Annotated in this window: 89 protein-coding genes, 4 tRNA genes and 2 pseudogenes (2 of these 95 running past the window's edge); 32 read left to right on the top strand and 63 right to left on the bottom strand. The window is 55.6% G+C overall.

Features of this window, described 5'->3' with window-relative positions:
- Positions 1 to 564 carry the 5' portion of an ATP-binding cassette domain-containing protein gene (locus AMR42_RS02085; protein ID WP_099531801.1) on the bottom strand. It extends 225 nt beyond the left edge of the window, so only the first 564 of its 789 coding nucleotides appear in the window; it begins with the start codon at positions 562 to 564; the stop codon falls past the left edge of the window.
- 275 nt (positions 565 to 839) lie between these two features.
- Here AMR42_RS02085 and AMR42_RS02080 point away from each other — a divergent pair, with 275 nt between their 5' ends.
- Positions 840 to 1,082: a hypothetical protein gene (locus AMR42_RS02080; protein ID WP_099531800.1), complete on the top strand. Its 243-nt coding sequence runs from the start codon at positions 840 to 842 to the stop codon at positions 1,080 to 1,082.
- Positions 1,083 to 1,151: 69 nt separating this feature from the next.
- The gene (locus AMR42_RS02075; protein ID WP_158234319.1) at positions 1,152 to 1,694 is read left to right on the top strand and encodes a GNAT family N-acetyltransferase; all 543 of its coding nucleotides are present in this window, start codon (positions 1,152 to 1,154) and stop codon (positions 1,692 to 1,694) included.
- On the opposite strand, the gene AMR42_RS02070 is transcribed toward AMR42_RS02075, so the two are convergent.
- Positions 1,616 to 2,905, bottom strand: coding sequence for a sulfite exporter TauE/SafE family protein (locus AMR42_RS02070; RefSeq protein ID WP_099531798.1), 1,290 nt, complete (start codon positions 2,903 to 2,905; stop codon positions 1,616 to 1,618). The genes AMR42_RS02075 and AMR42_RS02070 overlap by 79 nt on opposite strands.
- A gap of 338 nt (positions 2,906 to 3,243) precedes the next feature.
- Here AMR42_RS02070 and AMR42_RS02065 point away from each other — a divergent pair, with 338 nt between their 5' ends.
- Positions 3,244 to 4,050: an aminotransferase class IV gene (locus AMR42_RS02065; RefSeq protein ID WP_099531797.1), complete on the top strand. Its 807-nt coding sequence runs from the start codon at positions 3,244 to 3,246 to the stop codon at positions 4,048 to 4,050.
- 115 nt (positions 4,051 to 4,165) lie between these two features.
- Here the strand turns inward: AMR42_RS02065 and AMR42_RS02060 are convergent, their stop codons facing one another.
- The 5 genes and pseudogenes from AMR42_RS02060 to AMR42_RS02040 form a co-directional block, all read right to left on the bottom strand.
- Entirely contained in the window at positions 4,166 to 9,643 is a 5,478-nt protein-coding gene (locus AMR42_RS02060; protein WP_099531796.1) for a response regulator, read from the bottom strand.
- A 503-nt stretch (positions 9,644 to 10,146) separates the two neighbouring features.
- Positions 10,147 to 11,871, bottom strand: a pseudogene (locus AMR42_RS21555) (methyl-accepting chemotaxis protein); the annotation flags it as partial.
- A gap of 2,453 nt (positions 11,872 to 14,324) precedes the next feature.
- Entirely contained in the window at positions 14,325 to 14,861 is a 537-nt protein-coding gene (locus AMR42_RS02050) for a chemotaxis protein CheW (protein WP_099531795.1), read from the bottom strand.
- A 340-nt stretch (positions 14,862 to 15,201) separates the two neighbouring features.
- The gene (locus AMR42_RS02045; protein ID WP_099531794.1) at positions 15,202 to 15,567 is read right to left on the bottom strand and encodes a response regulator transcription factor; all 366 of its coding nucleotides are present in this window, start codon (positions 15,565 to 15,567) and stop codon (positions 15,202 to 15,204) included.
- An 803-nt stretch (positions 15,568 to 16,370) separates the two neighbouring features.
- Positions 16,371 to 17,597 carry a response regulator gene (locus tag AMR42_RS02040; protein WP_099531793.1) on the bottom strand — a complete coding sequence of 409 codons (1,227 nt, stop codon included), beginning with the start codon at positions 17,595 to 17,597 and terminating at the stop codon, positions 16,371 to 16,373.
- Positions 17,598 to 18,435: 838 nt separating this feature from the next.
- Between AMR42_RS02040 and hmpF the strand changes: the two genes are divergently transcribed.
- A complete protein-coding gene (hmpF, locus tag AMR42_RS02035) occupies positions 18,436 to 20,166 on the top strand; it encodes a pilus motility taxis protein HmpF (protein WP_099531792.1) in 1,731 nt (576 codons plus the stop codon).
- A 46-nt stretch (positions 20,167 to 20,212) separates the two neighbouring features.
- Here hmpF and AMR42_RS02030 read toward each other — a convergent pair whose 3' ends face one another.
- Positions 20,213 to 21,535 (bottom strand): HEAT repeat domain-containing protein, encoded by a 1,323-nt coding sequence (locus AMR42_RS02030; RefSeq protein ID WP_099531791.1) that lies wholly within the window; start codon positions 21,533 to 21,535, stop codon positions 20,213 to 20,215.
- A gap of 388 nt (positions 21,536 to 21,923) precedes the next feature.
- Here AMR42_RS02030 and AMR42_RS02025 point away from each other — a divergent pair, with 388 nt between their 5' ends.
- Positions 21,924 to 23,003 (top strand): folate-binding protein YgfZ, encoded by a 1,080-nt coding sequence (locus AMR42_RS02025; protein ID WP_099531790.1) that lies wholly within the window; start codon positions 21,924 to 21,926, stop codon positions 23,001 to 23,003.
- 26 nt (positions 23,004 to 23,029) lie between these two features.
- Here AMR42_RS02025 and AMR42_RS02020 read toward each other — a convergent pair whose 3' ends face one another.
- The 3 genes from AMR42_RS02020 to AMR42_RS19710 all read right to left on the bottom strand — a co-directional run bounded on the left by AMR42_RS02020 (position 23,030) and on the right by AMR42_RS19710 (position 24,486).
- Positions 23,030 to 23,617: a chorismate lyase gene (locus AMR42_RS02020; RefSeq protein WP_099531852.1), complete on the bottom strand. Its 588-nt coding sequence runs from the start codon at positions 23,615 to 23,617 to the stop codon at positions 23,030 to 23,032.
- A gap of 397 nt (positions 23,618 to 24,014) precedes the next feature.
- Positions 24,015 to 24,095: transfer RNA gene (locus AMR42_RS02015), tRNA-Leu, on the bottom strand.
- A 7-nt stretch (positions 24,096 to 24,102) separates the two neighbouring features.
- Positions 24,103 to 24,486 (bottom strand): hypothetical protein, encoded by a 384-nt coding sequence (locus tag AMR42_RS19710; protein ID WP_143472893.1) that lies wholly within the window; start codon positions 24,484 to 24,486, stop codon positions 24,103 to 24,105.
- Positions 24,487 to 24,583: 97 nt separating this feature from the next.
- On the opposite strand from AMR42_RS19710, the gene accC reads away from it, so the two are divergent.
- The gene (accC, locus tag AMR42_RS02005) at positions 24,584 to 25,942 is read left to right on the top strand and encodes an acetyl-CoA carboxylase biotin carboxylase subunit (protein ID WP_099531788.1); all 1,359 of its coding nucleotides are present in this window, start codon (positions 24,584 to 24,586) and stop codon (positions 25,940 to 25,942) included.
- 238 nt (positions 25,943 to 26,180) lie between these two features.
- Here the strand turns inward: accC and lnt are convergent, their stop codons facing one another.
- The 5 genes from lnt to AMR42_RS01980 all read right to left on the bottom strand — a co-directional run bounded on the left by lnt (position 26,181) and on the right by AMR42_RS01980 (position 32,771).
- Positions 26,181 to 27,833 carry an apolipoprotein N-acyltransferase gene (gene lnt / locus AMR42_RS02000; protein WP_234406493.1) on the bottom strand — a complete coding sequence of 551 codons (1,653 nt, stop codon included), beginning with the start codon at positions 27,831 to 27,833 and terminating at the stop codon, positions 26,181 to 26,183.
- A 3-nt stretch (positions 27,834 to 27,836) separates the two neighbouring features.
- Entirely contained in the window at positions 27,837 to 28,022 is a 186-nt protein-coding gene (locus AMR42_RS01995; protein WP_099531787.1) for a hypothetical protein, read from the bottom strand.
- Positions 28,023 to 28,108: 86 nt separating this feature from the next.
- Positions 28,109 to 28,879: a PP2C family serine/threonine-protein phosphatase gene (locus AMR42_RS01990; protein WP_099531786.1), complete on the bottom strand. Its 771-nt coding sequence runs from the start codon at positions 28,877 to 28,879 to the stop codon at positions 28,109 to 28,111.
- 44 nt (positions 28,880 to 28,923) lie between these two features.
- Complete coding sequence (locus AMR42_RS01985; RefSeq protein WP_099531785.1) at positions 28,924 to 30,237, bottom strand: ATP-binding protein; 1,314 nt, start codon at positions 30,235 to 30,237, stop codon at positions 28,924 to 28,926.
- Between the two features lie 608 nt (positions 30,238 to 30,845).
- On the bottom strand, positions 30,846 to 32,771 hold the full coding sequence (locus AMR42_RS01980) for a GTPase family protein (protein WP_099531784.1): 1,926 nt from the start codon (positions 32,769 to 32,771) through the stop codon (positions 30,846 to 30,848).
- Positions 32,772 to 33,072: 301 nt separating this feature from the next.
- Here AMR42_RS01980 and AMR42_RS01975 point away from each other — a divergent pair, with 301 nt between their 5' ends.
- Positions 33,073 to 38,496, top strand: coding sequence for an ATP-binding sensor histidine kinase (locus AMR42_RS01975; RefSeq protein WP_099531783.1), 5,424 nt, complete (start codon positions 33,073 to 33,075; stop codon positions 38,494 to 38,496).
- Here the strand turns inward: AMR42_RS01975 and AMR42_RS01970 are convergent.
- Positions 38,486 to 38,746 (bottom strand): annotated as a pseudogene (locus tag AMR42_RS01970) (Uma2 family endonuclease); the annotation flags it as partial. The gene AMR42_RS01975 and the pseudogene AMR42_RS01970 sit on opposite strands and share 11 nt — an antisense overlap.
- Positions 38,747 to 39,089: 343 nt before the next feature.
- Here AMR42_RS01970 and AMR42_RS01965 point away from each other — a divergent pair.
- From AMR42_RS01965 to AMR42_RS01950, 3 genes are all read left to right on the top strand, one after another.
- On the top strand, positions 39,090 to 40,217 hold the full coding sequence (locus AMR42_RS01965) for a glutamate--cysteine ligase (protein ID WP_099531850.1): 1,128 nt from the start codon (positions 39,090 to 39,092) through the stop codon (positions 40,215 to 40,217).
- Positions 40,218 to 40,437: 220 nt separating this feature from the next.
- Positions 40,438 to 41,025, top strand: coding sequence for a ribosomal protein S18-alanine N-acetyltransferase (gene rimI / locus AMR42_RS01960; RefSeq protein WP_099531781.1), 588 nt, complete (start codon positions 40,438 to 40,440; stop codon positions 41,023 to 41,025).
- 455 nt (positions 41,026 to 41,480) lie between these two features.
- On the top strand, positions 41,481 to 43,970 hold the full coding sequence (locus tag AMR42_RS01950; protein WP_199291434.1) for an ATP-dependent Clp protease ATP-binding subunit: 2,490 nt from the start codon (positions 41,481 to 41,483) through the stop codon (positions 43,968 to 43,970).
- A gap of 195 nt (positions 43,971 to 44,165) precedes the next feature.
- Here the strand turns inward: AMR42_RS01950 and AMR42_RS01945 are convergent, their stop codons facing one another.
- From AMR42_RS01945 to AMR42_RS01905, 9 genes are all read right to left on the bottom strand, one after another.
- Positions 44,166 to 45,626, bottom strand: coding sequence for an ATP-dependent DNA helicase RecQ (locus tag AMR42_RS01945; protein ID WP_099531779.1), 1,461 nt, complete (start codon positions 45,624 to 45,626; stop codon positions 44,166 to 44,168).
- A gap of 58 nt (positions 45,627 to 45,684) precedes the next feature.
- Positions 45,685 to 46,032, bottom strand: a complete 348-nt coding sequence (locus tag AMR42_RS01940) for an antibiotic biosynthesis monooxygenase (protein ID WP_190354108.1) — start codon at positions 46,030 to 46,032, stop codon at positions 45,685 to 45,687.
- A 251-nt stretch (positions 46,033 to 46,283) separates the two neighbouring features.
- Positions 46,284 to 46,904 carry a hypothetical protein gene (locus AMR42_RS01935; RefSeq protein WP_234406490.1) on the bottom strand — a complete coding sequence of 207 codons (621 nt, stop codon included), beginning with the start codon at positions 46,902 to 46,904 and terminating at the stop codon, positions 46,284 to 46,286.
- Positions 46,901 to 47,713 carry an ABC transporter ATP-binding protein gene (locus AMR42_RS01930; RefSeq protein WP_234406489.1) on the bottom strand — a complete coding sequence of 271 codons (813 nt, stop codon included), beginning with the start codon at positions 47,711 to 47,713 and terminating at the stop codon, positions 46,901 to 46,903. The genes AMR42_RS01935 and AMR42_RS01930 overlap by 4 nt, the downstream gene beginning before the upstream one ends.
- Before the next feature lie 49 nt (positions 47,714 to 47,762).
- Positions 47,763 to 47,836: transfer RNA gene (locus AMR42_RS01925), tRNA-Arg, on the bottom strand.
- Between the two features lie 64 nt (positions 47,837 to 47,900).
- On the bottom strand, positions 47,901 to 48,770 hold the full coding sequence (locus tag AMR42_RS01920) for a DUF6816 family protein (protein ID WP_199858052.1): 870 nt from the start codon (positions 48,768 to 48,770) through the stop codon (positions 47,901 to 47,903).
- Positions 48,771 to 48,774: 4 nt separating this feature from the next.
- The gene (locus tag AMR42_RS01915; RefSeq protein ID WP_099531776.1) at positions 48,775 to 49,815 is read right to left on the bottom strand and encodes a permease; all 1,041 of its coding nucleotides are present in this window, start codon (positions 49,813 to 49,815) and stop codon (positions 48,775 to 48,777) included.
- Between the two features lie 140 nt (positions 49,816 to 49,955).
- Positions 49,956 to 50,612, bottom strand: a complete 657-nt coding sequence (locus tag AMR42_RS01910; RefSeq protein ID WP_099531775.1) for a HEAT repeat domain-containing protein — start codon at positions 50,610 to 50,612, stop codon at positions 49,956 to 49,958.
- 727 nt (positions 50,613 to 51,339) lie between these two features.
- Positions 51,340 to 52,284, bottom strand: coding sequence for an alpha/beta fold hydrolase (locus AMR42_RS01905; protein ID WP_099531774.1), 945 nt, complete (start codon positions 52,282 to 52,284; stop codon positions 51,340 to 51,342).
- A 524-nt stretch (positions 52,285 to 52,808) separates the two neighbouring features.
- On the opposite strand from AMR42_RS01905, the gene AMR42_RS01900 reads away from it, so the two are divergent.
- Positions 52,809 to 53,855 (top strand): hypothetical protein, encoded by a 1,047-nt coding sequence (locus AMR42_RS01900; RefSeq protein WP_099531773.1) that lies wholly within the window; start codon positions 52,809 to 52,811, stop codon positions 53,853 to 53,855.
- Positions 53,856 to 53,924: 69 nt separating this feature from the next.
- Here AMR42_RS01900 and AMR42_RS01895 read toward each other — a convergent pair whose 3' ends face one another.
- Positions 53,925 to 55,160: an NAD(P)/FAD-dependent oxidoreductase gene (locus AMR42_RS01895; RefSeq protein ID WP_099531772.1), complete on the bottom strand. Its 1,236-nt coding sequence runs from the start codon at positions 55,158 to 55,160 to the stop codon at positions 53,925 to 53,927.
- 306 nt (positions 55,161 to 55,466) lie between these two features.
- On the opposite strand from AMR42_RS01895, the gene AMR42_RS01890 reads away from it, so the two are divergent.
- The gene (locus tag AMR42_RS01890) at positions 55,467 to 55,994 is read left to right on the top strand and encodes a hypothetical protein (protein ID WP_099531771.1); all 528 of its coding nucleotides are present in this window, start codon (positions 55,467 to 55,469) and stop codon (positions 55,992 to 55,994) included.
- A 129-nt stretch (positions 55,995 to 56,123) separates the two neighbouring features.
- Here AMR42_RS01890 and AMR42_RS01885 read toward each other — a convergent pair whose 3' ends face one another.
- From AMR42_RS01885 to AMR42_RS01870, 4 genes are all read right to left on the bottom strand, one after another.
- Complete coding sequence (locus tag AMR42_RS01885) at positions 56,124 to 57,278, bottom strand: response regulator (RefSeq protein WP_158234318.1); 1,155 nt, start codon at positions 57,276 to 57,278, stop codon at positions 56,124 to 56,126.
- 758 nt (positions 57,279 to 58,036) lie between these two features.
- Positions 58,037 to 58,816: a DevA family ABC transporter ATP-binding protein gene (locus AMR42_RS01880; protein WP_099531847.1), complete on the bottom strand. Its 780-nt coding sequence runs from the start codon at positions 58,814 to 58,816 to the stop codon at positions 58,037 to 58,039.
- A 69-nt stretch (positions 58,817 to 58,885) separates the two neighbouring features.
- The gene (devC, locus tag AMR42_RS01875) at positions 58,886 to 60,181 is read right to left on the bottom strand and encodes an ABC transporter permease DevC (protein WP_234406488.1); all 1,296 of its coding nucleotides are present in this window, start codon (positions 60,179 to 60,181) and stop codon (positions 58,886 to 58,888) included.
- A gap of 128 nt (positions 60,182 to 60,309) precedes the next feature.
- Positions 60,310 to 61,620 carry an HlyD family efflux transporter periplasmic adaptor subunit gene (locus AMR42_RS01870; protein WP_234406487.1) on the bottom strand — a complete coding sequence of 437 codons (1,311 nt, stop codon included), beginning with the start codon at positions 61,618 to 61,620 and terminating at the stop codon, positions 60,310 to 60,312.
- A 490-nt stretch (positions 61,621 to 62,110) separates the two neighbouring features.
- Here AMR42_RS01870 and AMR42_RS01865 point away from each other — a divergent pair, with 490 nt between their 5' ends.
- Both AMR42_RS01865 and folE read left to right on the top strand, forming a co-directional pair.
- Positions 62,111 to 62,716 carry a TetR/AcrR family transcriptional regulator gene (locus AMR42_RS01865; protein WP_199858051.1) on the top strand — a complete coding sequence of 202 codons (606 nt, stop codon included), beginning with the start codon at positions 62,111 to 62,113 and terminating at the stop codon, positions 62,714 to 62,716.
- A gap of 271 nt (positions 62,717 to 62,987) precedes the next feature.
- Entirely contained in the window at positions 62,988 to 63,704 is a 717-nt protein-coding gene (folE, locus tag AMR42_RS01860) for a GTP cyclohydrolase I FolE (protein ID WP_099531768.1), read from the top strand.
- A gap of 240 nt (positions 63,705 to 63,944) precedes the next feature.
- Here the strand turns inward: folE and AMR42_RS01855 are convergent, their stop codons facing one another.
- Positions 63,945 to 65,675 (bottom strand): hypothetical protein, encoded by a 1,731-nt coding sequence (locus AMR42_RS01855; RefSeq protein ID WP_143472892.1) that lies wholly within the window; start codon positions 65,673 to 65,675, stop codon positions 63,945 to 63,947.
- 288 nt (positions 65,676 to 65,963) lie between these two features.
- Between AMR42_RS01855 and AMR42_RS01850 the strand changes: the two genes are divergently transcribed.
- The 3 genes from AMR42_RS01850 to AMR42_RS01840 all read left to right on the top strand — a co-directional run bounded on the left by AMR42_RS01850 (position 65,964) and on the right by AMR42_RS01840 (position 68,552).
- On the top strand, positions 65,964 to 66,899 hold the full coding sequence (locus AMR42_RS01850) for an Rpn family recombination-promoting nuclease/putative transposase (protein ID WP_099531766.1): 936 nt from the start codon (positions 65,964 to 65,966) through the stop codon (positions 66,897 to 66,899).
- A gap of 221 nt (positions 66,900 to 67,120) precedes the next feature.
- Positions 67,121 to 67,924 (top strand): glutathione S-transferase family protein, encoded by an 804-nt coding sequence (locus tag AMR42_RS01845; protein WP_099531765.1) that lies wholly within the window; start codon positions 67,121 to 67,123, stop codon positions 67,922 to 67,924.
- A 100-nt stretch (positions 67,925 to 68,024) separates the two neighbouring features.
- Positions 68,025 to 68,552, top strand: coding sequence for a hypothetical protein (locus AMR42_RS01840; RefSeq protein WP_099531764.1), 528 nt, complete (start codon positions 68,025 to 68,027; stop codon positions 68,550 to 68,552).
- A gap of 71 nt (positions 68,553 to 68,623) precedes the next feature.
- On the opposite strand, the gene dprA is transcribed toward AMR42_RS01840, so the two are convergent.
- Positions 68,624 to 69,859 carry a DNA-processing protein DprA gene (gene dprA, locus AMR42_RS01835; protein ID WP_234406484.1) on the bottom strand — a complete coding sequence of 412 codons (1,236 nt, stop codon included), beginning with the start codon at positions 69,857 to 69,859 and terminating at the stop codon, positions 68,624 to 68,626.
- Between the two features lie 255 nt (positions 69,860 to 70,114).
- On the opposite strand from dprA, the gene AMR42_RS01830 reads away from it, so the two are divergent.
- Positions 70,115 to 70,231 (top strand): photosystem II reaction center protein I, encoded by a 117-nt coding sequence (locus AMR42_RS01830; protein ID WP_099531763.1) that lies wholly within the window; start codon positions 70,115 to 70,117, stop codon positions 70,229 to 70,231.
- A 332-nt stretch (positions 70,232 to 70,563) separates the two neighbouring features.
- Positions 70,564 to 73,335 (top strand): DUF3769 domain-containing protein, encoded by a 2,772-nt coding sequence (locus tag AMR42_RS01825; RefSeq protein WP_099531762.1) that lies wholly within the window; start codon positions 70,564 to 70,566, stop codon positions 73,333 to 73,335.
- Positions 73,336 to 73,471: 136 nt separating this feature from the next.
- On the opposite strand, the gene AMR42_RS01820 is transcribed toward AMR42_RS01825, so the two are convergent.
- The gene (locus AMR42_RS01820) at positions 73,472 to 74,440 is read right to left on the bottom strand and encodes a DnaJ C-terminal domain-containing protein (protein ID WP_099531761.1); all 969 of its coding nucleotides are present in this window, start codon (positions 74,438 to 74,440) and stop codon (positions 73,472 to 73,474) included.
- 194 nt (positions 74,441 to 74,634) lie between these two features.
- Between AMR42_RS01820 and AMR42_RS01815 the strand changes: the two genes are divergently transcribed.
- The 3 genes from AMR42_RS01815 to AMR42_RS01805 all read left to right on the top strand — a co-directional run bounded on the left by AMR42_RS01815 (position 74,635) and on the right by AMR42_RS01805 (position 76,848).
- Positions 74,635 to 75,945: a S1 RNA-binding domain-containing protein gene (locus tag AMR42_RS01815; RefSeq protein ID WP_234406481.1), complete on the top strand. Its 1,311-nt coding sequence runs from the start codon at positions 74,635 to 74,637 to the stop codon at positions 75,943 to 75,945.
- Positions 75,946 to 75,950: 5 nt separating this feature from the next.
- On the top strand, positions 75,951 to 76,451 hold the full coding sequence (locus AMR42_RS01810; protein ID WP_099531760.1) for a hypothetical protein: 501 nt from the start codon (positions 75,951 to 75,953) through the stop codon (positions 76,449 to 76,451).
- Positions 76,452 to 76,545: 94 nt separating this feature from the next.
- Positions 76,546 to 76,848 carry a TIGR02450 family Trp-rich protein gene (locus tag AMR42_RS01805; protein ID WP_099531759.1) on the top strand — a complete coding sequence of 101 codons (303 nt, stop codon included), beginning with the start codon at positions 76,546 to 76,548 and terminating at the stop codon, positions 76,846 to 76,848.
- 126 nt (positions 76,849 to 76,974) lie between these two features.
- Here AMR42_RS01805 and AMR42_RS01800 read toward each other — a convergent pair.
- From AMR42_RS01800 to AMR42_RS01745, 12 genes are all read right to left on the bottom strand, one after another.
- A tRNA-Ser gene (locus AMR42_RS01800) sits at positions 76,975 to 77,059 on the bottom strand.
- A gap of 12 nt (positions 77,060 to 77,071) precedes the next feature.
- A complete protein-coding gene (gene cobA, locus AMR42_RS01795; RefSeq protein WP_099531758.1) occupies positions 77,072 to 77,920 on the bottom strand; it encodes a uroporphyrinogen-III C-methyltransferase in 849 nt (282 codons plus the stop codon).
- 108 nt (positions 77,921 to 78,028) lie between these two features.
- Positions 78,029 to 78,223, bottom strand: a complete 195-nt coding sequence (locus AMR42_RS01790) for a hypothetical protein (RefSeq protein WP_234406479.1) — start codon at positions 78,221 to 78,223, stop codon at positions 78,029 to 78,031.
- A 134-nt stretch (positions 78,224 to 78,357) separates the two neighbouring features.
- On the bottom strand, positions 78,358 to 79,668 hold the full coding sequence (gene ctpC, locus AMR42_RS01785; protein WP_099531757.1) for a carboxyl-terminal processing protease CtpC: 1,311 nt from the start codon (positions 79,666 to 79,668) through the stop codon (positions 78,358 to 78,360).
- Between the two features lie 76 nt (positions 79,669 to 79,744).
- The gene (locus AMR42_RS01780; protein ID WP_099531756.1) at positions 79,745 to 81,499 is read right to left on the bottom strand and encodes a glycoside hydrolase family 3 N-terminal domain-containing protein; all 1,755 of its coding nucleotides are present in this window, start codon (positions 81,497 to 81,499) and stop codon (positions 79,745 to 79,747) included.
- Between the two features lie 115 nt (positions 81,500 to 81,614).
- Entirely contained in the window at positions 81,615 to 82,196 is a 582-nt protein-coding gene (locus AMR42_RS01775; RefSeq protein ID WP_099531755.1) for a hypothetical protein, read from the bottom strand.
- Positions 82,197 to 82,354: 158 nt separating this feature from the next.
- Positions 82,355 to 83,110 (bottom strand): biotin/lipoate A/B protein ligase family protein, encoded by a 756-nt coding sequence (locus tag AMR42_RS01770; protein ID WP_099531754.1) that lies wholly within the window; start codon positions 83,108 to 83,110, stop codon positions 82,355 to 82,357.
- A 188-nt stretch (positions 83,111 to 83,298) separates the two neighbouring features.
- Positions 83,299 to 83,748, bottom strand: coding sequence for a YbjN domain-containing protein (locus AMR42_RS01765; protein ID WP_099531753.1), 450 nt, complete (start codon positions 83,746 to 83,748; stop codon positions 83,299 to 83,301).
- A gap of 220 nt (positions 83,749 to 83,968) precedes the next feature.
- Positions 83,969 to 85,096 (bottom strand): class I SAM-dependent methyltransferase, encoded by a 1,128-nt coding sequence (locus AMR42_RS01760; protein ID WP_099531752.1) that lies wholly within the window; start codon positions 85,094 to 85,096, stop codon positions 83,969 to 83,971.
- Between the two features lie 291 nt (positions 85,097 to 85,387).
- Complete coding sequence (locus tag AMR42_RS01755) at positions 85,388 to 86,035, bottom strand: type I restriction endonuclease subunit R (protein ID WP_099531751.1); 648 nt, start codon at positions 86,033 to 86,035, stop codon at positions 85,388 to 85,390.
- A gap of 34 nt (positions 86,036 to 86,069) precedes the next feature.
- A complete protein-coding gene (locus AMR42_RS01750) occupies positions 86,070 to 86,438 on the bottom strand; it encodes a XisI protein (RefSeq protein WP_099531750.1) in 369 nt (122 codons plus the stop codon).
- The gene (locus AMR42_RS01745) at positions 86,426 to 86,839 is read right to left on the bottom strand and encodes a XisH family protein (RefSeq protein WP_099531749.1); all 414 of its coding nucleotides are present in this window, start codon (positions 86,837 to 86,839) and stop codon (positions 86,426 to 86,428) included. The genes AMR42_RS01750 and AMR42_RS01745 overlap by 13 nt, the downstream gene beginning before the upstream one ends.
- Positions 86,840 to 87,174: 335 nt before the next feature.
- On the opposite strand from AMR42_RS01745, the gene AMR42_RS01740 reads away from it, so the two are divergent.
- Positions 87,175 to 88,950 (top strand): glycosyltransferase family 61 protein, encoded by a 1,776-nt coding sequence (locus AMR42_RS01740; RefSeq protein WP_099531748.1) that lies wholly within the window; start codon positions 87,175 to 87,177, stop codon positions 88,948 to 88,950.
- A gap of 189 nt (positions 88,951 to 89,139) precedes the next feature.
- Here the strand turns inward: AMR42_RS01740 and AMR42_RS01735 are convergent, their stop codons facing one another.
- From AMR42_RS01735 to glnA, 3 genes are all read right to left on the bottom strand, one after another.
- Complete coding sequence (locus AMR42_RS01735) at positions 89,140 to 90,723, bottom strand: type IIL restriction-modification enzyme MmeI (protein WP_143472891.1); 1,584 nt, start codon at positions 90,721 to 90,723, stop codon at positions 89,140 to 89,142.
- An 87-nt stretch (positions 90,724 to 90,810) separates the two neighbouring features.
- Complete coding sequence (locus AMR42_RS01730; RefSeq protein WP_099531746.1) at positions 90,811 to 91,548, bottom strand: Coq4 family protein; 738 nt, start codon at positions 91,546 to 91,548, stop codon at positions 90,811 to 90,813.
- 513 nt (positions 91,549 to 92,061) lie between these two features.
- Positions 92,062 to 93,483: a type I glutamate--ammonia ligase gene (gene glnA / locus AMR42_RS01720; RefSeq protein WP_099531744.1), complete on the bottom strand. Its 1,422-nt coding sequence runs from the start codon at positions 93,481 to 93,483 to the stop codon at positions 92,062 to 92,064.
- A gap of 402 nt (positions 93,484 to 93,885) precedes the next feature.
- Here glnA and apcB point away from each other — a divergent pair, with 402 nt between their 5' ends.
- Positions 93,886 to 94,392, top strand: a complete 507-nt coding sequence (gene apcB / locus AMR42_RS01715; RefSeq protein ID WP_099531842.1) for an allophycocyanin subunit beta — start codon at positions 93,886 to 93,888, stop codon at positions 94,390 to 94,392.
- A gap of 170 nt (positions 94,393 to 94,562) precedes the next feature.
- Here apcB and AMR42_RS01710 read toward each other — a convergent pair whose 3' ends face one another.
- Entirely contained in the window at positions 94,563 to 95,792 is a 1,230-nt protein-coding gene (locus AMR42_RS01710) for an MFS transporter (RefSeq protein ID WP_099531743.1), read from the bottom strand.
- A 42-nt stretch (positions 95,793 to 95,834) separates the two neighbouring features.
- Positions 95,835 to 95,993 (bottom strand): hypothetical protein, encoded by a 159-nt coding sequence (locus AMR42_RS21010; RefSeq protein WP_234406477.1) that lies wholly within the window; start codon positions 95,991 to 95,993, stop codon positions 95,835 to 95,837.
- Positions 95,994 to 96,405: 412 nt separating this feature from the next.
- Between AMR42_RS21010 and AMR42_RS01700 the strand changes: the two genes are divergently transcribed.
- Positions 96,406 to 97,062 (top strand): TetR/AcrR family transcriptional regulator, encoded by a 657-nt coding sequence (locus tag AMR42_RS01700; protein ID WP_099531841.1) that lies wholly within the window; start codon positions 96,406 to 96,408, stop codon positions 97,060 to 97,062.
- 193 nt (positions 97,063 to 97,255) lie between these two features.
- Here AMR42_RS01700 and AMR42_RS01695 read toward each other — a convergent pair.
- The 4 genes from AMR42_RS01695 to AMR42_RS01680 form a co-directional block, all read right to left on the bottom strand.
- A tRNA-Cys gene (locus AMR42_RS01695) sits at positions 97,256 to 97,326 on the bottom strand.
- A 126-nt stretch (positions 97,327 to 97,452) separates the two neighbouring features.
- Complete coding sequence (locus AMR42_RS01690) at positions 97,453 to 98,616, bottom strand: GTP-binding protein (protein ID WP_199858050.1); 1,164 nt, start codon at positions 98,614 to 98,616, stop codon at positions 97,453 to 97,455.
- Positions 98,617 to 98,765: 149 nt separating this feature from the next.
- Positions 98,766 to 99,110 carry a cupin domain-containing protein gene (locus tag AMR42_RS01685; RefSeq protein WP_099531741.1) on the bottom strand — a complete coding sequence of 115 codons (345 nt, stop codon included), beginning with the start codon at positions 99,108 to 99,110 and terminating at the stop codon, positions 98,766 to 98,768.
- A complete protein-coding gene (locus tag AMR42_RS01680) occupies positions 99,107 to 99,391 on the bottom strand; it encodes a hypothetical protein (RefSeq protein WP_099531740.1) in 285 nt (94 codons plus the stop codon). The genes AMR42_RS01685 and AMR42_RS01680 overlap by 4 nt, the downstream gene beginning before the upstream one ends.
- 196 nt (positions 99,392 to 99,587) lie before the next feature.
- Between AMR42_RS01680 and AMR42_RS01675 the strand changes: the two genes are divergently transcribed.
- The 3 genes from AMR42_RS01675 to AMR42_RS01665 all read left to right on the top strand — a co-directional run bounded on the left by AMR42_RS01675 (position 99,588) and on the right by AMR42_RS01665 (position 102,591).
- Positions 99,588 to 101,126: a NupC/NupG family nucleoside CNT transporter gene (locus AMR42_RS01675; RefSeq protein ID WP_099531739.1), complete on the top strand. Its 1,539-nt coding sequence runs from the start codon at positions 99,588 to 99,590 to the stop codon at positions 101,124 to 101,126.
- Positions 101,127 to 101,302: 176 nt separating this feature from the next.
- Positions 101,303 to 101,911 carry a DUF3318 domain-containing protein gene (locus AMR42_RS01670; protein ID WP_234406475.1) on the top strand — a complete coding sequence of 203 codons (609 nt, stop codon included), beginning with the start codon at positions 101,303 to 101,305 and terminating at the stop codon, positions 101,909 to 101,911.
- Positions 101,908 to 102,591 carry a hypothetical protein gene (locus AMR42_RS01665; protein WP_099531737.1) on the top strand — a complete coding sequence of 228 codons (684 nt, stop codon included), beginning with the start codon at positions 101,908 to 101,910 and terminating at the stop codon, positions 102,589 to 102,591. The genes AMR42_RS01670 and AMR42_RS01665 overlap by 4 nt, the downstream gene beginning before the upstream one ends.
- A 118-nt stretch (positions 102,592 to 102,709) precedes the next feature.
- Here the strand turns inward: AMR42_RS01665 and AMR42_RS01660 are convergent, their stop codons facing one another.
- Entirely contained in the window at positions 102,710 to 103,363 is a 654-nt protein-coding gene (locus AMR42_RS01660; protein ID WP_099531736.1) for a class I SAM-dependent methyltransferase, read from the bottom strand.
- Between the two features lie 117 nt (positions 103,364 to 103,480).
- Here AMR42_RS01660 and AMR42_RS01655 point away from each other — a divergent pair, with 117 nt between their 5' ends.
- Positions 103,481 to 105,691, top strand: a complete 2,211-nt coding sequence (locus AMR42_RS01655) for a caspase family protein (RefSeq protein WP_099531735.1) — start codon at positions 103,481 to 103,483, stop codon at positions 105,689 to 105,691.
- On the opposite strand, the gene AMR42_RS01650 is transcribed toward AMR42_RS01655, so the two are convergent.
- The gene (locus AMR42_RS01650; RefSeq protein ID WP_099531734.1) at positions 105,683 to 106,528 is read right to left on the bottom strand and encodes an S-adenosyl-l-methionine hydroxide adenosyltransferase family protein; all 846 of its coding nucleotides are present in this window, start codon (positions 106,526 to 106,528) and stop codon (positions 105,683 to 105,685) included. The genes AMR42_RS01655 and AMR42_RS01650 overlap by 9 nt on opposite strands.
- Before the next feature lie 293 nt (positions 106,529 to 106,821).
- Between AMR42_RS01650 and AMR42_RS20795 the strand changes: the two genes are divergently transcribed.
- On the top strand, positions 106,822 to 106,983 hold the full coding sequence (locus tag AMR42_RS20795) for a hypothetical protein (RefSeq protein WP_190354042.1): 162 nt from the start codon (positions 106,822 to 106,824) through the stop codon (positions 106,981 to 106,983).
- Between the two features lie 313 nt (positions 106,984 to 107,296).
- Here the strand turns inward: AMR42_RS20795 and aguB are convergent, their stop codons facing one another.
- The 6 genes from aguB to AMR42_RS01620 all read right to left on the bottom strand — a co-directional run bounded on the left by aguB (position 107,297) and on the right by AMR42_RS01620 (position 111,435).
- The gene (gene aguB, locus AMR42_RS01645) at positions 107,297 to 108,157 is read right to left on the bottom strand and encodes an N-carbamoylputrescine amidase (protein ID WP_099531733.1); all 861 of its coding nucleotides are present in this window, start codon (positions 108,155 to 108,157) and stop codon (positions 107,297 to 107,299) included.
- An 83-nt stretch (positions 108,158 to 108,240) separates the two neighbouring features.
- Complete coding sequence (locus AMR42_RS01640) at positions 108,241 to 108,597, bottom strand: DUF86 domain-containing protein (RefSeq protein WP_099531732.1); 357 nt, start codon at positions 108,595 to 108,597, stop codon at positions 108,241 to 108,243.
- A 25-nt stretch (positions 108,598 to 108,622) separates the two neighbouring features.
- Entirely contained in the window at positions 108,623 to 108,958 is a 336-nt protein-coding gene (locus AMR42_RS01635; RefSeq protein ID WP_099531731.1) for a nucleotidyltransferase family protein, read from the bottom strand.
- A gap of 14 nt (positions 108,959 to 108,972) precedes the next feature.
- On the bottom strand, positions 108,973 to 109,596 hold the full coding sequence (locus AMR42_RS01630) for a hypothetical protein (RefSeq protein ID WP_099531730.1): 624 nt from the start codon (positions 109,594 to 109,596) through the stop codon (positions 108,973 to 108,975).
- A gap of 133 nt (positions 109,597 to 109,729) precedes the next feature.
- Positions 109,730 to 110,770 (bottom strand): agmatine deiminase family protein, encoded by a 1,041-nt coding sequence (locus tag AMR42_RS01625; RefSeq protein WP_099531729.1) that lies wholly within the window; start codon positions 110,768 to 110,770, stop codon positions 109,730 to 109,732.
- A gap of 365 nt (positions 110,771 to 111,135) precedes the next feature.
- On the bottom strand, positions 111,136 to 111,435 hold the full coding sequence (locus tag AMR42_RS01620; protein WP_099531728.1) for a 30S ribosomal protein PSRP-3: 300 nt from the start codon (positions 111,433 to 111,435) through the stop codon (positions 111,136 to 111,138).
- A gap of 314 nt (positions 111,436 to 111,749) precedes the next feature.
- Between AMR42_RS01620 and AMR42_RS01610 the strand changes: the two genes are divergently transcribed.
- Together AMR42_RS01610 and AMR42_RS01605 are read left to right on the top strand one after the other, a co-directional pair.
- Entirely contained in the window at positions 111,750 to 112,544 is a 795-nt protein-coding gene (locus AMR42_RS01610; RefSeq protein WP_099531726.1) for a TIGR01548 family HAD-type hydrolase, read from the top strand.
- A 96-nt stretch (positions 112,545 to 112,640) separates the two neighbouring features.
- Positions 112,641 to 115,343 carry the 5' portion of a DNA methyltransferase gene (locus tag AMR42_RS01605; RefSeq protein ID WP_099531725.1) on the top strand. It continues 39 nt past the right edge of the window, so only the first 2,703 of its 2,742 coding nucleotides appear in the window; it begins with the start codon at positions 112,641 to 112,643; its stop codon lies beyond the right edge, outside the window.

The following is a 115,343-nucleotide window of genomic DNA, read 5'->3' as shown; positions in this document are numbered from 1 at the left end:
TTGGGAGCTGAATGCTTGATTTTGCAGCAGGTTTTGCAGGCGATCGCTCTGTTCCTTGGTTAAGCCCTCAAACCCGTCACCCAACAGCAACACCAACGGTTGCAACAAACTAGCCCGCGCGATCGCCACCCAATGTTGCTCGGCGGCGGTCAGTTGAAAGGCTTGGCGGGTTAGCCAACTGGCGGGAATCCCAAAGCGATCGCAGGTTTCCTGAATGGCCGCCTCGATCGCCCGGGAGTCTTGGCCCAGCAACGCCAGGGGATAGGCGAGGGTTGCCGCCACCGTCGGAGCCAGCAAGGTCGATCGAGGAGCCACCCAAGCCACCCGCCGCCGCAGGGCAACGGGATCCAGCGTTTGCACCCGCTGTCCCTGAACCAGCACATCGCCAGCCGTTGGCTCCGACAGCCGCACCCACCAGCGCAAAATCTCCGGGGCCTGTGCCCCCACAATCAACAGCCGCTCTCCGGGTTCGATCGCCCCCGTAATCGGCCCCAAGGGCGATCGACCGCCTTGGGTTGCGCCTTGGCAAGCTAACAGGGGCGATCGAGGAATGGCTGCATCCATAGCAATTGGGTTGGATCGTTGGTTTTGGATCGTTGGTTTCGGATTGTCGGTTGCTGATTGTCTATGCCGTTGCAACGACATTCAGCACAGGTCTAGACCATGGCCCATGGATGAGGTCGCTGGTAGAAATATCTGCGGGAAATGTTCACGGGAAATGCCGACGAAAAATTTCCGCGAGAAATTCTGAGAAACCCAATGCGGGATTGGGCGGGTTTTCTGTCAAAATAAGTGCCAAGAAATATTACAGAACGTTATCAAAATTAGAGAGGTCGGTGATGGCGTTTTTCCGGCAGTATGTGGCTCCCTTCCTGGTGGTGTTGATCTTCGCGGTGGCATTGATCGCCGTGAGTGCACGGATCTTCTTGCCCAATGATTTGGCCGCGCCCGCACCGATCGGGGCGATCGACTTCCCTTCCCCCATTGCTCAACAAACTACGCCCTCTGCACCGTTGCCGCCTTCCCTGTCTGCGTTGGTGCAAGGGTCTGCGCCCGATTTGGATCTCTCTGCCAGTTTGTAGCCTGCGGGTTGAAGTCTGCGGACTAATGCCGCCATGAATCAGCCATCCGACCCGGGGCCGGAGCCTGGGATGGGGCAACAATCTGATCAGTTACCCACAGGCTATCGATTACGGCGAGGGAGCCGGGCCGATCGCCCCCAATTGTTGGCGGGCTTGGCGGCCACCTACCGAGAGCTAATGCCCCTGAGTCCAGACCCAACAGCGATCGCCCTGTTGGTCGATCGACTCTGGACGGCCGATGGGCAACTGTGGTGGGTGGAAGCGGCCACGGCTCAGGCTAGTGACGGTCAATCTAACGGTCAATCTTGGGTTGCGGGTCTGTGGTTGGGCTGGGCGATCGACCCAGAAACCGGCCAACGACGGGCCCAACTGCTTTGGCTCTATGTGCAACCGGCGGAACGGCGGCGCGGTTTGGCTCGGGCCCTGCTGCATCAGGCGGAACAGCAGGCCAAACAGGCCGGTTGCGATCGCCTGGGGCTGCAAGTGGGAGCCAGCAACCAAGCGGCGATCGCCCTTTATCAATCTTTGGGCTATCAGACCCGATCGCTGGAACTAGTGAAATCCTGGGATGGGGCGGCGGTCAGAGATGCAGACGCACCGGCCACGCCGTGATAGAGCGCACCCAGGCCCCACAGTTGCCAAAACCAACGCACCCGCGCCAACAAAACCAGGGTTAGCCCACAGCCAACCCCCATCGCCCGCCGCCAAACCAATCCCCCATCCCCGATCGTGGTTGGCCCGCCCGCCAGGGTCATGTGCATCCCGATCACCACCAGGGCCGGAATGGCAGCCAGGTGTAAGGTGCGCCAGTGGGAGCCTAACCAGCGCATGGCTCGATCGAAACTGGTGAGAGCCAACAACGTTAGCAGCCCGATCGCCCCCACACCGGCCCAAATCCCCACCTGCTGGCGAGGGTGCAAAAAGCCCACCGCCCCCCAGTCCCAATCCAGGGAGTGATCGAGCATATGGCCCGTATGGGCCAGGGCCAACAACCAAGCGCCCACCCCGATCACCCGGCGATAGCGCAGGGGGGCCGCCCACAACCGACTGATGGGCCGAGCGATCAGGGATAAACTCAGCAGCACCAAGGAACCATAGCCCGTCAGATCCTGCATGGCGCTGGTGCGACCCAGGGTTAACAGCCCGATCGCGATCGTCACCCAACCGGCCATCCGAAAGAGTTGGCTGCGTCGATCTTGGCCAATGGAGCCAGCCCAAGCGCCCGTTAAAACCATGGTGGGTAAGGTTCCCAGCCCAAAGACCAGCATGGTCAGGCTGCCCCCGATCGCGCTGCCCGTTTCCGCCGCCTTAATCTGGGCCGCATACAAAAATCCACAGGGAATTAGCCCCCAAACCAGCCCCACGGCCAACGGCATCCACCAACGGGTTTGGCCAGCAATGGTGAGCATGGTTTTTTCGAGGCGATCGCGTTGGGGCCCCCGGGCCAGGGGATGCCAGAGCGGCAAGCGGGGCAACCATTGGGGTCGCACTTGGGCAAGGCCAAACCAAATCAACATCAACCCCGTCAGGACGCTCAGGCTTTGGCGCAGGGGGCTATCAATCCCCGTCAGTTGTCCGCCCGCCACCAGCAAAGATCCCAAACTCCCGATCGCCCCGCCCGCCACGGCATAGCTGAAAATTCGCCCCAAATTCAGCAACAAATGGAAGCGGCCCAACTGCCACCAGGTTTTGGCTCCCGCTTGCGGCAAGGATCGAGGGTCTCCCGACAGGGCAAAGGCCACCGCCAAAGGCCCACACATACCCGCACAGTGACCAAAACTACCCAAAAAACCCAGCGCCCAAATCAAGCCCCAGTCAAGCATCTCCCCAGATCCCGTTTTCCTGTAGTTTCCCAATGGCCCCCGGTCGATCGCTCCTGGCAACCGAAAACCTGAGGTAGTTCTAGTTCTCCGCAATGGCGCTGTTTTGGTTGAGTTCTGAACTCGATCGCCATCATGCTGATTAGCTCAACCGAATCGGCTCAACTGGATTAGCTCAACTGGATTAGCTCAACCGGCTTGGCACTGAACTCGATCGGTGCAAACGGTTGGTTAACCCAATCAAGGTTTCAGCAAGGGGACAAAATTCAGCACAACGATTACGGTAAACAAGCGGGGCAATGATCCCGTCAGTATTTTTGAGCTTACCCGCAATTGGTTTCATGCCTGCCCAGTGGTATCACGGTCAACCCCTCGATCAGCGCACCATTACTCTGGATGTCACGGATCCGGGGTTGATATTTGGGGCCACAACCTTCACAACCTTGCGCATTTATGATCGCGATCTCCACGGGCCCATGACCCAATGGCTGGCCCACCGCGATCGGCTCTACAACACTCGCAGTCAGTTGGGCCTGCCCCAGCCGGATTGGGAACAGGTGGAACAGGGAGCAACCCTGTTGGCGGCTGAATATCCGGTGGTGCGGGTCACTCTTTTTTCTGATGGGCGGGAGTGGATTGTGGGGCGAGAATTGCCCTCCAATTTGGCCCAAAAACAAACACAGGGCATTGTGGCTTGGGTAGCCCAGGCAGCCCACTACCGCCGTTCGATCGCCGCTCACAAAACGGGCAATTATCTTCCCTGTTGGCTGGCATTGCAAACGGCCCAGCGACAGTTTTTGGGCCCCGAACCGGCCTCCGAAGCCATTTTGGTTGATGAGGATGGGCGCTGGCTGGAAACCAGCACGGGCAATCTTTGGGGATTTCGGGATGGGCGTTGGTGGACTCCGCCCCTGGGGGATTGCTTACCGGGCATTGCTCGATCGCACCTGATTCGCCAGCTCCAACGTCACGGGCAACCGATCGGCGTTGACCAACCCTGGACTACCGATTGGGTGGAAGAATTCGAGGCGATCGCCTATTCCAACAGCGTGGTGGAGGTGGTTCCTTTCCATGCGGTGCTAGATGGTCACCGGGTACATCGATTGGCGATCGAACCGGTGGCCGAACTCCAGGCTCTCTACTACTAGGGCCATCAAGCCGCTCGTGCAGGATCCGTTGGTTCAAGATCCATTGAGCATTGCTCGGCCGAGCAGCTTAGGTACTGGTTAGGCACTGCTTAGGCGCTGGTCGGGAATTTAGGCGTTAGGCATTGGCCGTGATCAGCACTTCACCCCGCAGCATTCGCCGCGCCGCATCCAGGAGGGCTTCTTCCAGGTAGGGCTTGGTGAAGTAACCCTTTGCGCCCAAGTCAACGGCCATTTTCCGGTGCTTGTCGGCTCCCCGAGAGGTGAGCATGGCCACAGGCAGTTCACAGAGGGTTTCTTCCGTCTGCAATCGCTGCAAGAGCTGCAAGCCGTCCATGCGCGGCATTTCAATATCACAGAACACCAAGTCGCAGGGCAAGCCCGATCGCAGTTTTTCCCAAGCCTCTTGACCGTCGCGGGCCTGCTCCACCTGATAACCCGCTTTCTGGAAGGTCATCTTCAGCAGCTCGCGCACCGTGATCGAGTCGTCCACAATCAACACCATCGGATCCTTTTGCTCCGTCGGTGGCTCCACGATGTGGATGTTGTCGGATTCCCAACGGCCGCTGACGGTATCGCGTCGGATGCGACCCTTCGCCAGGTCAATTAGCTCCAGCACATCGGCGATCGGCATGACGCGCCCATCACCCAACACCGTCATCCCAGCAATGCCCAGGGGCTTGGGCACGGGGCCTTCCGGTTGCTTAATTACGATTTCTTGCTCGCCCAGTACCCGATCGACCTCGATCGCAATGAACTCACCGGCACTGCGCAACACCACGATCGCCAAGGAGTCATCCTCCTGGTTGCCGCCGTAGATGTTGCCGCGACTCAGGTGGCGGTTGTATTTCAGCAGCTCAGTGAGGGGATGCAGCGTCAAGATTCGATCGCGCCAGGCAATGCAGCGGCGACCTTCCTTATCGGTCTGCACATCCTCCGGGTGAATATCGGGCGGCGTGTCTTCCACCCCATCCATCGGAAACGCGATCGTGGCGTGATCGCTCAAGCACCGCAGCGCCTTACAAATACTCAGGTTCAGGGGCAACCGGATGGTGAAGGTCGTTCCCCGTCCCAGTTCTGAATCAATGCTGATGCTGCCGCGCAATTCCTGAATTTTGCGCATCACCACATCCATACCCACGCCGCGCCCGCCAAACTCATCGGCCTGGTCTTTGGTGCTGAAGCCCGGCAGAAAGAGCATTTCATAGATTTCTTGGCGCACCATATTGCGGGCCTGGTTGGGGTCAATCAAGCCCTTCTCGATCGCCTTTTGTTTCACCCGCTCCGTATTAATTCCCGCCCCATCATCGGACAAGGAAATCACCGTTTGGTTCCCTTGATAAAACGCCCGAATGGTCAGCTTGCCGGTGGGGGGTTTGCCTGCCGCCACCCGCGCTTCAGGCGTTTCAATGCCATGCACCAGGGCGTTATTGATCATGTGGGTAATTGGACTCGATAGCTCCTGGGATAGGAACTCATCGATCGCCGTTTCTTTGCCCTCAATGATCAGATCCACGTCCTTGCCACAGCGCTCAGACACCGATCGCACTGCCCGGGGCAACCGTTCCACCGTGCGCGCAAAGGTCACCATGCGCGACTTATTCAAGTTCTCTTGAATCTGGGTGGTGATTTGCCGCAGGTTCCGCACCAGTTGATCGGTTTGTTCCACCACGAAGTCAATGTCGGAGGCAGACTCCCGCACCCGCACAATCAACTCAATGATTTCTTGAGATTGGGTGTGGAAGGGGGTGAAGCGATCCAGCTCTAGTTCTCCCAATCCCATCCGGCCGCCGTGGGTGTCAGACTCACCGCTGTGATGGGTGTCGGAATGTCCGCCGCCACTGCCGCCGCGCCGCCCCGACAGCAGGGACATTTCCAGGAGCGATCGCTCGTAAAAGTCCTGCATCCGTTGCCCCACATCCCCCAACTGCTGCACCCGTTGGGTCAGATTTTCCAAGGACTGGCGCAGGCGCTCTTGGCCCTGTTCCATGCTGTTGCGGTTCACGACCATTTCCCCAACCAGGTTGTTGAGGTTGTCCAAGTTCCGCACCGGCACTTTGATGATTTGCTCGGCCCGTAAATTGCGGTTGGCGGCCGCTTCCATTTCGCGCTGACCGTTCGCCACGGGAGTTGGGGCCGATCGAGCTGGAGACACCGCAGGGCTGGGGCCGGTCGCTGGGGCAGCCTTGGCCGGGGTCTCGAGTATCTCCACCAAAGCGTCAAAGTCTAGATCGAGGCCACCGGTACTGCCAGCGGGCGCGGGGGTTGTGGCTGGGGCCGCCACATCGCCAAATAGATCCTCAAAGCGATCGGGGCTGTTGGTGGCGGTCGTCGTTGACAGATTCAGATTCTTCAGCAAATTATCCAGCTCATCGGCATCGCTGGCCGCTTGGCTCGCCGGAGCCGGTGCAGCGGAACCCTCTAGGGCATTGAGCAGGTCATCGAGGGTGCTGTCACCGGCCGGCGCAGATCCCGGCTCCTGATTCAGCAGTTGATCCAGATCGCCCAAATCACCCAAACCGCTGAGGCCGTCCATCATCGGCTCACTGGTGGGGGGCGCACCCAAGAGCGCATCCAAATCTTCCAAGTCCGAACCGGCCAGCGGATCAACCGCATCAACGGGTAATCCTAGGTCACCCAAATTACCAAAATCACCCAAAGTCCCCAAGTCTCCTAAGCCACTCAAGTCGTTTAGATCACCCAGGCCCCCGAAGTCAAAGTCATCGGCGCGATCGGCACTGGCTGCCTCCTGTGGCTCACTGAGATCCAAGGGGCTGCTCCAGTCGGCCGTTCCCATCAAGAAGTCAGGGGCTTCGCCATCAGCGGTGGCTTCCAGGCTGGTCGCTTCCCCAAAGTCCAAATCGTCCAAGGCTGCCCAATCATCATCCAGCGCAGGAGCAGGGGCCGACGCGGCAGCGGGGGCCAACAGGGCATCCAAATCCGAGAGAATGGGCGGCTCAGTGAAGTTTTCCGGAGTCCAGAGGGCGGCTGCATCATCATTGGCCCCTGCGAGATCTGCTTCGGCCTCGGCCAGATCTAGATCTTCTTCTAGACCGCTCAGATCGGTCGTTCGCCGATCGGAGAACAGATCTTCCAGACCTTCGGAACTGAGGGTGGAGCGATCGATCCGAATGGCTTTGGCCCCATTCACGTCGTAACTGAGGTCAGCCGCCTCATAGACCAGCTCGGCCGGCTCCGCAGAAAGCGGATCGTCCAGCAGGGTATCGATGTCTTGGATAAAGTTCTCAGCGGTTGAGGTTTCCGCATCCGGCAACATCACATCGGGCGATTCCACCAACAGATTCGCGAAGGGGTCTACCTCCTCCAAGGGATTGGCATTCAAGATGCCATCCAAGTCGAACTGATCAAGGGCGGGTAAGTCGTCTAGGGACGGATCCACCAGGGCCGGCATGGCGGTGGTCGGCGCGAGATCCTCATCGGTCAGATCAACGGCGCTGAAGTCGCTCAGATTATTGAAATCATCGGTCAGGTCAACGGCGCTGAAGTCACTCAGATTATTGAAATCGTTGAAGTCCAAATCAGGGGCGGAGTCTGACCAATTATCGTCCAGGTCGATCGCGGCCAAGTCAGGCAACTCCCCTGGCGACATATCCCCGAGATCCAACCCATCCCCCCAACGATCTGCGGTTGCTTCCGGGGTCGTTGCGGCCGCCACATCTAGATCAGCTAGATCAGCCAGTCCTGCATTGCCAAAGTCTAGGTCTGCATGGGCCAGATCTACGTTGGCCAAATCTGCGGCCCAAGCATCCAGATCAGCCATGTCATCGATCGCCCCAGTCTTCGGTAGCGGATCGAGGGTCAGCTCTGGAGGCGCAATCTCACCCGTCAGGCCATCAATCAGATCCAACCCCAGGTCTGAGCCGAAATTGCCATCGAGATCATCCAGATTCCCCAGCGCCGGATCAATCACCGTCGTCAAATCCGGGTCATCATCTCCCAACTTTTGGAGTTCATTGGGGATCGGTTCGATCGCCGTGGGATTGCTGATCAGCTCCGTGGAGAAGGTCAGGTCGCCGCTGGGCACCACCCGCAGATCGGTGGGTTCCTCTTCCGCATCCAAGCCCAGATCGAACAGGTCATCCGAGGCGATCGGGTTGACTTCCGTGGCCGTTTCCACCGCATCCAGCAGCGCATCCAGATCATCATCACCAATGAGATCGATCGCCCCTGAGCCTTGAACCGCATTCGCCAGCAGTCCATTGCCACTCGATGGCTCGTCCCCAAAGGACAACAGGTCATCGATGGACTCTAAGCCCATATCCGCCACCGAATCGGTGGTATCCATCTCATCCAGCAGATCGTAGCCCAGTGCATCCAGAGAACTGGTCAAGGCATCAGCATCCGCCGACGATTCCTCATGGGTAAAGATTAGATCTGACAGGTCATAGTCTGCGGCCTGATTTAGGGGTAACCCAGCCCCTGACTCCGAACTTTGCCCCGGCAGATCAGCTTCCAAATCCTGGGAGCTTTGGCGAAACAAGTCCGCCAACACATCCAATTCAGCCACGCCCACTTCCGGCCCCGTGCCCGGTTCTGCCCTTGGCCGTTCCACCCGACTGGTTTGGGTGGGTGATGGGGTGGGGCTTAAATCCAGCTCATCCATCCGGGTTACGACGGTGTTGCTGGTTTCTGTAAACCAATCTTGCTCAAACTCATCGCCCTGGCTGTGGGTGATGTCAGTAATTTCGGGTGCTAATTCGTCGTTGAGTAAGTCGTCAAAGTCAAATAGATCTACATCCAGGCTGCTGGGGCTGGGGGCAACCGGCTGGGGAACCAAGGCCCGTAACTCACTGCCCAAGCAGATCTCCTGGCTGCGATCGTCCAGAACCAGATCTTGAGCCTGCTTCAGGTCGCGAATAATGGTGGGCGCTAGGGTTTTATAGGAGTTGGTGGGGCAACCGATCGCCTGGCTGGCCGCATCCAGTAGCTCCACCCAGCCGGTAATGCGACTGCTTTTGCCCAAGTCAGACAAGCGCTGACACATCCATTGGAGCTGCGCGCGCTGCTGAGGACTGTCCCCTTGGCGAAACAGATCCAACATTTCCCGCAACAGTTGGGGCACCTGTTGCTGAAAAACCTGATGGGTGCGATCGGCCGCCCAAGCATCCTCACTTTGGGATGAGAGGGTACGATGCAGCACGCTGGGCATGTCCACTTCATGGACGGCGAGGCCCAAACGTTCTGCCAAGGCATTAAACGCCGGCTCTGAATCCTGTAGCACGCGGTTGCCCACTTCGGTGGTGAGGCCAAAGGGGCCCTGGAGATGGTCGAGCAGTTCCACCAGGGTGTCAAAGGCCCGCAAGAACAGGCTTTCCAACTCCCGATCGATATGAATCGGATGTTCTTTCAGGACTTTGAAAAAGTCTTCAATCCGGTGGGCGGCCTGTTGGATGCTCTCGAATTCCAACATGCCCGCGCCCCCCTTGATCGAGTGGGCCGCCCGAAAGACCTCATCCATCAGCTCCGGGTCTTCGATCGTCCCCTGCAAGTTCATGAGGCCTTGCTCGATGGTTGTGAGGTAGTCCTTGGCTTCCTCAATGAAATAACCGACGATGCGTTGCTGTTGATCTTGCATGGAACATAGCCTCCGAAGCGTTTGCCCGCATGATCAAGGGCACTGCCAGCCAACTCGATGCGGATTTGGGGCGAATCAAAAGATGGATCGACAAAGGGTTGCTGGCGACTCAAACTCGCTCACGGGGCGAGCCGCTGAACCTTCCAAGCCGTGACAATGACTTCAGAATTCAGCATGGAATCTCCAGCTTGGAATCTACTGTACTCGATCCATTTCAGATCAGCTTCCATGGATACATCTTGAACCGTCTGATCCACTTGGGTTTGATTCGTTCAAATTGGACTTGTGCCATATGGGACTGACCCAAATTGGGCTGGTCTAAATCGACCCGAATCTAATTGATCCCAACCCCAGAGAGCGAGGACTCAAGACAACCCAGGAAACAGCAGCATTCACCCTCCAAAATTTTGAGCCGTGATTGGGCAATGGGCCGCTGATCAGTTCGCAATTGGCCACGATCGCCCCTGATGCCCCCGCTCATGGTGACTCAGAATCACTCAGGGCTACTGATTGCTGCTGTCAACACGGAAACGCTCCACGGAGGAGAGCAGATCGCCCGCCACGCGCACCAGAATTTGCAGGGACTCGGACACCCGCTGCGATTCTTGGGAGGTGTCTTGGGCGGTCTTTTCAACCGATCGCACCACTTGAGCCACGGAGCGGGAGGTGTCCGTTTGCTCCACGGTGTCCGCCGTAATCGATCGCACCAGCACATCAATCCGGTTCGACACTTGGATGATGTCATCGAGCGCGCGCTTGGCCTGTTCCGCCAGCTTGGTTCCTTCCAACACCTGTTGTGTGCCGTCTTCCATCGCTCGCATCACCAAGTTGGTTTCACTTTGGATTTGCATCACGATCTTTTCAATTTCCTTGGAAGCCTTGGCGGCGCGATCGGCCAACTGTCGCACTTCATCCGCCACGATTGCAAAGCCCTTGCCCGCTTCGCCAGCCCTGGCCGCTTCGATACTGGCGTTGAGGGCGAGCAGGTTGGTACGGGAGGCGATCGTGGCAATCAAGGCCACAATCTTGGAAATTTCTTGGGTGGATTCCGCCAGTCGCTTCACCTTGCGGGCGGTTTCCGCCACCGTTTCCCGAATTTGCAAAATCCCGGCCACGGTGCGTTCCACCGCTTCGCCTCCCTTCAAAGCGGTCGCGGAGGCGGAACGAGCCACTTCCTCGGCTTCGCGGGCACTTTCGGCCACCCGCTGAATCGAGTCGGTCATCACCTGCACAGAATTGAGGGTCACGGCCAACTCTTCCGCCTGCCGCAGTGCATCGGAGGAGAGCGATCGGGCAAAGGACTCGTTTTCCGAGGAGCGCTTGTTCACTTGCAAAGCGGCCGTTTTCACCTGCTGCACAATTTCTCGCAGGTTTTGAATGGTCAGGTTGAACGAGTCGGCCACTGCGCCCAGCACGTCGGCGGTCACTTCCGCCTGTACGGTTAGGTCGCCTCGGGCAGCCCCTTCCACGTCGTCCAGCAGCCGAATCACTTGCCGCTGGAGGTCTTCGCGAGCCTGCTCCTGTTCTTGGGCTTTGCGCTGGGCCTCGCCCATGGTGCTCAAAATCACCCGGGTCATTTGGTTAAAGGAGTTGGCCAGTTCCCCAAACTCGTCATCCCCAAAAACCCGAGCTGTGGCATGGAGACTGCCTTGGCAAACGGAATCCAACTGGGCTTGCAAATCGCCCGTGGCCCGCTCCACATGCTGGGCAGTGCGACGGCCCAGGAACAGGGCCACCCCGCCTCCGGTGGCTCCCGCCAACAGGGAGGAAACCAGGCCGATGGTGCGAATGTCGCCCATCAGTTGCGGGCTGATGCCCCGATCGCGCACATGGGTCATGGTTAAGTGCGTGGTGCCCGCCACGGCCAGGAATGACACAATCCCAGCCATCACCGCCGTGACGGTTTGCTTGGTTGTCAGGCGGGCATTGTCGAAGGAAGCCAGCCAACCATCTTCGGATGGGGTGACCGGTTCGGCGGCGCGGCTTTCGGGCTGGTCAAAGCTCAGCAGTTCTTCGTTGTTGGAACTGGTGGCGATGTTGAAAACCTCGTTGTCCCCCCCAACAAAGTTAGAGAGAGGTTCTCCCATCACGCCCAAGGAGGGTTCCCCAAGGGAAAATTCGTCGCCACCGTCCGATCGCGGCACGAATTCCGAGGAGGTGTTGGTCAAGCTGAAGTCCGGTAGGCTGCCGAGGTCGTCGAATTCATCGAAGTCATCCATGAAGTCGCTGGCGGCGGCGGCTCCGTCATCCGCGATCGCGGACAGGGCCCCGGAGGCCGGATCATCCACCGATCGAGCAGGGCTGGTGAAAGCCATGCCCGGGGCCCCGTTGATCATGTCGAGGGGGAATGCATCATCATCGGACTCCGGCTCCATGACCGGCGGCTCATTGAAGATGCCAAAATCGCCAGCCTCGTTGTCTTCCGGCTCGATCGCCCCCAAGGCCGGCTCCGGCTGTGCGTCCCAGGAGCCGCCCCCAAAGGCTGTGGCACTCAGGTCTTCAGGGTTGAACTCGTTGAACTCATCCGGGTTGAACTCTGCCCCGTTGAAGTTCCCACTGCCAAATTCTGCCAAGTCTTGGGCTGTGGCTCCCTGAAGGGTGCTGGGCCCCGCCATCATGAACAGGGTTTCTTCTACCTCATCATCGATCGGGAAAGATCCCTCGATCGGGGCCGCAAAAGGCAACTCGATTCTGGCCGCTGGCTCCTTAACCGCTGGTTCTTGCGTGCCGGCCGGCGGGGGCATGAAGAGGGTGCGATCGTCGTCGGCACTGTCCCCCACAAACACGCCAAAGGGTTCATCAAAAGCATTCGCGCCCGCCAGCGGCCCGGCCGCAGCCGGAGCCGCTGGCTCTGAGAAATCGCCAAAGCCGTCCCCAAACGTCTCGGAGCCAAAGGGATTTTCGGCCCCTGCGGCAACCTCAGCGCCACCAAAATCAGTGCCACCAAAATCAAAATCAGCCTCAGCGGCCAGGGGTTGACTCGCTAGCCCATCCGCATCAAACACGCCAAATCCAAAATCTTCAGGGGCAGATGATTCAGAGCCTGCCGGTGCTGCCCAGTCTTCTGCAAAGGCCGCCGCGGCCGGATCGGCCGGGGTTTCGAGGTCAAAGCCCTCAAAGTCACCGAAGCCATCGGCCGCCAAGTCATCGGTCTCCGTCGAATCGGCAAAATTAGGCGGCTCAAAGCTGGCTTCAAAGGGCGCTGCGGGAGACACTGCCCCAAAGTCACCTCCAAGATCACCAAAATCTTCAATGGGATCAGCATCCAAGTCCCCAAACACCGGAGCTTCAGAGGTGGACGCGGCAAAGTCTTCTGAGCCAGCCGCTCCAAAGCCCACCGCCTCATCAAAGCCGGCCGATTCGCCGAAGTCGAGGTCAGCCAACGCGGCTCCAAATTGCTCTGCGCCAAATTGCCCTGCGCCAAACTGATCACCATCGGCCGTGTCGCCGGGCAAATCGCTCGCGAAGTCATCAGCTCCAAAGGCTGATGCGGCCAGGGGATCCGCTCCACTGGTTACCCCAAAATCAGCTTGATCTAAGTCGAAAGACTGATCACCAAAATCCATGCTGGCCCCAAAAGCATCATCGCTGGTGGGCGATGCCGATGCCGCAAAGGGATCCGCCTCGAAGCGATCGGGCAGCCCCAAATCTGGTGCTGGTGAGGGTGTGGATTCTTCGCTTCCCCCAAAGGGATCAATCAGAAAGGGATCCGCTGCCGGATCTGAGGGGGTGGCTGGTTCCGGAGACCCCAAGGCGGCAAAGGGATCATCGCTCCCCCCTAGGTCAGCGCCTAGGGCGATCGCCCCGGGGTTGGCTCCCAAGTCCATGCCCGAATCCGTGCCAAAGTCAAAGTTATCAAAACTGTTGAGGTCATTGGGATCGCTGCCCGGGGATCCATCCCCGAGATCCAGCGCGCCCAAATTGCCTAAATCGGCGCTCTCAAAATCCGCATCTTCAAAGTTGACACTACCGAAGTCTGCACTGCCAAAGTCCGCGCTGCCAAGCTCGCCGCTCTCTAGGTCAGCATTGGCAAAGTCCGCGTCACTTTCCAGGTCGCCCAGGGCTTCGGCCATGGTGCTGTTGCCGGCCAGTAGTCCCGTTTCCGTGCCCTGGGGGTCACTCATCAATTCATCAAAATTGAAGTCCCCATCATCAATCAACGGTTGATCGGCTAGATGGGTGTTGCCACCGTTGGTAGTGGTTTCCTGATCGCCAAAGTCGAATTGGTCAAAGTTGGGAGTTTCGTCATAACCATTACCGGCGCTCAGGGCCTGGCTGGTGGCGGCTAACCCTGAATGGGCGTATTCCACAAAGGTGGGGTCGCTGGTCAGGCTGAGCACGGACTGATATTCCACCTGGGCCGTGTCGTATTGGTTTAGGCCATAGCAGTAGATGTGGCCTCGGAGTAAGCGAACGCTGGGATCATCGGGATAGGCCTGGGCAAGCCGATCGATCGCGGCGGCAGCTTCGGGGTAATTACCGCTGGTGTAGGCATCATTGGCCCGCTGGTAATCCTGGTTGTAATCCGTGCTGGATGCCATTGACCTTCTCCGGGACGATCGAACTCTGGCGCGTTTAGAAAATTGCGGCTGGGGGCGCGTGGGGCCGCTTGTAACAATTGGGCAAACAATTGGGCAAGTCAGGTACGAGCATAGCCGCCCATCGTACTTCGATGCTACTCCTATCCTGCGGATTGACCCAGGCGGTTAGACCGCAAAATGGCCACATGATCCAGTAATTGCAGAATTCGATTGTTACTCAATCGCCACTCTCCGCGCAAAAATTCCCCGATCGGATCATTCACGCTACTCAAGGCTTCCACATTGTCCGGCTTGAGCCAATACATACCCGCCACCCGGGCCACCGCCAAGCCAAGCATCATATCCCCTTCCTCGATCGCAATCACCGGCACCTCCGCCCGATCGGTATTCAGCGGGATGGTTTCCCCCAAAAACTGCCCCAGATCCACCACCCAAATCACCTGCCCCCGAATATTCAAGGTTCCTAACAACAGGGGAGACACGTTCGGCACAGGCGTGATCCGATCGGGAGAGGGTTCACTCACCTCGCGGATAATGACCGCTGGCAACGCCAATTCCCGTCCCGAGGGTAGGTAAAACCGCAGGTGCATCTCACCTTCAGGATTTTCTAGCTCCTGAAGTTCCGGCGACTGATCATCCACACCTCCGCCGGCCAAAAAATCTGGACTTCCGACCACAGCGCTTTCCTCTGGCTCCGTAACAGACTGAAGGGCAACTGCTACCCCACAATTACGTTACGCCATGCATTCGCGATCGCACCCGATCTTTCAGGCAGTCATCACCCCGCTGGGGGCAAAGAGCCAGATTTTGATCTAGCCAAACTGCGCAATTGCCGTTCAATCACCGTTCAATTGTTGCTAATTTCGCGAAACCACACCCATCCTGCCAGATTGGCGCAAGTTTCCTCAATTAGAAGCCAATTTTCTCAACTCCAGATCACCAGATTCAGATCACTGGACTCAGATCACCAAACTTTAGATCACCGAACTCAGATCACCAGATTCCAACCTTTGCCAATCAGCCGCGCAATAATTGCTTCACTGTTCCCACCAACTCTTGAGGCTGAAAGGGCTTAGCAATATAAGCATCTGCGCCTTGTCTCAGGCCCCAGTAGCGATCGAACTCTTCCCCTTTTGAGGAACACATCACCACTGGCACATCCTGCGTTGTGGGATCCGACTTCAAGCGACGACAAACCTCGTAGCCATTCATGCGGGGCATCACAATATCCAAAACGACCAGATCTGGACGCTGCTTTTGCAAACTTTCTAGCGCCTCAACACCATCGGATGCCATGTTGACGGTCAGCCCACTGCCCTGCAAGAGCTCGCCGATCATCTCTCGCTGGGCGACGCTGTCTTCGACAACTAACACTACACTCATGGCTATCTTTCTCGTTTCACTCTGCCTGCCAAGGGGGTCAATCGGGGCGCATGGGGTTCATGACGCAGCGGTGGCTCGTCACCCAAACTCTTGCATTACCGGTCATCGGAACGGGCAATGATTTATCCCAGACGCGATCGGTGCTGCTCTTACTTGAACCATCCTGATCCTGCCAGCTTTAGGGTTCCCAAATCCCTGGCAGCCAACGGACATGGCTACCGGTGAATTGAGGCACGCGAGAATTTAACGACTAGGAGATAGGGAGTGGGTGCGAACCAGCAATCAGGTTATTACCGGCGATCAATGGCCTGGGGGCAATTGCTCTGTTTTCGGCAGGATTGCCGTTGACAAGATCGGCTAATAGAGCTGTGGTGCTGGCCTATGGGCGGGCATAAACCTCACCCATGTCAAGCAATCACGGCTGGTGTTGACTAAGAACACTCAGACCCTGGCAAAATGCCGCTATGCAAGTGCGATGGCTGGCAATGATTATAGCGTCGTGATGGGCGGGCCACGTCTTTTTGCGGGTGGTTGTCACCCACGGAAATCGCAGACCTGCGCCTGAATGCTAGCAGGAACTGACAGCTCGCGCACCCGATTCTTGGCCCGAGTTGGGGCTAACCCGGTTGCGCAAGCGTAAACGATGGTTGGGTTGTTTTTCAACTTTTCTGGCCATCTTTGGGCAATCTTTAGGCAACGCGCTGGCCATTTGACATCCCGTTGGGGCTGGGCGATCGCCCGTTTGGGTTTCTCCGCGAAAGGCCCTAGCCCGGTGCTAATTTGAGTCCAATTGGGCGCTTTTGTTAGGGTACAGGGAGAGATTCCGCCGTAGACAGCGCTAGATCGCTTATTTCCTCCTCAGGGGCTGGCTCCAGGCGACCAGAGCCGATATATCGCTCAATTAAGGCTTTTAATTCCTGGCGTTTAAAGGGCTTGGTTAGGTAGTCGGTTGCGCCGGCCAAGCGGGCTTGGGTGCGATCGAGAAACCCCTCCCGCCCCGTGATCATGATGATGGGCACATGCCGAAACAATCGAGTTTGTCGCAACATGGCGCATAGCTCATAGCCATCCAAATGGGGCATGGCAATATCGCAGAGGATCAAATCTGGCCGCAGCTCAAACACCTGGCTAATCGCTTCTAGGGCACTGAGAAAGCCCACCACGTCATAGCCCAACAACTGCAACCCCTGTTCGATCGCGCGGCAAACGGCGGGGCTGTCTTCAATGCAAACAATTCTCGGTGCTCGCGGGTTGGGATCCTGAACGGTCATGACCTGATGCCAGCGCGATCGGGCGGCCGAATGCTCCAAGGGCGGCTCGATCAGTTGCACCAACCCCTCCTGGATGTAGGGATAAAGCGCCTGGGCCACGGCCAGGAGCGGCCGCTGGCGATAGCGAGCAATTTGGCGCAGGGTAATTGACCCGGTGGCCCACTCGCTAAAGGTTTGGAGGGTTTGGGCCGGCAACACTTCTCGCAATCGCTGAACATCCGTCAACACGGGGCACAAATCCGGCGACTGCACGTAGGGATAGAGTTGTTTCCAGTCCTGCAATTCCTGGGCCACTTGGGAAATCAGCGGGCTAACGGCCAAGCTGGTTAAGTGGGGCGCGATCGCCTCGCCCATATTGAAAATGAACCGCCCCTCATGCACCGTCAGCAAATCAAACAGGGCCTCATGCACCATTGCCTGGAGGATGTTGCGGCCCTGCACCGGCTCCAGTTGATGGGTTTCCAGCAATGCCCAAAGATATCCATATTCCGGCTCGCTGATGGAAGCCATTTTGGAAACCGACAGCTCATCAATGGCGGTTTCCAAGGCATAGCGATGGAGATAGTCCCGAAGGCGGGTTGTTCCCCCTTCCCCGGAGGTGCAGTAAACGATCGCCCCTTGGCGAAAGAAGACGAACCAACTGCGGCGATCGCCCGGGTGAGCGCCTTCAACTTCTAAATACAGTTCACCCGTGCGCTGGCCTAACTCAATCAGGTGCAGGAGGCTGCGGATATCAATCTCGCTGAGCTGTCCTTGCATAGGGCTGTCCTGGCACGGGGATAGGGGGGAGTGGGGTTGCCCAGTCCTGGCTCCATGCTATCGCGATCGATCAATCCCGAATGGCTCGATCGCAACTTTTTCAAGCTCAATTTTTAAATACATTTTGTCTAATACATTTTGTATAGTAGGGCGGTTGCCCAAGCAACCCGGCGCATCTACTCCAGCAGCGATTCAATTCAGCAGCGATTCAACCCCGAGCTAGTTTTGAATCTCAACAACTCCAGCCAACCCACCCTAAGCAACCGCAGGGAGCTGGCAGAACTTCGCCCCCAGCGGGCTGCTGGCCGGAAAATAGAAGATTGTCCCTCTCAGGTGGCTTCTGGCTGCGTTTGATAAAATCAGCATGGTTTAACCACTCTGCTCATCTTGCAGCGATCTCTCAGCCCTAGCGCTGTGAAACCGAGTCTGAAGGCCAAGAGCGGGAAAAATCAGCAATCCATGGGCAGTCTGACCGAAAAACAGGCCCCTTTTGCAGCACCGGAGAGTAAAACGCCCGGCTCGCGATCGCGAATCGGTGATTTGAAATCCAATGGGTCAAGCTGACGTGCCGATCGCCCCAGTTTCTTTGCCGGTTACGGTCAATGGCTGGTTACGGTCAACGCAGCGTCAACCCGTGGTCTAATCGAGCAAATAGGGTTGCTCGGCTGGGGCCAAAATCCCCTTGCCCCTGGGCAGGGAAAAGTGTCAATCTCACAGTGGCAGCCAAGTCACGTCTTTATAAGTTGCGTCCTTAAAAAAGCTGCATCTTGAAAGACGATGGCCAACGCCATCATCCGTAGCGCGAAGATCTCACTGAACGAACGAGGGGAAGGGCAGCGTGCTGTATCTTGCAGAAGTCGTCCAAAAACGCGGCTTGATGGGATCAAAGTCAGAATTGAAGCTGCTGGCCTGTCAAAAGGGAGAGCAGTGGAGCGCAATTACCAATGAGGATCCCATCGCTTCAGACGATGCCAGCAATTACAAAGACGGGGCATTAGTGCTGGTGGATGCGATCGGGTCAGGGGCCGATCGCAAAGTCAAGAATATTCAAGAAGGGGCCCGGCAGATTGTCAGCCTGCTGCAAAGCTATTCCCGTCAACAGGAAAAGAATAAGAGCCAGGAAGAAGAAATTCAGCAATGGATGGAGTCCCTGACTTACCAAAGCCAGGAGCTGAACCGGCGGGAACAGGAACTCGATGAGCGGCGCGAAAAACTGGAGCAACTGGAACAGGAGTTGCGGCAGCTCGATCGCCAGCGCCAAGAGGTGCAACAGGCCCGGGAATCGGCCGATCGCCTCAATCAGGAAGTGCAACACAAGCGCCAGGAAATTGAGCAGGCTCAACATGCCCTGCGGGCCCAACAGGAGCAACTCAATCAAGAGCGCCTGGCAATGCAGCAGCAGTTAGCGCAGTCGGCGGGTCTCGATGCCCAACAGGCGGCTCAATTGCAACATTTGCTGCAACAGGCTGCTTCTTCGGTGGTGGCCATGGACTATTTGCAGTCGGCGGTGGAAACTTGCCTGCAAATTACGGCGGCCCAGGAAAGCCTGCTCAACCACGCCCCAGCGGCGGAACCAACCCTGTCCCCGGAGGTGCGGGATTGGATTACGTCAGAAACTCAGACCCTGGCAGCGGCTTGGCAAGATTGGTATGCCCAGCGGGATGATCTGGATCGGGCCCGGGCCGAATGGCGGGCCCAACAAACGGCGCTCGAACTTCATCAACAGCAGCTTTCGGCCGTTGAAGGGCAACTGGCTACCCAACGCAGCTTGCAGACCCTGTTGGAACAAGCGGCCAATGGGGATGGCCACAGCGATGCAGCCCAGCGGGTCGATCGAGCAGCCTTGGAAGCCATGCCGATCGGGGAGTTGCAAGAGCTGACGGCCCAGTTGCAGCGGGACTTGGAAAAGCTATCGCGGCTGGTGAGTGACGAGGAAGAGGAGCTGAGTGCCAAGCGCCAGGCGATCGAGGAACTGCAAGGCCAAATCAACAGTGCCAATGAGTACGATCGCATTCAGCTAGAGACAAACCTGGCCGATGAGCGCGACGGTTGCCAGATGCTGGAAGAAACCCTGGTGGGGCAACGGCGCAACCTGCAAGAGCGGGAAGAGGTGCTCCATGCCCACAAAACGGTGCTGAACAAGCGCCAGGGGCTGACTGCTCCCCGAACGGAGGGCGGCGTGGATCTGTCGCCGCTGCTCGATCGGGTGACGCAAGACATTCAAGCCCTGGAGGAATTGCAGTCCCAATTGCGCGATCGGATTTCCACATTGGAATCCACCGTGCAAGAGGCGGAAATGACCGTGAACCAGCGCCATGGGGACGTGCAGGCCCAATTGCAAATCCTGCAAGATCGGGAACGTGAATTGCAAAGTAAGCAAATTGAGGCCATCACCCAGGGCAGCCAAGGGGGCGACACCCTAACTCAGCCCATGTCTGAGCAGGTTTCCGGCCTGCGGCAACACCTGGAAGCCCTATTGACCAACCTCACCCAGGCGACGGACACCACCCAAGCCCAGCAAGCAACGATCGGGCAAATGCAGCAAATTGTTGCGTCCCTCAGCAAGTAGCTTTCAGCAAGTAGCTGTCAGCAAGTAGCCTTCAGCCAACGACGCTTTAAGCAAACGGCATGGTTGCTCCGTCCTGGGCCGCTTGGGCGATCGCCTGCCATTCCTGAAGGCCTTGGCGGGCGGTGACGGTTGCCTGCTGGGCCGCCGCCTGATCAATCCAAGCCGCGAGCCGATCGGCTCCCTGCTGGGGGTCGATTTGCCGCAGTGCCGCCAACACTTGCAAGGCCAGGGTCGGGGACTGGTCGGGCCGATCGCACAACCGGGGCAGCAGTCGATCGAACGCGGCCGCCACTCGCAAATTACCCAGGGCTTCAATTAAGGCCCCCTGAACTGCCCCATCGGTGAAGGGAGCCAGGGGCCGATCGAGCCAATCGAGCAGCAAATGAGCCACCCGGCGTTGATAGGTTTGATCGGAACTGTGATGCTGGGCGATCGCCACAATCCCCCCCAACAACAGCTCTGTTTCACCTTGGGGCAACCGCTCTCCCAAGGCCGCCAAGGCCGAGGGCAATCCCATTTGGGCCAACAGCCGCACCACCAACGCCGGTGGTAACTGTCGCCGCTCCCAGGCCGCCACCAAAGCAGCCCGCGCTGATTCATGGCCCCAGTGGCTGAGGGCCAAGGCGGCCGCCTCCGCCACCGAGGCCGCCGGATCGCTCAACAGTTGGGTGAGGGTTTGGGCGATGGTTTCTTGGGCCACTGGGCTGTGGCCCCAACGCTTGGCCCCCAAGGCCGTCACCGCCACCAACCGCACCGTGGCTTCCGAGTCTTGAGTTCCTTGCAGCAGGTGGGGCAACAAGGCGGGATGGGGCAAGCTGCCCAGGGCTTCCAAGGCGGCCCGCCGCAGGGGAGGCTGAGGAGAAGCGGCCCCAATCAGGAGGCCATTAATTGCGTCGGGGTGGTCAATTTGCCCGATCGCCTTGATCACCAAGGGCCCCCAATTTGGATCCGTGAGGTAAGGGTTCAGACAATCCAGCGCCACCGTTCGCAGTTGGGGCGATCGCTCTGCCAATTTACCCAAGGCCTCGATCGCCGCCGCCTGCACGGAGGGATCCGGCGCGATCGACAGCAGATTCACCAGCGATTGCACCGCCGCCGGGTCGTCAAACTCTCCCAAGGCCCTGGCCACAAACCAGCATTGCTCTAAATCCAGCGCTTCATCGGTCAGCAACGCCACCAGAGCCGGAATCGCAGACTTGCCAAGGGTTTTGAGCTGCCCGATCGCCTGCCAGCGCTCATAAAAATCCCCATCCGCCAAAGTCGCCAGCGCCTGATTTAACGCTGGATTGCCCACTGGCTCCAGCACCTGATCTAGCAGTTGACCGGGCAGTTGTCCCAACTCCTGCTCTTGATGGTGATTCAATGGCATAGCCAACCGTTTCTGGATTGAAGTGTCTGGATTGAAGTGTCTGGATTAAGTCTTGAGCAGCAAACTGACTCTCAGCTTAACTGTCTCGATCTAACTGTCTTGCAACTGGAATCGCTGGAGGCAGTGATTTGAAACGGTTGGCAATCGATCAACTCCTGATCAGCTTCTGACCAAAGTTTCAGGCATTCTGGCCATGACCAGTACGGTGGAGCATTAGCCCGGGTTAGCAGCTTTGCGTTAGGGTTTGGAGCGGCGCGATCGAACACTCCCAGGCAAATCCCCCGATGCAGGTCTGGCCCAAACCAGGCACACTGAACAGGGAATGTATCCATTGCACAAAAACCGTTGAGCAATCCTAGTTGAGCAGTAGCAAGAGCAGTTCTGAACGATGGTAACCCTGCAAGACGCACAACAGCAGATGGGAGCAGTATGGGATCCCGCCGTGGCCGAGGGGCAAGTGCCCGCCCATTTCGGCAACGATCCGGCGGCGATCGCGGCGGTCACGACGGGGGTGGCCCTGGTGGATCGATCGCACTGGGCCCTGTTGCAATTAACAGGGGACGATCGAGCCTTGTTTTTACATAACCAAAGCACCGCCAACATCAAAGCTCTGCAACCGGGCCAGGGTTGCCAAACCGTGTTGGTGACCTCCACCGCTCGCACCCTGGACTTGGCCATGGTGGCCGTGACGGCGGAAGCGCTGGATTTATTGGTGTCACCGGGGATGGGGCCAACCCTGTTTCGCTGGCTCGATCGCTACATCTTCCCCGCCGATCGGGTCGCCCTCGCGGATATTAGCGGTCAATTCGCGATTTTCAGCCTTGTGGGGCCGCAAAGTGCCCTTTGTTTACAACAGTTGGGGGCGACCCTTGACGACATTTCAGCCCTGGAACCCTTTGCCCACCAGACCATGATTCTGGCTCAGGATGTGTCTGTGCGGGTGCAACGGGGCAGCGGTCTGGCCACCGATGGCTATACCCTGTGGGTGAGCAACGATCGAGCCGGTGACCTGTGGCAGGCGATCGCCCAAGCGGGAGCCGTTCCCCTGGGCGAACAGGCCTGGGAACAGTTGCGGATCACCGAAGGGCGACCGGCGGTGGGCCATGAGTTGACGGAAGATTACAACCCTCTAGAAGCAGGGCTATGGACAGCCGTTTCCTTTAACAAAGGCTGCTACATCGGCCAAGAAACGATCGCCCGCCTGAACACCTACAACGGCGTGAAGCTGAACCTTTGGGGATTTCGACTGCCTCGGGTGATCGCCACCCCCTGTCCGATTTTGCAAGCGGATCAGAAAGTGGGAACCCTCACCAGTTGTGTGGCCACCGAAAACGGGGCGATCGGGCTGGGCTATTTGCGCACCAAAGTGGGCGGTGCGGGCTTAAGCGTCATGATTGACCATTGCCCCACCGACGCGATCGACCTGCCCTTCATCACGCGCGAGCTGGCCAACACCATCGATCATTAGTGATCGTTACATTGCAATCATTGCCACTACTGGCGGGCGATCGGCCCCAAGTAGCGCTGGAGATGTGGGGAAAAAACCTCAAAAATCAGCGTGAGGGGCTGATTTCGATGCCAAAACAGGTAATGTCGCCCCCAGAGCGGCCCCGACTCTCCAAATGCGGCCTCTAGGGCCGCCGATCGCCCATAGCAAATTCCCCGCACATCGCGGTAAAGCTCCGTGCGCAACCGAGCCAGACTGGCCCAAATGGGCAGCGATCGATTTTGCAAATACTCATCCACATGGCTGGCTTCCCACCAAGACGTGGCATAGGCCAACCGCTGGCCGGAAGCCGTCCGTAACCAAACCTGGCGACGTAATCGCGGCCCCGGAACCATTTCGATCGCCTCCGGGGCCCCATCCCCCGCCGGCCCTACCACCGACATATCAATCACATCCACCTCGGTTGGTTCTCCCGTCAGCAATTGCAGGTGGCGAGTGGGTGACCCATCTCCCAACAACAACATTTGCCAAGGGGGAGCCAAAAAATGGTGAGGTAAGCCCTGCTGCACAACGGTTTCATCCCCTTGCCAGGTGGGTTTCAGCCGATGCCAATCCCCATGGGATCCCAGCTCGATCGAGGGGCGATCGACGGGGGGCTGAGGTGCAGATAAATCCGCTTGTCGATCAGTAACGCTAGCAGTCAAGGTCTTTGCATTTCTTAACTTTTCTCGATCCTAACACTCACCTAAAGAAAAGGGACTGAAGCGCCGCCCTCGTGATGCGGCTTTCAGCATCTCCCCTGGAATTTCTGGAATTTAAGGACGCGGCGAGTCTCGATCAATTTAAGAGTCCCGTTCATCCTGTCGAGAGCCTGAGTTGAGAGCCTGAGTCGCAATCTTGAGCCACAACTCTGAACCTGAGACTATGAAAAACCGGATCACTGAAAATCAATGATCCGGTCGCAGGTTATGAGCTGAGGACGCTCAAGCCAGGTTTCAAAGTGCTCTGGATGAAGTCCAATCTGGAATTCGATGCGGATGGCGGGACTCGAACCCGCAAGGCAAAGCCACACGCCCCTCAAACGTGCGCGTATACCAATTCCGCCACATCCGCAGGTGATTCACTGATGATGCTGGTGTGAGTTTTTGGGGGTATTGCTGAACCCAACTGAGGATGTTGGGGGCAAATTATTGTTACCCGTCAAACCAGCCGTAGCAGTATAGCATTCTTCGATCGTTTTGTTGAGCCTTGGCTGAGGTTCATCAACAGATTCATGCAGATCAGGATACACATCGGGATGCAGATTGGGATGGTGCTGGAGCCAAGATCGAAGAATTGGGCTAGATACTGAATCAAATTCAATCAGTGTCAAATTCAATCGGTATCGAGCATCGAGCCAAATCTTGAGCCAAACACCAAATACTGAGCCAAATCCAAATATTGATTGAGCCAAATCTTGAGCCGAGATTGAACGAGATCCCAAAGGATCCAGCACAAGCGCCACCCTCGGCCCGATTTCCCCAGACTCCGCCGCCCGATCGCCCGCAGGCCACCCACGATGATAGGATTGGCTACCGCGCCCCACCTGCGATCGTACGACAATGCGCTTTTCAAAAGTCCTGATTGCCAACCGTGGAGAAATCGCCGTTCGGGTAATCCGAGCCTGCGAAGAACTGGGAATTTCCACTGTGGCTGTTCACTCCACTGCCGATCGACAAGCCCTGCACGTGCAGCTTGCCGACGAAGCCGTTTGCATCGGCGACGCAGCCAGCAGCAAAAGCTATCTGAACATTCCCAACATCATCGCTGCCGCTCTCACCCATAACGCCACGGCCATTCACCCGGGTTACGGTTTTTTGGCAGAAAACGCAAAATTTGTCGAGATTTGTAACGATCACCAAATTGCCTTCATTGGCCCCTCACCGGCCGCGATTCGGGCCATGGGCGACAAGTCCACCGCCAAGGAAACCATGCAGCGGGCCGGCGTGCCCACGGTTCCCGGCAGCGAAGGACTGGTGCAAAACGAAGAATCGGCCCTGGAGCTGGCCAATGAGATTGGCTATCCCGTAATGATTAAGGCCACGGCGGGTGGTGGCGGTCGCGGAATGCGTTTGGTGCGCAGTGCGGAAGAGTTGCCCAAGCTGTTCCAAGCAGCCCAAGGGGAAGCGGAAGCGGCCTTTGGCAACCCGGGCCTCTACATTGAGAAATTCATTGAACGGCCGCGGCACATTGAGTTCCAAATTTTGGCCGATAGCCATGGCAACGTGATCCACCTGGGTGAGCGGGATTGTTCCATTCAGCGCCGCCACCAAAAGCTCCTGGAAGAAGCGCCCAGCCCTGTGTTAAATCCGGAGTTGCGGGAAAAAATGGGCAGCGCGGCCGTGGCAGCGGCCAAGTCGATCGACTATGTGGGCGCAGGAACGGTGGAGTTTCTGGTGGATCGATCGAGTAATTTCTATTTTATGGAAATGAACACCCGCATTCAGGTTGAACATCCAGTCACGGAAATGGTTTGCGGCCTGGATTTGATCGCTGAACAGTTGCGGATTGCCCAAGGGGAAAAACTGCGCCTCACCCAAGATCAGGTACAGTTGCGCGGCCATGCGATCGAATGTCGAATTAATGCGGAAGATCCCGATCAAAATTTCCGCCCTTGCCCCGGTCGGATTGGGGCCTATTTGCCGCCGGGTGGCCCGGGGGTGCGGATCGATTCCCACGTTTATCCCGATTATGAAATTCCGGTCTACTACGATTCTTTGATTGGCAAATTGATTGTTTGGGGCCCCGATCGCTCCAGCGCGATCGCCCGGATGAAGCGGGCCCTGCGCGAATGTGCCATCACCGGGGTGAACACCACGATTGGTTTTCACCAAAAAATCATGGAATCGCCGGAGTTTATTGGCGGCGAAGTTTATACCAATTTTGTTGAAGAGTGGATGAGCAAAAATAAAAAGCGCTAGTCAAGCGCTAATCAAGCGCTAATCCTAACCCCTGAATTGCTGACCACCTTCCTAACCTGTTTCGGAGTCAACCATGGGCGACCATTGGATGGATTGGGCCACGGTGATTGGCTATGTGGGATTCACACTATTCATCATGTGGCAAATTTTTAGCCGATCCCAATGAACCTGCTGATTATGGGGTTGGAACAGAGGATCGGGACAGGGGAAATTGCTGGCTCCGCTGGGCGAATTGTCCCTAGCGATCGGGCAAGGATGCACCAGCACGCCGCAATCCCCAGCTCACCGCCAAAGCCAAGGGAACAGCCAGGGGTGTGAGCCAATCACCCCAACGGACGTAGGGTGTTTGCTGGGTGCGGCGATAGATTTCGGTGGCGTGGAGTTCGTAGACATTGGGGCGCGATCGCCAGTGGGTGACTCCGTGGGGATCGATGAAGGCGGAATAGCCGGTGTTGGCGGCGCGGGCCACCCATCGATCGGTTTCGATCGCCCGCATCACGTCTTGGGCGTGGTGTTGGGCAAACATCGTGGGCCGGTAATGGGCGTTGTTGGCTGCCGAGAGAATGAATTGCCCGCCGCTGGCCGCCTGCGATCGCGCCAATTCCGCATGGGCTGAGTCATAGCAAATCAAGGCGATCGCCTGGCCAAAGGGAGTGTTGAGGCGCTGATTGGGCTGGCCGAGGGCCAACTTGGTGTCCAGCGGCGATAGCCGATCGATCAAGCCGCCGATCACAGACTCAAAGGGAATATATTCCCCCAGGGGCACAAGGCGCACTTTGTCATAGCGACCCACGGCTTTTCCGGTGCGATCGAGGGAGATGAGGCTGTTGGTGAGGCGATCGGGTTGCTGGCGATCGGGCGCAAACAGGCCCAACCACACGGGCACAGCCCGATCGAGCACTGCCGACAGGAATTCATTGCGTCGATCGCGAGTGGCCTCCGCTGTCCAGACCATTGGCAAGGCCGTTTCGGGAATCAACACGCCGTCAACGCCCGCCTCTGCAAGAGTTTCATAGCCCCGTTGATAGCCCGTGAGGGCCCTGCGCCAACCTTCGGAGCCAAATTTCAGATCGTTGGGAATATTGCCTTGGATTACCCCGATCGTCAGGGCCGCAGCGGGGCGATCGGCTAAGGGTTGGGCAGCCAAAGCGGCCCCCAAGCCATGGCCCAACAGCAACAGCGCGATCGCCCCGGCCCACCAACGCCGCCGATGGGTCAGCCAAGCTTCTGCCCAGGCTCCATTCACCCCCACAATCACCGCCGTTACCAGGGCGGGGCCCGACAATTGGCCCAAGTGCAAAATCGCTAAGTTATGAGGCGCTTGGGTCAGGCCCAATCCCGTCCAAGCCAAGGGGGATTGGTTCCAGAGCCATTCCGTCACCAACCACAGGGCCAGGCCCAGCGCCCAGCGTCCGCCGGCCGATCGCCCCGCCAATTTGCGGTGTAGCAGCCCAAACCCCACCGCCCAGCAGGCGACCTGTGACCCGGCCCAACCGGCCGCCACCAACCAGCACACCAGGGCAATGGTAAGGCTGGTGGCCCAGGACACTCCCAGCCACATCATGGGATGTAGGCCCGTGAGCCAAAACACCGCCACGAGGTTGTAGCCCAAACCCCAAAGCCAGCCCAAACCGAGTCGATCGCGCCAATTGAGCGTTGGGTTTGCCAGCAACCACCACAGCGGGGCGATCGCCACCCAGGGGAGCGGCCACCAGCCCACCGGCTCCGGCCCCAGCCCCATCGCCACCCCAGCCCCCAAGGCCAGAGCCGATCGCTGCCAACGACTCCACAGCGATCGCCTTGGCCCTGGCTCGCCAGCGGTGGGCGCAACGCCGCTGACCCAACGACTCAGAAAATCCGTGCCTTGCCCCCCGGTTTTGCGACCAAACACGCCCTAACGCCCCTGTTCGATCGCCGGTTTGGGGGTTTCGGGGACGGGTTCGGCGCTGGGGCTGAAGGCTGGGCCAACCCAAGCCAGGGCAATGGCCCCCAGCACGATCCACTGGGTTGCTTGCAGGAGCTGATCGGGCGATCGGGGAGCCGTTGGAGGATTGGAGTTGGGGGGCAAATCCGGTTGCATAGCTAGTTTTAAGAGTGTTGTTGAGAGTGTTGTTGGGATTGCTTTTGGGATTGCTTTTGGGATTGTTTTTGGAATGAGGCTTCGGTTCAATCAGCCAAACGCTGAACCAAAATTAGTGTGACATCATCATCGGTGCGCTGGGCGATTCGATCGGACTCTAAAAACGCCCGCAGCCGATCGATCACGACGGCCAGATCTTGGCTTTGGGCTAAAAACCGAAACAACGGCTGAAAAAAGGGCTGAAAAGGCGATTGATCGGGTTCCTGTAAGGCCAAGCGCTGCAAACCATCGGAAAAGAGCGCGAGAGACTGCCAATCACCAAGCCAAGTGACCAACTGAGGCGATCGGGCGGCCCCTGGCTCCTGCAAAAATCGGGTTTCGTTAGCAAATTCTCCCTGTTCCGGCTGCGTGAGCGTTTGCCAGTTGCCCTGGGCATCTTGAATCACCACCGCCCCATCACCAATTTGGCCGATCGCCAATCCCGTTGGTAAGGCCACCGTCACCACCAAGGTGCAAGCCAACTCTCGCAAGGCCAAATCCCGATCGCGTGCGGCCCGATCGACCGCCCACCGAGCCGCCCGCACCACCGCCCGCAACAACGGCAACCAATCCGCCAACGATCGGGGCGATCGCCGCCGCTGCCAACGGGGCAACAGCGTTAAAACCGTTTCCACCGCCACCTGGGCCCCCAAATCGGAGGCACTGGCCGATCCGGCTCCGTCGGCCACCACCGCAAATCCTGCCCGATCGCCCAAGGCCCAACCACTGGCATCTTGGCAAGGTTCCGCCGCCCGCCGATGCCGACTCCCCGCCACCGACAGGGCGATCGATGCCATCCGCATCGATTCCAGTTGCATCCCAAGTTGCAGCGATGCAACTTCCTGACCCGTGACGCTCAATCCTAACTCCTGTCTACACAAACCAGCGGCAACTCAATCATAAAGGTTGTACCCGCCCCTAACTGGGACTCCAACCACAATCGACCGCCATGCTTTTCTTCAATCACTTGTCGAGACAGGGTTAAGCCCAAGCCGGTTCCTTTGCCCACCAATTTAGTTGTAAATAAATGCTCAAAAATTTGGCTTTGTAGCTCCTCAGCAATGCCGCGCCCATTGTCCTGGATGGATAGGTGAACCGATTTTTGATCCGCCGAGAGGGCAGTGGTGATGATGATTTGGGGGGGATTTTTGCTAAGCGCCTGGACAGGGCGATCGCGGCAAGCTTCATCCAGTTCATCGATCGCATTAGCTAGCAAATTCATAAACACCTGATTCAGTTGACCGGCAAAGCATTCCACTTCAGGCACATCACCATAGTTTTTAATGACCTGAATGGCGGGCCGATGATCATGGGACTTCAGGCGATGTTTTAACAATAAAATTGTGCTGTCCAATCCATCTTGCAAATCAAAACTAACTGGATATTCACTATCTAAGCGCGAGAAGGTTCTTAAGCTATCACTAATCGTTTTAATGCGATCAATTCCCTGATTCATCGACTCCAAAAGCTTGGGCAAGTCCTGGCGAATGAATTCTAAGTCCACTTCTTCAATGAGTTGTTGCACCTGCTGATGGGGATCGGGGTGATGTTCCGCATAGGCATCCAACAGGGCAAACAGATCCTCTAGGTGCTCCAACGCAGGGCGAATATTGCCCTTTAAAAACCCCAAAGGATTATTAATTTCATGGGCCACCCCGGCGACCAAATTCCCCAGGGCCGACATTTTTTCACTTTGTACCAGTTGAATTTGCGCTTGCTGAAGCTGTTCCACCACCTGCTCAAGGGTCGTGGACTTTTCTAAGAGCTGAGCCTCGGATTCTTGCAAACGTCGTTCGGCCATCACTCGATCGGTCACATTCTGGGCGATCGAGTAAATGGATAGCATCTGATCTTGGTCATCAAAAACCGGCGTGTTAATCCATTCACAAATAATGACACTGCCGTCTTTGCAGATATTCTCATTTTGACAAACAACCGTTTTTCGCTCCTGTAAGAGGGCTACCATCAGCGGCTTAATTTCGGTTTGCACGGTTGGCGACACGATATGGCTAACCGGTTGTAGATAAATTTCTTCCGCAGAATAGCCAAAGATTTTTTCGGCAGCCGGGTTCCAACTGATGACACAGAAATCTTGGTTCCATTCAATCAGCGCTAAGGGGGTTTGCTGAATCAGGAAACTGAGTTTTTCAGTGATGCCAAGAAACTGGTTTGACATAACAGTCAGTTGTTGAATGGAAGGAAAATTAGCAATCTTGCTGAGTCGATGTCTGAAAAGCGTCTTGGATTATTTGCCAAGCACGAATCATCACGAAGGCAAGGAGCTTAAGCCCCTTATCTGCGATGACACCTGAAAGGAGTAGCTATGGCTTTTCAGACATCTACTTAGGGATAACTCTTAGCAAGCTATCCAAACACTAAACATCAAACAATCAGCCCAGGACAGACCATAATTATGAATATCTGCATTGGATTGAATATTTATAAAGAGTACCAGCGTATTAGAACTTTAAATTTGAGTTGCAAAATGTGCAAATAGCACCAGGTCTTCTCCAATGTTAACGGATGATCCGAATGGCCGCCGTAAATTTGTGATATTTGTAGTTAAAGTTTCGATAATGCATCATCACAAATTAATCCCCCACCTTAGCTGCCGATCAGTGGTGCGTTAAGGTTCTGGAATGATTTTGCTCAATTTTTCGCCAAAAATCAGCAGAGATGCGATTAGCGCGAAATTTCAACTCCGTTCGGGTCAAGGCGCGTTCCTTCGCCATGGAGATTCATCGGCGGCGATCGCCCGTTCCAGCGGTTCTAAACCAATTTTGCCTAGACCAATCGCGCTTGGCGATAGAACTGCACCCGATCGCGCAGGGTATTGGCCGGGGTTTCTTGGCTCCAATGTTCCACCAAGGCATGGCCCAAGGCCCAAGCTTCCCGCTCCGGTGGCTGACCATTGTCGGTCACCAGCGGCCACAGGGACAACCAATCTAAGTTGCGCGATCGCGCTTCGCCGTCCAGGCCTGCTGTGGGTTGCAGTAGGCTAAACAGGTCGTAGGCCAGTTGCAATTTACCAACCACCAGGGGCAATTGCTCGATCGGGATGCGCTCGGCCAACAGATAGGCCAAGGTTGGAGAGCCGGTCATCACCCGCGAAATGAGTTGCAGAACGGGGCTTTTGAGAAACAGGGCCAGCCCTTGGGCGGTGGACATTTGGAACACATATTGATCGATGATGCGAGCGGCGGCCGTGGCGCGGGCTTCCCGATCGCGCAGGAAGCGGGCCAAGCGAAGTTCCTGGGCTGGGCCGATCGCCTCGAGTAATGCCAGGGACAGGGTTTCCAGCCCCCAAGGCCCCCGCTCTCCCAACACCACAGGCAAGAATTGATCGCAATGTGCCCCCAGCAGCTCGGCGCGATATTGCACCGCTTCCCGCATCGATTGCTCCTTGGGTCGATCGCCCCCTAACCAGTCGTAGGGCGGTTGCCACTCCCGCAGGGGCCGCAAGCGATCCACCTGGGAAATGACCCCAATCACCGGAGCTGTTACCCCAGCGGCCTGCAAATCTCGCAAGCAGTCCAAATCTATCTGTAGCGCCGGATCCAGCGCTGGAGTCACCAACAGGATCACGTCTGCGGCCCGAGCGGCCGCCCGGGCCCGCTCTCCGGCCGTTGGGTTACCCGCCTGTTCATAGCCCGGTGAGTCCCACAGCCGCAACCGATCGCCCGTGGCGGCCACCCACTCATAGCTCACCACCCGATCGGTGTTGGGCAGCACATCCGTTTCCGCCAACTCCGCCGCAAATAGCCCATTCACCAGGCTACTTTTGCCGGCCCCCGTTCGCCCCAACAACAACACATTCACCACAGCGGTGGCGATCGCCTCTTCCGGTTCCGCTTGGGCAATCAAGGCTTGCAGGGTTTCGGTTTGGGCCTGGGGAATGGGTGAGGCGATCGGGGCAAAATTTTCCGGCGGCAACCCGGCCCCACCGTACAGGGCGATCGCCTGGCGCGCCAAATTCCGCAAAGCCGTTTCCCGCAACACTTGCCCCAAATTTGCCAACAGGGCGCGATCGGCCCGAGTGCTGGAGCCTTGGGTGATCGTTCGAGCCGCCGCCGCCACCGGATTCAAAAACCACTGGGCCCACTGCCAAGCCCGAAACGCCTTGCGCATGGAAGGCTCCAGCTTTTGATACAGCGTATAGGTCTCGTAGGCTTGGCCCACGGTCACCTGGCCCAAAACCGGCTCCAGTTGCTGCATCCAGCGATCCAAATCATCCACCGTCCCCCGCATCAACCGATAGGCTTGGGGCACATAGATACTGAGTAAGGGATAGCTAGCCTCCGGGTAATAGGCCCGAGCCACCGCCGTCGTTAAGCTCAAACAACGCTGCCAAAACTGATCCCAATTTTCCCAAGGGGCCGGGTCGTTTTGGGCAGCTTGCAACAGTTCCGTTAAGGCCACTTCCGCCCGCGCCAACGCACCTTCATTCACCGGCACAGCAACATGATCGCCCCGCTGTTCCCAGTCCGCCAGCCCCGCCGAGGCGATCGCCGCTTCCACTTGCCCCACCATGGATTTTGTCCAGCGCACCAGCAACCAGCGCCAGCCCACCAGCATCAGGGTAAACAGTCCCCAAATCCAACTCAAGCCCCAAGCGTGCAACTGGGAGCCGGCCGCCCACAGCACCACCCCCACTATCGTCACCAACGGCAGCGCCAACACCACCCACTGCCACCGCGCCAATCGCACCATTGCCGCCAACTCCCAAGGCTACGGTTCCCATTCTAGAAACCATCAGGGGCGATCGCCCAAGCTTTTTTAATGCGTGAGAATGGGCAGCAAAACCATGCGTAACAGCAACCATGCGATCAAAAAAAGGCGATCAAAAAAGGCGATCGGTTCACCAGGTTACAAAATCAGGTGATCGTCATCACCCTCAGCACAAACATTAAGATTGACACCTGACCAAAAGAAATTGCTAAGCTAGATGTCTGAGTTGATGAAAACACGATCAATTTCAACTCTATCAACGCTTCATCACGGATTAATTTAGATGTCTCCACTGAATGCTTCTTCAATCAATTCTTTTCCTGAAGTTCCTGGCTATAGAATTGTTGAACAAATTCACCGTGGGTCACGTACATCCGTTTATCGCGCCGTCCAGCACCATAGTCAGCGACTAGTAATTCTAAAAGCGCTGCATTCAAGCTATCCCACCTTTAGTGAATTAATTCAATTCCGAAATCAATACGCCATCACTCAAAATCTTGATGTTCCAGGCATTGTGCAGCCTTTAGATTTGGAGCCGATCGGCAATAGCTATGCCCTGATCATGGAAGACTGTGGCAGCATTTCTCTTCAGCAATATTGTCAGCAGCAACAACTCAGCTTAGGTGATGTACTCAACATTGCCCTGCAACTGACCACCATTCTGCATAACCTGCATCAGCAACGGGTCATTCATAAAGATATTAAGCCGGCCAATATTCTAATTCATCCAGAATCCAAGCAAGTCAAACTCATTGACTTTAGCATCGCGTCCCTATTGCCCAAAGAGACACAGGAAATTCAAAACCCGAATGTTCTTGAAGGAACCCTAACTTATCTTGCGCCGGAGCAAACCGGACGCATGAACCGGGGGATTGACTATCGCGCGGATTTTTATGCCTTGGGTGTGACCTTATATCAACTACTCAGTGGCCAATTGCCCTTTGAGTCAGAGGATCCAATGGAACTGGTGCATTGTCATATTGCCAAAGTACCCACACCCGTTGAGCAAATCAATCCAGCCATTCCAGCCATCGTAGGGGCGATCGTTTCTAAATTGATTGCCAAAAATGCTGAGGATCGCTATCAAAGTGCTTTGGGACTCAAACATGATTTACAACAATGCTTGAACCAGTGGCAGGACACAGGCACTGTTGCTGATTTTGAATTGGGTCAACGGGATTTAAGCGATCGCTTCCTGATTCCTGAAAAACTCTATGGCCGCGAAACGGAAGTTCAAGCGCTCCTGAAAGCCTTTGATCGGGTTGCTCAAGGCCGTTCAGAATTGATGCTAGTGGCGGGATTCTCTGGAATTGGCAAAACCGCTGTTGTTAACGAAGTTCACAAGCCCATCACTCAGAAAAAAGGCTATTTCATTAAGGGCAAATTTGATCAATTCAATCGCAGTATTCCCCTCTTTGCGTTTGTACAAGCATTGCGCGACCTGATGGGACAGCTTTTGTCAGAATCTGATGCGCAATTAGCCCAATGGAAAACCCATATTCTGGAAGCCGTGGGCAGCAATGGTCAAATTCTGATCGATCTCATTCCTGAGCTGGAACAAGTTATTGGACCGCAGCCGCCCGCTCCAGAGCTTTCTGGTGAAGCTGCCCAAAATCGTTTTAACCACTTATTTCAAAATTTCATTCAAGTTTTTGCAAAATCAGATCATCCCCTCGTCATTTTTATCGATGATCTGCAATGGGCTGATTCAACTTCTTTGGGATTGATGCAAAATCTGTTAACAGAGGCTCGCTCCCATGCTCAATGTCTCTTGGTTTTGGGAGCCTATCGAGATAATGAAGTGTTGCCCGGCCATCCCTTTTTAATCACAGTAAAAGCCTTAGAAGAGGCCCATGTTTCCCTGACGACCCTCACCCTCGGCCCCTTAAGTGCGGAGAGTCTCAACCAGTTAATTGCTGATACTTTCCGAACCTCAAACAGCAAAGTGCAGCCCTTGACCCATCTGGTGATGCAAAAAACCCAGGGCAACCCATTCTTTGCGACCCAATTCCTCAAAGCACTACACCAAGATAGTCTCATTACCTTCGATCGGGAGGCGGGTCACTGGCAATGCGACTTAGTACCAGTACAGGACGCAGCCTTAACGGATGATGTGGTGGAGTTCATGGCCTTGCAGCTCCAAAAGCTACCCATGGTCACCCAAGAACAACTGAAGTTTGCCGCTTGTGTTGGGGCTAAGTTTGACCTCAAGACCTTGGCGATTGTTTCAGAACAAAACGAAATTCAAGCGGCTTCAGCCCTATGGCCAGCATTGCAAGAGGGGCTAATTTTGCCGGAGGGCAAGATTTATAAGTTCTATGCGGATCGTGATTCGTCCCAGGTCGATCAAGCCTGGAGCGAAGAAATTTCTGGGCAAATTCAATACCGTTTTTTCCATGACCGAGTGCAACAGGCTGCTTATTCCCTGATTCCTGAAGATCAAAAACAGGTGACTCACCTGAAGATGGGTCAGTTGCTCCAAAACCGCTTGTCGGCAGCAGAGCGCGAGGAGAAGCTATTTGATATTGTTGGTCATTTGAATTTGGGGCATGGGCTATTAAGTCAGCAAAATGAACGAGAGTCATTGATTCGACTGAATCTTGCTGCCATTGACAAGGCGAAAAAGGCAACGGCTTACGGTGCGGCTCAAGACCTCGTGACGATCGGGCTGGAGCTACTTTCAGAAGAGCCTTGGCAAAACCAGTATGAATTGAGCTTAAAACTCCATCAAATGGCAGCAGATGTGGCCTGTTTAAAGGCTGATTTTGAGGGAGCGATCGCCCAAGTTCAACAAGTTTTAGAGCAAGCTCAAACCGTCTTGGATAAAGTGCCTGTTTATATGGTGCAAGTCAGGGTGTTGACGGCTCAAAATCAATTGGCAGAGGCGATCGCCATTGCTGCCCAAGCTATCACTGAATTGGGAGTTCAGTTTCCCGACGACATCACACCAAGCCTCATCGCCCAAACCTTGCAAACTGTGGAAACTGAGCTAGAGGGAACGGTCATTGAGGATTTGGTCAATTTGCCGGTGATGACTGACCCAAAGACCATTGCCGCCATGGAATTGCTGGGCATGATTATGCCCATGGTATTTATTGCGAAGCCCACATTTTTGCCCTTTGTTTGCGCAAAAATTGTGAGTTTATCGCTCCAGTTTGGCAACACACCTGTCTCAAGTGTTGGTTATACGACTTACGGCTTAGTTTTAGCCACGGGGTTCGGTCAGGTCGATCGGGGCTATCGCTTGGGAAAAATGTCCTTAACCCTAATCGATCAGCTCAATACAAAAGCATACAAGTGCCTGAGCATTCTTTTCTTTGCTGCCTGTGTTCAGCACCAGAAAGAATCAATGACTTCCATGGCTGCTTTGCTCAAGCAGGGGTATTTAACCGGTATAGAAGCCGGTGACTTTTTATATTTAGGCTATTGTTTAGCCCACTATTTTTATGCTTATTTCTATGGCGGCAAGGAATTATCTGGACTGCAAGCCGAGGTTGATCAATTCTGTTCTGCTATTGCTTCGTCAAAGCAAGATAACGCTCTAGCATACTTGCAGATGACGAGTGAGTTTCTTGAACGATTGTTGGTCACACACCGCCAGCCCGCTCTCTTGATTGGCGATCGTTATGACGAGACGAAAATCTTTCCAAAACATCTTCAAAATCAGCAACTCACTGATCTTGGGATTGCTTACACCTACAAATTGATCTTGGCCTATTTGTTTGGTGATTATGGGCTTGCCCTTGAATATCTCAATGAAGTCAAGCAGTATCTAGATAACATCGTCGGAATGTTGCATATTCCCGCCATCCATTTTTATGGAGGGTTAACCTGTTTGGTAATCGCGATCAGCAAGCCCGAAAATGAGCGATTAGAGTTACTCTCCTTGGTAGAACAGCACCACAGCAGCCTATCAACTTGGGCAGAGAATGCCCCGATGAATTACCAGCATAAACTGGATCTGCTGACAGCAGAAAAACATCGATTTTTGGGCAATTTCTTGGAGGCAATTAATGGCTATGAGCGGGCGATCGCGGGTGCTAAAGCTAATGGTTTCATTCAAGAAGAAGCTTTAGCATATGAACTGGCCGCGCAATTTTATCTCGATTGGGGTAAGGAGAAAATCGCCGCCAGCTATATGCAGGAAGCCTACTATGGCTATGCTCGCTGGGGAGCGAAAGCCAAAGTGGTTGATTTAGAGCAACGCTACGCCCAATTACTACAACCGATTCTGCAAGCGGCCAATCAACCCTTCGCCCTTTTAGAAACCCTAGCGACGATCACAAATCCTGCTGATTCATCACGCGCCACTCCGCATGGAAGTTCTAGCGGCAGCATTAACCAAATGCTTGATTTTACTGCCCTGCTACAGGTCTCTCAAAATCTGGTCAGTACGATCGCCCTAGATGAATTGCTGCAAACCCTAGCTCAGACGATGTTGAAAAACTCGGGAGCCGATCGATGTGCCTTAATCCTTTGGGAGGGCGATCGATGGCAGGTGAGAGTGATGGCCAACCCAGAGCAGGTGACATTGCAATCGACTCCTTTGGACGATAACCCCGACATTCCGATCAAGCTGATTCAATACGTCAAAAACAGGGCAGTGACAGTTGTTGTCAATGATCTTGATACCGATTTACCCGTCATTGGTGATTATCTAAACTGCTATCAACCCAAGAGTGTCTTGTGTTTGCCAATTCTTAACCAAGGAAATGTGCGGTCTATTTTATACCTGGAAAATCGATCAACCAGTGGCGTGTTTACCAGCGATCGAATCACTATTTTGAAATTTCTTTGCAGCCAAGCCGCCATTTCTTTGGAAAATGCTCGACTTTACCAACAATCTCAAACCTATGCTCAACAATTGGAACAGTCCCAATTGCAAATGGTGCAGAGCGAGAAAATGGCTTCTCTCGGAAACCTCGTGGCAGGGGTAGCTCACGAAGTTAACAACCCGATCGGCTTTCTCAATGGCAGCATTAACAATGGCAAGGATCACATTAAAGACCTATTGGCACATTTGGCGCTTTATCAGCAACATTATCCCAATCCAGTTATTCCCATTCAAGATCACGCTGAAGACATTGACTTGGAATATATCTGCGAAGATTTACCCCAGTTGCTGAACTCAATGCAGGGAGCAACCGATCGAATCAAATCGATCAGCACCAGCCTTCGCATTTTCTCTCGTGCCGACACAGAATATAAGGTCAGTGCTAATTTGCATGAGGGCATTAACAGCACGGTGTTGATTTTGAAATATCGACTCAAGGCAAATCAGTTTCGGCCTGCCATCGAAGTCAAAACTGACTACGGAGACATACCAGAAGTTGAGTGTTTCCCAGGACAAATCAACCAGGTATTTATGAATATCCTGGCCAATGCGATCGATGTGTTTGATGAAATGGTGCAGGGTCGATCGTTCAAGGAATTAGAAGCGCATCCCCAAATCATCACAATCAGGACAACTCTTGTTGATGATCAAGTGCAGATTTCAATTCGGGATAATGGCAAGGGCATTAGCGAAGAGGTGCAAGCCAAGATCTTTGACCATTTGTTTACCACAAAGGGCGTGGGCAAGGGGACGGGATTAGGGCTAACGATCGCCCGCCAAATTGTCGAGAAAAAACATGGCGGCAGTTTGACAGTTCAGTCAGCATTAGGACAGGGAACTGAGTTTTTGATTCAACTGCCAATCAAGGGCTAGACGAGGTTGCAAAGCATTGTTCAACGGCAATAATTCGATCGGGAAAGGCGATCGGGGCGATCGTCTCACCAGGTTGCAAAATCAGCTGATCGCCATAGCCATCAACACGGGGCGATCGATAAACTTCTAAGTGTCGCTGCTCCAAGTCTACTAACCAATAGTCCCCGATCGACTCGCGGGCATAGAGTGCGCCTTTGACCTGGCGATCGTATCGAGCGGTGCTGTCAGCAACTTCAATTAGCAAATGAAGATGGGCAGGGGTTCGATGTCAACCTTCCCTAAATCGATACAAACTAGAGTAATTCTGCGTCTCTAGGAACCGGGATTGAACCACCAATTTCAACCACCATTACCGCCGCACTACAAATCAGTCACTCTATCTATGGCTAATTTTATGGTTAATTGTTAATTCTTATTATTTGACCAACCTCGCACTTAATACAGGAACTTATTTCGGGATAATCCATATTGTGTTCCTGTTACTTAGGAAATACCCAGAGCCTCAAAAAGATCGTCGCCGCATTAGACTTGAGAGTGCTGGAAAAGGTACTATCATGCATAATGGTATCGCCAATCAATTAGCATCTACGATCATGTTTAAGTTTGGTATTGAGCATGAGGTCGCTTTAATTAACGCCAAAGGTCAATTGGCAGATTTTTCGCGAGCAAAATTTTCTGAATTGGCTCAAATTATTGAACGCCTACCTTCTTACGAAAATGATGGCAATCAACTCCACATTGGAAATGCTGGTATCCGACAGAAGAGATGGTATCTTGAGGGAATGGAGCGATTTTCTAATACAGGAGAATTAACTGCTTTTATTCCAAAAGGCATTGAAATTAGGACAACTATTCATTCCACTGTTAAAAGTACAATTGCTGAATTGCAAGCAAGCTTCCATTTGCTGCGTGAAGCAGCTTCCAACTTGGGTTTTTCTCCCGCACTAGCGACATTCAATCCATATTTAACTACTTTTGATCTCGATTCTCCTTTGAGCGAGTATGAAATAAAGTGGCTGGAAGCATTTCCTGAAGATCAAACAGATCATATCGCGATGCTCTCATATGGGCCAGATTTGAATCTATCGTTGACAGGGATGTCATTCGAGGAAGTTATTGATGCTGGGCAAAAGCTTATTTACTATAGTCCCTACATTATTCCTTTTAGCTATAGCTCTCCTTTTTTTAACGGTTCTCTATGGGATGGCTTGTCGGTTCGAACATTTATACGAACGGGATTAAGATCTACGGTTAGGGTTTTTTTGGAAAAGCCTGAACAACAAATTTATAGCCAGCCAGTCTTCACAAAAGTTGCACGTTTGCCAGCAGAAGTAGGTCGTATTGAGTTTAAAGCATTTGACGGTTGCGATGATTTTACGATGTACGCGAGTCTATTGGCCTTATTAAAGGGAATAATCTTGGATAAGTCGTTACTAGGCCGATCAACTCTACCTGATGTGGCGTTACATCAAATTTCTGCACGATTTGGCTTTGACAATGAGGCTATTTTTGACAATGCCAATCAGGTTTTGCAAGCCGCTCAATCTGCATTGAATGACCATGCGGATCCGGATTCAGAGCTTTTGAGACAACTGTTCACACGCCTAAAGCAACGAAGAACACGATCACACGAACTGATTGAGTCATTTCATCGGCTAGGCTCAATCAAAGAAGTTCTGCAAGATACTTACCAATTTTCGGGGCTAGACTCCATCGCTTAGAGGTCTTTGGCAACTGTCACTTGTTGTGATGATTGGAGTTCTAGAATGTCTGTAATGTAATCCTTTCTCCAAGATAAGTAGTGCGTTCCAAATTGCGATCTACAATGAATGCATTCATTAATAAAAAAGATTTTGTTGATCTTCAATCCAATCTATAATTATGCGTGAAACTGTTATAGAGAATTAAGTCAAACTAAGGCTTAAGCTGTCATTTTGACCTATGCGATCGCTCCATTTGCAACTACTCAATCATGACCATCTCGATCAATTGGTGGCGATCGACCAGATAGCCTTGGGTGGTCTATGGAGCGCCGACACCTATCGCCGGGAACTGGATAGCCCGAATAGTGATTTGCTCGGGGCGATCGATCCGCAAGGACAACTGATCGGGTTTGGTTGCGCCTGGGCGATTGTTGACGAGTGCCACATCACGGCGATCGCCCTGCGGCCCGAGTGGCAACGACAGGGCTTGGGCCAAACCCTGCTGTGGGGCCTGTTGAGATTGGCGCGGCAACGGGAAATGAAACGCGCCACCCTTGAAGTGCGACCCAGCAACCAAGCCGCCCTCTCGCTTTACGAAAAATTTGGCTTCCAGGAGGCCGGCCGTCGCAAACGCTACTACGCCGATGGCGAAGATGCGGCGATCCTGTGGTTAGGCAAGTTGGATTGGCCCCAGTTTGCTCAACAGCTCGATCGCACCGCTGCTGACCTGAGCGATCGACTGGCGCAACATCAGTGGCAGTGGTGGGGAGAGATTGTGCCCCCAGCCGCCGGGGTCGGCAGCTCCCCAAGCCATGCGCTAGATTAAAAACCTATCTTTCAATCCTGCCCAACAGGTTCACCCAATTTTTGGGATTCACCCCAGTCCGCTGGCTCAATGGGGGTCTGCCAAATTCTGGCTGACGCTTGAGCTGGCCCATGTTTCACTCCCGATCGGGCCGTTTTGCCGCTGGCCCTTGCCATCAGCAATCCCAAGACCCGATTTTCAACCCAAACGTTCTTTAAAAATCCTAAAAGCATTCATCAATCCATCCCCCAGGATCGCCCAAAAGGCTTGATCCCCCCCTACCCCATCGGGGAACAAAATCCCCCGAAAGTTCATGGCAATTTCTCGAGTTCTTGAGCTTGCCAAGGGGAAGCTGATCGAGTTGGGGAAACCGCCCGATCGCCCCCCAATTGCCGGCCAGGTCAGCCCCAAACTGCCCAAACCGCGCGTGTTAAAATCAGATTTGCCAGCACTTCGCAGGTGATAGGGAACCGCCAATGTTTGAACGCTTCACTGAGAAAGCCATTAAGGTGATCATGCTCGCCCAAGAAGAGGCCCGCCGCCTGGGTCATAACTTCGTGGGCACTGAGCAAATCCTTCTCGGACTCATTGGCGAAGGCACTGGTGTAGCCGCCAAAGTCCTGAAATCCATGGGTGTCAACCTCAAGGACGCTCGGATTGAGGTCGAAAAAATTATCGGTCGCGGCTCCGGTTTCGTGGCTGTGGAAATTCCCTTCACGCCCCGGGCCAAGCGGGTTCTGGAACTGTCGCTCGAAGAGGCCCGCCAACTGGGTCACAACTACATCGGCACAGAGCACCTGCTGCTGGGCCTGATCCGCGAAGGAGAGGGGGTCGCGGCCCGAGTGCTGGAAAATCTGGGCGTTGACCTGTCGAAGGTGCGCACCCAAGTGATTCGGATGTTGGGCGAAACGGCGGAAGTGACTGCCGGTGGCTCCCAAGGCCGCACCAAGACCCCAACCCTGGATGAGTTTGGGGCTAACCTGACCCAACAGGCCGCTGAAGGCAAGTTGGATCCGGTGGTGGGTCGCCAGAAGGAAATTGAGCGGGTGATTCAGATTTTGGGTCGCCGCACCAAAAACAACCCGGTGTTGATCGGGGAGCCGGGCGTGGGTAAAACCGCGATCGCCGAAGGGTTGGCCCAACGGATTGCCAATGGCGATGTGCCGGACATCCTGGAAGACAAGCGGGTCGTGACGCTGGATATCGGTCTGTTGGTGGCCGGTACCAAGTATCGCGGGGAGTTTGAAGAGCGCCTGAAGAAGATCATGGATGAGATTCGCCAGGCCGGTAACGTGATCCTGGTGATCGATGAAGTCCATACCCTGATTGGCGCGGGTGCTGCGGAAGGGGCGATCGATGCCGCCAACATACTGAAGCCAGCCCTCGCACGGGGCGAATTGCAGTGCATCGGCGCAACAACCCTGGATGAGTACCGCAAGCACATCGAGCGGGATGCGGCCCTGGAGCGGCGCTTCCAGCCGGTGATGGTGGGCGAGCCGACCGTGGACGAAACGATCGAGATTCTGCGCGGTCTGCGGGAGCGCTACGAGCAACACCACAAGCTGAAGATTTCCGATGAAGCGCTGGAGGCGGCGGCCAAGCTGTCCGATCGCTACATCAGCGATCGTTACTTGCCGGACAAGGCGATCGACTTGATCGACGAAGCGGGATCGCGGGTGCGCTTGCTGAATTCCCAACTGCCTCCGGCCGCCAAGGAATTGGACAAGGAGCTGCGGGAAGTCCTCAAGCAAAAGGACGAAGCCGTGCGATCGCAGGACTTTGACAAGGCCGGCGAGCTGCGCGACAAGGAAATGGAAATTAAGCAGCAAATCCGCAACATCGCCCAAACCAAAAAATCGGAAGAGCGGGCCGATGATCCGCTACAACCGGTGGTGGACGAAGAGGATATCGCCCAAATCGTTGCTTCCTGGACGGGTGTGCCGGTGAACAAGCTCACCGAGTCCGAATCCGAAAAGCTGCTGCACATGGAAGACGTGTTGCACCAGCGGCTGATCGGCCAAGACGAAGCGGTGAAGGCTGTGTCTCGTGCCATTCGTCGGGCCCGCGTGGGTCTGAAGAACCCCAACCGCCCGATCGCCAGCTTCATCTTCTCCGGCCCCACCGGGGTTGGGAAAACCGAGCTGACCAAGGCCTTGGCGGCCTATTTCTTTGGCTCCGAAGAAGCGATGATCCGCCTCGACATGTCGGAATACATGGAGCGGCACACGGTCTCGAAACTGATCGGTTCGCCTCCAGGCTATGTGGGCTACAACGAAGGCGGCCAATTGACGGAAGCCGTGCGTCGTCGTCCCTACACCGTGGTGCTGTTCGATGAAATCGAAAAGGCCCACCCCGATGTGTTCAACATGCTGCTGCAAATCCTGGAAGATGGTCGCTTGACCGATGCCAAGGGTCGCACGGTGGACTTCAAGAACACCCTGATTATCCTCACCTCGAACATCGGTTCCAAGGTGATTGAAAAGGGTGGCGGCGGTCTGGGCTTCGAGTTTGGCGAAGACCAAGCCGAGTCTCAGTACAACCGGATCAAGTCCCTGGTGAACGAGGAGCTGAAGAACTACTTCCGCCCCGAGTTCCTGAACCGCCTGGACGAAATCATCGTCTTCCGCCAACTGAGCAAGGACGAGGTGAAGGAAATCGCCGAAATCCTGCTCAAGGAAGTGTTTGCTCGCTTGACCGAGCGCGGCATCACCCTGGCGGTAACCGACAAGTTCCGCGAACGGTTGATCGAAGAGGGCTTCAACCCCAGCTACGGGGCGCGGCCACTGCGTCGGGCAATTATGCGCCTGCTGGAAGACGTGCTGGCGGAGGAAATCCTCTCCGGCCGGATCAAGGACGGCGACACGGCCACGATCGACCTCGACGAAGACCGCAACGTGAAGGTGGACGTGACGGCCGGTGCGCCGCCCGCTGAAACCCGCGAGCTGGTGGGTCAAGGGGCTGAGTAACTCTGAACCGAACGCGATCGAGCCATCTCGTCTTGATCGCGATCGGGTTCAGTTCAGCTCAGTTCCAGCCCTTGATAGGAATGCACTAGCGCTTATTTGTGAAAGGGCGACCCGTTGGGGCCGCCCTTTTACGGTTTTTGCTGACCTTTGCTGGGGCCAGTTCTTGATCCAGATTGGCTGAATACCACCCAGGAATCACCGCTGACCGGTGTGGCGGCATCGATCGCACTGACCACAGCGCCAGTTAGCCGACTTGGGCGGTAACCCCAACGCTTGCAACAGAAAACGCCACCGACAACCCCGATCGCCCCCGTAGCGACGCATCGAAAGCTCAACCGATCGACCCATGCGAGCTTGGCGGGCGATCGCCGCTGACCATTGCCCCGACAATTGCCCCGACAATTTGTAGTGGAACGGGTCGAGCCAGTCCAGTTGACCGAGGGCATGGAGCCAACTGAGGGCGATCGCCCCTTCAGCAAACTGATCGGCAATTTCGGCGATCGCGCCTTCCTGGGGCAAACGTCGGGCCACAAGTCCCAAATTTTGAATTTGTTGGCGGGTTTGTTGCTGAAAGTGGCGATCGAGCCGTCGATCGGTGCTGTCCAGCCAGCCGGTAGGTTCACTGACCAACAGCAAAATATCGGCCGGTTGCCCATCCCGACCGGCTCGGCCAATTTCCTGCACATATTCCGCCGGGATCAGCGGTCGATGCCAATGAACAATCCAGCGCACATCGGGGCGATCGATCCCCATGCCAAAGGCGCTGGTGCAGACCAAAAAGGGCAACTCACCCCCCACCCACTGAGCTTCCAACCGGCGGCGATCGGGCGGTGGCAACCCGGCATGATAGGCGGCTGTCTGGTGGCCCCGATCGCGCAAATTCCGGGCCAGGTCTTCGCAGGTTTGGCGGCTGCGGGCAAAAATCAAGCCCCCTTGGCCGGGGCGATCGCGTAACCACCGCCGCAAACGCCACTGACGCTGGGCGGGAACCCAACAGCGCTGCACCTGTAATCGCAGGTTGGCTCGATAGGGGGATTGCTCAAACCGGGCTGGGTTCCGCAACCCCAGCACTTGGGCAATGATGGACCGATCGGTGGGGGTGGCGGTGGCCGTGAACGCGGCGATCGGGATTGGCTTTTGGGCCGCTGCTTCCAGGGTTTGGCGGGCGATCCCTAACCGGCGGTAGGCGGGCCGAAAGGTTTCGCCCCACTGGGCCAAGCAATGGGCCTCATCGATCGCCAGTCCTTGAATTTGGGGAGCTAACCGCAACAACCGTGACCAAACTCGCTGGCTGAACAGGGTTTCGGGTGACAGATACAGCAATCGCAACTGGCCCCGCTCCAAGCGATCGAGCACCTCTTTTTGTTGCGATCGAGGCACTTCACTATGCAGGGTGGCGGCCGGCAATCCCTTGGCCCGCAGGTCTGCCACTTGCCGATCCATCAGCGACACCAGGGGCGACACCACCACAGTCAAGCCCGATCGCAACAGGGCCGGCAATTGAAAGCACAAGGATTTACCGGTTCCCGTTGGCAACAGGGCCCACAGATCCCGTCCTTGCAAAATGGTTTGGATGATGTCGCCCTGGGGGCCGCGAAATCCGTCGTAGCCCCACAGGGTTTGGAAGAGCGATCGCGCCCGTTGCCACTCATCCATCCCGATCGCGCCTCTGCCCCGAATGCCGCGCCATTCGTCAATGGCCTAAACCAATGGCCTAAACCGAAGCCAGGGGGCGATCAGCCGGTTTGGGATCAACTTTGCTGCACACTTCGTAGAAATTCGTGACCGGCGGTTTCAGGAAAAGGTGAGCCATTTTGGCAAAAATTGCCTCGCAAGCTTCATTGCGATTGGCATCCATATCATCAATGTTGTCCCAAAAGATCACCGCAATGCCGCGATCGCTGTTGGTCTCTTGCAGCAAATAAGCCCCTTCAAAACCCTGTTTGTAGGTGGAAACTGCCGCTTCAAACAATTGTTGAGCTTCGGCAAATTTGCCCGGCCGAAATTCCCCGATCGCCACGTAGGCATATTGATGCTTCAGGAAGTCTAGAAATTCGCTCATAATACTCGTCGAGTCCTAACGGTGCTTGCTTAAGGCCAGCCTAACTCGATCCCTTGACGCAACTGGAAAAAGCCGATCAAACATCACTAACTTGTAGCGAATTGAAATGCTTTGCAACCTCTCGGTTTGCTAACTTTACGAAGCAATAATCAAAGCGATACTAAAGGTCATAATCAGCCAGTTGGACGAATTGACTTTCGACCAGATTTTTTTAGTTAACTTGGTTAACTTGGCTAACTCGGTTAACTCGGCTAACGGCGCGATCGGGTGATTGCCCAAAGTCCCAAAAATCCCAAACCCACGCCACCCACACCCAACCACACCAGTTCCCCAGAATGCCATGGGGTCTCGGTGGTCGTTTCAGCGGTGGCGGCCACTGGTGAGGCGATCGCAGCGGCCACGGGAGCGGGACTGGTCGTGGGGGCAGCTCCGGCCAGCACGGTGGTTTCGTATCGAAACTCAAAGGGTTGGAAGTCGCCCGGTTGTTTCGGCTGACCTTTCAACACCAAGTCATAGGCCCCCGCTGCCGGAAACACGGTGGTTGCGCCGGGCATGTTTTGAAACCCTTCGGCGGCCTTGGGTGTGAGGGGCGGTTGCCAGGGTTGGGGGGCTGTCGGACTTTGCAAGCGGGGGCTGATGGTGAGTTGGCAGTTACAGCGATCGAGGGGGATCGTTGCGCCGCCTTTGCGAGTGAGGCTAAACCAAACGGTGGCCGGCTCCCCCGATCGGGGATTGTGGTCGGGTTCCAAGTGAAACAGGGCCGCCACGTCGGCTCCCGTCTTCACCTGGTGAGCCCCCGAGGGCCAGGCCAGGCCAAACCCCAGCCCGATCGCCCCCAAGCCAACAACCATCCAGCGAGCTGCCCGGCTCATGCGGCTTGCCCCAGATAGGCTTCCAAAACCCTTGGATCCGCTTGGATCATGTCCGGGGAGCCATCCGCTAAATTTTGACCATCCGCCAAAACCCACACCCGATCGCACAGGGACATAATCACATCCATGTTGTGTTCCACAATCAGGAAGGTCAGTCCTTCCCGATTCCAGGTTTGGATTCGATCGCAGATTTGCTCAATCAGGGCTGGATTCACGCCGGCCGCTGGCTCATCCAGCAACACCAACTTGGGTTGCACCATCAGGGCCCGTCCCATTTCCAGCAGTTTGCGCTGCCCACCGGACAGGGAACCGGCATATTCCCGCGCCATGTGGGCCAGGCCGATCGCCTCCAACAGTTCCATGGCTCGCAATTCCAAGTCCCGCTGCTGGCGACGGATGCGGTTGCTTTGGGTCCAAACTTCCCAAAACCGTTCGCCCCGTTGATCTTGGGCTGCCAAAATCATGTTCTCCAACACCGACAGCCGGGAGAGCACCCGCGCCACCTGAAAGGTTCGCACCATCCCCTGGCGGGCGATTTGGTGGGGCGACAGATTGTGAATGGGTTGCCCATCCAAAAACACTTCACCACTATCGGAGGGAATGAAGTTAGAGAGCAGGTTAAAGAGGGTGGTTTTGCCCGCGCCGTTGGGGCCAATCAGGCCGGTAATACTGCCCGATCGCACCTCAATGTTGGCTCCCTTCACGGCTTTCAGGCCCCCGAAGCTTTTGCAAAGTTGCTTGGCTTGCAGCAGGGGCCGAGCAGGCAGGGTTTCGGTCATTTGGGGCCGATCGCTGGTGGAAGGGGTCATGGCAACGGGCGACTCAAGGGGCAACGGGCCCCACGGGGCCCCACAAACACGGGACTGGCGGGATTCGAACCCGCGACCTAGCGCTTAGGAGGCGCTTGCTCTATCCATCTGAGCCACAGCCCCAAATCCAAATTTCAGACCGATTATAGGCGAATTTTTTGCGTTCCTTTAGTTAAGGCGGCGACGGTTACGGTGGTGGATTCACCTCAGGGGCGATCGCCTGGAGGGTCAATCGGTAATGGTAGAGGGCCACGGGGCGGTTGCGGGTCACGGAGGCATAGCGATCGCGTGGGGCCAGATAAACGGCCGTGAACTGATCGGCTTCGATCGCGTCCGGGGCAATGCGGCGATAATCCGTGGTGGTTTCCACCGCGTTGGCATAGACCGATCGCCCTTGCTGAGTACCCTCGTTTTGAAAGGACTGCACAATCACTTCCGTGGCCAGAAACCGCCGATCACTCGGTGTTTCGCTGGCTCGATCGGTCACGGTGGAAACCAAGGCCCGCTGATTAGCCAACTTCAAAATCTGCTCGTTGGGATTGCCCGGATCCGCCACCACCCCAGCAATGGCCCCTCGTCCCAGGTAAGCAGCGGCAATATTCAAACCGTTAAGGGCGCGATCGGCCACAATCGGGGCCCGATCGGGCGGCTGATATTTCCGTAGGGGAAAGGCACTCAGGGCCGGCGCAATGGTTTGGGGGCCAAATCGCACCGCAAAGCTCACGGGCTGTCCCAGGAGCGATCGATTGCTCTCAAAACCGGGAGTCACAATTTCCGGCGCGAACGGAGCCGACAACTCCAGCAACGTACTGGTGACCTGCCAATCACCCGCCACCCACGGGGGATAGATCAAGTCTCCGGTGGCGGGTTTGGTGGGGGGTTTGGTGACCCAATAGGGAAAAGCATTGACCCGATCGAGCAGGGGGCCCGCCTGGGCCACGGACGGCCAACCTAACCAAGCCATGAACCCCCAAAAAAGGGCCAAACCCAGGGCAATCCCCGGGGCAAACCAACGGCTGAACCCTCGGCTTGCCGATCGCTTCGATCGCCGCGTCACCCCACTACCACCCCGTTTGGAAATTCATAAACAGCCCCACAAAAAACGCCAACTGGGCCGCCAGCACGAACATATACAGCACCGCGCGGGGCCGAAAAATGGACAGAAGCAGCCCGATTGCCTTCAGGTCAATGATGGGGCCAAATACCAAAAAGGACAGCAAAGAACCGCTGGTGAACGCACCCGAAAAGGAAAGGGCAAAGAAGGAATCCACAGTGGAACAAATGGAGATCACCGCCGCCAACACCATCATGGCGATGATTGAGGTGACGGGCCCTTGTCCCAAACTGAGCACCACCTCGCGCGGTACGGCCACCTGCACCACCGCCGCGATCGCACTGCCCAAGATCAACACGCCGCCCAGTTCTCGCAGTTCCCGTACCACGTTCTCCAAAAACAATCGCCAGCGCTCGGCTCCACTCATGCGCTCGCGCGATCGATCCACCGCTAAGGACTGCATCGTGGCCAATGAAGACTCCAGCGGTTTGCCCGTGGTCACCCCTGGCCAGTAGGTTCCTGAGGTGAGCAAGCCCCGCTCCTGGGCCACTCGCTCAATGCCCGTTAACTCGCGCGATCGCAGCATGGAACGGGCCAAACCCGGATTCAGAAAAGGTCGTAAATCCTTTTGGGCCCCAAACACACAGCCCACAATCACCGCAATCAGCAAGGCCGCCAAAACCCGAAACACCACCAATTCGGGTCGATCGCGAAAGGCCGTCCAGGTGGCCCAAATGGCCACCGGATTGGCCGTGGGCGCAGCCAGCAAGAACCCCACCGCCACCGGGGCCGGAATTCCCTGCAACAACAGCCGCCGCGCCACGGGCACATTGCCACATTCACAGACCGGAAAGCAGAATCCCATCACGCTGCCCGCCAAGGCCCCCAAAACGGGATGGCGCGGCAGCAGGGAAATTAAGCGCCCTTCGTCAATGAACAGTAACAGCGCGCTCGAAAACACCACTCCCATGAGCAGGAAGGGCAGTGCCTCCACAATTAGGCTCAGGAACAGCGTAAAACCAGCGTTGAAAGCGCGATCGAGCGGCATTCAAATCTCCAAGCTCAAAGTCGGAAACTAACGAGGCCCAGGGCCCCATCGACCGGCGATGCTACGGGGCGATTGTACCGCACCGATACTAAAGAACTGACCGCCAGTCAGCCGCCCATTCGCCGCCGCCCGGCCGCCCATCAACCCAGTTGGGCCGCCGCCGCTTCGGATACCTGGGCGATCGCATCTTGGCTGAGGGTCTCCAACGCTGCCCGGGCCTGGGGTGCATCGAATTGCCCCAAGGTGAGGGCTAGCCGGTGGCGCACCTGCCAATCGCTGCTGTCCATAAACGGTAACAGATGGGGCAAGGCGCGATCGTCCGCCAACTCGCCCAGGGCCCCAATGGCCGCCAGCCGCTCCAACTCGTTGTCCGAAGCCAAGGCCGACAGCAGCACATCCACCGCCCGCAGGTCGCCCAATTCTCCCAGGGCCGAAAGGATGCTGAAGCGCACCAGCCATTCCCCGCTGGATTGATACAAGGCCACCAAGTCTTCGTAGGCCGCCGTCAGCTTCAAGCCACCGAGGCAGTCGGCCGCCGCGGCCTGCACGTCCGGTTCCGGATCCGACAGCAACCCCCGCAACAGTTCCAGCGATCGATCGGGATCTTGCCCGCCCAGGCTGTCAAACTGGCTCACCGCCGCATAGCGAACTCGGGTGTTGGCATCCCCGATCGCCAGTTGAATCAGCGCAAATCCTTGATCCGGCGGTAGGGCACGAATATCATTCACCGCCCGCAGGCGATCGCTCAAATTCTCAGAATGCAGCAACTCGCGAATTTGGTCAGGCGTGGCAGTCATAACAGCGTCATTTAAAGAACGTAGTCAAACAGAGATTCATTCAATCAACCAACAAACCAACAAACCAACCATCAACCCGGCCCCAATCCCAGCCGAACAATGGGCGAAACAGGCGATCGCCCTTGGGCCCAAAGATAGGGTGGCGCTTTCAGCAACTATACGGAAAAACCGGAGACGCTTCACGGCCCTGCGATCCCCGTCCAAGGACTTGGCAGGGCTTTCAGCGTTGGGATCGCCATTTCTTAAACATACTGACAGATCCCCAGGCAAGTGGTCGCATAAATTTAAAACATAAATTCAAGAGCCGTTACCTGAGATAGCAGCTCACCGCATTTCTGATACAAGGCTGTTATATTCATCAGCCATTACTCAACGAATGAGTAAACATTGATTGCAACAGAGACTATCCTCAAAAACTCGATGGTAGATTAACAACATGAAGCGAGAGAGCTTCAGCTCCGAAACAGCCTCCTAACGACTCCTGTTGAAGAGTCAATTGCAAATAGTTTGATTGCAAAACGCTGTTTTTCGTTCAAGATCGAGCAATAGCACCCTGCTGAGACGCTCATTTCTCCCCAGCTTAATTATCCAGGGAATTTCGGTTTAAGTTGCTGAAACAGCAATTTTCAACCTTCATGGATCCTGTGTGAATCATGGCAGTGTTGAGACCGAATCCGCTAAGGATCAACGTATGAGAGGAGAACAGAAGCAGTCTATCGCTTGGGTGCTATTCTCGTTTTTGGACTTGGGATTGAATCCAATTGCGCAAATAATCATCCACCAGATCCGGCACTTCATCATGGGGACAATGGCCCGCCTTTAAAAAGTGCTCCGTGATCTGATCGAAGTATTGATGAAACTGAGCCGATCGCGCCCTGGTTTGCATCCAAGGATCTCCTTCGCCCCACAGCAACAGCAAGGGAGATTGCAACTTGCCCAGGAGTTGATCAACGTTTTCACCCCGAGGGGATTTAAACACCGAAGCGAACACTTTCACGGCTCCCGGATCGCAAGAAGGGCGATAAATTTCTTCCACCAGGCGATCGGTCACGGCGGTTTGATCTAAATACACCTTTTGCAGGGTTTTGCGAATGGTGGATTTGCGTCTGGCATTTTGGAAGAGTAAATAGCTGGGCAACGGCTGCAACAGCACATTCCGCACCAGCGATCGAACCAGTTTTTGGAACCCATTGGGCTGAGTTTGGGTTGTGGTTTCCGTGAAAGGGCCCGCACTGTTCAAGAGGGCAACCCCACAAACCGATTCGGGATGATTGGCAGCCACGCAAAGGGATGCATAGCCCCCCAAGGAATTCCCGGCGATCACAACCGGCTGGCCAATCACCTGCTGAATGAATTCCTGGAGCTGCGCTTGCCACAGTTGACCGCTGTAAACCCAATCGGGCTTGGCCGATCGCCCAAAGCCCAACAGGTCGATCGCCCAGACTTCAAAGTCTTGCTGAAGATCCGCAAGGTTTTTGCGCCAATGATCCGTCGAAGCTCCAAACCCATGCACCAACAGAATGGGCGGTTGCTGGGGATGGCCCGTTCCCGATCGCACGTAGTGAATCGCTTGATCGCGCCACTGCCAAAACTGGCTGGGGGGTGCATCGGCCGCCGCCAACTGAGCACGGCGGTCAAGATTTGGGGCGATCGGGAGATTCACGGCAGTCATGGGGCTAGATTTAGGGAGCGATTATAAATTTATGTAAATATTCTAGCGCCAAGCTCAAATCTTGTCGCGATCATGGAACTTCTACAAGCCTCACACCAGTCAGGGTGTTATGAATTCAATCGCAATGTTCACCAGGTCAAAATAGATTAAAAGATTTGGCTGAAATAAGGATTAGCTCTATGGCAGATGCTAAAACAGAGTTTCTCTTGGGATCTGGATAGAGAGCGTTTTTTGGACAAGTTTGGACAAGCTTGTTCTGAGCGAAATATCGAATCACGAAATTCTGGCCCCTGTTCACAGCCGGTTTTTATTTACACACAGCGTCTCTTGATCTTGTTTGTAAATAAAAACTTGTGAGCAAAAGCTTGTGAACACAAACTTGTGAACTTGATCTTGAATAGTCAAAAGATTGCGCGATTAGCTTGCGCGATCAATTTGTCTGTTCTTTGAAATTTGAAACTGCTCCCCCCATTGGTCGGGAGCCAGTTTCGCTTACCCATTAACCCTAGTCAGGACTCAACCCAATGACAGCCTTGAATAGCTTGTTTGATGAATCTTTTTATCTGGCAGCCTATCCCGACGTGGCAGCGGCCGTTCGCAATCGTCAACAGGTCAGCGGTTTGCAACATTTTCTGAATTCAGGGATGCGGGAAGGGCGCACAGCCATCAGCCGGTTCTATAGCCAACCCGATCGGGAGTTGGCCTATCGTCAAGCCTATCCCGACGTGGATGCAGCCATTCGATCGGGTGGTTTGGCCTCCGGTTTGCAGCACTATTTCCAGTCAGGAGAATCGGAAGGTCGCAGCCTGTTTCCCCGCGCATTTGATGAGCAGTGGTATCGCAAACGATTTTCGGATGTGAACAACGCTGTCGCCCAAAAAACCTTTACTTCCGGATTAGAACATTACGTGCGGTTTGGGCGGGGCGAACAGCGTGCCCCCTCAACCTTTTTTGACTTTGACTATTTTCAAGCCTATCCCGATGTGAAAGCAGCCAGGGACAACGGCGCGGCGTTTTTATCCGGCTGGGATCACTTCAATCAATCGGGCCGCGTTGAAGGGCGAGTGGCCACATTTTCGGGAACCAAAGGTAATGATTTGGTGGTGGGCAATGGGGCCCTCGATACGCTCACGGGGGTCGAAATGGATGCGGGACGATGCTTTGCAGGTGGCACGTTAACCGGTGGACAATGCCGAGAATATCTCTCCTTGGGAGCCAATGAACTGGATACATTGACGGGCGGGCCCGGTGTGGATTCCTTTGAAGTGGGCCGCCAACTCACCACCCGATTTGGCATCAACTACAGCCCCTTTTACACCGCTGCTGGCAATTCAGATTTTGTGCGCATTCAGAATTTTGAACCGGGCAAGGATCGCTTAATTTTAGGAACTAAGCAGGGAGATCCTGGCTTTAATGTGTCAGGCACTGAATTTGTCAGCGCTCCGGATGGTGTTTATGTTTATGCCCGGTCTCCGTTTCTGACGGGTGGGGCTGACCTGATGGCGATCGTGGCAGGGGTTGATCTGGATGCTAGCGATGTGTTGGTCAGCACAACTTTCTTGGGTAGCTAGTTTGGAGAGCGGCTAGTTTGGGCTACCACTCTCCTTGCAATTTCCTGGTTTCTTTTGGTCACTGGTTCCTCAGCGCTGATCGGGATTGAGTTCGGCCAGGCGATCGAGCAGGGGCTTGGTCATCCAGTTCAAGCCCACCTTAATTTGATGTTCTAGGGTGGGCATTCGGTATAGATACACCAGTCGCCGCAGGGCATAGGCCAGGGGCCCATCCAATTGCACCCCCAGGCCAGTGAGGGTGGCGCTGGTGTTGCCGAGGGCCAACATTTCGCCCAAATGCTGATATCGGAACGGCAGCAGGGGCCGATCGCACAAGGAAGCCCAAAGATTCCAGCCCACATAGTCCCCCGCTTGCAGGGCCGCTTGGCCGGTGCTGGGCACGGGACTGCCTTGGGGATCGTTGGCATCGCGCATTTCGGCAATGTCCCCGAGGGCGAAAATTTCGGGATGGTCGATCGCCTGGAGGGTGGGTTCCACCAACAGTTGATCGCGACCATTTTTGGGCAAGGGCAACCCTCGAATCAGCTCAGGTACTCGGTTCCCCACCGTCCAAATGGTCAGCTCTACGGGAATATCTTCTAGGCGGCCGCGATAGTCGAGCATGATGCGATCGGGGCCGATGTCGCGCACGCTGGTTTCCCAATCAATCCAAATACCGCGCTGTTCTAAGGCCTTATCAGCCGCTTGGCGGTTAAAGTTGGGCGAATTGCGCAGAATTTGATCGCTTTGTTCAATCAGCCGCAACCGCCCTCGATCCTGAAGCCGATCGGCAAGTTTGCAAGCCAGTTCCACACCGCTGTAGCCGCCACCAACGACCGCCACTCGAATTTTGTCGCGATCGGTTGCTTCCAGGGCCCGCAGCCGATCTTCCAACCGATAGGCATCGGCGATCGACCGGAAGGGCAGGGCATGTTCCGCCGCGCCGGGGATCCAGTCCATCGGCGTTTCGCAGCCCAGGGCCAACACCAACCGATCGTAGGTCAAGGTTTGTGGTTGGCCGAAGACGGGGCTGAGGCTCACCTGCCGCTGTTGGAGGTCGATCGCCTCCACGGTTCCTTGCACAAACCGCACTTGGGTTCCGGCCAGCAACTCTGCAAAGGGCGGGGCCACCTCCCAAGATTGCAGCTCGCCGGTCATCAACTCATACAGCAAGGGCAAAAACACGAATCGATCGCCCCGATCGACCAACAGAATTTCCGGGCGATGATCCCCCCAATCCAAGCGATCAAGGCGGAGGGCCGCATACAAACCCCCAAAGCCCCCTCCCAAAATCACAATCCGTGGGCTAGTGCTGTGAGCGGTCATAGGCTGGCGAGAAATAGAACTTGAAAGCAAATAATCGATCAGCCCAAGGGCGCGATCGAGCCGGGTCATCCACAGCCCCCAACCCCTTCAGTGTAGAAAAGCTGTGGTCTTTTTGGGCGGTTCGCAGATCATTCACCGTGCATTCGCAAATTACTCACCGTGCATTCGCAGATTATTCGCAGCCCATTCGCCGTGCGTTCGTAGCCCATTCGCCAAGCCAACGCCAGCCGATCGCCACAGCATCGTCAAACGGAGTTGCCATCCTAAAAGAGTTCAGCGCCTCAACGCCATCAGCGCCCCAACACCATGCAGAAACTCTCTTCTCTCCAATTTTCGGGTCAACTGTTTTCGGCGGAAGCCCTGTTTCAGTGGATCGATCGCCTGTCCGATCGCCTGGGGCTGAGCCAGCCGCCCGTGGTCACCCGCGAACAGTTGCAAGCCTGCCCACCCCAGAGCCTCGGCCAGGAATGGATTGAGTTAGTCACTCGCAATGGCTATCCCTTGCTCACCAGCGGCCCCCGTCGCAAGCAATTGCATGATGCGATCCATGTGCTGACCGGCTATGACACCGACGATTGGGGAGAATTGGAAGTGCAAGTTTTTCTGTTGGGCTGCAAATTCCGCCATCTCCATCTGCCGATCGTGGCGGGTCTGTTACGGCGATTGGGGCGATCGGGACAACTGACCGGCCCATGGCGCGATCGAGTCCAGGCCGCCTATCGTCGCGGCCAAGCGGCCGCCGACACCTTCGATCCTGACAACTGGCCAGCTGAATACCTGCTGGACATGCCAGTGGTCACCGTCCGCGAATGCTTGGGAATTCCCGCTCAATAGCCTCCTCTGGTGGCCTGGTTGGGTGATCTGGTTTTTAAGGAATAACAGCGATTTCGTTATCAGTCGTCAAGTCCCTCTCCCGACTTGGGAGAGGGATTTAGGGTGAGGGTTTTGATTGAGGCAAGAGGTCTAGTTTCTCAATGGAGACGGGGACTTCGCAGTTCCCGCGCCACCGCGATCGCCCAAATATTTTTCCAACAGAGCCACAATCTTTTCCTTGCGAGGCGGTTTGGGCAAAAAGTCCGTAGAACCAACCAACTTGGCCCGCACGCGATCGACCAGCCCATCTTGGCCCGTCAAAATTGTGACCGGCGTATCGCGAAACCCTTCCAAACGGCGAATCTGAGTACAAATCTCATACCCATTCACCACCGGCATATTCAAATCCAAAAAGATGAAATCCGGCCGGTGTTTGCGCAACAACGGAATCGCCTGCACCGGATCCTGCGTTGACACAAACCGATAACCCGCATGGGTCACAATATTTTCTAAAGACCGACAAATCACCATACTGTCATCAATGCAGGCCACCAGCGCCCCCGCCGTTGGTTCCAGCAAGCCCGAAAGGGGATTGGGTAAATCTGGCAAGCTCCGAAATTCCACCGCATTTTGTTGCAAGAAATAGCGCAAAATGCGAATGGCCACCATCGAAGATTGTTGCAGCTTAACGTCAATGTCCCAAAAGGTTCGCTGACCATTAAACAGCGGCTGCAAACTATAAAAAGATGTGCTTTCCGTTTGTTCTTGAATTTTGGTATTCAAAGCCGACGAATCTTTCAACATCGGCGCACGATTGCTATAGTCCAAATCCAAACCCAGGAGTTGCCAGCGCTGCCAAAGTTGCTCTGCCACCTGCATCAAAGACTGGACTTCGCATTGTTCCAAAGTCACCTGGGATCCGGTGTCATGATCCAACAGGGGAAAGGGCTGCCAATTAAACTGCGGCTCCATCATGCTGGCCGCCGTAAAGAGCATTTCCTTGGCCGCCGTGCAAACAATATCGCGAGCTTGCTCTGGGTTAATTTCTTCGGCTTTCAGGCCACGGGCCAGGGTGAGCTGTTCCCAAAAACGCAATTCTGAAGGGCTGGCAAATTCAATCCGAATTCGGCTGGGGCGAAATTGCGGGCAACTGCGTTTGATGGCGCGGCTCCAGCGACGAACGCGGTGAATTTCGCAGGTGGGATAACCGAGTTTGCCACGGTAAAACGGGAGCAACCAGGTGTGCTTGGTGTCGGTAAGCGACAGAACACCCGAGAGCTGCTTGGCATTGATCGTTGTCAGCAACGCCCTCAGTCTAGAAATCCCTGATGTTTGCCTCAACATCAACTCTGCGTATCCTCGTACCCTCAATAATTGGCAATGGCTGATTCAGGTGGGTGACGATCGCCCTCGATCTTTGACTTACCCCAAGCATAAATCGATCACTGCGGGCGATCGGTTGTCTGTGATCAGTTGTTAGCGATTGTCTGTTAGCGATTGTCAGCGATCACTGGCGCGTGCTCGGTGGGCCTGTGACCAGTTGTTAGCGATCGGTGGTCGGTTACTGGTAAATCGGTTACTGGTGAATGGGTATCCGTGATCGTAGGCTTATTCGGCCGACCCGATCCGGGGGGTCACGGGTCGAATAATTGCTTTTTCGTTCGAAATCCGCAAAAGCCGGACTTTAAGCCACCAATTTTGCGACTAGGCGGAGACAACCTCAATAATGCCGAGTTGGCGAGCCTTGGAGGGGTTGGAAACCCGGTTGACTCGCGGCACAGCAGATGGATCACGAAGTTTGGCCGACTTTGACCATAGAAGATGGTTCAGACGATGGTGGGGTGATAGTTGCATCAACCCAACTTGGGTGCAACGATCGAGATCATCGATTCCACTGATCGGAGCAACTGGCGATCGGGGCGAATGGCTGAATGGCCGGTGAGGGTGGATAACGGCTGGGCGAATCGATCAGACTCGTGCCAATCAGGCTCATGCCAATCAGGCTCATGGAGATCGGGCTAGTTCAGATCGAGCTAGGTCAGAGCAGGCTAGTTCGGATCGAGCTAGGCAGATCGGGGCGTGGAAACAAGCCGTCCATCTTCAACGGAAACGAGGCGATCGGCAATATCAAGAATGCGATTGTCATGGGTCACCATCAAAATTGTGCAACCCTGCTGCTTGGCGAGACCTTGCATGAGGTTAACCACTTCCCGGCCAGATTGACTGTCGAGGGCGGCGGTTGGCTCGTCGGCCAACACAATTTTGGGATGGCTGGCAAGGGCGCGGGCGATCGCCACCCGTTGCTTTTGCCCACCGGATAAATCATCGGGATAGTAATCCGTGCGATGACCCAAACCCACAAGTCCTAGCATCTCGATCGCGCGCGATCGCATCTCCTGAACACCCCAACCCACATGCAGGGCCAAACTCATTTGCACGTTTTGGGCAGCGGTTAGACTGCGGTGCAAGTTGTGTGCTTGGAAGATATAGCCATTGTATCGTCGCGCCAAGACCAATTCTTCGGAGCTGGCCCCGTGGAGTTCTCGCCCCAACACGCTCAGGTGTCCTTCCTGGACGGAACGCAAACCGCCAATCAGCGTCAGCAGCGTGGTTTTGCCGGAACCGGAAGGGCCCGTCACCAACACAATTTCCCCGCGCCGAATTTGCAAATTAATCTCAAAGAGGACTTGTTTTTTCAGGTCTCCGTGACCAAACCAGTGATTGAGATTGGCAATTTCAATGGCCCAGTCGGCTTCGGGCACGCTGTTGATCGCTGTGTTCAGCCTGTCGATCGCTCCGTTTGGCTGTCCCGTGGCGGCTTGGTTGAGGATGGGGTGAGTCATGGTGGTTGGTTTGCCTGTCTGAAATTGCCGCACGGGTTGCCGTGCCGGTTGCCGCGCGGGTTGCCGCACCTAGAACATGTCTGCCGGATCCGCCGATTGCAAACGCCGCGAGGCGATCGCCCCCGACAAACAGCACATGACGAAGGTGACCATCAACACCAACAGCGCCCGCCCCAAGGTCATAAACATAGGCAAGTTGGTGGCATTACGGGTTAGGGCATATAACCCAGCGGACACGGCCAAGCTGGGCACAAACCCAACAATGGCCAAGATCAGCGCTTCTTCCAAAATCACGCCAATGAAATAGCGGTGGCGATAGCCCATGGCCTTGAGGGTGGCATATTCCCGAATGTGGTCGTTGACATCGGTGGAAAGCACTTGGTAAACGATGATTACGCCAATGCCAAACCCCAGGGCCACACCAAAGCTGAAGATGAACCCAATGGCGGTGTTTTTGGCCCAGTAGTCCTTTTCAAATTGCACAAATTCTGCTTTGGTCAGCACGTTCACATCGTTCGGCAAGGCGGCTTGCAATTGGGTGCGCACGGTGACGGGATCGGCTCCCGGTTCCAGGTAAATCAGGCCGATGCTGACGCTGCCAGGATCCCGCCGGGGAAAGGCCCGCAAAAAGTTGCGATCGCTGGTGAGAATGCTGCCGTCGGCGGCGAAGGACGCGCCCACTTTGTAAGTACCAATGACCTCAATTCGTTTGCGATCGAGGTCGGTCTGCACGGGTTGGCCCCGATCGAGCTGGGCAATGGTTTTTTGATATTCCCCCCGGGCGGCGCGATCGAACAGATAGCGATCTTGCAGCTTCAGATCATTTTGATGCTGTTGAATTTCAGGGAAATCAAAGGCCGGGCGATCGGGATTGGTTCCCAAAATCAGGATTTGTTTTTCCTTGCGGGTTTCGGGATTTTTCCAGTTGCTAATCGTGGCATAGAGGGGATCCGCATTGGCCACGCCGGGGATCGCTTCCGCTTGAAACAGACGACGACGGGCAAAGCTGGATAGGCCAATCAGGTTGCGGGCCTGGGCGCTGATCAACACCACATCGGCGGTGATGGCCCGGTTCAGCCGGGTGTTGCTGTCATAAAGGGCATTTTGGAACCCCAGTTGCATAAAAATCGCCAAGTCCGCGAAGGCAATGCCCGCCAAGGCCGTCAGTAGCCGTCCCCGATCGTGCCGAAGCTGTAGCCAACCGAGGGGAATGCGACGTTGCAGGGCCGCAACCCAAGCGGGGGTCGTCTTGGTTTCGGGATTGGGGCGAGGTTGGGGGGCAGCTCCCAAGTCAGCCGTGCCGGGAGCCAGAGATTCAGGGGCTGAGTCGGCAGAGCGAGTGAGGCGATCGAGCATGATGGGCATCCATCCCGAAGGGTTCTCAGGCAGCGCGGGCAGCGATTGGGGCAACCCGGCTGCCAACGGTGCGCAAAAATTGCAGATCAGGGCGTGCTAGGCAGCCCGATCAATCAAGACCGGGGCCAAGACTGGGGCTAAGGCTGGGGCAGGGATTTCAGGTCGATGGTGGCTTTTACTTGCAAATTGGTCAGATTGGCCACCCGCTGACCGTCGGTTGGCTCCAGCCGAATTCGCACTTCCACCACGCGCTCATCCAAATTGGCAGAGGGATCAACATCGCGGGTGGTTTGTTTGCGCACCTGCAACCCCGATCGCACCACCGATCCTCGCAGTTCACCGGAAAATGCATCACTCGTGATGGTGGCCGTTTGCCCCACGCGAACCTTCGGTGCATCGGTGTCATACACTTCCGCCACCACTTCCATGAATTGGGTTTGACCCAAATCGGCAATGCCTTGGCTACCGACCAATTCGCCGGGCCGAGCATAGATTTTCAGTACCTGACTGTCTCGGGGAGCGCGAATGACGGCACGGTTGAGATCCGCCCGGGCCTGCTTGGCGGCGGCAATCGCAGCGGCCAGGTCTGCTTCGGCCACCCGCAAATCCGTGGGGCGCACCTCCGCAATTCGATCGAGAGTGGCCCGAGCGGCGGTGAGCTGAGCCACGCCCGTTGTCCGGATTCGATCGAGGCTGGCCTGGGCTTCCACCACTTTTTCTCGATAGGAAGCGTCGATTTGGGCCAAATTAGCCCGCGCTTCCACCAACCGAGCACGGGCCGTATCCAAGGTGGTGGTTTTGCTGTCCCGTTGGGAGGCAGAAATCGCCCCCGTGCCATAGAGGCTGGCATAGCGATCGGCTTCCACCTGGGCGTTGGCTAACTCCGCTTCCAAACGGGCGATCGTGGCCCGTTGGGCGGCCAGTTGGGTATCCCGTTCCGCCAGCAGTCGATCGAGCGTGGCCCGTTGGGAGCGCCAATCGCCATCCCGCTGGGCCCGCACCCGATCGATCTCTGCCGACTGGGCATTCAGTTCGCCCCGTTTGGCCCCGGCTCGCACCCGATCAAGGGCCGCTTCCGCCGAATCCACCTGGCGATCGGCCCGTTCCACCGCCGCCGCCAACCGTTCCGCCTCATCCAAAACCGCCACCACCTGGCCCGCCCGCACCCGATCGCCCTCTTCCACCAACAGGCGGGCAATTCGCGAATCAGTGCTCGAGGGCGGAGCCGCCAGCGTAATCACCTCCCCCGCTGGCTCCAGTTGCCCCAGGGCCGTCACCACCGTTGGCGACGGCAAGGGCGTAACCACCGGGGCCGGAGTTTCCGCTGCCCGGCTGCGCAACAACACCGCTCCCCCACCCACCAAAACCACCGCTCCCAGGGCGATCGGAATCGTCGCTTGAGTCCATTGACGGGGATTGAGCAATTTCCAAGGAACCGGACTGGTCACGATGTCGCCCTCCGAATCTTGTGCAGCGAGCTGTGGAGTGAGAGAGGTATAGCAGGTAATCAAACTGAACTGTCTAGTTCAATTTTGAGTATAGCTAGACTAAACCGTTTAGTACAATAGGAATTAATGAGAAATTCATCCCCAGTCGTGATTTGCTGACTCAAACCCTCCAAACCCTTAACCACAGCGGTCTTTTGCTGCTTAAGACCACCTGATGCAATCCAAGGCGATCGCCCACTAACCTTTAATGACTGCCCAGGAGAGAGTTAAGGTTAAAACCTTGCGCAAGTGCCATGGGTTGGAACCCATCAAAAATCAACGCACATCACCCATGAATCACCCGTGAGTTAACGGTTACACCGCATCCATTCTGTCAATCAGTTCCGTCAATCATTAATCCTGTCAATTCTGGGCAGGAAGATCCTGGGCAGAGACCAGGGCAGCCCAGCCCCCCTTGTTCAATTCCGTTGCTACTTTGTAGGTGATGACCATGTTCGTTTCGGCTGCGCACCCGATCGCCCCCCTCAGCAAAAAACGCCAGATCCTGGACGGAGCCATGAAAACCTTCCTGGCCAAAGGTTATGCAGGCACGAGCATGGATCGCGTGGCGGCCACCGCAGGCGTTTCCAAAGCAACGGTTTACAGCCACTTCCAAAGCAAGGAAAGTCTCTTTGGGGCACTGGTGGAAGAGCTGGCCCGCAGCAAGTTTCCGGAAATGTTTGACGAAACTCTCTTGGGGGCTGACCCACACCACTTTTTGCGGCATTTGGCCAATCTCTTCATCTTCAAGGTGGGTCAGGACGAAGGACATATGGCCTTCATTCGCCTGATCATGGCCGAGTCGGAGCGGTTCCCGGAGCTATCCGAACTGTTTATTCGAAATTTTTGCCAGCGCGGTTGCGAAGCCCTCACCAGCTACTTAGCAGCCCATCCGGAGCTAAAGATTGACGATCCAGAAGCAACCGCCCGCGTTTTTATTGGTGCTCTGGCCCACTTCAACATTACGCAAGAGATGCTGGGCGGTAAGCACCTGGTTCCCATGGATCCCCAGCGCGTCATTGATACATTGCTGGCCATGATTTTGCGCAATCCCTAGCCGGTGGCTCCCCATTCCCCGCGCTGGATCCATCGACAGGATTGATAGATTTTTTTTATAGATTTCATCAGGCCCAATTGATTCAGAAATCCATCAACTCGATCGCCCCACTCATGCAGATCGATCGCCTTGAGCTATCCAAACGCCGGGGATCGTGAATTGGCCGGGTTTCGCCGCCAGCCGCCAAAAAGTATTACCATTTTTTAACAGAGACTCAGTGTTTGGAGCACTGCGAGTTCTTCTTGGAAGGATTTCCCTCATTATTTCAATCATGACTATCGCCGCCTCTAATGCGATCTCAAATGGGATGGTTAATCCCAATAGTTCAGCCACGGAAGACGAGGGCAAAGGGCTTTTAACCCGTCCCGATCGCAACACCCATGACGGACAACCTGTGCAAGTGCACCAGCCTCCAGCAGTCAGCAAGGATGACATGATGGACGCGGTACGGACGATTCTGTTAGGGGTTGGTGAAGATCCCGGTCGCGAAGGGCTGCTGAAAACCCCGCACCGGGTGGCGGAGGCCATGCGTTTCCTCACCAGCGGCTATGACATGTCGTTGGAAACATTGGTCAATGGGGCCATTTTTGATGAGGGCCACAATGAAATGGTTCTCGTTCGCGACATCAACTTCTTCAGTCTTTGCGAACACCATATGCTGCCCTTCATGGGCCGGGCCCATGTGGCTTACATTCCCAACCAAAAGGTGGTGGGCTTGAGCAAGTTGGCTCGGATTGTGGAAATGTATGCCCGTCGTTTGCAGGTGCAAGAACGTCTAACCCGTCAAGTGGCGGAAGCGATTCAAGAAGTCCTGGAGCCTCGGGGGGTGGCTGTGGTGATGGAGGGAACCCACATGTGCATGTCGATGCGTGGGGTACAAAAGCCGGGTTCTTGGACGGTGACCAGTGCCATGGTGGGTGTGTTCCAAGAAGACCAAAAAACCCGCGAAGAGTTTCTGAACCTGATTCGGCATCAGCCGTCGTTCTAGGTTTTGAGGCAGGGCACTGAGGAGCTGTTATCAGATCCTCGATCGTCTAAATCCTGCTGGTGCGAAGTCGTGAGGAGCCGGGGGTTAAATCCCTGTTTACCCGTTGCGAAATCGTGAGGGACAAGGGGCTTAAGCCCCTTGTCTGCAACTTGTCTAGAAGCTTTCTGCAACAGGTTTCTGGGGCAAATTTACTAGCGTCTTGGTCTATCGGCTTCTGCGCCCAATGAGCTGAGATCTGCATCATTGCCCGATCGGGGGTAATTCTGGGGCCGTTGGGGGAAGCGTTTGGGCCAAGCAGTTGGCATCTAAGAGCAAGAGTCCCTCTTGGGATTGAGCTGCCAAGCAGCGATCGACCCGTTGAGCCAGCGCCGATCGCTGGCCACGGGCTAACCAGCGCCGAGCTTCTCCATAGGCGGGTTGGTATTGCCGTAACCAGTCATTATTTTCCAAATAGTCGCGATCGAACGCGCCTGGATCCAGTAACCAGTGAGTGGGTTGATATTGGGCGATCGCGGCTTGCAACAGGCTGAGATCAGGGCTGTATTGGGCCCGCAGCAAGGTCTCCACACGCGATCGAAACTCGCGGTAATAACCCCAGTGGTAGGGAATTGCAAATTCGGCCCCCACCAAAACGGATTTACCGGCAAAGGTGGGGATGTTGCTGGCTTCGCCGGAAAGGGTGGCAATGCGCGTGTTGTTTGGATAGTCAGCCAAAATTTCATAGAGATCCGGTGCCTGGCCGATCACGTAGTTCGCTTTCGGGAACCCGCGCACGGCCAACGGATAGGCAACTAACAGCCCGATCGCCCCGAGCGTGAGACCCCAAGCCAGGAGTCGCCGCTGTCCTTGGGCCCAAGTCCAAAGCCGATCGAGCAGCAACACCAGCACAATTGCTGTGGCGATCGCCAAAACCGCTCGCAGGCCATGTTGGGTGTAGCGACTGGGCAAGTGCAACCGAAACAGCAACAGGTGGGCTAACCCAAAGCAACCGAAACTGGCCAGGGTCAACAACGGCAGAACTTCAATGCCCGATCGCACTTGAGACCAGAGGGGAAACCGATCGCGCCAGCGCCAAATCAGGGGCAAGCCCAACCCCAAAACCAGCAAAGGCGGCTCCAGCGGCGGTTGAATGCCGCTGCGACCCGCCGACAGCCAAAAACGCCCAAAATCTTCATAGAAAAAGCGCGACCGCCCATTGGGTAAAAATTCTGGCAACTGACGTGCTTGATCAACGGTGATGGTGGGGCCAAAGGTAGAAGCATTGGCCGCAAAGGGCAGCAACACCGCCACACAAACCCCCAACCCGATCGCCCAAATGCGCCAATGGGCCTCCCGCCGCCAGACCCCGATCGCTAAACGCAGGGTCAACATGGCCGCCGTCACCAAAACATAGTGGGGATAAAAACCCCCCAACAGCCCGATCACCAAACAAAGCCCCCAGGGCGATCGCTTCACCCAAGCCCACAGCACCATCAAAAACAGGGGATTCAAAAAAGCCCGCGCCGTGCCCGAAGCCAAATCGTCCTTCAGCCAAAGGTTTTGGAGAAACAGTAGCGCCGCCACAAAACCGGCAAAGGGAACCGGCAAAATGGCTCGCGTGACGGCCCAAGCCAATCCCCCGATCGCGCCACTGAGAATTAACGGCCACCCCTTGGCCGCCGTCACCGCTCCCCAATCCATCACTTCCGGGAACCAGTAGATGGCTCGAAACCCCCAGGGGGCAACGGACTCAAAATAATCCGCAATCCAATCGCCCGGAAACGCATCCGGGTGACTGAGCCGCAGCATCCAGAACAAATGTTGCCGACCGTCATCGGCCACCACATAGGGATCCGCAAAGGCTTCCGGCAAGATAGCCAAGCCATAGCCCAAGCCGAACAGAACACTGGCAATCCACCAGAGCCGATCGACCCAACGGGCTGGCTCGGGGTCAATCAAAAGCTGTCGAAGCCGGGCGATCGCAGACATCATGGAGGTTTGGAAAAGGGGGCCAGGGTGTTGAACCGAATGTCGATCGCCATCAGTCATGGGTTCATCGATGAACCCATGAACAACAACCCAGAGCAACCCTAGCGCCAATTTCAGTGCAACGAAACGAAGGGGTTTGTGCTGATGGTGCTGTTGATTAGCCCATCTTGCCAGGCGATCGGCCCCTCGGGATCCTTCGTTTCCCCCTAGCACCACTTCCCCAGCGGTCATTCAGATCCCAGACATCTGGTTTAGGCTGGTAATGAGCGATCGCAAAACACCCTGTGAACCATGGGCTTCATTGACCCAAAAACGGATTTTGGCTTTAAGCGAATCTTCGCTTCTCCTAACAGCAGGCCCATCTTGAAAAGCCTGCTCAATGCCCTCATTTATGATGGGCAACTGCGGATTCAGGATCTGGAAATTTTAGATCCCTATCAGCAACCGGAAATTCCCGATTTTAAGTTGAGCATTTTGGATGTGAAAGCTCAGCTTGATGATGGCTCCACCGTGATTATTGAAATGCAGGTGGCCAAGGTGGAAGCCTTTATGCAGCGAATTTTGTATAACACCACCAAAGCCTATGCCAGCCAACTGGGACGGGGTAAGTATTATTGGGATTTGAGGCCCGTGATTGCCGTCACCATCACGGACTTTATCTTATTCGACGATCCAGAGGTGGATCAGTCCTTGCCCATTTCTCGGTTCAGCATTCTGAATGAAGAAACCCACGCCCTTTGCACCTCGCAATTGCGCTGGATTTTTGTGGAATTACCGAAATTTGGTAAGGATTTGGTGGACTTAGAAGGGCTGGTCGATCGCTGGTTATTTTTCTTGCAACGGGCCGGGGAGTTGCAACAAGCGCCTCCAGAATTGACCAGCGATCATGATTTACAGTCAGCCCTAGACATTGCCAACGAAAGTCAACTGTCTCCGGCGGAGTTGCGCTTTTTTGAGGCGGAACTCGATCGACTGCGCGTCATGCAAGGGCAAATCTTCAGCGCTCGGGACGAGGGCCTTGCGGAAGGACTAGCCGAAGGGCTGGCTGAAGGGCGTGCTGAGGGGCTGGCAGCAGGGCGTGCTGAGGGGATCACCTTAGGTGCAAAGCAGCGAGAACTGGAAATTGCCCGCGAGCTGCTGAAAACGCTGGATCCGGAAACGGTCAGCCGGGTGACGGGCTTGTCGATCGAGCAAGTGCAGGATCTGGCCCAAGCCGATGATCCTTAAAATTGCGCCAAAGTTGCGCCAAAAATTGCACCCAAATTGCGCCGGGTTCATTAAGACCAAAACACCAAACTCAATGGGTCTTTTCGCCCCCAGCAAACCAAGGACAAATCCCCAAAGGGCGAAACCCTTGCCTTATACTGCGATCAAACGCTCCCCGATCGCCCAAGAGCTAACGGGAGCAACGATTCGATCGGCTCTTTGAACCCACGCCGCAAACTACCATGCTGGAACTGTACCAATTTGAGTTGTCGGCTTACTGCGAGAAGGTGCGCCTTGCGCTGGACTACAAGAGCCTGGACTACCGCAAAGTTGAAGTGACTCCCGGAGTCGGGCAAATTGATGTTTTTCGGTTGTCGGGCCAGCGCCAAGTGCCCCTGCTGAAGGATGGCAACGAGGTGATTGCCGACTCAACCGCGATTTTGAACTATCTCGATCGCGCCTATCCCGATCGCCCCCTGTTGCCCCCCAATCCTGCCGAGCGGGCCTTGGCGACGGTGCTGGAAGCTTGGGCCGATGATTCGCTCTATGCCGATGCCCGCAAGGTTTTTCTGGCAACCCTGGGGCAAGATCCGGGCTACCGCACGGCCCTGTTGCCGGATGAAACGCCGGATCCGTTGAAGACCCTGGTGGGCTTCATTCCCGGCGAGGTTTTTGGGGTGATGGGAGCCGGTGTGGGTCTCACGCCAGAGGTGCTGAAAAAGGCTAAGGACAACCTCAGCCGCGCGATCGAAAGTCTATGCAGTCTTTTGGAAGCAAATCCCTACCTGACCGGCAGTCAACCCACCCTGGCCGATGTGGCGGTGGCAGCGGTAAGTGTGTTGGTGAAAATTCCCAGCACGCCCTACTTTGATGTGCCGATCGGGCTGCGCGGGCGCGGCATTCCGGGCATTGCTGACAACCCGGCCTATGCTCGCTTCTTTGACTGGCGCGATCAGTTCTATCGTGACTTTCGCACGCCCTTGACCGGTGCGGCCAGTGCCAGCTCCAGCAGCAATGCCGGGCCCACGACTATCTCGATCGACTAGGGCTTCAGAGCATGGTTCGATCGAGCATGATTCTGCCTGAAACAGCTCGATCGAACCCACTAAACCCCGATCGAACCCGATCAACCTCATCTCCATCCCTATGCCGACTGCTCGCCGGGCCCGCCCCGATCGCCCTGCCCGATCGCCCCGATCCTCCCGATCGCGGGTGACGCTGCTGTCGTTGTGGCAATCGCGGCGGGCGGCCCGCAGTCGCAAGGTGTCTCCCCTGCCGCCCAAGCCGCCACTACCGCGGCCCATTCAGCGCCTGAAGCGAATTCAGCGTTGGTCGGCCATTGCGGCAATGGTTTCGATCGCTCTGGCCGTGTTGGTTTATGCCCAAACGGTGCAGTTGCAACAGGCTTGGACAATGGACTATCGCAAACTCCAAAGTCTTCAGCGCCAAGAACGAGATTTGCGCGTGGCCCTGGAGGTGTTGAAAGACAAGGTGGCCCGCCAAGCGGCGGCGACCGACTCCACCTTGCAACCCCCCCCACCGAAACAACTGATTTTCCTGAAGCCCGCCAACACGACGGAAGCCACCGGCCGATCGCCCAACATGCCCGCAGCGTTGCCACCGGCCACGGGTGAGGGACAACAACCCACCGAACCCAAACCGATCGGCTACTGATTCCCGGTTGTGATTCTCAATCCTGCGATGGTTACGGATCACCCCTTGGGCTATTGAACCGCCACTCAGGCTTAAGCTCGGCGGTAGCGCATTCCCGGCAAGTTTTCCACCAGGCCCAATAGCTCCAATTCCGTAAGGGCAGCCATCACGTTTCCGGGACTGAGGCCGCTGGCCGCCACGATCGCATCCAGGGCCGTGGGGGTTGGGTCGATCGCCCGCAAAACGGCAGCCGGAGCCGGAGCCAAGTTTGGTGGTGGCGGCGTTGGGGCGACGGCCGGCTTGGCCGTTGGGGTTGGCCCAGAAGCAGCGGGCCCCGGAACGGGCGATCGGGCGGTTTCAATGACAGTGGCGGACTCCGCCCGATCGAGCTGGGGCAGGGCCCCCAAACAATCCAACAGATGGTTTTCGCTCAAAATGACCTGCGCCCCGCTGTTAATCAGCTTCAGGCAACCGGCCGAAAGGGGCATGTCCAATGACCCGGGCAACACATAAACATCTCGGCCATAGTCGGCCGCTTGGTTTGCAGTGATCAATGCTCCCGATCGCTCGCCGCCTTCAATCACGATGGTTGCCCGCGCCAGCCCCGCCACAATTCGGTTACGGCGTGGAAAGTGGGCGCGATCGGGCCCCGTGCCGCTGGGATATTCACTGAGGGCAAACCCGGAGCCGGGATAGTCAAACGCGCCCACAATTCGACCATAGAGATCGCGGTTGCCCGTGGGATAGACCCGATCGACCCCGGTTCCCAAAACGGCAATGGTGCGCCCACCCGCCGCCAAACAAGCACGATGGCTTTCCGCATCCACCCCCTCTGCCAACCCAGAAACAATGCCAAACCCCGCTTTGGTGAGACAGGTGGTGAGCCGATTAGTCCATCGCTGGCCATAGTCCGACGGTTGGCGCGTGCCCACAATCGCCACCAGAGGTTGCGTTCCCTGAAGTTCCGCCGGGTGGGGTTGGCCTCGGTAATACAACAGAGCTGGGAAATCTGGCAACTCCCGCAGCAGTTGGGGATAGTCTGGATCGGCGGGAGTCCAAAACTGGGGATTTTTTTGAGTCCAATCGGCCAAGAGCTGCTCAGGGTCGATCGCCGATCGCCCGGCCAGGATCTTCGCCAGCCGTTGGGGGCCGATGCCTTCGATGGGGGTTAAGTCCCCGGGCGCTGCCTGCCAAGCGGCGGCCAAGGAACCGAAGGCCCGCTGGAGCCGCTGCAAGAGCACAGGGCCCACATCCGGAACCCGCGACCAGGCCAACCAGGCAGCTCGCTCCGTGGAAGGTGCAGTGGGGTGCGATCGGGACAGATTCAAAACAGATTCAAATTAGGAGGGCTAATTAACAGTGAACAGATTTGGTATCAACCGATTGGTATCATAGGGGGGCTATCGCGTCGTGTTCGATCGGGGCTGCCTTAGCCAAGCGTTCGATCGCGATTCGACAGTGCCCCTGTGGGCCCCCGTCGGCACTGAGTCACCGTTAGCAACTCCGCTATCGCGTTGGCCTTTGTCCCGGCTTGCCCCACAACTTGGCTGCCCAAGCCTCTTTCCTCGTTCGGAGCAATACAAATGCTGGCGCTTAAAATCACTGTATACGTTGTTGTCTCGTTCTTCATTGGCCTGTTTGTGTTTGGTTTTCTGTCCAACGACCCGGCCCGGAACCCCAACCGTCGCGATTTTGAATAAACCTGGGCTGGATTTTGGAATGCCATCGCTAGCCATCGATGGGTTGTCCATCGGCGCGATCGCAATTCCGAGCTTCAATCCTGCTCCTTGTGTTGATGATGAAACTCAGCGATAGCGACCAGTTTGCTACGCTGAGTTTTTGTGTGTGGCAGCAAGGATCCCAATGGCGGCATCTCTTGCCATATCCCCAGTACAATGACCACGCAAGCACGCTCACCCAAGGGATTGTTTGGGGCTGAGTAGTGGCCGGCTGGATGGTTTACTTGCGATCGAGATCCGGCTCGATGGTGTGGTTGATTGTCGTGATTTTTTGCCCATTGGACGACTGATTTATGCCCTACCCGGTGCTACCGCCCGAGATGCCGCCGCTAGTCCAGGACGTGGCTGTAACGCGGGAAACTGAGCCGACGGCCGCCGAGGGCGATCGCCCCCCTGAGCCAAATTCAACCGCCCCCGCGTCGGTTCCCCTGCGCCGGTTAGGATCTCTGCCGCCTCGGCCGGCTCGCAGCTTGCGGCCCGGATCCTTGCGAGATTTTCGGCAACAGCACCGCCAAGACCGACGGGCCGCCGACCAGTTGGGGCCGAATCGGGCCTTGATTCATATCGATCGACAAATCGATCGACAAGTGGATCCGCCCAACCGACAAAACCCGCCCCGCCCACAGGCCGAAGAGCGGACAACTGCCACCAGTAACGGGAAGAACCCGCCGGCTGGATTGCCGCCACTGCGTCGCTGGGCAAGACCCACTCGCGATCAAACAACGCCCCCCCAATTAACCCAGTCCACCGATCGACCGTCAGCCGCCAACCCTGGCCGACTCGGGGGATCCACAGCAGTTGGATCCACAACTGAGGGATCTACCACTGAGGGAGCAACGGTCTACGCCGCTCAGGATCCAACGAACCAACCCAATGCTCAAGGCGCTGGGCAACAGCTCCGGGCAGACAATCCCGATGAGGATCCCCTGCGGAATGTGCCACCCCTGTTTCCTCGGGAAGGGCCAGGGCCGGTGACCGAACCACCCAATGGAACCGAGGGGCCGGAGATACCGCCTCCCGAGCCAGCCACGAGCGATCCACCATTCCCGCCGCGATCGAGCGATCAACCCCCATCCCCCACGGATCCGCAGCCGACGGAGCGACCGATCGACCCCGATCGACCGCCCCAACCGGTGAATGCGGGCGACCCCAACAATTCACCGAATCGAACCGATCGACCCGGTGGCGGCCGGCCCCCGCGGCCAGAGTTGCCCAATTTGCCCCCCGGCGCGATCGGGGCGATTGAGGTAACGGCCGATCGGCAGGAATTCGACTCGGTTCGACAAATTTTCATCGCGATCGGCAACGTCACCATGCGTTACCAAGGAGCCGTGATCAATGCCGATCGACTCCAGGTCAGCCTTGATAATCGAATTGCCCTTGCAGAAGGCAACGTAGCCCTCACCCGTGGCCAGCAGGTGATTCGGGGTGCAAGGATGGAATACAACCTGGTGCAGGGGGATGGTTCCCTGTTTGAGAGCTACGGCGAAATTTTCCAGCCCACCACTGGCGAAGACTTTGCCCCGGCAGAGGTGATCACCGCCGGGCCCTATAATCCCGCCCTCGATCGCCCCTTGAGCGATCGCATTTCGGCCAATGAGCCGCTGCGGGATGTGCGCCAAACGGGTCAATTTGGGCTGCAAGTGGGCACGGGCAATTTTGGGCTATTGGATCCGCCGCCGGGCCAGGTGGGCGAGGTGCAAAACTTCCGCTTCCAGGCCGATCGGGTCGATTTTGACCCCAATGGCTGGGTGGCCCAAAACGTGCGGATCACCAATGATCCCTTCTCGCCCCCGGAAACGGAAATTCGGGCCGATCGGGCCCGGCTGCGGCGCTTGTCACCCTTGCGGGATGAGCTAATTGCCGATCGCCCCAGGGTGGTGTTTGACAATCGCTTCACCCTGCCCCTGTTGGTGCGCCGAACGGTGATCGATCGCCGGGAACGGCCGCCCCAGCCCTTTGAAATTCGCTACGACGGTGAAGATCGAGGCGGGCTATACATTCAACGGCAGTTCGACGTAATTCGCACGCCCCGAGTTCGTCTGCGGGTCACGCCTCAATACCTGATCCAGCGGGCCCTATTTGACGAACAAGCCAACGGGCCGATCGGGCTGGATGTGTTGGGTTTGCAGGCTCGACTGACAGCGCAACTGTCCCCCACCACTTCCCTGCTGGGTGTGGTGCGGGCCGTGACGCTCGATCCTGATCGCTTTGAAGATGACTTCCGAGGCAGCGTTCGGCTTAATCAAATCATCCCCACCGGTTGGGGCCCCCACTCCCTCACCCTGGAATATAGCTATCGCGATCGGTTGTTTAACGGTTCCTTTGGGTTCCGCACCGTGCAACGCAGCATCGGGGCCGTTTTTGCCTCGCCCCAAATCCGGATTGGCAACACCGGCTTCATTGCCAACTACCAATTGGGCTACCAAAACATCAATGCCCAATCGGACTTTGGTAATTTGATTGATGAACCCAGCCGCAACACGGACGATCGAATCACCCTCGATCGCACCCAAATGGCCATTGCAGTGGCCCGCCCGATCGTCCTGTGGCGTGGCGAAGCTTTGCCGGCCACACCCGAAGCCGGCCTGCGCTACAGTCCCGTGGCCCTGCGGCCGAGCATTGTGCTGGTTCCTCGCTTGCAAATGGTTTGGCAAAACTACAGCAGCGGCGACTATCAAAACGTGCTCACCGGCTCGATCGTCCTCCAGGGACAGTTGGGCCATTTTTCCCGTCCTTGGCTAGACTACACAGCCTTCACCTTGGGCTACATCGAAAACTGGCGGCATGGTTCCTCACCGTTCCTGTTCGATCGCGTCGGGGATGCGCGGGTGGTGGTCGTTGGCCTCACTCAGCAAGTTTATGGCCCCTTCCGGGTTGGCTTCCAGCAGGTCTACAACGTTGATACGGGCGAACGGATCGACAGTAACTACACCCTGGAATATAGCCGCCGCACCTATGGTCTGCTGTTGCGCGTTGATCCAGAGCGCCAATCCGGCTCCCTGCAACTGCGGATCACGGATTTCAACTGGACGGGCAGCGGTCAGGAATTTGGTGATATCTAGGCCCAATCGATCGATACGGCCTGATCGCCTTCACCTCAAGCATTGATCTAAAACGATCGGCAAGTCATGAAACAGATGCCATAAAGCGATTAACAGGTGGGCATTGCCCATCGCACCGGCCACTCAAACCTTGCTCTTAAATGGGCAGGTTGGCTCTGGGGTCGAACGACTCGATCGCCCGTAATTGCTCATACAACGCCAACTCATCAGTGCTCAATTGGGTTGGCGTAGCGATTTGGATTTCCACAATTTGATCGCCCCGGCGATCGCGGTTGATCGGATAGCCCTTATTCGACAGACGCAGCCGCTGGCCGTGGCGCACCCCGCGCGGCAGGTTCATCTTCACCATCCCATCCAAGGTCGGTACTTCGATCGCGCTGCCCAACACCGCCTCGCTGGGGGTGACTGGTACTTCGCAATAGAGATCGACCCCCTCCAGCCGGAAAAAGTCGTGGGGGGCGACGGTGATTTTCAAGAACAAATCACCCCCATTAATTCCCTGATTTTTGAGGCGGATCCGCTGGCCAGTCACCAACCCTGGCGGCATGTTCACCTCCAGCGATCGGCCGTCTTCTAGTCGAATTCGTTCCCGGCCGCCACTGAAGGCCTTTTCCAGGGGAATGGTTAACCGTGCTTCCGCATCCCGGGCAACCGGTGGCTTCACGGTATAGGCCGTGCGGGTTGTGCCGGGCCGGTAGTAATCTCGATTGCCGGGCTGGGGTGGGGCCGTCGGTTCGCCGCGTCGATTCAACAGCCGATCGACAAAGCTATTGAAGTCAATAAACTCGCTGTAGTCCAGGTTGTCGGCCACCCGAGATTCGGAGCGATCGCCCCAGGTGCGTCCTGCCGCTGCCCGCCGGGCATTTTGGAATCCCTTCTGTTTCCAAAATTTGCTGTATTCGTCGTATTGGGCCCGCTTGGTTGTGTCCGAAAGTACCTCGTAGGCTTCGCCAATGTCCTTGAATCGCTCTTCGGCTTCCTTGTTTCCGGGGTTCAGGTCGGGGTGATATTGCCGAGCCAGTCGCCGGAAGGCCCGTTTAATTTCGTCGCCGCTGGCCTCTTTGGCAACACCGAGAATTGCGTAGTAGTTGCGGAAGTTTTGCATTCGGGGAGGTCAAGTTCAAACGGCTGCGATCGCGATCGGCGCTTCGGCTTTCCAGCTTACCGCGATGGGCCCTTAGGCGTTCGATCGGCTAACCGATCCGGTCGATTGGCAGCGCGATCGGCAGCAGGTGACCAGAGCCGGATCAGGAGCGTCCTGGATCAACCCGCATGTCTTAATCCATGTCTTGATCAGAGATGCCCGCTGACCCCGGAAGATCGCCCCTCAGCTATAGTGAGGGGATGGAGCCAATCACGGCGCGATCGCCCGTCCGGCTCGGATTTTTGACTTGTTATTTGCTGATTAAACCCATCATGGCCGCAAAACCCGCTGCTCCCTCCTTTTCCATGGAGGACTTCATGGCTGCCCTCGACGAAAAAACCGTCTCTTTTGAGGCGGGGCAACGGGTCAAGGGCAAACCCTTTGAGTACGCCAACGACGGGGTTTATGTAGACATTGGCGGCAAATCCGCTGCGTTTTTGCCGGTGCGCGAAGCCGCCATGCGCGAACCCTCGGGCGCTGAGGAACTGCAAAACCTGTTGCCGCCCAATGTGGAGCGCGAGTTCATTGTGCTCAAGGAAGCCAACGCAGATGGTCAGGTGACCATTTCGATTCGACAAATGGTGTTGGATCAGGCCTGGAAAGAGTTGGCCAAGGCCCAAGAGGAAAAACAGGCGATCGCCGCGCGTGTGAATGGGGTCAACAAAGGCGGCGTAACGGCGGCCGTGATGGGCTTGCGGGGGTTCATTCCCCGATCGCACCTGGTGGAGCGGGAGGATTTGGACTCGTTGGTGGGCCAAACCTTGACCGTCGTGCCGATCGAGGTGAACCGCAATGCCAAAAAACTGGTGCTCTCGAACCGGGAAGCGGCCAAGGTCGGCCTGATGGCACGCCTGAAGGTGAACCAACTCATTGAAGGTAAAATCACCGGGATTCGCCCCTTTGGCGTGTTTGTGAGCTTTGAGGGCAACACAGGGCTGCTGCATGTCAAGCAAATGAGCCAAGCCCATGTGGCCTCGATCGAGGATCTGTTCAGCCAGGGCGAAAGGATCCGGGCCGTGATTATGGAAATTGATGAGTGGAAGGGACGGATCGCCCTTTCAACAGCGGTGCTGGAAAATCATCGGGGCGAAATGTTGGAAAACAAGGCCACGGTGATGACCGAGGCGATCGCCCGTCATGCCCAGCTTTATCCCCACTGGGATGCAGAGCCGGAGCCGATCGCGGAGTCCAGCCCGGAGCCAACCGAGCAGCCCACCGCCCCGGAAGCCGCAGAATCGATCGCACCGACTGACTCAAGCGAATCAAGCGAATCAAGCGAATCAAGCGAATCAAGCGAATCAACCGCAGCCCAGGCCAGCCCCGAGGCGATCGCCCCGGAAACGCCAGACAACCCGGCAGCAGCGGAACCCGCCACCAAGCCAGAACCGGCCCCTGCGCCCAAGGCTCCGATCCGGCTGGTGGATTTGAAACCGAAACCTAGCCGCGCTCCTGAGTCGGACGCATAGCCCCTATGATCCCGATCGCCCTGGTCTTGGCCCTTTGCCTGGAGTGGGCGATCGCCCCGGCGGCGATCGCGGGTTTGCCTCCTAGCCCACTCGCCCAAGCCACCCCGAACCAACCGGCAGAAATTCGGAGCGATCGGCTGGGGTTCAATGGCCTGCGCTTGGGCGACAATCCCCAACGGGTGCGGGCCCGACTGGGCCGGCCCCAACGCACCCAAAACCAGCCCCCTGGCAACTATGACCGCTACGAGGCTTGGTATTACCCCAACCTGATTTTGGGCTTTGGTGATGGAGCGTTGGCCATGATCACGACGACGCGACCTAACTGGGGAACGGCTGAAGGGGTACGGGTGGGCGATCGCTCCAGCCGCATCCTGGCCGTTTACGGAGAACCCAATTGGCGCGATTCCGATCGCTGGGGCTACCTGACCGATGACGGGGCTTTTTTGACCTTGCGCCTACGGGGCGATCGGATCGTGGAAATTCTCTGCGGTTGGCTGCCCGATTAAGTTGGTTGCCCGATTAAGTTGGCTGCCCGATTAAGTTGATTGCCCAATGTTTAAACTGGTTGCCCAATTCATGATTCAGCACCCATGAGCAACCATGGCTAAAAAGCAAAAATTTCCGCATCTCTTGGGTTCCAAGTGGACGGCCCGCCAGCGCACCTTCGGTTGGCGACATTTCCAGGTGAACAATCGCAAAAACGAGGGCGATCGAGTCTATGCGGAACTGGTGGCCTCCTGCGATCCCAATGCGCGGTTTTGGATTGATGCGCGCAATCTCAAAAACCGTGATCTGTGGGCAGCGGGCTGGCAAACCCTCGAAGAAATTGAAATTCTGGCAGCGGTCGATCGGGGCGATGACCTGAGCGAAGAAGTGGAGGTGCTGCACCCGGACGCGCCGTGATGCCCAGCCCCCAGCCGCCACTTGGAAGGGCCATGGGGCTAGAGCGTGTCGTCAAATCGCCTGAAACCCTGATTCCGCCGTTGATCGATCGGTCGGGGGAATTAGGGTGGTGGGAATAAAGATCAACGGAGAGGGTGGGATTCGAACCCACGGAACCTTGCGGCTCACTCGATTTCAAGTCGAGCGCATTCGACCACTCTGCCACCTCTCCCGGTAAGCCCTGTTATTTTACCCCTGTCGGCGCAAAATCGACCCCTGATTCTGAGATTTCCCACCCAGTCAGCGGAATTTGAAACTGCTGCGGGGCTGCGATCGCGGCCAAATCTGCCCGGAACTGCACCACGGGGCCAATGATGGCGATCGCCGGGGCAGAAAATCCCGTTTCGGTCACTCGATCGCACACCGTTTCTAAGGTGGCCACCAATTCCGCCTGTTCAGGACGGGTTCCCCACCGAATCAGCGCCACGGGATCGGTGGGCGATCGCCCCGCTGAAATCAAGGCGGGCACAATCTGGTTCAGGTTATGCACACCCATATAGATCACGATCGTTTCAGCACTTTGGGCGATCGCCGACCAATTCACCTGGGGGCGATATTTCCCCGCCGACTCGTGCCCCGTCACAAACACCACCGATGAGCTGTAGTCGCGATGGGTTAAGGGAATGCCCGCATAGGCCGGCGCAGCGATGCCAGCCGTCACGCCCGGCACCACCTCCACCGGCACACCCGATCGCAACAGATCTTGCATTTCCTCGCCCCCTCGGCCAAACACAAAGGGATCGCCCCCTTTCAGCCGCACCACGATCGCCGCTGTCTGGGCTTTTTCAATCAGTAATTGGGTGGTTTCTGCTTGCAACTTTGAGTGGCGGCCCCGGCGTTTTCCCACGTCAATTCGTTCCGCCTGGGGATTAATCATGGCCAGAATTGGGGCACTCACCAACGCATCGTAAACCACCACATCGGCCAATTCGAGCAATGTCTTTCCCTTCAGGGTCAGCAAGCCCGGATCGCCAGGCCCCGCCCCCACCAAATAAACCTTTCCGATCGGCTGGGGAGTCGCAAAGTCGGTCATGAATGAGAACTACCGGAACGTTCGAGATATTGATCTTAAAGGATGCCTGAGCAGTATTTCGGGGATCAATGTTTGGGGTCATGGGCTACCGACATCGCCCAACTGTGCCTATTGGGGTTTGCATTTACCCGCACGAATCAGCCCCACGCGCTTGGCGATCGCCTCCGCCAGCTCACCATAGGGGCCCCACCGATCGCCCGTTGGATGGGGATTGGGCAAATCGGCCAGGCGATCGCTCGGGACAATTTCGCAGCGATCGTCTGCACAGCGCACAATATAGAATCCCGGCACTTCCATCAACATCTTCAATCTGCTGATTAACCCTAATTACCGAAATTGCCAATCAGCCAATTAATTAATTAATCACCCAATTGACCAGTCAACGAGCCGATCGCCCGTTGATGAACAGCAGCTTGCTTCCTCAAAGATCTAATCAGCTATCGGGGAGCAGTAGCGGCGCTGGCTCCAGCATTTTCACCATCCTTCAGCTTGGCAATTTTCCCTTGCAACACTTCCAAAGCCTTCGCGTATTGGGCATCTTCTAGCGTGCCAATTTTGTCGCGGTTTTCACTCAGGAACTCCCGTTGTTGATCGGTCAATTCCACCTTGATATCGGGATCGATCCCGTGTTTGTTGATGTCGCGACCGCTGGGAGTCAAATACTTAGCCACCGTCACCGCCATCCCGGAACCATCGCCCAGGTTCCGGACTGACTGCACCAACCCTTTCCCAAAGGTTTTTGTACCAATCAAAACAGCGCGTTGATTGTCCTGCAAAGCTCCAGACAGAATTTCACTGGCGCTGGCAGACCCCCCATCCACCAAAACCACGAGGGGTTTGTTCGTGAGGGCGGTGCGGTTGGCCTGTTGGCGATCGGTCTCGCCGTTGCGATCGACCGTGGACACGATCGCCCCCTCATTCATCCACATCCGCGCGATGTCAATGCTGGCATACAGCAAGCCACCGGGATTGGAGCGTAAATCCAACACATAGCCAGAAACGTTTTGGGATTCTAGCTTTTGGATGGCTTCGCGCATTTCCGTGGCAGCGTTGGCGCTGAATTGGGTCAGGCGAATATAGCCGATCGGGGCTGTGCCGTCTTTGGGCCGCTCGCTGAAACTCACCGGATGCAGCTCAATACGGGCCCGCTCGATCGTGTAAGTCATGGTGCGATCGCCCCGTTGCAGGGTCAACACCACCGTGGTTCCCACCGGGCCGCGAATCAGCTTCACGGCTTGGTTAATATCCATCCCCTTGGTGGATTTGCCGTCAATGCTCAGGATTTTATCCTTCGACAAAATGCCCGCCTTGGCCGCCGGGGAGCCATCGATCGGGGAAACAACGACCAATTCCTTGGTTTTCTTGTCTTCACCCAACTGCAATCCCACCCCCGTCAGTTCACCGGAGGTGTCGATTTGCATGTTGCGGAATTCATCGGGATCCATGAAGCGAGTGTAAGGATCGCCGAGTTTTTCCAGCATTTCCCGAATCGCTTTGTAGGCCGCTTCGGGTTGGGTATAGTCGCGGTTCAAATAATCTTGGCGCACTGCTTGCCAGTCCACCTGGTTGAAGGTGCCATCCACATAGAGCCGATCGACAATTTGCCAAACCTCGTCGATCACTTCCTTCGGGTTTTCTTGGAAGAAAGCATGACCTTGCGAAAGGTGAATGCCCGCGCCTGTCAGAGTCACAGCAGCCACCGTTGTGGCCGCCGCACCTAAAACGAGCTTGCTATTCGCGATCGGCATAAGGCTCTAGTTCATCATTCGCGCGTCTCATTCTCATCATAGTGTTTTGCCGGGTCGATGGCGATTGGCAAGGCAATTAGGGCATCGCTTGATTGAACAGGCTGCCCAGGGCGATCGCTTGGGCCCGGGGCATTTGGCCATAGCTGAATCGGTAGGGAATTTTTGACCCCAACAGCGGCCGCATGGTTTCTAGCAGGTAAGGACTGCCGTATAAAATCACGCCCGCTAATTGGTGGGATTCTTGAAGGGCTTTCAGCCAAGCGATCGCCCCTTGGGTGAGGTTGGCACTGCCTCGGAAGGGATTGCCCCGGGCAAAAATTTGCAAAAGGGTGGGTTGCTGGGCCGCCAGGGAACCGATCGCCCCGAAGTCCACCGGGCTGTAGCTGTCCACAATTTGCAGTTGCCCGATGCCCCACTGGCGCGGCCAGGCGATCGCCGGGACAAATTGCCCCAGGAAGTCACTGGCGATCGCGTCATCCACCACGATCAAATTGCGGGCGATCGGGCGCTGGGTTGGCGTATCGGCCGGGGAATCGATCGCCGCCTCGGGGGTCAGCTCCGCCAAAGTGCCCAAATTTTCCAAGGCTTCCTGGGCCAAGGTGCGATCGGACGTTTCGGGTGTCTCGGGCGATCGGGGCAGGGCCAACACCCCGTTACCGCCGCCCAAACTGCCCTCCAAAATGGCCGTCACGGTGGCCTGGTACTGAGGCTGGCCCAGTTGTCCCCGCAGGTCGATCGCGCTGGGGGGAGCATCGGCCGCCTGTCGATCGGCCGCCTGAAAAACCTTGCCCTTGGCTTGCCAAATCCGCGCCACCGATTCCCGAATCCGCTCCGGGGAAATGCGTCCCGCCTCCACAGCCTGGGCCACGGCCTCGATCGCCCCCGGGGGATCCACCGGCATCAACAAAATATCAGCCCCCGCTTCCACGGCCATCACGGGCGCTTCATTGGCCCCATAGTGCCGAGCGATCGCCCCCATCACCAGCGCATCGGTCACAATTAGCCCCCCAAAGCCCAAGTCTTGCCGCAGCAACTGGGTCAAAATCGATCGCGACAGGGTGGCGGGCAGTTGGGCATCAAGGGCGGGAATTTGCAAATGGGCACTCATCACCGCATCCACACCGGCCTCGATCGCCGCCCTAAAGGGAGGCAGCTCGATCGCGTTCAATCGTGGGCGATCGTGGGGAATCACCGGCAGAGACAAATGGGAATCGATCGCCGTGTCGCCATGGCCCGGAAAATGCTTGGCCGCCGTCAAAATCGGGAACTGATGGGCCCCGGCGATGAAGGCCGCGGCCAGTTGCCCGACCAATTGCGGATCGTCCCCAAACGATCGCACATTAATCACCGGATTAGCCGGGTTGTTATTCACATCCACCACCGGCCCCAGCAACCAATTCAGCCCGATCGCTTGGGCTTCCGCTGCCGTCATGGCTCCCAAGTTGTGGGCCAAGGTCAGCGCTTGGGGTAAGTCCTGCTGTGCCAACGCGCCGAGGGCCATCAGGGGCGGCCCTTGGGTGGCTCCCCCAAACCGCTGCCCCACGCCCTCTTCAATATCCGCCGCAATCAGCAGAGGCACGGGGGCCCACCGTTGAAACTCATGGGTTCGCAGCGCCACCTCTGCCGCGCCCCCACCCAGCAGAATCACGCCCCCCACGCCCAACTCCTGGATCCAAGATTCCAGCACCGAGGCGATCGGCTCCCAAGCGGGATAGCGAATTTGGGCATCAAACAGAAAGCCCGAAGCCCGCACAACAACCATTTGGGCAATCTGTTGGCGCAGGGTCAGGTGATCGAGGTCAGGCAAGGGGGACGGGGCCGAAACAGTCATGGCAGCAACTCTAGGCAACTTCTCGCGATTCCTGGTGGAACCATAACCAACAACGGGACTCTACGGCGAAATTCCTGATTGCCACGATCGTTAACAAACCCGACTTAACCGCCTCTCAAGGCAGGTCGATCGCCCCCATAGCCTCAAGGGCCTTCCACAACACCGCCACCCCCACTTGTTCCGATACCGCTTGGGGATCGAACTTGCCATCGGCCACATATTTTCCCGCTTGATAGTGATTGCTCCCGCTCCACAGATAGGGCGTGAGCACCGTGGGGCGATAGAGCCGATAGCCAAAGCCGTTGAACCGTTCGGCTCGCCACAGCCAAGCCCCCAAGGAACGATCCTTCACGCGCGGGCCGTCAAACTCCTTGAGGGTGAGGGCATCGATCGCACTTTCTTCCCAAGTTTTGAAGGGGCCCCGCCCGATCGGCTCGATCGTGGTGCGCTGGCTGAGGGGTTGCCCGTTGTGTAAATGGCAGCGAAAGTCACAGGTGGACTCTAGGTTGTGAATCGCCGCCACAAACCACCAGGGCACTTGGATCGCAGTCTCAATGGCCCCATAGCGCGATCGAAACTTCAAAGCGCGATCGGCTGCTTGTTTGGCCCTGGCTTGCCAGTTGGAGCGGATTTGGCAAGTTTCCCAGAGGCGATCGTATTCAGGCTTGAGATCCGGAAGGCGGGTGGAGGAAACCATCGCGAGGACAACGACAGGCGTTGCAATCTCTCTGCTAAATCCACGATAACGCTGGACGGAGATGAGGGCGCTGGGTTGGGGGAAATTGTTAATGCTGTTTGAGCGTATTGAGCGTATTGTCTGAGCGTACCGATTGATTACGGCAATTGACCACGGCATTAGCGATCGGCCCGGGAACGATCGGGCAACTCCTGTTCCTGGGCCAGGGCCCGAATGGCCGCCCATTCCCGATCGCTCAAGGGCTGTTCCTCCAGCTCGATCGAGAACGTATCCCGAGCCGCCTGGGTCAGGGTCGCCACCAGGTGCGATCGGGACAGGGGCGGCAACCGGGGTTCCAGCGGCTCCGTGCCAAAGATCTGGCCATGGAGCGATCGGTTGGGATGCAGGGCGATCGAACCATGTTGCAACACCGCCGCGCCTCGCAAATATTGAGCGCTGCCGATTAACTTTTCGCCGCCGTCAGCCAGCACCAAATCCGCATCGGTGGCCAGCGCAAAACAGTTGGCTTGGTTACGCAAACCGACCGATCGCCCCTCGCCAAACCGCAACTCCACCCCCAGAGCCTGCCAACCCGCAATCAAAAATCGACAAATTCGGCAATAGGCATCCCGACGGCTGCCGAACTGGGAGCCAATGACCGCATAGGTGAGATCATCCCCATGGAGCACGGCCCGGCCCCCCGTGGGCCGCCGCACCAGGGGAATTGGGCGATCGGCCCATTGCAACTGTTCCCAAGCGGCCGGGTAACGCCGTTGATGGAACCCCAGAGAAATGGTGGGTTCCGACCAGGTATAAAACCGCAGAACCGGCGGGCCCGCTGCTTGAACATGCTGCTCAAACAACCAGCGATCGATGGCCATTTGCACCGCGCCGGATTCGTTCAGGGTTGGGATCAGTCGCCAGCGATCGCCCATGGCCTCAATTGGTGAATAGCCTCAATTTGTGGATACACAGCCCTTACCTCGATTACTAAGGACAGTCACCCGTAGGGTGGGCACTGCCCACCAAACCGTTGCTTCATGGCATCTGCAATTGGCGTGCCAATCATTCTAGGTAAAGGCTGTATCAATCGCGGCCCCACAACTCGCCAGCAAAAGCCGCTTTAACCAAATTCCGCTTGCAGTGCTTCGTCATTGTCATCGGCGATCGAAGCCACCAGCGTGATCGATCGGGAAATTTCCCCCGGCGACAGTTCCGCCACCGTGCGGGTTGTGGTCACCACCACGGAATTTTCCGCGATCGCATAGCGGGCCTCAAAGGTGCTCAACCAATTAGCCGCCATCAGTTTTTTCAGCAACCCGGCCTCATCCTTCGCCGGCAGATTCAACACCGATGACCACACCGTCAAAGTGTCATCGTCGGTTTCGCCCGTCAGTTGCACATAGACCTCCACCGAGCCGTATTGAAACCGCCAAAGGGACGATCCGCCGCTGCGATTAACCATGGCGCTGTTTTCTGTGGCCAAGCTGGAGATCACCGTTTCGATCGTCTCGATCGCGCTGGTGGGCCCTTCTGCTACGTCCAACAAAGCTTCTTCCGCCGCCGTTGTCATAGATCTAAGTCAAGTGTTGAGTCAGGTTAGCGGGCTGGAGGGGATTTCGCCCCGCAGGAGCCGAGCAACTGGCCACAGGCCAGCCGCCCGATCGCCCCATGCCCACCCCATCCAGTGTGGTCGCAACGTTCGATCGATGCAACTGATACTGAACGTCTATTGCTGAACGTCTATTGCTGAGCGTCTGATGCTGAACCTCTATTGCTGGATATTCGGGATCTTAATTTTCAGGATTTTCAGGGCGATCGCTCGGCTTCCGGGCCACCCAATATTTGCTCAGGAAATGGGTTGAGGTTTCCACCTGCTCAAACCCGGCCTTGTCCAAATAGGCCACCAAATCATCCGTGATGTAGTGGCGATAGAACGGTTCATGGAACGCCGCCGGGAACCCTGCCAACACCGGCTCCAGTTCCGGCGCATCGGCCGCCTGAATTGAATCGCACAGCACCACCGTGCCCCCCGGCTTCGTCACCCGGAACAGCTCTTGGATCACCTGGGAGCGCACCGGCCCCGGCAACTCGTGGAACAGGAATGTGCTGGTGGTGACGTGGAAATAGTCATCCACGTAGGGCAGCGCTTCCCCTTGGCCCTGGGCGAGTTGGGGCAGCTCACCGGGCTGTTGCGACAACATTTGATTCGCCTTGCGCAGATAGGCCGGCGACAGATCCAGCCCAAACAGCGCCGCCTTGGGCAGAATCGATCGAATGAATCGCAGGGTGCGCCCCGTCCCGCAAGCCACATCCAGCACCCGCAGATCGCGCCCCGTCACTTCTGGGAAAGCGCGTGCCCCCTGGGCGATCAGGGCCAACACCCGCCGCCGCATCGCATCCGCCGTCCCGTTAAACAGCAACTCCACCTGCAAATCGTACAAATTCGCAGACCAATCGCTCAGATAGCCATCGGTTTGGTAGTGGAAATTTTGTAGGTAATACTTCGGATAACCGTTGGTGTCGATCGAGGGCGAAAACTCCTGAAAGCGCTTTTCCGACAGGCGCATCCAAGTTTGGAAACCATCCCAAATCACCAACGGATAGAACTTCAGGAACTCATCCCAAGCATTTTCAAACACCAACTCGGGCCCATAAACCCCCCGCTCCACATCCTGCCAATCGGTTTCCAGCAGCGTTTGCATCCGGCGCTGCAACAACTGGAACACCTCCGGCGGCAGGCTTTGATTTCGTTGGGGCAGGGGTTTGATCGCATTCAAAACCCGCGTGTTCATTTGCTTGTGGGCCAAGCTAAAAGCTCCCTTGCCCTGCTGAAACGTCTGATAGGCCAGCTTCAGCAGGTCATTAGGATTCGGCAGCGGAAAAGGTTGCTGTGGGCGGCGATCGGTGGTGGCAGTCATGGCAATGGGAAATTTTGAAGGGCGATCGACCCGAGACCGGGAATGCGTCGATCGCTTGGATTATTAAGGGGCAAGTCCCCGGCGAAAACCAAACCCCGATGGCAATTGGGGCGGTCTTGAGGGTCTATTGTAACGAAAACTTTACGATCAATCGGGCGATCAGGCAGTGAAGCAGCCTGCTGGCGCGGTTTCCTCCCAGCATCGATATAACCAAACAACCGATCTTTAGAATGCTGAGGGCGATCGATCGCAGTTTGGATGTTGTGGCACTGTTGGGTTTTGGCAGGGTGGTTAGACGCGAATCTCCTCGACCTGTGAGGCAATGGACTTTAAGAGTCGCAATACGCCATAGAGTCCATTTTCTGGTTGGGAATAGATTGAAAAATCACTGGAAATCGCGTAGTGATTGCCTTGGATTTTCAAAAATAAAAAGTTATCGCCATTGGTGACTAGCGCAAACAGGGGGCGATCTCGATCGGGGTTGGCACAGGCATAGGCTAAGGCTTGGGGAATGCCCGTTGAAGCGGCAAATCGGGTGCGTTTTGACTCAACGATCGCCACCCACAAGTCTTGGCAAATCACCAATGTATCAATTCGCCCGGTGTAGCGTTCATTGCGATCGTCCAAAACAATTTCGACGCTGGCTTCTGCTTGGAGCCGAAAGGGCGGATCGCAAAATCCTGCGAGATACAGCAACGGCGAAACCAACAATAAGTTCACCGTTGCTTCGGTCAAATCTCCTTCGGCACTGCTGTAGCGATAGCTGGCACGAATGCGATCGAGGGTTTGGCGTTCTGCTGGGCTGAGGGTGATTTGGGCAGTTTGGGCGGCGGTTGCTTCGGCAAAGAAGGCGGGGTCAACGGTGGGGTTGAGCTGAAAGCGCGTTTCGACCTGGCGCAGGCTGAGGAAGGATTGGGCGATCGCGAGGGTGTCTGGCATGGTTTCCTCCAAGAATGCAGCAATCCATCAACCTCTAACCTAGGGCAAATTCAGTGAAGGAGCGGATGCTGGGGTGATGGTAGCCCAGCACCAAATCTTCCTTGGGTACGCCGAGATCAAGCAGTTGTTGCACGATTTCGACTTCTGTGCCGTTGTATTGAACCCAAATTTTGGCATCCTCTGGGCTGCTGCTTTTGATGTCGATGTGCATGATCAGGCCATAGTCGCGTCGCTTGGTTGTCCAGCCATCAATGACGACGGCATAGCGATCGTTGGCTTCATCAAAGATGGGGTTAACGGCGATCGCCCTGGCTTCGGGACGAATGGAAGCGTTGCGACGAAATTCGCAAAAATCGTTCAGCACTTCTTTGACGTATTGCCGATAGGTCGCTAGTTTTTCCATAGGGCAATGGTCTCCGTTGCGGGTTCATAAACTAACAGTTTGATTTGGTAATTCGTAATCGACATTTTAATAAATTCAAGCGTAAAGAAGCTTTCATAAATAACTTGGGGAACAGCCAGGAAGAGTTCCCGATCGGGATCGCCGACTTGTAAGGCTAATCGATAGTTTAAAAATTGACCGAGTGCTAAATGAAACTCAGCAATTTCGGATCGTCCGCCAAAGGTTTTAATTTCTACAGCAATCTTCTGGCCGGCGCGTTCTGCTGCTAGCAGCTTTTCTGCCCCCAAGTCGATATACAAATCAACGCCGCCGAGCTTGAGACTCAGGGGATCATCCGTAATAAACCAATTCTCTTTTTCTAATGCGTTCCGAACGGCTTGGTGAAATAGATCTTTGGCCATAGAAATTGTCTTGGGCGATCGCGTTAGGCTTGCGAGCTGAGTTGGATTTTAGCTTAATCCCCAATTCTGCCGTAGGGTGCGTAGGGCAACGGTTCGCAGGTTCCCGAGGTGGGTTTTTCGCCCTACGCACCGCTGCTATGTCGCGGCTGCTCCCTAGTGCATCCCAACGCCGTCGCCAATGGGTCGCCACTGGGTGCGTTGTTCAGGGGTAGCGTGATAGAGCTGTGGAAAATAGCCAACCCAAAGTGAGATCGATGAGCAAAAGCTGGCTATAGATGTATCGTATGTTGATGAGCTTCAGCAATACAGTCCAACCCAATCAGTAGAATGGCGTTATGAAAATCAGTAGTTTAGGCGAGAAAATTGCCCAAGCGAAAGCTTTGACTGATCAAGAACAGGTATTTGCCATAGTTTCTCACTATTGCCAAAAACTAGATGCCTGTCCCGAATGGTTAGATGGCTACAACTTCTTAGCCAAAATACTCACCGAACAAGAAGCTGTGCCGGAAGCAATCACTGTTTATCAGCAGGCCATTCAAGTTTTTCCAGAGCAAGCCACGCTCTATGTCAATCTAGCAACCTTGCTGTTAACTCAAAGTCATTTTGCTGCTGCCTTACGGGCCTATGAACAGGCGATTTTACTAGATCCTAATTGGCATCACAGCTATCTGTGCCTGGCTCGGCTGCATAAATATTTGGCACAGCTAGAGGACGCAGTTGCCGTTTGCGATCGCGGTTTGAAGGTTTCTCCTGGGGCAGGTGATTTATGGCAACTTCGATCGCAGTGCTTGGAACAACAAGGACGATGGGAGGCGGCCATTGAAGGCTATTTGCATCTGCTAGCAACCAATCCTGGCTCGGATGTAGCCTATCAGGCGATCAAGCGCCTGGGTGTTGACCATCAGCGCCAAGATTGGTTTGATTTCTGCTCTCAGCATGACTTAACTCCCTCGCTCTTGCATCGCTTTAGTCAAATTATTTCCTGTGACGATAGCCTTGTTTGGTCAACAGCATTGCCCCAAAATTCATCTAATCAAGATGACGGAGCATTAACACTTAACCCCCAATTAGGTGATTGCTTTGAGCTTAAGGCAGCCATGGTTTGGATTGAATCACAAGCCGTTGCAATTTTAAATCATGAGAAAAAGTTTCTAGTGGAAACTTGTAGTGGCAAGCTATCAACTCTGATATGGGAAAAATTTGCACCTGATTGGCCAGAAGTTCAGCCAGGAAAAGCATTGATTCTGTCTACTTTATGCGGAGAAAATTACTATCACTGGATGTTTGATATCTTGCCTAGAATTGGCAGATACAAAGAAAAGTTTTATCAGGACAAGAATGCTCTTGATAAAATTGATTATTTTGTTTTTGACAAAATCAATCACCCGTTTCACAAAGAATCCTTAAGTTTGCTTGGCATCGAAGCTAGCAAAGTAATAGAAACAGGCAACCAAGCAGTCTTATGTTTTGAGTCTGTCCTAGTACCGTCCTATATGAACGGCATCACACGCTATGCCTGTAATTTTTTGCGAAATACGTTCTTGAGCCGCGCCTTACAGCCGCAGGAATTGACGGCGATCACTGGCAGTGTGGAATTACAAGCCACAGACGCTCAACCCACAGAGAACCATCTGGCTAGGGAAACAAGCAGCTTGTCTATTCATCCCTTGGGCGCTGACAAGTCAGCCAAAAAAATCTATATCACACGCAGTAAAGCAAGTTACCGGCGGTTGCTCAATGAGACAGAAGTGATGGAGTTTCTTATAGCCGAAGGATTTGAGATTGTTGAACTGGAAACACTGCCATTGTTGAAACAAGTAGCCATGTTTGCCACTGCGGAAGTGGTGGTTGCGCCCCATGGGGCTGGGCTAACTAATTTAGTGTTTGCCTCGCCTGGAACCTGGGTTCTTGAATTGCTATCGATTGCTTATCGACCAGTCTGCTACAAAGTGATCAGCGAGTTTGTGGACTTAAATTATCGCTATGTGATTGGGGAAGCCATTCAGCGCGCAGATGGACTGTTTCAAGAGGAACCAGCTTGGTACGACCTGAGAATAGATTTAGAAAAAATCAAGGCAATTTTGGCAGAATTTAGCTCCTCACCCAGTTGACTTAATTCCTACAAAAATCACCCTATTAGTCTAAGCACACTGCATCAACTACCCCTGCTGTTTCCTCAGAATTTCGGAATTTGTTGCGCCTCGTTCTCCTCCGTCTCCACCTCTACTAACATGCCATCATGGTTTCGGGCCTCCCGTTTTGCCCTAGCCTAGGATGACCAACTCTGGAATGCCAACGGGCTAGCTAGTGATGCAATCGGCGCTGATTAAAGGCTGGCGATCGCCCACCCAAGGGGGCAAACCCGGCCCCAAAACCGGTTCTCCCGATCGCTCGGCTGCTGCCACAGTTTGGTTGAGTTGAAACAGAAAGGCCAGGGGATCGGTGCGATCGTCCCAACCGTAGGCCGCAGCTACGGCCCGATCGAGCGCGGCATGGGCCCGGTGCAGCGGGGTATCGCCCGGTTGATCCAAGGTTTTATACAAATCGCACAGGCTCCATTGGGCTTCGGCCATCAGGGTTTCGCGCAATTGGCGCAGGGCGCGGGCGGCTTCTGCCACGGCCGTAATTTGGGCGATCGTCACCGTTTGCGGCCAAGGAAAGGTGTCAAAAACGGTGTTGGAGGTGTAGCGAAAATCGCCTTTTAAGGTTGAACATTGGCGGGTGAACCATTGCCAATGCAACGAAGATTGCAAAATGCCAAAGGAATAATCATCATCTAATGGAAAAACAATCAAGGCGGCATTGGGACGGATACGACCTGAAACAAATGCAAAGATCGGACGTTTTGTTACCTGTCCGCAAACAATATAGCGATCGCCCTGGCTGATTTTTGCAATCATTTCAGGGCGCGGGTAAGACAGGAGCCACCAGCGATTTAAAAAATTCTGGTGGTGATGATTAACTTTCGCTTTTGGGTTTTTCTTCAAGACCGCTTGATTGCGATCGGCTTCTGCTTGGGCGGCCTGTTGCCGGGTCGGTAAGACCTCATTCTTAATCTGTTTAAAAATTGCTGGATAGGTTTTTGCAGTCTCTAGGGATTGGGGATGAAAATCAATCACGTAGCGTTGCGGTTGCGGCGGCACACTCGATAGTAATTCATGGGCATCGGCTTCGGTGTAGGGGGGATTTTTCAGGCGATCGCGCCGATCACAAAGCGATCGATACAGCAGCCCCATCCGTTGGGCCGCCGTCGCCGTCACCTCCACAATTTGCCCGTCGCGAAACTTGGGTTTTGCGGCTCCCCGTTCCATGAAGCGGAAGGCTTCGGGATGAAACGGCAATTCATCGAGGGCTAACCGTTCAACGGGAATGCTGACCGATTGGGTGAGGTCGTAAATCCAAAACTGCTCGAAATTGCAAAGGATGATGTATTGCGGTTGGGGCGTGAGGCGTTGGGCATAGCCCCAGGCTTGGTTGTAGTGGCGATCGAGATGTCGCTCCGATCGCCGCTTCAGTTCAATCAACAGCGAACCATCGGGCCAATACAAATCGGCGTAACCCGTCTGGCCCTTACGGCTGCCCTGATCCACCACTTGCTCGATCGTGGCTCCCGCCTGCTTGGTTCCGGCATACCCAAACGCCTGAAAAAACGCCTCCAGGAACGGCCTGCTATTACTGCGTTCCGTCGCTGCGGGTTGCGACAGGATATAGGTTTGGCAAAAGGTGACAAACTCCTGAAGTCGATCGCGGTTCACTGGCGGTAGGAATTGCAGATCAGCAGATGGGCCAAGGGCTGGGCAGCCATACCCATTAAAGCGTTGATGATGGGTGGGGCGATCGGGGCAGCCTTGACCCGCCCAAAAGACGAGAGGCGATCGAGCCAAGCTTGCCCATAGAGCAAACGACTCGATCGCCTCTGAAGTTACGACTAATTCATCAGCTCAGATTTAACTGAAATGGCTGCATGAAATTCATGATGAATACTGAATGGGTTGAATATTCAGCTCTGCTTGCCATTGGCTCAAGGGCTTTTCCCATCCCTCTTCCCACTTTTGAGCAAACAGAGGTTGAGCAGCCTTCCCCATTTGAAATCCCTGAGTGATCGCCTCTAGCAAAAATGGCAATGTTGTGGGTGCCATCAGAGTGCTGATAATCAAACTATTTGCAATCAACATGCTGGCTAATGGATAGGGAAATTGTGGCAAATGAAAGGCCTGCAAGCCAATTTCGCCAACTTCAGAGGGAGCAAACCCAGTCACAATATGCCAAAGATCATGGGTTTGACTCAGACGCATTTCAACATATTCAGCATCAGATTGGGCAGTCATGCCAGCGTGTAAATTGGGATCAAAGCCCTTTTTTTTCATTTCTGCTGCATAGATATACCCCAGCGAATCAGGAGGCAGGGTCAGCAGGGTTTCTAAATCATGGGCCGGTGGCAGATAGCGCTCACGGATTAAGGCGGCACAAGCCGGATTCTGGCTGAGATACTGTGCTGCCAAAGCGTAGGCGGGAGTTTCCAGCAAGCCATCCACTAGTTCACCAACCGTTTTCAGGCTACTGCTGCCAAGCAGCATGGCAGTGAATGACTTGAAAATCAAAAACTTTGAAAAAAACGACTTCATACCCTGAAAAAAAGAATTGGGGGTCGGCGGTTGCATGGAACCGGTCAAAGAGTCGTTCAATGTCGCTGAATGAAGCGGTTGCATAGACAGTAGCTCCAGGGAACTGCAAAGTGAACCCAACCACCTCTCGATGGAGGGTGAAGTTGCTGAATAGTCGGGAGAAAGCTAGCACTTCCGTTCGTTAGCTCATACCCTGGCGGGACGGTGCTTTCAGGGGTGGGGCAACTCGGAAAATGAGTATCTCTCATGTTTTTAGAATATCAGCAGAATTTTTGTCTTGTCAAGCAAAACATGAATAAATTTCATTTTTAATTCAACTCGACAGACGAGAGCAGTCTGAAATCTCAAGCGCGACGACTGGCCCGTCCTAGGCTGGCAACTGTCATCAACCACCATGATCTGCGTTATTTCAGTCCTGACTTCGCCCGATTGATCGCTCCAAACAGTTCCAACCCCAAAAAACAAGAGGCGATCGAGCCAGGCTTGCCAACAGAGCAAACGACTCGATCGCCTTTTTAGTTGTGAGATTACCGGTTGGGTTGGCCAGGGCGATTTATTCAGCCCCAGCGCAACCCAGCCACCTAACCCATTCAGGAATTAGGCATCGTAGTACAGCAGGTACTCGTAGGGGTGCGGACGCAGGCGCATCGGGTTCACTTCCGCATCCAGCTTGTAGGTGATCCAGTTGTCGATGAAGTCATCGGTGAACACACCCGAAGCGGTCAAGAAGCCGCGATCTTGATCCAACGCTTCCAGTGCGCCTTCCAGCGAACCGGGGGTCGAAGGAACCTTGCTCAGTTCTTCGGGGCTGAGGTCGTAGATGTCCACATCCAGCGGTTCGCCCGGATCGATTTCGTTCTTGATCCCGTCGAGACCCGCCAACAGCATGGCCGAGAACGCCAGGTAGGGGTTGGAGGTTGCGTCGGGGCAACGGAATTCCAGACGCTTGGCCTTGGGGTTCGAGCCGGTCAGCGGAATCCGGATCGAAGCCGATCGGTTACCGGCCGAGTAAGCCAAGTTCACCGGCGCTTCAAAGCCCGGCACCAAGCGCTTGTAGGAGTTGAGGGTGGGGTTGGTGAAGGCCAACACAGCGGGAGCGTGCTTCAGCAAACCACCGATGAAGTTCAATGCCATCTTGCTCAGGTTGGCATAGCCATCAGGGCTGAAGAACAGGGGCTGGCCATCCTTCCAAATGGACATGTGGGTGTGCATCCCGGAGCCGTTGTCGTTAAACAGCGGCTTGGGCATGAAGGTGACGGTCTTGCCGTACTTCTTAGCCACGTTCTTGATCACGTACTTGTAGGTCAGTACGTTGTCAGCGGCGCTGATCAGGTCGCTGAACTTCATGCCCAGCTCGCACTGGCCGGCGGTTGCCACTTCGTGGTGATGCTTTTCAATGGGCACGCCACACTTGCCCATGGTCAGTAGCATTTCGGTGCGGATGTCTTGCAGGGTGTCGCTGGGAGCAACGGGGAAGTAGCCACGCTTGTAGCCAATTTTGTTGCCCAGGTTGCCACCAGCTTCAATCCGACCCGAGTTCCACTGGGCTTCGATCGAATCCACGTGGTAGTAGGATTCGTGCTCGTTTTGGCCGTAGCGAACATCGTCGAAGATGAAGAATTCCGGTTCGGGGCCGCAATATACGGTGTCGCCGATGCCGGTGCTTTGCAGGTAGCCCAACACGCGAGCCGCGATCGAGCGGGGGTCGCGATCGTACCACTCGCCGGTACGGGGTTCTTTGATCGAGCAGACCATGCTCAGGGTGGGCACTTCCATGAACGGATCCATCCAGGCGGTGTTGGGATCAGCCACCATGGACATGTCGGAAGCTTGGATACCCTTCCAACCGCGAATACTGGAACCATCGAAGGCCACGCCCTCGGTGAAGGCTTCTTCGTCGATAAGGCTGCGATGGAAGGTGCAGTGCTGCCAGATCCCGAAGAGATCGACAAACTTCAGGTCGATCATCTCGATATTTTGGTCTTGAATCATTTTCAAGACATCTTGGGCAGTCGTCATGAACGAACTCCTTGAACCTGTTTGTTTAGTCGCTCTTTGGAATAGATGCGAGGCACTGCCCCTCTGTCACGGTTGCGCTTAGAGCAAAACCTATAAATGACGCTTACTCGGGGTAGCGCTACATTCGTCACATCCTAAAGAGAGGCTAGGGCGGTTTTTGTATCAGAAACTACTATTTCTCTGCTGAGGGGAGATACAAAACTTAGTGCTGAGACTTTGGGCTAGGCGCTGCGGTGTGCGATGATTGAGAGGGCCCGAGCGTCGCCGCAGAAATCCGTTGCACCGTCTGATGTGTAGCGATTTCAGCCGAGTCCCGGGACGAGTTTAAGACAAGCAGCTTCCTTAATGTAGGCTACTGTCAATATTTCTCTTCGATAAAGACTGTTGGGAGAATCGCTCATGATGCGCGATGCTGTGACGACTTTAATCAGAAACTATGACATTACGGGTCGCTACCTCGATCGCGACGCAATGGACGACCTGAAGGCCTACTTTGCGTCGGGTGAAGCTCGGATCAAGGCGGCATCGGTGATTAATGCCAATGCGGCGGATATTGTCAAGCAAGCGGGCTTGGCTTTATTTGAGGAAGTGCCCGAGCTGATTCGTCCGGGTGGCAATGCTTACACCACTCGGCGCTATGCGGCTTGTCTGCGGGATATGGACTACTACCTGCGCTATGCCAGCTACGCGATCGTGGCGGCGGATGCGGATGTGTTGGATGAGCGTGTGCTGAACGGTCTGCGCGAAACCTACAACTCTTTGGGTGTGCCTCCGGCTCCGACGGTGCGCGGCATTCAAATCATGAAGGATATTGTGAAGTCGCTGGTGACGGCGGCCGGTGTGGATGCCAGCGTGGTGGATGCACCGTTTGATTACATGACCCGCGAACTGAGCGAGTCGGACATCTAGGATTTTGCCCGATGGGCAAGTCTAGCAAGACATCGCCCGTGGAGGTTGGGGCCTCTGCGGGCGATTGCTTTTGCTGGATGCAGGGTTGTGGATGTTGGACGAATGGTTTTGGGCGAATGGTTTTGGGATATGCGTTGGGGTTAATCAACGGTTATTGACGGTTCGGGATTTTAGGTCGATCGGGAAGTTTCCGGCCCGATCGCCGCGCCCATTGCCGTCAACAACATGACGATCCCCGCCGCCACAAACAATCCAGTGAGGCTGACTTCCAACAACGCACCCGAGGCCGCCTGCGAAAAGGGATCCAAGGCCACCGCCGCAAACATAATCAGGCTCATCATTCGCCCCTGCATGTGGAAGGCGGTTTGCTGTTGCAGCCAAGTCATGGCCAACACACCCACAATGCCGCCACCGATCCCCATCCCCGCGATCGCGATCGCGGCGAGGGCGGTACTGTGAACAAAGCCCAGGGAAATTAAACCCAATCCCAAGGCTCCCGCCAGCCAAGCCAGGGGCGTTTTGAGGTTGGCGATCGCGTTGAGTTGCCCCGCAATCACCACACCCAGCAGGGCCCCCACGCCATAGGCGGCCTGAAGCGATCCAAAGGTGGTGGCGTTGCCCTGTAAGCGCACGGTTACCAGTTGGGCCACGCCAATCACGATCGGCCCCAGGATGGCAAAGTTAATGGCCGCAATCAACAGCAACCCGATCCGAATGTCCGATCGCTGCCAGGCATAGCGCAACCCTTCGCCAATTTCTGCGGCCAGGGCCTGTTTCGGCGTTGACTGAGGGGAATGGGCCGATCGCCCGGGAGCCTTGGGTTGCACCAGAAAAATACAAAGACTGCCGAGCAACAGCAACAAGGCATTGAGGGTAAAAGTGGCCGTCAACCCCACAGCCCCGATCGCCAAGCCCGCCGCCGCCGGCCCAACCACATTCGTAATCTGTTCGCTGCCTTGCATCCAAGCATTGGCCTGAGAAAGGCGATCGGCGGGAACCAGTTTCGGCAGCAGGGCCAAAACGGCAGGATAAAGAAAGGCTTCCAGGGAACCAAAGAGAGCCGCAATGGCGATCATCCCTTCTAGGGAGAAGCGATCGGCCAGCAGCATCGCCACCACACCCATAATTGCCAGGGCCGCGATCGCCCCCGCCAGCGCCGCCACCCGATTAGTGGGCAGGCGATCGCTCATGGCTCCCCCCAACAACATCAACAGCCCCCGAGGAATCGCCGCCGCCATCAACACCGACCCCGCCGCCCAACCAGATTGGGTTTCTTGCAACACCAACCAAGTCAGGGCTACCAACCAAATTTGTGCGGCACAGAAAATTAAAGTCTGACCCGCCCACAGGTACAAAAACTGTCGGGCCGGTCTCGATCGCAACCGTTTCAGATTCAACATTGGACGCACCTCACACTGATTGCCATCACCGACTCAAACCGTTCACCACAGCAGTTCACTCAACAATCCATACACCGCCACAAAATTGATGCGACTGAGGGCCACCAACCAGCGCGATCGCTCGTGGTGGTCTTGATCTCCCCAGGCGGTCACGCGGCTCCACCCGGCCGTCAGCAGCGCCATCCAAGGAGCAAGTCGCAAGCGACCCCAGCGCCAGAAACGCACCCAGGGCCAGCGAGGCCGGTTGCTAGCAGGCTTCGATTCAACAGGAACAGAAGCTGGAGTCAGCGTGAGTTTTGAAATCGTCCGCAGCATCGGTTTCAAGGGATTGGGGACTGAGGGCGCATTTTTTATTTCAAATGCTCGATATAAAAACGCCACGTTGAACATACGATTAAGCCGGTGAAACGTCGTATTCAGCGATGAAATTCCGAGAAAAAGCTCCAGAAAACCCAATTAGGCTTAATTAAGCCCAATCAAAAATGGCTTCAGCGCGGGGAACTAGACATAAGAACCTTGAAGTGGAAAGATAAATATGAAATTTGCTCATATTCAAGATATGAGCAATCCTCGTTTTTTGTCAAGCCCCCTATTGGCCACAGTTCAACGCATGATGACTCCCGGAACCAAAGCTCCCCCCAAGCCAGCAGCCCGCAAGAAACCACGCCAGGCCCGCAGCCAAGCCCGCGTGAATCGAATTTTGGATGTGGCGGAAAAACTTTTGATCGCCGAAGGCTACAACGCCACCACCACCCAGGCGATCGCGGCCCAAGCAGAAGTCCCGATCGGGTCGCTCTATCAGTTTTTTCCCGACAAAAACGCCATCGTCGGAGCCTTGGCGGAGCGCTATAACGATCAGATGTATGCGTTATTTCTCCAACTTCATGCCTCAGAGGCTAAAAATTTATCTCTCAAGGATTATGTTGATCGGATTGTTGATTCTTTCGATCAATTTCTGAAAACCCACCCGGGCTATTTAGCGATTCTCATGCCCTTGCAAGGACTGCCAGAACTGGCCGAAATTGATGCCGAAAATGACGATCGCCTGATCCAGGGCTACATTGACTATTTTCAAGATCGCTATCCCGGTCAAACGGCAGAAACCTATGAGGCGATCGCCTTTGTGATCGTCAAGGGAATTGGCACATTGCTATGGTTTACTTTCGGGCAGACGGACTTGGCACAAACCCGCTTAGTGCAGGAAACGAAGAAATTAATGTTGAGTTATTTATCTAATTATTTTGAAGACTCCGAGATCCTTGAAAGCTGATCGATCGGTTCAGAGGTTCAATCAGCATCAGCAGGAGGTGATCGCCTGATTTGATGATTACCGAGCGCGGTTGTGCACCTTCAGTGCAATTTGCACCCGCTGCTCAGCAATTCCCAAACAGCGGGCGCAACACAGGGTCTTGAGCCGAGTACCGGGGTTAGCCGATTGCCGGGATTGATTGAAGTCTTTTAAAAGGCGGCACCCAGATTCGAACTGGGGGTAAAGGATTTGCAGTCCTCTGCCTTACCACTTGGCCATGCCGCCTTGCGCCGTTCTGTTCGGCAGATGTCATTCTGCCATCAGTTTTGCATTTGGGCAACCCCCCAGGCTCAAAATTCTGAACCAGCGAGGGAAACGGCGCGATCGCCCACCGCAGCCGATCGCCTCAGCCTATGCCAGGCAATCTTCCAACTGTGACAGCAACGTAGCCTGATCCAAGTTTTGCCCAATCAGCACGAGCTGGTTTTTGGGTTGCCCCTTCCAAAGATCATCTTCCAGGGTGAAGCGCTTGCCGGACAGGTGAAAAATGTGGCGGTTTTCGCTTTCTTGGAACCACAAAATTCCCTTAGCCCGAAAGACTGCTTCCGGCATTTGATCATCCAAAAAGCTCTGGAACTTGCGGATCACAAAGGGGCGATCGCTCTCAAAGGAAACGGACACAAATCCATCATTTTCTAGGTGATGGGAGTGATGATGGTGGTCATGGCCGTGGTGATGATGGTCATGATCGTGGTCGTGGACACAATGGCCATGGTCATGATCGCAAGCATCATGATTGTGATGATCATGCGCTTGTTCATCTGCATGATCGCAAGCGTCATGGTTGTGATGGTCATGCGCTTGTTCATGGTCATGATCATGGGCATCAGCACTTTCTTCCGGGTGATAGTACTGATCCGATTCAAACAGACCAACACTCAAAACCAAAGGCAACGGCACTTCCGAGTTTTGGGTGCGCAAAATGCGAGCGTCTTGCTTAATTTCCCGAACCCGTTCTTCAAGCGCTTCCACCTTTTCGGGCGCAACGAGATCGGTTTTGTTCAGCAAAATAATGTCGCCATAGGCAATTTGACTATAGGCAGCTTCACTGTTGAACAAATCGAGGCTGAAGTTTTCGCAATCGACCAAGGTAATGATTGAATCGAGCCGCGTCATATCCCGCAGTTCAGTGCCCAGGAAGGTCAACGCCACGGGCAAAGGATCCGCCAAACCCGTGGTTTCCACCACCAGATAGTCAATCCGTTCTTCTCGTTCCAAAACGCGATAGACCGCATCCACCAAGTCATTATTGATGTTGCAGCAAATGCAACCGTTGGCGAGTTCAATCACGCTGTCATCGTCTGAGACTTCAACGATCAGCTCTTGATCAATGCCAATTTCACCAAACTCATTGACCAAAACAGCCGTCTTCAGACCCTGTTGATTGCTCAGAATATGATTAAGCAGGGTAGTTTTGCCGCTGCCTAAAAAGCCTGTGATGATGGTGACTGGCAAGCCCAATTTAGGGGCGGCCATGACTGGGCTGGGGGCGGTTAGATCTTGACTGGTGGCCATGGGACAGGGATTGATGAAAGGAAATGAAGTAGGGCGTGGATGGGCCGTTAGCGGGTGGACGCTAGGCCGGTAGGCGCTGGGGGGTGGTTCTGGCTATTGTCGATGGTATGAGAATCATTCTCAAAGATAGCTGAGATTTGTGGGATTGCTCAATCCCCGATCGCCCGTAGGCCAAAGTAGGTAATTACCAATTCTTCGGGGCCCGTGTTGGCAATTTCATGCACCTCATGGGGGGCGATCGCCAGGCAAACGCCCGGAACCAGATCAAAGCGCTGGCCATCAACGATCATTGTCCCCTGGCCAGCTTCAATGAAGAAGACTTCATGCATATCCGAGTGGGCATGGCCGGGGGAAACCTGGCCGGGCGCAAAGCAGGCTCGGGAAAAGTTGGTGAGGTGGGGAAGGTCGCCTTGTCGCAACAGCACTTGCTTGGCGATCGCGGGGTTGTGGGAAACCCGCTCGATCGGGACTTCCGAGAGCGCAACTCGTTTCAAAACCAATCCTCTCCTCGATTTTCGGGGGGTGCTGGCGGCTCCGTGGCCACCAAATCAGACGGGGGGCGCTCATCGCTCCAAGCCCACCACACACAGCCGCAATGACACCCATAGAACTCCTGCCACTTGCGGCGGTAGGTTTCCGTGAGCACGGGCGATCGCCGATTAATCCACACGCGCTCCGCTTCTAAAACCGATGCGCCACAGGTGGGGCAACAGAACTCCAGGGCGTGAACGGCGGAGTCTGTCCAGTCGGGTGCTTCCGGTGCAAAGGCATCCATAGGTTTCTCAGAGGTGGGCTGACCAGGATTCCGCCAAGGGGTATCGGAGGGCGATCGAGTGGCAATGGCTGTTATTTAACCCCTCCTTGCATTTTAATTTGGGGGAGCGCTCCTGAACTCGATCGCTCAAAATAGCGCCGCCCAAAATAGGCTAAGCAGCAGCGGCGTGGGGCTAATTCATTTCCTTGTCCTGCTCATGAGTTATCTCAATCTCGTTTCCTTTTTGGGCATCTTTGGGCTTTGCGGTGTGGCTTGGCTCTTTTCGGAAAATCGGAAACTCATTCCTTGGGCTACGTTAATTTGGGGGCTGAGCCTGCAGCTTGTGTTGGGGTTTTTGGTGTTCAGGCTGCCCATCACGCGCGATATTTTTGATGTTTTAAATAGTGCTCTCAATGGGATTTTTGCCGCTGCCGAATCGGGGGCAGAATTCATTTTTGGTTCCCAGTTTGTTTCTAAAGATTTTGGCGAAAACCCACCTTTGGGCTATATCTTTGCCGTCCGCGCTTTGCCCACGGTGGTCTTTTTTTCAGGACTGATGGCCCTGCTCTACAGCTTGGGGGTCATGCAAGCGGTTGTGAATGGTTTTTCGCGGTTGTTTTATCGAACCACACGGCTGAGTGGAGCGGAAGCACTGAGCGGCGTGGTGAATGTGGTGACGGGGGTTGAAGCGTTGATCGTGGTGCGGCCGTTTTTGTCGCGGATGACGCGCAGCGAGCTATGCGCTATTTTGGCTTGCTGTTTTGGAACGGCTTCCTCTTCCACGTTGGCGATCTATGTGGACTTTTTGCAGCCGGTTTTTTCAAACATTTTAGGTCATTTAATTTCGGCAGCCATTATTGGTATTCCGGCTTGCTTTGTACTTTCCAAAATTTTGGTTCCGGAAACCCAAGTGCCCCTGACGCGCGATCGCCTGTCGGGGGTAATGATGGCAAATTTATCGCAAAATCCTCTGAATCCAGCCAGTCCCAGCACACCAGAACACTATCCCCTGAATCCTTTTAATGCGGCTGAAAGTTCCTTGGGCGATCGAACCTTGGCCGATCGAACCTTAGCCGATCGAGACATGGCCGGCGGGGCGATCGAGCCGGATAGTAGTCCCTGGGCGATCGCCATGGCGGGTGCCCTGGAAGGGTTGCGCATTTGTGGCTGGATTGTAGCGGCCCTGGTGTTGATTGTGGGGTTGGTGTCGCTGGTCGATCGCTTCTTTGTTGCGTTAGGGCTGGTTCCCGGGCCGATCGGGGACTTATTTCGAGTGGTTACCCTGGCCAACTTGGAGGGAATTTGTTTCTTTCCGCTCACGCTGCTGACAGGAGTGGCTTGGGATGATGCTTGGGAGTCGGCGGTGGTCATTGGTCGGCGGCTCTTGGAAACTGCCATTCCGCCCTATCAAACCCTGGCGGAACTGCGCCGAAACGACGCAATCAGCGATCGCACCCTTTTAATTGTGAGTTATGCGCTCTCCAGCTTTGCCCACCTGCCAGCCTTGGGCATTTTTGTAGGGGGTCTGAGCGCCCTGATTCCCCAGCGGCGGCGGGAGTTACTGAATTTGGGCTGGCGGGCCCTGTTTGTGGGCACGCTAGCTTCCCTGATGATTGCCTGTGTGGCGGGTTTTTATGACGATGGCAGCCCCCATATTTTGGGCACGCCCATGCCGCCCACCAAGCTTGCGCCGGCCACGCCAACCTTGGTAAAACCCAGCCCCCCACCCGCAACTCCGGCCCCCGCACCGCGCTAGGGTGGAGCATCGAATTTAGGGTGCATTTTTGGGATGCATGATCGAATTCGGCAAACTGGCTTTATCCGTGATTGGGACGAGAGTGGCACAGACTTAGCCACAACAGACTTGGCCACAACAGATCCAGACTGCCCCTTTTTCGACTACGGTATTGAGTTTGATGGGATAGGTGGGTTGTGGGGCGATCGATGCCGAATCCTGAGCCAGAAATATTGCGCTTACTGGATCTGTTGCCGGCTTCGGCACGGATGACAATCAAGATTGTGGGTCGTTCAGAGCAACCTCAAGTGTTGTCGAGTACCTTGCCGTTGCCCTGGCAGCGCGATCGCCCAATCTATGTGAATTTTGAACTGTGGCGGCGAATTCCCCGGCCCCAGCGAGATTTGTTGATGTTGCGCCAATCCTGTTGGGTAATGGGGGTGCGCTGGGTTGAACCCAACTGGTATCAAGGGGCAACCTTGGTGGGTTTGGCCAGCGCCGCTTGGCAAATTAGCCAAGGGGATGCATTGGGAGCAGTGGCTTCCGGTGGGCTGGCGGGCTTGGCCGGCTGGCAAATTTGGCGCAACAACCAGCGAACCGAGCGGGAATTGGAAGTGGATCTCGATGCGATCGCGGTGGCGGTGCGTCGGGGCTACGAAGAACCGGAAGCGGCCCGGTTGTTGCTTGAAGGCATCGAAGCAGTGGCCCAATTGGAGCGGCGACCGGGCATGGAATTTTTGGAATTGCTTCGTTGTCAACGCTTACGCGCGATCGCCGGTTTATCTCCCCTCCGGCATGAGTCATGATCCCTAGGCGATTGGTGCGACGGGTTGCCCTGGTGCCAGTGGTGCTGGCGGTGGGCCTCGGTGGGGGCCTGGGGGCCCGTGGTCGATCGAGCCCGGGAGTTTCAGTTCCAGACAGGGCCCCCGGGCCAACGGCGGAGCTGACGGCCACGGAGACCACCCGCCCCACCCCAACGGGCACGGCGGGGTATCAGTACCAAGCGCCCAATCGCAGTTTTCAAATTTGGTTTCCGGCCATACCCGACAGCTCAACGGATCCCTGGGTTTCCGCTCATTACGACGGCGGCACACGGTTCTATTACGCCAGGGGTGATCAGGCGGGGCCGGCCATTGATTCCGCCAATTCCAGTTCATTGCCACATTACCTTCAGCATGTGGCCACGGGGGTGGCGTTGCAGTTTGGGGCCGAACGGGTTCAACGATCGGAATGGGTGCGATCGAGCCAATGGCCAACTCTTAAATTTTCCTTTCAAAATAAGCGCGGCATTCAATACGAAGCCCGCGCCATTTTTCGCCCCGCCTATAGCCAATTATTTGTGCTGGTTTTTGGTACTACAGCGGCGGAGTCATCGATGGGTTGGCCGGAATCTCGGGCCTTTTTCCAATCCTTCCGCCCGATCGATCCCGTCCCTTCTGAACCGACTAATTCGCCCGATCGTCCTGATCCCACCCCGGTGGATTAACCCCAAGGATTGAGTTCCCGTGAGTTAATCCCCCGAAATTGATTTCAAATCAAGCGATCCCGAATCAAGCAATCCCAAATCAAGCGATCCCAAATCAAGCAATCCCAAATCAAGCGATCTAGGCAACCGGTTCCCGTTGAGCAATGACGGCATAGAACGGATCACCACCGCCTAGCCCCAACATTCTCAGGAAGGCGGGCCCGCTCGATCGCTCGATTATGTATTTCGGCTTGCCAAAGCCGGGCACATGGTTGAAATATTCACAAACCAGGGCCACTCGATCGGTTTCGGAGCGATCGCGCCAGGCTGCGATCGCCTTTTGATAAAACATCCGATTGGAAAAACTGACAATGGCAATGCCGCCGGGTTTCAGAATGCGATGAATTTCACTGAAAATCGCTTCCGGATATTGCAAATATTGCACGGAAACCGTATTCAAAACCGCATCAAAATAGGCATCCTCAAAGGGAAGTTTCAAATCTACATTTAAGTTCTGCACAATGGAGCGATCGAGCCGAGGATTTTTGGCCAATTCCGCCGCATTCATCCCATGGCCCACCACCTCCGCAAACGTTAAATTTTCCGGTAAATGGGAAACCCAACTGCTCATCAAATCCAGAATCTTGGTGTTGGGTTGCAGTTGTTGGCCATAGAGCTGAGTCAGCCGATCAATAAACCCCTCATCCACATGGGTTACCAACCGTGGGTCTTGGTAAAAAAAGTTGTCGTTGCTGTCATCGAGTTTGGTGCGATCGTCGGGACGGAGCAGCATCATGATCGGGCAGAAAAGCGATAGAAATGGGCAATCAATACTAGGGTACAGAAAATTGCTGGTTGAGCCGGGGAATCACCGCGCTAGGATGAATCGGACGGCGGCGAGTTGAAAGCTATGGCACTTTCGCGACGAGACTTTTTGGGGCGATCGGGAGCGGCGCTGGCTGGATGGGGGCTGGCAGAGGCGATCGCAGCCCAACGGGTGGCGCAAGTGTTGGCGGAACCAACCGGCCGGCGCAAGGCCCTGTTAATTGGCATTAATCAATACGAACCGACGGCGATCGCCCCCAACGCGGCCTCGGTGGCCTTGGAAGGTTGCCTGAATGATGTGGCCCTTTGGCAAGAACTCCTAACTTCGCGGTTGGGCTTTCAGGCGGCAGATGTGGTGACCTTGACCGATCGGGCGGCGGGGCGGGCCCAATGGCAAGCGGCTTTAGAGGACTGCGCGGCGGGACTCCGGGCCGGTGATGCGGTGGTGTGGCAATTCAGCGGCTATGGGGGCCTGTTGGCCGATGGAACGGGCCTGTTGGTTCCGGTGGATGGCCATTTGGCCGCCGGAACCCGTGAGGCGACCCCTGCAGAGCCGATCGCCCCCCTACGCGATTGGAGTGAAGTCACGATTCAAGACTGGCTGCGATCGCTGCCCACGGAACGGGTGCTGGGCGTTGTGGATGCGGGATTTGCCCCTGCTCCGGCCCAAGCTTGGGTTCGCCATCGATCGCGCCCGATGCTCACCCCCGGTGCTCTGGATCCGGAAGAACTGGCTTGGCAGCAACAGTTACGCCGCGCCCGATCGGGGCGATCGACCGCCGCCAGCGGGTGGTGGTTGCGGGCCAGCCAGTCCGATCGCCCCGTGCTGGAATTGCCCCAATCGGGATTTGTGGCCGGGGCCTTCACCTGGGCTTTGGTGCAACAACTTTGGAACAGCCTCCCCGCCAGCACCCTGTGGTTTGACCTGGCTCGCACCGCCGCCCAGGTTACGGATCAAGGGGGCCAGCAACAGCCGATCGCCCAACGGCTGGGGGCCGCTGCGATTCGGGAGAATATTGGGGAAAAAATTGGGGGAAATATTGGGGAAAACTTGGGGCAATGGTTGGCCACGGCAGCGGGGCCCAGCGCGGGCACAGTCTTGGCCACGGATTCGGTGAATCGCACGGTGACGGTGAGCTTGGCCGGTTTGGCCCCTGCGGTGTTGGCAGGCGCAACCCAGGGTCTCATTCTGGAACCCGCAGCCACGAATTCAGCGGATGACATAGCCTGGGTTGGGGGACTGCGCATCACCAGCCGCAATGGTTGGCGGGCGATCGGGCAACCCGTGACCGAAGACAGCCGCGATCGCCCGGTTGAGGCCTTCGCCTGGCAATCGGGGCAACTCTTGCGGGAACGGTGGCGCATTTTGTCCCGCAACTTGGGGCTACAGGTGGCTCTCGATCCAAACTTTGAGCGCATTGAGCGGATTGATGCCACCAGCGCCTTTGATGCCTTGTCCCATGTGACGGTGGTGAATCCCGAAAACCGGGCGATCGATGCTTGGTTTGCCCGGGCGGCCCGCCCCACTGCCAATCCTGACCCCAACGGAGACGAAACCAAAACCGCCTATGGCCTCTGGCGACCGGGCCAAACCCTCTGGCCCAACACGGTGGGTGAAAGTGGCGAAGCGCTCAAGACAGCCGTGCAGCGCTTAGGGCCACAATTACATAGTTTGTTGGCGCGGAAACTTTGGCGGGCCACGCTGAATCAGGGAGCCGGTTGGCCCGTGCGCATCACCCTGGCGGCTTTGGAAACGCCCGATCGCCCCCTTCTGCAATGGAGCACTTTGCCCAATGTTGGCGGTGCGATCGGCCCCAACGGTTCGATCGCCCCGGCCGCCTTCACCAGCGGCAGCCGGCCCCAACTCACCCTGGAAAATGCCGGAACCGTTCCCCTGTGGGCCTTGGTGCTGCAACTGGATTCCCTGGGACGAGCCACCCTGGTACAAGACCTGGGGCAGGATACGGAGCCGGGCCAAACCCTGTTGGCCCCCAACAGTCGCCAAACCCTCAGTTGGCCCGCTGCCCCCAGTCGGGGCTTGGGGTCGCTGTTGGTGTGGCTCAGTCGAGATCCCCTGGAGCAGTTGCAGGCCAGCTTGCCTAGCCTGCAAACCGGTGAGGGCGATCGGCTGTGGCCCCTGGCCCAACCGCTGGCCCTGGCCCGCCAACTACTGGAAGATCTCCAGCAAATCAGCGTGAATCATGCTGCGCCCCCCAGTCGATCGCCCAGCCCCGATAGCTATACCCTCGACTGTCGGCAATGGATGGCCTGGGAATTGCCCTTTCGGTTAATTTAGAAACTCCACCAGGATTCGATCACCCCGATTCAGATTCAACCGCTGGGCCGCATTCCCCCCCGCACAGGCCACCTCCACCCAATCGTGGCTACCCACCAGCGCCACAAAGTCATGGAGCGATCGGCTGCTGTAGGTGAGTTGCGAGGGAATCAGTTGCTCGCCAATGCGCACGCGCCAGGAGCGATCGCTCACCCGTTGGGCCGGAATGGTGGAAATTAGATTGCCAAAGTGATCCACATGCTGCACCACTCCTTCCAAGCTGGCCGGGTTGGCCCCGGCCGCCGGATGGGACACCAAACCCGGCAACGGCAAATTCACTAAACTGGCCGGGTCGATCGGGTTACCCAAATCCGCCAACGGAACCCCATTAGCCAAGTGGGCCGCCACCGCCGCAAAAATATCGCGGCCGTGGAATGTGTGGCTCGGGTTCGGCAATCGCCAAAAGTTGCGCTGGGTCAGCACCACGGCCGACTCCGCTGGGAATTGCGCCAACAGGCCACTCCAAAGGCCGTTGTCTGGGCCCACCAACCAGCCCCGATCAAAGGCGATCGCAATCGGCCGCCGTTCGCCCCCCACTCCCGGATCCACCACCGCCAAGAACACCGTCCCCAACGGAAACGCCGCCGCCGAATTGGCCAACACAAACCGCGCCGCCCACAAATCCTGAGGGGGAATTTGGTGAGTCAGATCAATGGTGGGAATGGCGGGATTGACCTGGGCGATTACCCCCTTCAGCACCCCCGCATAGCCATCGGCCGTGCCAAAGTCCGTCAACAGGGCGATCGGCCGAGGCGGCGCTAACCAAGCGGTGAGGGGAACTGTTGAGGAAAAATCCATGGGTTACCGGAAGATGGGGGCCTTGAACATCATTTGAACATCAGTTAGTTGAATCGATTCTGAAAAAAGATAAATTTTCTGTAATAGCTGATACTTTCTGAATCAAAATTACGCTATCTTAGCAATGGAAGGCCCTCTAAGGAGTGGCTAGTGTCGCCAGCCGAAGCTAATGATTGGCTTCTGCAAGCTGAATCATCGCAGCATTCGCGCCTTCTGTCGTCTGGTTGGTCACTTCAACGATCGTCCCAGGCACTCTCAACCCCTATCCACCTTTCGTCGATCGTTTCCTAGCCATGTTTGGAATCCGCCGCAATCGCCCCAACCCCGCCCAAGTTGCGCAAGTTCACCGCGAAAATCTGCGCAAGCTGCTGGAACACCGCATTGAAGTGGCTCGCGCCAAGGGTGACAACGATTTGGTTCGTAGCCTCGAAGCCGAAGCTGAGTACCTGAAATAACTGTCAATCCGTCAATTAAGAGCTGATTCAATTTGTTCAGAATCGCTTGTCGATCGGCGCTTGGGTTCTGCGTTGTCGCAAGTTCCCGTCCGTCTGAATCTTCCAAGGAAAAGTCATCACATCAAAGCTGCCTGGGTCGAAAAACCTGGGCAGCTTTGTGTTTAGGCTGCTTTCAGCAGTTCTTCCCGCAGCCCAAAGATCCGCGATCGGATGCGTCCCAAGCGGGTTTCGATCGATCAGTTTCGATCGAGATTGCGATCCGCCTTGGGACTGCCACGAACCGACGACCCAGGCGGCTGTGCAGATGGTTGCTTTAGGCGGATTCCGTCAGTGCCCCATAGAACTCGGGCCGGCGATCGCGGAAAAAACCAAAACTGGCCCGATCGAGCGCCGTCTGAGTCAAATCCAACTGAGCCATCAGGATTTCGGGTTGATCGATCGCCCCTTGGGTCAGCAGCTCGCCTCGGTGATCGCAAATGAAACTCGTGCCGTAGAACTTTTGCCCCTCTTCATTGCCGATCCGGTTAGCCGCCACCACGGGCACGACATTACAGACCGCATGGCCCAGCATCGCCCGCATCCACAGGGGCCGCGTATCCAGATTTGGCTCCTGGGGTTCCGAGCCGATCGCCGTGGGATAGAGCAGCACTTCCGCCCCCATCAACACCATCGATCGGGCGCATTCCGGGAACCACTGATCCCAACAAATGCCGACACCGAGGCAGCCAAACCGGGTGTGCCAAACCTTAAAGCCCGTGTTGCCCGCCCGGAAATAGAACTTTTCTTCGTAGCCGGGGCCGTCGGGAATGTGGCTCTTGCGGTAGAGACCGAGGATCGAGCCGTCCGCGTCGATCGTTACCAAGCTGTTGTAGTAATGCTGGCCATCCCGCTCAAAAATCGAGGTAGGAATCACCGTGCCCGTTTCCCGCGCCACCTGCTGCATGGCCACCACCGCCGGATGTTCCGTGGCGGGGTAAGCGGAGGCGAAAAACTCCGCCCGCTCTTCTTTGCAAAAATAGGGCCCTTGAAATAATTCTGGTGGCAAAATTACTTGCGCCCCTTGGCTAGCCGCTTGGCGAGCAGCGGCCACAACGCGATCAATATTGTCTTGTAAATTCCAGGTTTCAAAGGCATCTTGCAGGGCGGCAACGGTAACAGTGCGATGGTTTGTCATGGGTTGAAAGAAGATAGAGCGTTGACGGTTGAAGTGGGTAGGGTAACGAGCCTAAAGACCTATATAAATTGTTTATGGTTTGCTTATGAATCGTTACCTCTCTCGGAGAGAATCGCAGATTCAAGTTTAGGCAGCAAACTCGGTAGTTCTTGAGTGACCACTTGCCAAACAAGTTCTAGATCTATTTCAAAGTAAGCGTGAACTAAGCGATTTCTCATGCCAATCATGGCTCGCCAAGGGATTTCAGGATAACGACTTTGGCAATCTGAGGAAATACGATTAGCTGCTTCTCCGATAATTTCGATTTCCTTGACTAAGGCAACAACCAGTAGGCGATTGCTCTCGAATTCAAGTTGCTGGACTCCTTGAATAAAGGTGATGGCTTCTTGTGCAGCATCTCTCATGTGCTGGAGCCTTGTGTAATCATCAATAATACTCATAAATATTTCTAGCTTGGAACTGAATTTAAGCTTGTTTGTAGAGAATATAGGCTTCGGATAAAACGCGATCGCGAAAATATCGGCTGAGTTCTGCCGGTGTTCGCAAATCAACAACTTTTCCAAAGAGCTGAGTCAGTTCATCCTGCATCGTCACAATTTGGAACCCTGGTGTTTTACCCGGTAAAAACTGCACCAAAATATCCACATCGCTATCATCTCGGAAATCTTCGCGCAGAACAGAACCAAAGAGCGCTAACACTTGAACGTGGTGACGCTGGCAAAAGTCCTGAATGGCTGGTTCAGGGATTGTGATTGGGAGAGCTTTAGGAGCTACTTGGTGGGTAATTGGACGATCGAGCATAGAACCATTCCAAATTAAGCATGAGGGGCAGATTCTTGGAGTTGCGTGGCGATGATGTGGTGCAAACAGCCCAAGACTAGGTTCAGGGGATTGAGATAATACCGATCGCGATCGACCGTTAATTGCTGTTGGTGGAGTCGCAAAAACTGCCAAACTTCCCCCGTGGTGACACAGCCAAAAATTTGCGGTAGTGATTCTCCCTGCGATCGATTGAAAGCCTCAGCCCCCACCATTTGGGCGGCGCATTGACCAATTCCCGCTTCCACATCATCTCGCTTGGCTTCCACTAAACAAAAAATCGGCGATCGCACCAGCAGCGCTGTTTTCCCTTTGCCCAAAATAAAATCACATTCGCCGGTTAGTCCCTGATCGCGATCGACCTCAAAATTTCGCCCCGAATAAATGGCCAAGCGATCGCCATATTGCCGTTCCAATTCCAACAGTAAGGGTGCAATTAAAAACTCCGATCGCGCCTTTTCGCTGCCCCCAGGTAATGCGAGCGATCGCCCCAAATTCAGAGTTTCCAACAACCAAGGACTAGGCTCGATCGGTTGCAAGGTTGGGAACAGGGCATCATAGCGATCGACTAACTCAAACGAGTCCAAAACAGCCGCCAATGAAAAGTCACCATAGGCCATAAACCTTGCTCCTCAGAGGATGCTTAAAAAGCCAAAATCGATACGTCGCTTGCCCCACCGATCAAGACAAGGGGCTGACCGACAAAGACAAGGGGCTTGAGCATCTTGCCCCCAGACTAGTCGCCCTCGATCGCTAGCGGGGTTGCTGTTGGGAAATGCAGTGGAACGAGCCGCCCCCTTGCAGGATATTTTTGGCGGGCAAACCGATTACTTCCCGATCGCCCCAAACCTCGTGCAAATCCTGGGCGATCGCCTGCAAAGCCGCCACCGCTGCCCCATCAAAGGGCGAACCGTATTGGGGCACAATCACCCGTGTATTGCTGATATAGAAATTGACATAGCTGGCGGCCATCAGCTCGCCCTCCTCGTCTTCCACGCGACCCGGTGATGGGATGGTCAGCACCTCGATCGCCCGGCCCTTGGCATCCCGTGCCGCCTTCAACGTAGCGATCGCCTCTAGGAGCGCCTCCCGGTTGGGATCATCGGGGCCGCTGGGTTCCATGCACACCACCGTTCCCGGAGCCACAAACCGCGCCAAATTGTCCACATGGCCATCGGTGTGGTCGTTTTGCAGCCCATCGCCCAGCCAAATGATCTGCTCGATACCCAAGTTGGATTTCAGCTTGGCTTCGATGTCCGCTTGGGAGAGGTCGGGGTTGCGGTTGGGGTTCAGCAAGCATTGGCGGGTAGTTAGCAGCGTGCCTTCACCGTCGTGGTCGATCGCCCCGCCTTCCAACGTCCAAGGATGCGGCAAAAAGTCCACCCCCGATTGGAGGGCGATCCGTTCCGCCACCGAGTCGTCATGATCGAGCAGATATTTGCCGCCCCAACCATTGAACCGAAACCCGATCGCCACCGGTTCCCCCAAACTGTCGCGCAAAAACAGCGGCCCCGTGTCCCGCAACCAAATATCCCCAAAGGGTTCGTCATAAATTGTGGCTCCCAAGGGTTCCAGGGCGGCTTGGGCTTCCGCCACCTGGGCCGAACCGCAGGCGAGCACGTGCAACGCTTCCCCACGCGGCTGGCCGGTGGCGGGGTCGCAATCGGCGATCGCCCGCGCCAGACCCAACACCTCCGATTGCACATCGCGATAGGCATCGAGCCACAAATCGGGATGGCTGGGCCAAGCCAACCAAACCGCCGCGTGTTCGTGCCATTCAGGAGGGAAATACATGGGACGTGATGAGAATTGCAGGACTGAAGATGATCAAACGATTGGAAATGGCGGTTTGAAATGGCGATCAGGCACATTTCGTATGGGCGCACCGCCGTGCGCCCATCTTTGGCGTACTTTGGCCTAACCGCACTACTACCGGGCTGATGGGGTCAATGCTGCGTTCACCCTAGCCGATCGAGGTGAACAACCGGTTAAGCCGCCGTCTTCAACCTCAATCAATGCCCAAATCAATGCCCAATGGATCGAACGAAACCTAGCCAAAAATCAAGCGCGATCGCCCCAAGGCCACCGCGCTGATCGAAAACAGCGATTCAACGGGGATTGATCGACAGCTTTGCAGCCCGATCGCCCCCCATTGCTCACTAGTTGCTGCCCGTGAACACCAAATCGGGAAATTTGTCTTGGGCTTCGGCCAAAGGACGCTTGCGGCCTTCTTCTTGCCAGTAGTTGATGATTTCCGTGGCGCGGTTCAACAATTCCACCCGATCGGACTCCGAAATCCAATGCTTGGATTCCAGCTCCGACTTCAGTTGTTCCCACGCATCGTTCCGCGGCCAGAAGAAATAGGCCGTCAGCGGGCTGGTTCCTTTGCCCACAACTTGATCCACCGCCAAAGCGACGTTTTCTTCAAGCCAGAGAACCTTTAAAATAAACTTCGACAAGCTGATGCCTCCAAGATCGACTGCTACGGGTATTTGGCAAGGGTTCGGCCAGTCGGGATCTTCAGACGAAATTTACGCGACTCCAGCGGGTCTTCAACTCGTCCAGGGCGATCGCAACTGACGACAGCACAGCAGTCTATCGTACCGCAAGGGGGCGGTTGACGATCGCCTTTCCGCAATTAGCAGCGATCGGGTCATCGCCACAGGCCCCCCAGGTCGCCACGAGATCGCCATAATGTCGCCACGATGTCGCCATGATATGGTTGCGGCTGTTGAAACAGGATTGCAGATTATTCTGTTGATTGACCCTTTCCATGACTTCCAATTCTCTCCAGGCGATCGCGGTTTTTGACATTGATGGCGTAATTCGGGATGTGGGCCAGTCCTACCGCCGCGCCTTGGCGGACACGGTGGAAGCCTTCACCGATGGCCAATTTCGCCCAACGATGGCGGACATTGACGCGATTAAAGCCGAAGGATCTTGGAATAACGATTGGTTAGCCTCTCAGGAATTTATCTATCGATTTTGGGAAAGTCAGGGGCGATCGCGCGCAGAATTGGCCCTGAACTATGACGAATTGGTCTTGTTTTTCCAAAAGCGATATCGCGGCCCCAATCCCGAAGATCCCAGCAGTTGGACGGGCTATATTTGCGATGAACCACTGCTGGTCGATCGCGCCTATTTTGAACAGCTCACCGCGGCCCAAATGGGCTGGGGATTTTTTAGCGGCGCAACACCGGCCTCGGCCAATTTTGTTTTAACTCAGCGGGTGGGGCTAATTGATCCGGTGTTGGTGGCCATGAATGATGCGCCGGAAAAACCTGACCCCACGGGCTTGCAAATGGTGGTCGATCGCCTGGAACCGGCCGGGTTGCAACTGCCGGTGATTTATGCGGGCGACACGGCGGCGGACATGCAAACGGTGCTGAATGCGCGCAAAATCGCCCCCGATCGCCGTTGGATTGCGGTGGGCATTTTGCCGCCCCATGCCCTGGTTGATTCGGCCACGCGCGATCGCTACACTGCCACTTTGAAGGCCAATGGCGCAGATGTTGTGTTGTCGTCGGTGACGGAATTAACGGGCGATCGAATTCGAGATTGGCATTAACTGCGGCGGCTTCGATCTTGAACGAGGCCTTGAAATCAGCATTTGGCCCGACAATAGGGAGCAGTTCGATCGCACATTTCCCATGGCTTTGCCCCTATGGCTTTGATTGATCCGGCTCCGTTGTTGGCCTTTTCGGAAGCAGCAAAAGTTTTTCGAGGCGATGAAAAAGGCGAGGCCCAAACCTTTTTGAATCGCTTTTTTGCGGCCTTTGGCTATGCGGACGCGATCGCGGCGGGGGCGGTGTTTGAAACGCGGGTGGCCAAGGGCAGCGCCAGCGGCCACACAGGCTTTGCGGATTTGGTGTGGCGATCGAGCGACAAACCGCCCCGGCCGGGGGTGCTGTTTGAAATGAAAAAGCGCGGTGAACCCCTAGAAAAACATCGCCGCCAAGCCTTCACCTATTGGGAGCGCCTGGTTCCAAACCGGCCGCGCTACGTGGTGTTGTGCAATTTCGATTGGTTTTGGATTTACGATTTCGATACGCAAATTGATGAGCCGGTCGATCGGATTGCTTTGGCAGATCTCAGCCAGCGATCGAGTGCATTTGCGTTCATGAAGCCGGGTGAAACAAAGCCGGTTTTTAACAACAATCAACAGGAAATTACCCAAGAAGCTGCCATGCGAATGGGGCAGCTTTATCGAGACTTGGAGAAGCGACTTTGCACCAAGTCCAGCGACATCAAGCCTCTGCAAATTCAACGATTTGTGTTGCAGTGTGTGTTGGCAATGTTTGCGGAAGATCGGGGATTGCTACCGCAGGATATCTTTACGCGATCAGTGTTGGATTGTTTAGAAGGCGAGAGCGCCTATGATTTGATTGGTGGGTTGTTTTTACAAATGAATCTCCCTGGCGTGACTCAAGGGAGACGCTTCAAAGGTGTTGATTATTTCAATGGCGGTTTGTTTTCAGAAATTTTGCCAATTGACTTGGAAATACAAGAATTAGAAATTCTGAAGGTTGCGGCCCAAGAGGATTGGAGCCAGATTCGACCGGCAATTTTTGGCAGCATTTTTGAGGGCACGGCGAATGGTGATGAGCGGCGGGCCCATGGAATGCATTTCACGTCAGAAATTGACATCATGAAAATCGTGCGGCCGACCATTTCGCACTATTGGGAAGCGAAAATTGAAGCAGCTAAAACGGTGAACGATTTTGAGAAATTGCACCAGGAATTAATCGAGTATCGGGTGCTTGATCCGGCTTGTGGGTCGGGAAATTTTCTCTATGTGGCCTATCAGGAAATGAAGGATCTGGAGAAGGTAATTCTCGATCGCATCTGTGATCTCAAGCAGTCAGTGCAAATACCGCTGAGGTCGGTGAGTCCGCTGCAATTTTTTGGGATTGATATTAATTCGTTTGCGGTGCAGTTGGCGCAGGTGACGATGACGATCGCCCGAAAAGTAGCAATCGATCGGCTCCAAAGTGCAGAACAAGCACTGCCTTTGGATACGTTGAATCAAAACATTGTGCAACAAGATGCGCTTTTTGAACCTTGGCCCCAAGCGGATGCGATCATCGGTAATCCACCGTTTTTAGGTGGCTCTCGCATTCGTTCAGAGCTGGGAGATCGATATGCAGAGCGCGTATTTAAGCAGTTTTTTGATATTCGTGCTCAAGTAGATTTTGCAAGTTATTGGTTTCGTCTTGCACATGAAAACCTGCCTTCACATGGTCGTGCTGGATTGGTAGCAACTAATTCAATCGCTCAGGGAAAAAGTCGATCTGTTTCTCTAGATTATATTGTCCAAAATGGTGGCTTTATCTACAATGCTGTGTCTAGTCAGCCTTGGTCAGGTGAAGCTGCTGTTTATGTCAGTATCGTCAATTGGGGTAAACAAAAGCCAGTTAGATGCCACTTGGATGAGAAAAGTGTTGAAGTAATTACTTCTTCTCTCAGCTCTAATATTGACGTGTGCTTGTCTAGGTCTCTACAAAGCAATAGAAATGTTGCTTTTATTGGCGTACAACCCAATAGCAAAGGTTTTTTTATCCCTGAGCAAGATGCTATGGCATGGATTTTAAAAAATCCTAAAAATTCTGAAGTTTTAAAACTATTCTCTATGGGTTCAAATCTTACGCATAATCCTCATGGAAAACCAGAAAGATGGATTATTGACTTTTCAGATCGTAACCTTGAAGAAATCGGAGAATACTTGGAGCCATTGGAGTGGGCGAAACTTCATGTGAAGCCTGAGCGAATCCAGAATAGAGAGAGCATCTTGCGCGAGAAATGGTGGCGCTTCAAGAGAACCAATGCGGCCTTGAGACAGGCAATACATGGACTACAATTCTATTTCGCAGTTTCAGCACATTCAAAATGGTTTATTTTCATTCCTGTTCCAAGGGATGTATTACCGGCAAATTCAACAGTTGTTATTGCTTCAGATGACTTTTATGTATTAGGGATATTGACTTCTAATGTGCATCGGCAGTGGGTCAAGGCGCAAGCTTCAACGCTTAAAGGTGATACGCGCTATACGCCTAACACCTGCTTTGAAACCTTTCCATTTCCCCAGAAACCCAGCCAAAAAGTCATCAGTGATATTCGGCAAATTGCCCAGGATTTGCACGATTACCGCACCCAAATCATGGAACAACGCCAATGGGGCATCACCCAACTCTATAACGGCTATTTCCACGAACCCGCCAGCGGCCTCGCCAAACTCCACGCCAAACTTGATAAGGCGGTGCTGAAAGCCTACGGATTCCAAACCAGCGACGACATTTTGGAAAAACTGTTGGCGCTGAATTTGGAATTGTCGGAAAAAGAACAACAAGGTGAAGCGATCGTCGGGCCC

This window comes from Limnothrix sp. PR1529, assembly GCF_002742025.1.
Classification (GTDB): Bacteria; Cyanobacteriota; Cyanobacteriia; order CACIAM-69d; family CACIAM-69d; genus CACIAM-69d.
Note: the sequence above shows the minus strand (reverse complement) of the source record. Positions and strands in the feature narration are given on the sequence as shown.

Bases quoted from the DNA above. Each gene is read 5' to 3' on its own strand.
- AMR42_RS01910 (WP_099531775.1), bottom strand. From the start codon at position 50,612: ATGACTGCCACGCCTGACCAAATTCGCGAGTTGCTGCATTCTGAGAAT.
- AMR42_RS01975 (WP_099531783.1), top strand. From the start codon at position 33,073: ATGTCTCCACTGAATGCTTCTTCAATCAATTCTTTTCCTGAAGTTCCT.
- AMR42_RS01930 (WP_234406489.1), bottom strand. From the start codon at position 47,713: ATGACCCCTTCCACCAGCGATCGGCCCCAAATGACCGAAACCCTGCCT.
- AMR42_RS01840 (WP_099531764.1), top strand. From the start codon at position 68,025: ATGCCGACTGCTCGCCGGGCCCGCCCCGATCGCCCTGCCCGATCGCCC.
- AMR42_RS20795 (WP_190354042.1), top strand. From the start codon at position 106,822: ATGTTTGGAATCCGCCGCAATCGCCCCAACCCCGCCCAAGTTGCGCAA.
- AMR42_RS02040 (WP_099531793.1), bottom strand. From the start codon at position 17,597: ATGCAAGGACAGCTCAGCGAGATTGATATCCGCAGCCTCCTGCACCTG.
- AMR42_RS01700 (WP_099531841.1), top strand. From the start codon at position 96,406: ATGACTCCCGGAACCAAAGCTCCCCCCAAGCCAGCAGCCCGCAAGAAA.
- aguB (WP_099531733.1), bottom strand. From the start codon at position 108,157: ATGACAAACCATCGCACTGTTACCGTTGCCGCCCTGCAAGATGCCTTT.
- AMR42_RS01740 (WP_099531748.1), top strand. From the start codon at position 87,175: ATGAAAATCAGTAGTTTAGGCGAGAAAATTGCCCAAGCGAAAGCTTTG.
- AMR42_RS01990 (WP_099531786.1), bottom strand. From the start codon at position 28,879: ATGCAACTGGAATCGATGCGGATGGCATCGATCGCCCTGTCGGTGGCG.
- AMR42_RS01890 (WP_099531771.1), top strand. From the start codon at position 55,467: ATGCAGAAACTCTCTTCTCTCCAATTTTCGGGTCAACTGTTTTCGGCG.
- AMR42_RS01625 (WP_099531729.1), bottom strand. From the start codon at position 110,770: ATGTATTTCCCTCCTGAATGGCACGAACACGCGGCGGTTTGGTTGGCT.
- AMR42_RS01775 (WP_099531755.1), bottom strand. From the start codon at position 82,196: ATGGTTTCCTCCACCCGCCTTCCGGATCTCAAGCCTGAATACGATCGC.
- AMR42_RS01895 (WP_099531772.1), bottom strand. From the start codon at position 55,160: ATGACCGCTCACAGCACTAGCCCACGGATTGTGATTTTGGGAGGGGGC.
- AMR42_RS01790 (WP_234406479.1), bottom strand. From the start codon at position 78,223: ATGTTGATGGAAGTGCCGGGATTCTATATTGTGCGCTGTGCAGACGAT.
- apcB (WP_099531842.1), top strand. From the start codon at position 93,886: ATGCGCGATGCTGTGACGACTTTAATCAGAAACTATGACATTACGGGT.
- AMR42_RS01655 (WP_099531735.1), top strand. From the start codon at position 103,481: ATGGCACTTTCGCGACGAGACTTTTTGGGGCGATCGGGAGCGGCGCTG.
- AMR42_RS01660 (WP_099531736.1), bottom strand. From the start codon at position 103,363: ATGCTGCTCCGTCCCGACGATCGCACCAAACTCGATGACAGCAACGAC.
- AMR42_RS01950 (WP_199291434.1), top strand. From the start codon at position 41,481: ATGTTTGAACGCTTCACTGAGAAAGCCATTAAGGTGATCATGCTCGCC.
- AMR42_RS02060 (WP_099531796.1), bottom strand. From the start codon at position 9,643: ATGCAAGATCAACAGCAACGCATCGTCGGTTATTTCATTGAGGAAGCC.
- cobA (WP_099531758.1), bottom strand. From the start codon at position 77,920: ATGACCGACTTTGCGACTCCCCAGCCGATCGGAAAGGTTTATTTGGTG.
- AMR42_RS01760 (WP_099531752.1), bottom strand. From the start codon at position 85,096: ATGACTGCCACCACCGATCGCCGCCCACAGCAACCTTTTCCGCTGCCG.
- devC (WP_234406488.1), bottom strand. From the start codon at position 60,181: ATGCCCATCATGCTCGATCGCCTCACTCGCTCTGCCGACTCAGCCCCT.
- AMR42_RS01805 (WP_099531759.1), top strand. From the start codon at position 76,546: ATGGCTAAAAAGCAAAAATTTCCGCATCTCTTGGGTTCCAAGTGGACG.
- AMR42_RS02070 (WP_099531798.1), bottom strand. From the start codon at position 2,905: ATGCTTGACTGGGGCTTGATTTGGGCGCTGGGTTTTTTGGGTAGTTTT.
- AMR42_RS01825 (WP_099531762.1), top strand. From the start codon at position 70,564: ATGCCCTACCCGGTGCTACCGCCCGAGATGCCGCCGCTAGTCCAGGAC.
- ctpC (WP_099531757.1), bottom strand. From the start codon at position 79,668: ATGCCGATCGCGAATAGCAAGCTCGTTTTAGGTGCGGCGGCCACAACG.
- AMR42_RS01995 (WP_099531787.1), bottom strand. From the start codon at position 28,022: ATGCAACCGGATTTGCCCCCCAACTCCAATCCTCCAACGGCTCCCCGA.
- AMR42_RS01965 (WP_099531850.1), top strand. From the start codon at position 39,090: ATGTTTAAGTTTGGTATTGAGCATGAGGTCGCTTTAATTAACGCCAAA.
- AMR42_RS02065 (WP_099531797.1), top strand. From the start codon at position 3,244: ATGCCTGCCCAGTGGTATCACGGTCAACCCCTCGATCAGCGCACCATT.
- AMR42_RS01770 (WP_099531754.1), bottom strand. From the start codon at position 83,110: ATGGGCGATCGCTGGCGACTGATCCCAACCCTGAACGAATCCGGCGCG.
- AMR42_RS01640 (WP_099531732.1), bottom strand. From the start codon at position 108,597: ATGAGTATTATTGATGATTACACAAGGCTCCAGCACATGAGAGATGCT.
- AMR42_RS01755 (WP_099531751.1), bottom strand. From the start codon at position 86,035: ATGCCAGACACCCTCGCGATCGCCCAATCCTTCCTCAGCCTGCGCCAG.
- AMR42_RS01675 (WP_099531739.1), top strand. From the start codon at position 99,588: ATGAGTTATCTCAATCTCGTTTCCTTTTTGGGCATCTTTGGGCTTTGC.
- AMR42_RS02080 (WP_099531800.1), top strand. From the start codon at position 840: ATGGCGTTTTTCCGGCAGTATGTGGCTCCCTTCCTGGTGGTGTTGATC.
- AMR42_RS02025 (WP_099531790.1), top strand. From the start codon at position 21,924: ATGGTAACCCTGCAAGACGCACAACAGCAGATGGGAGCAGTATGGGAT.
- AMR42_RS01680 (WP_099531740.1), bottom strand. From the start codon at position 99,391: ATGGATGCCTTTGCACCGGAAGCACCCGACTGGACAGACTCCGCCGTT.
- AMR42_RS01780 (WP_099531756.1), bottom strand. From the start codon at position 81,499: ATGACTGTTTCGGCCCCGTCCCCCTTGCCTGACCTCGATCACCTGACC.
- AMR42_RS01810 (WP_099531760.1), top strand. From the start codon at position 75,951: ATGATCCCGATCGCCCTGGTCTTGGCCCTTTGCCTGGAGTGGGCGATC.
- AMR42_RS01880 (WP_099531847.1), bottom strand. From the start codon at position 58,816: ATGACTCACCCCATCCTCAACCAAGCCGCCACGGGACAGCCAAACGGA.
- AMR42_RS01635 (WP_099531731.1), bottom strand. From the start codon at position 108,958: ATGCTCGATCGTCCAATTACCCACCAAGTAGCTCCTAAAGCTCTCCCA.
- AMR42_RS01945 (WP_099531779.1), bottom strand. From the start codon at position 45,626: ATGGATGAGTGGCAACGGGCGCGATCGCTCTTCCAAACCCTGTGGGGC.
- AMR42_RS01905 (WP_099531774.1), bottom strand. From the start codon at position 52,284: ATGACTGCCGTGAATCTCCCGATCGCCCCAAATCTTGACCGCCGTGCT.
- AMR42_RS01900 (WP_099531773.1), top strand. From the start codon at position 52,809: ATGACAGCCTTGAATAGCTTGTTTGATGAATCTTTTTATCTGGCAGCC.
- folE (WP_099531768.1), top strand. From the start codon at position 62,988: ATGACTATCGCCGCCTCTAATGCGATCTCAAATGGGATGGTTAATCCC.
- AMR42_RS01690 (WP_199858050.1), bottom strand. From the start codon at position 98,616: ATGGCCACCAGTCAAGATCTAACCGCCCCCAGCCCAGTCATGGCCGCC.
- AMR42_RS01850 (WP_099531766.1), top strand. From the start codon at position 65,964: ATGGGCTTCATTGACCCAAAAACGGATTTTGGCTTTAAGCGAATCTTC.
- AMR42_RS01865 (WP_199858051.1), top strand. From the start codon at position 62,111: ATGTTCGTTTCGGCTGCGCACCCGATCGCCCCCCTCAGCAAAAAACGC.
- AMR42_RS01985 (WP_099531785.1), bottom strand. From the start codon at position 30,237: ATGTCAAACCAGTTTCTTGGCATCACTGAAAAACTCAGTTTCCTGATT.
- AMR42_RS01915 (WP_099531776.1), bottom strand. From the start codon at position 49,815: ATGCCGCTCGATCGCGCTTTCAACGCTGGTTTTACGCTGTTCCTGAGC.
- AMR42_RS01745 (WP_099531749.1), bottom strand. From the start codon at position 86,839: ATGGCCAAAGATCTATTTCACCAAGCCGTTCGGAACGCATTAGAAAAA.
- AMR42_RS01980 (WP_099531784.1), bottom strand. From the start codon at position 32,771: ATGGTGCGATTGGCGCGGTGGCAGTGGGTGGTGTTGGCGCTGCCGTTG.
- AMR42_RS01630 (WP_099531730.1), bottom strand. From the start codon at position 109,596: ATGGCCTATGGTGACTTTTCATTGGCGGCTGTTTTGGACTCGTTTGAG.
- AMR42_RS01855 (WP_143472892.1), bottom strand. From the start codon at position 65,675: ATGATGTCTGCGATCGCCCGGCTTCGACAGCTTTTGATTGACCCCGAG.
- AMR42_RS01610 (WP_099531726.1), top strand. From the start codon at position 111,750: ATGACTTCCAATTCTCTCCAGGCGATCGCGGTTTTTGACATTGATGGC.
- AMR42_RS01815 (WP_234406481.1), top strand. From the start codon at position 74,635: ATGCCCGCTGACCCCGGAAGATCGCCCCTCAGCTATAGTGAGGGGATG.
- AMR42_RS01650 (WP_099531734.1), bottom strand. From the start codon at position 106,528: ATGGATTTTTCCTCAACAGTTCCCCTCACCGCTTGGTTAGCGCCGCCT.
- AMR42_RS02045 (WP_099531794.1), bottom strand. From the start codon at position 15,567: ATGAGTGTAGTGTTAGTTGTCGAAGACAGCGTCGCCCAGCGAGAGATG.
- AMR42_RS02030 (WP_099531791.1), bottom strand. From the start codon at position 21,535: ATGCCATTGAATCACCATCAAGAGCAGGAGTTGGGACAACTGCCCGGT.
- AMR42_RS01730 (WP_099531746.1), bottom strand. From the start codon at position 91,548: ATGCAACCGCTTCATTCAGCGACATTGAACGACTCTTTGACCGGTTCC.
- AMR42_RS01665 (WP_099531737.1), top strand. From the start codon at position 101,908: ATGATCCCTAGGCGATTGGTGCGACGGGTTGCCCTGGTGCCAGTGGTG.
- glnA (WP_099531744.1), bottom strand. From the start codon at position 93,483: ATGACGACTGCCCAAGATGTCTTGAAAATGATTCAAGACCAAAATATC.
- AMR42_RS01940 (WP_190354108.1), bottom strand. From the start codon at position 46,032: ATGAGCGAATTTCTAGACTTCCTGAAGCATCAATATGCCTACGTGGCG.
- AMR42_RS01750 (WP_099531750.1), bottom strand. From the start codon at position 86,438: ATGGAAAAACTAGCGACCTATCGGCAATACGTCAAAGAAGTGCTGAAC.
- AMR42_RS01820 (WP_099531761.1), bottom strand. From the start codon at position 74,440: ATGCAAAACTTCCGCAACTACTACGCAATTCTCGGTGTTGCCAAAGAG.
- AMR42_RS01935 (WP_234406490.1), bottom strand. From the start codon at position 46,904: ATGAGCCGGGCAGCTCGCTGGATGGTTGTTGGCTTGGGGGCGATCGGG.
- accC (WP_099531788.1), top strand. From the start codon at position 24,584: ATGCGCTTTTCAAAAGTCCTGATTGCCAACCGTGGAGAAATCGCCGTT.
- AMR42_RS01710 (WP_099531743.1), bottom strand. From the start codon at position 95,792: ATGTTGAATCTGAAACGGTTGCGATCGAGACCGGCCCGACAGTTTTTG.
- rimI (WP_099531781.1), top strand. From the start codon at position 40,438: ATGCGATCGCTCCATTTGCAACTACTCAATCATGACCATCTCGATCAA.
- AMR42_RS01765 (WP_099531753.1), bottom strand. From the start codon at position 83,748: ATGACAACGGCGGCGGAAGAAGCTTTGTTGGACGTAGCAGAAGGGCCC.
- AMR42_RS01845 (WP_099531765.1), top strand. From the start codon at position 67,121: ATGCTGGAACTGTACCAATTTGAGTTGTCGGCTTACTGCGAGAAGGTG.
- AMR42_RS02075 (WP_158234319.1), top strand. From the start codon at position 1,152: ATGGGGCAACAATCTGATCAGTTACCCACAGGCTATCGATTACGGCGA.
- AMR42_RS01830 (WP_099531763.1), top strand. From the start codon at position 70,115: ATGCTGGCGCTTAAAATCACTGTATACGTTGTTGTCTCGTTCTTCATT.